The sequence below is a fragment of the Acinetobacter sp. 226-1 genome, from assembly GCF_030329325.1.
GTDB classification, from domain to species: Bacteria; Pseudomonadota; Gammaproteobacteria; order Pseudomonadales; family Moraxellaceae; genus Acinetobacter; species Acinetobacter sichuanensis.
This window is the reverse complement of the sequence record NZ_JACANU010000001.1, coordinates 1-115,343: the sequence shown is the minus strand read 5'-3', so window position 1 is coordinate 115,343 and position 115,343 is coordinate 1. Positions and strand designations below refer to the sequence as shown.

The window sequence follows — 115,343 nt, the reverse complement described above, 5'->3', positions numbered from 1 at the left end:
TGTCCTGGGAAAATATCATCTGCATTTTTCAACAATGGACGATTTGCCTCAAAAATTTTGTTGTATTGATTTGCATCACCATAAAATTCTTTCGAAATTTTAGATAAGTTATCACCAGATTTAACTGTATAAAACTTACTCTCAGGCTCAGGCGTTACTACAGTCAGTTGATCATCCACTTGTGCAACATGGTCAATGTTTCCAACAGCTAAAATAATTTTTTCTTTATCTGCTTGAGTTTGCACTTGACCTTTTACTGTTGCCAGATCTGATGCGCCATTATAGCTCACTGACAGACCCGTTACAGGCAAACCTAATGCTTTAATATGACCTAATAACTTATTTGCAATTTCCTGTGCTGATGGCTCCACAGGTGCTGCTGGTGTTGCTGGCGCTGCTTGTGGCTCTGCAGGTGCTGTATTTTTCTTACCAATACCTTTTACAAAATCAAAAAGACCCATTGTGATTCTCCATAGTTTTTAACGATTATCTAATAAATGATTTATAAAAATTTGTACTCTATTTTTATAGCTAAAAAATATACTGAAATTGGTTGTCATTGGTAACAGAAACGTAACGGTATGTAACCAATGTTTTTGATTTATAAATAAAAAGCCACCTAAAAGGTGGCTCCAATCCATAGTGATCAATCACTATGCATTCAACGATTAACCAAGTTTTTTAGTTACATAGTCAATTGCTGATTGAACAGTTGTGATTTCGTTAGAATCTTCATCAGGAATAGTGATGTCGAAGTCATTTTCAAAAGACATTACAAGTTCAACAAGGTCTAAAGAGTCAGCACCTAAGTCATCCATAAAAGATGCCTCATTTTTGATCTCTTCAGCTTTCATACCTAATTGTTCTGCAACAGCTTGTTTAATGCGTTGTTCGATATCGCTCACAGGAATTCTCCTCATTGCTTGTGGCGGCTTTTAATTGCCGATAGTTTAATTGAATATTGAATTTTTTCAAAGTTAATACATGACATTAAGCCATGTATAACCCACCATTTACGTGTAATACTGTACCAGTGATGTAACTTGCTTTATCTGAAGCCAAAAAGCTCACAGCATTTGCAATATCTTGTGGCTCACCAAAACGATTTAAAGCTACTTGATCGCTCATTTTTTTGCGAATATCTTCACTTAACTGTTCAGTCATTTCTGTTGCAATAAAGCCAGGTGCAATACTATTAACCGTGATTTGGCGACTGCCCATTTCTTTTGCCAAGCTACGGCTGAATGCCTCAATTCCTGCTTTAGCAGCAGAATAGTTTGCCTGACCTGGATTTGCAAAATGTGCAACCACAGAGCTGATATTAATAATGCGACCAAAACGCGCTTTAGTCATACCCTTTAATACACGTTTAGATAAACGGAACACAGCTTTTAGATGAATATTTAAAATATCATCCCAGTCTGCCTCTGACATACGTAATAATAAGTTGTCTTTCGTAATACCAGCATTATTTACCAGCACCATAACTGAACCATATTTTTGTTCAATATCAGATACTAAGGCATCAATCGCATCACCATCACGTACATCTAAAACGGCACCTGCACCATTTTCTGCAAAAGTTGCAGAAATTTTATCTGCACCAGTTTCAGAAGTTGCAGTACCAACCACAAAATAACCGTCTAAAATAAGTTGTTGAGCAATGGCTGCGCCTATTCCTCGACTTGCACCTGTCACTAATGCGACTTTGCGTTCTTGTGTCATGCAATTTTTCCTTCTGCCACTAAAATGGCATTCAGTGCATCTTCCATGCGACTTTGTGTGTCAATTGGGAATGCTTTTTCAATGTTTGGTAAACGTTTTGCAAGATTTGCAAGAACATTACCAGGACCACATTCTGCTACATACTGAATACCTTGATCTTGTAGGTATTGCATTGTTTTTGTCCACTGGACTGATTCATACAGTTGCGCAGTTAATGCTTGACGTAAAGCTGTTACATCACGAGCAATTGCTGCGTTGACATTTTGTATTACAGGAATACTTGGTAGCTCAATGGCAGTTTGTTCCAAAGCTTGTGCAAACTGTTCAGCCGCAGGTTTCATTAATGAACAATGTGATGGAACAGATACAGGAAGTGCTATTGCTTTACCTGATTGCTCTTTTGCTTGCGCCATGACTTCTTGCACCAGTGCTGCTGCACCTGCAATAACTACTTGACCATTTGCATTATAATTTGCAGCCTCAACAGAACCTTGCCCTGTTTGAGAAGCAGCTTGACACAGTGCAACCACTTGAGCATCTTCTAGCCCTAAAATAGCTGCCATCGCGCCTTCACCTTGTGGTACAGCCGATTGCATTAGCTGACCACGTAAATGAACTAATTTCGCTGCATCTGCTAATGAAATTGCATTTCCTGCAACCAAAGCGCTGTATTCACCCAATGAATGACCTGCTAGATATTTAGGTGCAACCCCACCTAAATCCAACCATACACGCCACATTGCAACACTTGCTGTAAGCAAGACAGGCTGAGTATTTTCCGTTTGGTTAAGACCTTCACCACTTTGGGCGATATTCCATAAATCAAAACCAACAGCTTCTGAAGCTTCTGCAAATGTTTCTTTTACTACACCAAACTGCTCTGCCAATTCAGCGAGCATACCTACTTTTTGTGAACCTTGCCCAGGAAACAAAAAAGCAGTCTTTGTTGCTTGAGCAGCTTGCTCCAGTCGTTTAGCAGACATATAAAAGTCCTTTCTTCATTTTCAGCTCGTTTCCGATGCGGCAATTTAACATTTAATTTAAATAATTTTAATTGCCAAATACAACAAAAAAACAAGACAAAAAAAGGGAGCATAATGCTCCCATTTTTTTCACCAAGCTTTCGCTTAATGCATCAACAATTATTCAGCATCAGCTGCTTTAGCGAATAATTGACGACCACGGTAGAAACCATCTTTAGTCACGTGGTGACGACGGTGAGTTTCACCAGTAGTTTGGTCTACAGTTAATGCATTCTCGGTTAAAGCGTCATGTGAACGGCGCATGTCACGGCGAGAGCGACTTTTACGGTTTTGCTGAACGGCCATGATGGCTCCTTACAAAGATCGAAAAAATGGATCAGAACAATTCGGTTGTCTTAACTCAACATTATAACACAAAATTTAGTTAAGTTTACCCTTTAAACTTGCTAAAACATCAAACGGATTATCCCGTTTTTCTTCAACAATGTCCTGATCAACTGGCTGATGTTTATGCTCACAAGCATCATGCTTAGGAGACATTGGTATCAACGTTATCAATTCATCTTCTATTAGAGAAAGTAAATCAGCAGTTGCAGGGGTATTAGTTGCGTAATCTCCCCGCGTTGTTGCTTCACTTTCGCCTAAGACGATGTAATCAGCATCCTCATCCAAGCGCTCTATCAGTGACTCATCATCGATTAAAGCTATATGGAAGTCTGAAACGAGTTCGATTTCAACGGCATCCAAACAACGTTGGCATTCCATTGGCGCTTTCGTTTCAACATGACCATCTAACCATACGATACGATGATACGCATCCATTGATAGTGTACAGTCTATAGTGATCAATTGATTATCAATTGACCCAACAGCTTCACGAGCGATACGAACAAAGCGAGACAATGGCAGTGTACCTGACCATGCAAAGCCCTGTTCAGCCCATTTAAACGGCTCAATCTGTGCCGGAAAGGTTTTTGCTGACATAATTAAGGCGGCAATTCTACAAATTCATCGGTACTCTGTCAAAGATTAAGATACAATTTTGTACTTATTTAGACAGATCATTTGGGTAATTTAAGTCATGCATCAGTTGCAGCCGCAACCTGAAGTCACCACTTCATTACAGTTAAACACTGATTTAACTTCAATTTCTTCTGAAAAACCAAGCCTTGTGCAACGTTTACAATGGTGTGATTTACAAACTGAAGTTCAACAGGTCGATTGGCTTATCTTACACTTTAATCTTTGGTTTTCCCACCTAAATGTGACACTTGTTCGTGGAGATTTTGAACCAGAATATTTTCCAGCAACAAAAAGTGAAGCAGCACGCATTCAATTTGCCCATGGTTATTTTAATAGCGCCTTACATGAAATCAGCCATTGGAGTATTGCAGGTGAGCAGCGTCGTTTATTGCCTGATTTAGGTTATTGGTATGCACCTGATGGGCGTACAGCCGAACAGCAAGCACTTTTTGAACAAGTCGAAGTAAAGCCCCAAGCCATTGAATGGTTATTCGCCAAAGCTTTTGGGCGAAAATTTCGTGTATCACTTGATAATCTTACAGGTGAAGGCGGCGATGGCTCATCATTTAAAGATGACGTTTTTAATCAAGTACAACGTTATTTTTCAGGTGAAGCTCAACTTCCTAGAGATGCAAAACATTTCATCGCATGCATTTGCACTTGTACTCGAAGTGGCAAAACATTACAAAGTCATGAGTTTCAACGTGAAATGCTTGATTAATTTACACAAATCAACATAGTGACCTTGCAAGCGCCTATTCAAGCAAGTGATAATGAATGAAAAATATTCAGGAGAGAACAATATGTTGCATTTAAGAGTACATCCTGACAATCCTCAACCACGCCTCATTAGTCAAGCCGTCGAACGTATTCGTGCAGGCGATGTTGTCATTTATCCAACCGACGCAGCTTATGCAATTGGCTGTCAAATTGGAAATAAAAATGCCATGGAGCGTATTGCACAAATTCGTGGCTTAGGTCCCAAGCATCAATATGCCATTATCTGTGCAGATTTATCCGATATTGCCACTTATGCCAAAGTCGATAATGCCATGTATCGCTTACTTAAAGCCAATACACCAGCAGTAACGACTTATATTTTACCTGCAACAAGTGAAGTACCTCGACGTTTAATGCATCCTAAGAAAAAAACGATTGGTTTACGTGTGCCAAGTAATACTGTCTGTCAGATGTTATTAAAAGAGTTAGGTGAACCACTGTTAACCAGTACTTTGATTTTACCGAATCAAGACCAACCTTTGGATGACCCTTTTGAAATTGAGCAACAGTTAGAAAAAAGAGTCAATGTTTTTATTGATAGCGGCTTAGGTACATTAACAACGACAAGCATTGTAGATTTATCAGGGGCAAATCCTGAAATCATCCGTCGTGGTGTGGGTGATGTCAGTGCTTTTGAATAAGCTGTTTTAAGAAATAATAAGTCTATGGTTTTGTTTTAATCTGAGCCGTTTTAATCTTAGCCAATATGCAAAACGTCCTTGAAGATGTAATGTGATTTATCCTGAACAGCCTTGGTATTTGTAATCAAATGCTGAGGTTATTTGGGATGAAAAAATGATCCTCAAATCAAAAACTTGAATGTTTTAAAAGTTGCTCAAATGGAAGCCTCTGCGCTTTCAACTCATATCATTGAGCAAGATATCTACATTTATGCTCACTTTCATTTGCTTTGAAATTTAAAATGCTTCAAACCTAAATCGCTTGATCATTATTCTCTGGTTTGCAAACGCTTTTTTTGCTGACCTTTTGCATCAAAATTTTCAGGATTAAGCCAATTTTCATAAGCAACTTGTATCGTTTGCCATTCTTCATCAAGAATCGAATACCATGCCGTATTACGATTATTACCTTTAGAAATACGATCTTGACGAAAAATACCCTCAAATTGAAAGCCAAAACGTAATGCTGCCTGTCTTGAGGGTTCATTTAAGTCATCACATTTCCATTCAACACGCCTAAAACCTTGCTCAAAACACGCTTTTAATAATAAGTAAATCGTTTCAGTTGCAGCAACACTACGTTTCATTTGATGAGAAAAATACACGTTCCCGATCTCGATCACTGCATGCTCAGAACGCTCATTCATCAGTGCAATCCAACCTAAAATCTTGCCTTCAACTTCAATCAAAAAATGTTTTGCTCCTGTAAAACCAAAATTTTTTTTCAACGCTTGTTCTAACTGAACTTGGAAGTTAAATGTCGAATATGGCAAATAAGTCCAACAAGCGTGATCTGGTTCACTTTCCATCGCTTTCCAAAGTGCTGAAAAAGCGGGCGTTTGTAAAACATCATTTTGAATAGGAAGTAGGCGTACATTGTTTCCTATTAAAATATTTTCTTGAAATTGTTTTGGCGTTTCTAGCGCTAGAGTTTTACCAATTTTTTGTCCAAATTCATTAACTTGGTGTTTTTGATAATTCAGCATTTTGATTTATTAACATGTAAAGGCTCTGAATTAATATGCCTGTTTTTTATAATTTTCTCTAGTCTATTTAAATATAATTATTGATCAAAAAATCGCACCATTATCACCATAAAAAATATTCCCTATTTATTTTCAGGTTTTTTTTGTTTTTATCACGCCAAGTAATTTATTCATTATGATTTTTCCATTAGAATAAGCACTCTTTATATTCAGTGCTATTCGAATATCACTTCATCTCCCTAAACGCTGAAAAGTGAACTCCCGAATCGCCTTAACATGCCTTTGAAAATTCGCGTGGCTAAAAACGGTAATGACTCAAATAGTCCATAATTCAATGGAATCGCTTCCACCCATTCGAATACTCGATGAGTGGCAAGATTCAATTCCTGAGGATTTATACATCCCTCCTGCTGCATTCGAAATTTTGCTTGATCATTTCGAAGGACCACTCGACTTTTTGATTTATCTGATTCAAAAAAATGGTTTTGATTTACTCCAGCTTGATATTGCACCAATCGCAACCCAATATTTAGCTTATATGGATAACATGAAATCACTGAATATTGAGCTAACAGCCGATTATATGGTGATGGCTGCATTATTGGCTGATTTAAAATCTCGCCTTTTACTTCCTAAACCCAAGGCAATCAATTTAGAACAAGACCCTAAACAAGCTCTAATTGATCGTTTAGAAACGTATTTAAGAATTAAACAAGCGGCTGAACGTTTGGGACAAATGCCGATTTTAGAAAGAGATATTTTCCCCGCACAAGTTTCAATCGGGCAAACAACAAGCGTTTATGAAGGCTATGAAGCAGAAATGCTACGTGATGCCCTGTATTGTATTTTTAATCGCCCAGAACCCATCATTCATAAAATTGAACACGAACCTGTATTACTTGAAGAGCGCATCGCTTACATTGAACAAATGGCAAAATCAGGACAAGTGTTAAATTTTGAAAGTTTACTAAAATCCAACCAAGGTCGAATGGGCAGAGTTGTCACTTTTATGGCAATCTTGGAGTTGACCCGTCAACAGAAGATTTTGATCATTTCTAGTGGGCACGATGCTCCGCTTGCAATTCAAGGAGCAACGACATGACCATCGACCATAATAATGTGTTTAATGTAGATGAACTTCATCACGAAGTTTTGATGCAAATTGAAGCCATTATTTTTGCAAGTGATGTACCCGTTTCCGTTGCTCGCCTAAAAGAAGCTTTTCAAAATCAATATTCTAAACAACAATTGCACAACTATTTGCAGCAATTGTCTGTATTACAACATGGTCGTTCGATTGAATTGATCGAAGTCTCTCAAGGATATCGTTTTCAGGTTCGTGCAAAATATCGAAATACCATTGCACAAGTTTGGCCTGAACGTCCAACCAAATTATCCCCGTCATTGTTAGAAACCATTTCAGTGATTGCTTACCATCAACCCGTGACCCGAGCTGATATCGAGCAAATTCGTGGAGTGACAAATAATAGTCAGATACTCCGAACATTATTTGAATGGAACTGGATTAAAGAGTCTGGTTTTAGAATGCTCCCAGGAAGACCTGCGTTGTTAGTTACAACGCCTCAATTTTTAAATGCTTTTGGTCTAGTGTCTTTAGATCAATTGCCTCCCCTACAGGATGCCAAGGAAGCTTTTATGGCATTAGATGCGCAAGCGTCTAAGTCTTAAATAGGTACACTGTTGATCAATTATTTCTAAGGTTATGCTGTCATGAGTGAAAAGTTGCAAAAGGTACTCGCACGAGTAGGATTAGGCTCTCGCCGTTATATGGAAGAAGTCATTGCTGCTGGTCGTGTGAGTGTCAACGGTCAAGTTGCTCAAGTGGGTGAACGTATTGAACCAACCGATGAGCTTCGCATTGATGGTCGTAAAGTTCAGTTTCAAATTGAAGATGAAATTCGTCGTCGTGTGTTAATTTACTATAAACCAGAAGGCGAAATTTGTTCACGTAGCGATCCTGAATCACGTCCGACCGTTTTTGATCATTTACCGCCTATCTCCAATGATCGTTGGGTCATGGTTGGACGTCTTGATATTAACTCAACAGGTCTATTGTTATTTACTAATGATGGTGAACTTGCAAACCGCTTAATGCACCCTTCTAACGAAATTGAACGTGAATATGCAGTACGTGTGATGGGCGAAGTGACTCCTGAATTACGTAAAAACATGCTCAATGGTGTTGTTTTAGATGATGGTCCAGCAAAATTTGAATCTTTCACTGAAATTGGTGGTGAAGGGATCAACCGTTGGTATCAAGTGGTTGTAAAAGAAGGACGTAATCGTGAGGTACGTCGTATTTTTGAATCACAAGGTTTAAAAGTTAGCCGCTTGTTACGTACTCGTTATGGTACCGTCATTTTACCACGTGAACTTCGTACAGGTCGTTGGGTTGAACTTGATAAAAATGATATCGACAACTTAGCAAAAGTCGTTGAACTTAAACCACGTCAAGGCACTGGCTTGTTTGGTATGGCAAAACGCCGTAATGAACGCCTGCAAGATAAACCAATGGCTGCTCGTCGCGGTGGTTATTTACGTCAACAACGTCGTGATACTGATGATCAGCATGATCAACAAGATCATTATCGTCAAGATCGTCCGAATAGCCGTGATCGCAATGATTTCCGTTCAGAGCGCCAAACTCCACGCTTCGAAGGTAATCGTGAACGTACTGGCAATTCTTTTAACAATCAAAACCGTGATGAAAATAAATTTTCACAACGTAAACCGTTTGGTTTAAAAAAAGGTTTTAACAAACCTCAATAATGTTTTGGTTTTTAAATATTAAACCACTATTTCTATAGTGGTTTTTTTATGGCTCATATCTATTGATGACAAGATAGAAAAACAAAGTTTACATCTACTTTGCTCCAATTTGACTCAGCCTCTCTATATACATGAGTAATTATTCGCTTTATGTCCGTAGTATGACACCAAGAGAATATAAATATCCCACTGAGCATATCGTCATCTTATTTCAATGGTTCATTACATCAATCATTCATGTAAGATCTTAAATCAACCTAACTAAAGTATGCGCTTCGCCATGTAGCTCATGATCAATCATTTTAGAAATCACCGCCCAATCCCCACCTGCAAGTCCTGCACCGATCAGCGGATAAGCAATACGCAAGCCTGAAAACTCAGACTTAATCGACTTAAAAACCTGTTCAATCGCAACATAGTCTGCTTTAATCCCACGCCCACGCCAATTGAACTGCGTATAAGCATTGATGATTACAAACTCAACCCCTTCACACTGAATCTTTGCCTGACTATAAGTGCCAAGTTTGCCACGATCTCCTGAAACGGTCTGTAAATCAGCCTGATAAGCTTCAGGAAATTTTTCTTTAATGGCTTTGGCAATGCCTGCACCCATGGTACAAAAACAATTGCAGCCATGCACAATCACATCAAACTGCCCCTGTTCTGCGAGTACAAGCAAATCACCAAACTGCTGTTTCATCTCTATTTCCGTAAAATCATGTACTGTTAAATTACAGGAATATCGATCCATTGACTATGTGGAAAATGTTTCGCCAAATATCCTTTTAAATATTCAGCTGTATCTTTGGAAATCAGTTCATCTTGCGATTGGTCTTTTAAATTATATGCCAATGCATACAATTCCAAACCACGACTTTTGAGTGCTTCCAGACTTAAAATGGTGTGGTTAATACTGCCAAGACGCCCTGAAGTCACCAAAATTACAGGCAGTTTTTTCTCAGCAACATAATCAATCGTAAGTAAATCTGTAGTGAGTGGCACCATCAAACCACCTGCACCTTCAAGCAATACAATTTCATATTTTTCTGCAAGTTGTGCTGTGGCATTTTCAATTTTCTGAAAATCAATCTCACGACCATCTATTTTCGTTGCGAGATGAGGCGATGCAGGATAAGTAAAAATTTCAGGCATAGTCAGTTTGCTTTCATCTTCAGGAAACCAGCCCATACCCATAATCTGACGATGCTGTTCAATATCTTCGGAAATGTCTACATTGCCCGTTTGAATCAGTTTTTGCGTGATGGTTTTTTTGCCTTGTTCATTCCACAATTTCGCCAAATAGCCCGTCGCGTAAGTTTTGCCAATACCTGTGTCGATCCCACTGACGAAATACACATTACTCATTTTTACATTCCTAATAACTAATCTACTGATGAGGTTGGGGATAAATTTCAACAATATGAGTATACTCTGACCATCTTTGATCGAAAGAATAATCAATACATAAATTGGGATAGGAACTTACAATTGCTTTATGTTCATTGTATGCAAAAGTTTGCTGACGATCTTTTGCAACTAAATCAAAGGTACTTACTCCTCGACCTTTCACAATTTTTATATTTTCAACAGAACCACATAGTTTTTGAATTGATGATTGCTTATTCATATAATTAGCCACTTCACCCGAAGCATATATAGATAAACAAATTGTTGAAACTATAACAAAAGATTGAAAGCCTGAAATTTCATCATCACGATTTAATTGCCAATAACCAATTAAAAAAAGTACAATTCCCGTAAACAAAAAAGTTGTAGCCCATTGATAATTATCAAATACATAAAACCCAACACTTCCCAATAGTTCATATATACCCACTTTCATCATATCATCAGGCGATAATTTTCGATTAGCCATATAATTTTGCCTAAAACGACTTCTATAAATACCTTATAAACATTATCATAGTTATCTTTCAACTCTACGTGCGATGCAATAAATCGGATGATAAGTCAATGGATACTGCGTTTGATCTGATTCATCACTCCATGAAAACTGTTGATAAGCCTGATAAAAATTCTGCAAACTTTGCTTCGTCCAACGAAAATTGGAAGCCGTTGCCGTAACCCCTGTGGCTTTTAAATGCTGTAACACTTGCTTGGGGTGTTCAAAGTTTAAATGAGAAATTTGCTCGGAAATATGTAGGATTTCAAAACCATTTTTTTCAAGTAAATGCTGAATATTTTCAATCGATAAATAATCCAAACCTTGCCCTGTTAAGGCTTTTATTTCCTGTAGATTTTTTTCACCAAAGCTCGAAAATGCCAAACAGGCTTGCGGATTTAAACTTTGACAGGCTTTTAAGAAAATATCATCTAAATTCTGTACCCATTGCAAAGCTGAACTTGAGGTAATTAAGTCTAAATGCTGTGGAAATTCAAGCTGTTCAATATCACCAATGAGATAACTGATTTTAGAATGGGTTTGAAAATGTTGCTGAATTTCAGGATACAGATCATTCAGTGTTAAATGATCAATCTGCATATTTTTAAGTAGTAAATGGCTGAGATTGCCTGAGCCACAACCGATTTCTAAAACATTTTCTACAGCATTTTTAAATAGTTCAGGGCAATATTGTTGAGTTAAATCAAATAAATGTTGTGCAATCTGTTTTTGTACAATTGCATGTTCGACATAACTTTGCCCTGCCTGTGCAAAACGCAAAGCCACTTGTGATTTATCTATTTTTGAATGATTCACGTTATTAATCACATGCTATTTACAATAAATCTATCAACTGATGAAGCTCAGTCTGCTGAATGTGTGCGGTCAATGAAATACGCAAGCGAGAACTATTTTGTGGCACAGTCGGTGGGCGTACAGGCATGATATAAAATCCTGCATCTTGTAAGGCTTTTGCTTTTTCTACAGTTTTACTCGATTCACCAATAATCACAGGCACAATATGCGAGGTCGAAGGACAATCAAAACCTTTGGCTTGAACGGCTTGCTGTAAATGTTGACTGATGCTGCGTAAATGCTGACGTTCAGTATTTAAATGCAGGACTTTTTTAAAGATAAAATCTGTCCATGCCATACAAATCGGTGGTTGTGCGGTACTGAAAATCAGCGGACGCATCGAATTGATCAGATAATCCCGAATGACTTGATGACAAATCAAATAACCGCCAATCGACGCCATTGCCTTACCAAACGTGCCAACTAAAAAGTCAATCTCATCCATCACGCCATATTGTTCAGCACAACCCAAGCCTTGCTCACCACGTACACCAATGGCATGCGCTTCATCGACATAAAGCATGACTTTAGTAAATTGCTTTTTAATCCTCACCAATTCGGCAAGATTGGTTTCATCCCCATCCATACTGAAAATGGATTCAGTGACAATGATGATCCGTTCAAATGAATTATCTGCATGATATTTCTGTAAAAGTTGAGTCAAATGCACCAAGTCATTATGGCGATAACGTACATATTTCGCAGTCGATAAACGGATGCCATCAATCATACTTGCATGAATCAGTTTATCAGCCAGAATCAAGGTTTTACTGTCTGCAAGTGCAGGTAAAATTCCAATATTCATGTGATAACCACTGTTAAATAACAGCGCAGAGCGACCATGAAATGCCTGACTTAAACTCGCTTCGAGCTGTTCATATTCAGCGAAATTTCCCGTCAACAAACGTGAAGATGACGAACTCATCCAACGCGCTGAATTTGGGTTTTCATCAAAAAATTGTTCACGTAGCTGAATGTTGGAAGCCAAACCCAAATAGTCATTGGATGCTAAATTCAACATCTTTTTATCATGAATGGTGATGTAGCGATCTTGCTGAATATTGGCTGTGAACTGACGTAAATTGCCTTGTTGTTTCAGTTGATCGAGCTGATTTGAAAAATGATCGAGCAGACTCATGCAGATTTCTCCAACTGTGCTACCACTTCAACCAATTGTTCTAACAAAGTTTTTAATTCATGTTCGGAAATAACATAAGGAGGCATCACATAGACCAATTTGCCAAATGGGCGAATCCAAATGCCACGGCGCACAAATTCCTGTTGTAAGCTTTTCATATCGACATTAAAGGTGAGTTCCACCACACCAATCGCACCAAGTACTCGTACATCCTTCACATAATCAAGCTGTGCAAGTGGTTGTAAATATGTAGATAATTGATTTTCAAGACGCTGAATATTGGCTTGCCAATCTTGGGAAATCAGTAATTCTGTACTTTTCACTGCAACTGCGCATGCCAATGGATTTGCCATAAAAGTTGGACCGTGCATAAACACGCCTGCTTCACCCCGACTGATGGTTTCAGCAATTTTTTGGGTGGTGAGTGTTGCCGATAATGTCATATAACCGCCTGTCAGTCCTTTGCCGATGCACATAATATCAGGTTCAATACCTGCCCATTCCCATGCAAAAAGCTTGCCTGTACGTCCAAAACCTGTGGCAATTTCATCAAAAATCATTAAGACATGGTATTTTTCACAGAGTAACTTAGCTTGACGCAAATATTCAGGATGGTAAAAACGCATACCACCTGCGCCCTGCACAATCGGCTCAAGAATTAAAGCGGCAATATTTTCATGCTGATCAACTAAAGTCTGTTCCAGTTCAGCAATATCAGTTTGATTCCATTCATCATAAAAACCAACTTGAGGCGCAGGTACAAAGAGTCGATTCGGCAAACTTGAACCAAAAATTTGATGCATGCCTGTGACAGGATCACACACGGACATCGCATTCCATGTATCGCCGTGATAGCCCGAACGTGGTGTGACAAAGTTGGTTTTATTATTTTTGCCCAATGACGTCCAATACTGCACCGCCATTTTTAAAGCGACTTCGACTGCAACCGAACCAGAGTCTGCATAGAAAATTTTATCCAGACTTGGTGGGGTAATTTTTAACAGTAATTTTCCAAGTTGAATCGCAGGATCATGGGTAAAACCACCGAACATAATGTGCGACATATTTTGCAGTTGATCCGTCACCGCCTGATTCAGTTCAGGATGATTATAACCGTGAATGGCGCACCACCAAGACGACATACCATCAATCAACTGACGCCCATCTTCAAGTTCAATGATTGCACCTTGTGCCCTTTTGACTTTAAAGGTCGGCAATGGGTTTGTCATAGATGTATAAGGATGCCAAAGATGTTGTAGATCAAACTGTTGATCACTTAATTCACTCAATGAATTAGCCAATACATCGGTCATCCTAAACTCCATTCCATTCGGTACAGCAAAAAATCTAATTTACAGATCTTAAACCTGTGCAGATTAAAATGAAATTGCGATTTTCACCAGTCACCCTGCAAATTATTCTATTTTTTGTAAATATTGGCAGATTTTGTCAGTTATATCTTCATAATGAAATACAGGACAGCCGTGAGAGCCGCTGATCAGCTCTGCTTGTAAAAACTTCGCATCTAATTTTTGCAGATTTTCGCAGACTTTGTAACTAACTAAGTAATCTTGCTTTGCCAGTAAATGATATTGCTTTCCTGTGTAATTTTTCAGGATGCTGACAAGATTTAATTGTTCCAAAAGTTTTAAACCTGCTTCAAGCAATTCTATTTTTTGTGCTTGAAGCAAACTTTGCAACATGATGAAATCTGCTTTGGTACTTTCCACACCCTGACAGACCATAAAACCAAATTTCTTTAAAGTCGCAATTGCATTGTTTTCAAAAGACTGTTTAAAGCTTTGAAATGTCATTTTTGGCATTGCTGTGTGCCATTGTTCATTTTCTACAAAGCAAGGATTAGAAGCTAAAGTGATCAGCACTTTTTGTTCATAATATTGTTGATCAATCTGATCGACCAATAAAGTAGCCAGTTGCCCACCCAATGACCAGCCCATGATCACATCAAAATCTTTGGCTTTTTCGACATGCTGTTGCAAAACATGCTGATCTAAAGCATTGAAAATATTCATCAGTTCAACCTGATGCCCTCTACTTTGCAAAGCCTGTTGAAGTGAGTTGAGCAGTTTCGTTCCACCGCCCCAGCCTGTAATGAGTAAGATTTTTTGATTCAAGGTAAACTCGAAAATATTGAAAAATTTGAAATAGTATAGACTCAAAATGATCATTCATTATTTTCCAAATCTACCAACAAAGTTGCTTTATAACCTCTTTCCCAGTTTTGTTTAAAAGCCTTATGCATCGCATCAATTAGAAAACTACTTTCCCTTCCAATTTGTTGTGCTTTGGCAATATCTTCGGCACGCATATAAGCAATCAAATAATCCTGCCCTTCCAATTCCACATGAAACCAAGACTCTACAAATACACCTTCCGCTTTAAGTGTTTCAATGGCTTCATTTTTTCGGGCATTTAACTCCGCTTGCCATGCTGCAACATTTGACATTGAATTGGATTTTAATCTGATCAGTACTGCACCAACGTCCATACGTTTCTCATTGTATTTATTTAAAAAAAATAGATCATAAAATGCTTTGCACTAAATACAAACATTTTAGTTTAGGTAGCCATCATAAAGTTTGTTAAGATCAAGACAGCCTAAAGATTGGAAAGCACCTATGATGAAATTCGTTAAACTCCTCAGTATCAGTCTACTTTCCATTTCTACTTTGGGCATACTCAGTCAGAGTCATGCTGAAAATTCAATTTTCTCAAAAGCTGATTCAGATCAAAAACAATGGGTTGGAAAACCGGCACCTGCATTTAAGCTACAGGATCAAAACTCAAAATGGCATCAACTGAGCCAATATAAAGGCAAATGGGTGATACTCTATTTTTATCCTAAAGATAACTCACCTGGTTGCACACAAGAAGCCAATGAATTTAAGTCTTTATATCCACAATTTATTAAAAATAATGCCGTGGTTTTAGGCGTAAGTCTGGATGATGTGCAATCACATCAAAAATTCTCTGAAAAACTTGGACTGAATTTTCCAATTTTAGCCGATGAAAATCATCAACTTGCTGAACAATTCGGTATTGTGCGTAATCTTGGAATTGTTAAAATAGCAAAAAGAGAAACTTTTTTAATTGACCCTCAGGGAATTGTGACCTATCACTATAGTAGTGTGAATACGCAAACTCATGCAGGGCAGGTTTTGGCGGATATTCAAAAGTTTGCTCAGAAATAGACACCTTATTCATCATAATTAAAGTTTTTATCATAGAGTCCATAATACAAAAACTCTAACTCTTTAATTGAAGCAATATAGGGAATCCCATCCTCAACTTGTTTGACATGCCACAATATAAAGCCATGTGTCCAATTTTTATATAAATTAAAACCATGATCGAGAGGCTCTTTTAATATATAGCCTATCGCAAATGGCGGAATCCATATTTCGGCAAGAACTCCTTCGCTATTCCAGCCACATGCTTTAAAGTTGTCTAAAATAAATTGGTAATTTTCTCCATACACTTCTTTTTCACATATTTTCAAATATTCAAGATGATCTATCCATTCAAAAGTATAGGTAAATAATGTCTTTTTCAGTGTTAAATAATCAAGTTGATCTTTAAGTAACATATCATCCTCAGGTAATTAATTTTTATACATGCTGACTATTATCAATTATTAGAATCAGTATTCAATGACAAAGCTTTTATGAGACTGATATAGATATAAAAAAAGCCCTTATACATTCATATAAAGGCTTTTAACATCAATTCGTTAAATACGCTGATTCAACTCACATTTGCGACTGAATATAATTAGGTAAACCAATTAATTCGATCAAACGCATTTGCTTTTCAAGCCAATAGGTATGATCTTCTTCAGTGTCTGACATTTGCTGACGAAGCATATCACGAGTGACGTAATCGCCCTTTTCTTCACAAAGCTTCACGCCTTGCGCTAATTTTTCACGCACATGATATTCAAGTGAAAGGTCTGCTTTTAAACAGGTTACAACATCAGTACCCACTTCGATCTCATCACGATCCATGTTTGGTGTGCCTTCAAGGAACAATACACGACGAATCAAAGCATCGGCATGTGCGCCTTCTTCTTGGCTTTCATGATCGATACGTTCGAAAATTTTACTTAAACCCCAATCTTCGTACATACGAGAATGAATTAAATATTGATCACGAGCAGCCAGTTCACCACCGATCAACATGTTTAGATAGTCTATAACTTCTGGATTGCCACGCATTTCAATTACTCCATACCCTTTTAAGACATTATGGACAAGTTTTGAGTACAATGCAAAAAATAAAATGTGTAAGTTTATGATTTTTATAAAATTAAAATGAGAAACATACGCATTTACAGTTCGTTTAATTAATTTTTCAGATAAAAAATAAGCGCTTGCATAGATTTACCTCTGCAATAACGTTTTTTTTGCTCTATAAAATGAAATTTTAAGATTTGTAACGATTACTAATGCTTCTTATTTCAAGAAATATAAAAGGAACTCACCACATTGCTCATTGACACAGAATCATTCACCCGCCAGATCACAACCCATTTAGACTCCCAAAAAAGCCTATTGCTCTTCTAGTCAATAGGCTCATTTAGCCTTTAAAAATCGAATGTTACGCCTAATTTATAAGTACGTGCTCCACCAACTAAAGCATAATTTTCATTAAACATGCCTTCCCAATACTTTTTGTCTGCAACATTGTCTACATTGGCTAAAAAGGTCGTTTGTACACCACCTAGTTTTGTTTTATAACGTGCCCCCAAATCAACAATCGTAAAGTCTGGTAACTCTAAGGTATTGGCATTATTCATATATTGTTTGCCCACATAGTTTGCACGTGCTGTCACATTGAGACCATCAACCAATGGAATTGCGTAGTCCAAACCTAAAGAAGCTGTCCACTCAGGTACGCCAAAAACAGTATTTCCTTCCACAGAAACACCCTTACTTAGACTCGCTTTGGTCAATTCAACATCGCTATACGCTACATTACCCATTAAGTTTAAGCCATGTCGCAACGCACCCGAAAAAGCCCACTCTACACCTCTTGAACGTGTTTCGGCGCCATCTGTTGTAATTTGAGTAAGCGTTTTATTTGTTGCATCTTGATAAGCTGTCGTTAATGTACTTGGTTTTTCAATTTGGTAAATAGATAACGTATTTAACCAAGTACCTTGTTGATACTTTGCTCCCATCTCATATTGTTTGGTTTGGAAAGGTGCAAAAGTGACATTATTATTGGCATCAGCCTCGTTATTAACCGTTGATCCCTCAGATAAGCCTTCAACATAACTTGCATAGAGTGATAAATTTTCACCAAATGGTTTCACCACAATACCCAAACTTGGTGAAACTTTGTCATCACTATAAGACGTATTTTTTTGTAAATTTTTAGTATCAATATCTTGATAACGTGCACCCAAGATCAATTGTAATTTATCTTCAAACATAGAGATTTGATCTGTTAGGGTATAACTTACATATTCATTGTCACCCAATGGCGCAGTGTTTGGTCGTGCTTCAGGCATATGACCTTGATCGCTTGGTGCATAAATATTGGTCTCAAATGTAACAGGAGTTGCTCCTTGACCTGTATGCTGACTGTATTTTCGTGTCAAATAGTCTGCTCTTAAAGCCAAAGTATGCTTGATTGCACCTGTATCAAATTTTGCCTCGAAACCTGTATTTGCTGCCGTATTATGCTCTTTTGAGGCAACACGATAATATTGTGAGCTAGCTGAACCGTCTAGATCAGTTACAATCATACGTGTACCAAATAGATGCCCTGCATATTGTTTTTCAATATAGCCAATACCTGCAAATGTTTTGAAATCAGGGCTAAAGTTATATTCTCCTGATAACCCTACAAAATTACTGACAGTTCCTCCTTGTAAATGAGGAAAATAATTTAAATCACCTTGAGGTGCTGACATTAATTGAGTCACACCCTTGCCTTTCGAATCTTTAACACCCATTGCAATCATCGCAGGTGAACCACCTGTACGATTATCTCGAATCGCATATGAGTCAAAATTTATTTTGACTTTATCAGTGGTGTAATCTGCCGCAATTGCACCTGAAATATGACGATCATCCATACCGTCAATAATATGTTCACCTTGACCATATACCGCATTTGTACGTAATCCGAACTCTTTATTTTCACCAAAGCGTCGAGAAATATCAAAACCTGACTGATAGTATCCGCCATCCTCCAAAGATGCTGAAACTTGGGTCAAGTCTTGGTTCGCTCGTTTAGAATTTGCAATGACGACACCACCAACACTTCCTGTAGGCGCCACACCTGTAACCAAAGCATTCGGACCTTTGAGTACAGTGACGGACTCTAAAAACTCTGTTGGAATGCGTCCATAAGGTGCTACTCCAAATAAACCGTTATATGCCATATCTTCATGATTTACATCGAAACCACGAATTTTAAAATTTTCGTTTAAGTGTCCTTGATTGGTTGTAATACGAATACTTGGATCATTTTTAAGGACTTCAGCAACTGTTGCGGCTTGCTGTTGTTGGATCAAACTTGTGTTGTAGGATGTCACGCTAAAAGGTGTATCGACTATTTTTTTCTCACCCAAGATACCTAAATTACTCTTTTGTTTAAGCTGACCCTGAGCAAAATTTTCATTTGTTTTCTGTTTTTGCGCTTGTAAAGTGACAGCTTCCAACACTTCGATATCTTCATCAGCCCAAACCATTGAGCTTAAAGTGCTCGTAATCATAGCAAGTCCGATTGAACTTACTAATACTTTTTTTGAAAACATAGCCACAATACTTTTAAACAAAAATGATAATGATTATTATATTCGTAATCACTTGTGTTATTTATTGTAATATTTAATGTTGATTTAAGTTTTTATTTACAATAACGATAATGAATATCATTTAACATCATCTTAATTTATCAATATATTACTGATGATCAAAAGTCATCATCACATATAAAAGACATAAAAAAGGAGAGCCAAAACTCTCCTCTATAGCACTTAAAAATTTATTGATACTGTTGTATAAACTCTAAAAACTCAGCTTCTGTCATCACTTTAACGCCTGCTTTTTCCGCTTTTTCAAGTTTAGAACCTGCTTTTTCACCTGCAACTAAGCACTTGGTTTTACTTGAAATACTGCCACTGACACGCGCGCCTAAAGCCTGCAATATTTGTGTTGCTTCTTCACGCCCCATTTGGCTCAGTGTTCCTGTGATGACCCAACTTTCACCATTTAATGGCTGACGACTCGGTGCAATTGGTGCATCCCAATGGATACCAGCCTCAATTAAACGATTAACAACCTCTAAATTGTGTTCGGCTTGGAAAAAGTCAGCAATCCATTCAGCCGTAATATCTCCCACATCAGGCGTTTTTTTCAAAGCCTCAACATCAGCCGCACGTAATGCTTCTAAAGTTTGGAAAGTATTGGATAACATGCGAGAAGTATTTTCACCTACTCCTCGAATACCTAAAGCAAAGATAAAGTTTGCAAAGGTCGTTTTTTTACTATTTTCAATAGAATCAATCAGGTTCTGTACTGACTTCTCCCCCATTTTCTCAATCGTCAGTAATTTCTCACGATGCTCATGTAGATGGTAAATGTCTGACACATCTTTGAGTAAATCTAGATGTAATAATGATTCTGCCCAACGATCGCCTAAACCTTCAATATCCATGGCTTTACGAGAAACAAAATGACGAATCGCTTCAATACGTTGTGCTGCACAATATAAACCACCTGAGCAACGTGCCAATGCTTCACCTTCAGGCATCACAACAGGTGAAGCACAAACAGGACAGCACTCAGGTAAAACGACAGGTATTGCGGTATCAGGGCGAAAATCCAACCAAACTTTTTCAACTTTAGGAATGACATCGCCACTACGATAAACACTGACTGTATCGCCAATACGTACATCTAAACGATGAATTTCACCAATATTATGCAAAGTGACATTAGAAATAGTCACACCACCAACTGCCACAGGATTTAAACGCGCTACAGGAGTTAATGCGCCAGTACGTCCAACTTGCCAATCAATATGATCGACTGTAGTTAATGCAGCCACAGCAGGAAATTTATACGCTGTTGCCCAACGTGGTTCTCGACTTAAAAATCCCAATTGTTTTTGTTGTTTTAAATCATTTACTTTAATCACCATTCCATCAATTTCAACTGAAAGACTTGGACGTTCTTGATTAATTTTTTCGTATGCAGCCTGTACATCTTGAATACTATCACAAACAAAATGCCGCTCACCCACCGCAAAACCAAGCTGATTTAACCAAGTTAAACTCTCTGACATGGTATTTAAGTGATGCATGGGTTCACACTGTGCAATTCCATACGCATAAAATGCTAATGGACGTGCAGCCGCTATATTTGGATCTAACTGACGTAAACTTCCTGCTGCTGCATTTCGTGGATTTGCAAAGGTTTTTTCACCCTTAGCTTCATTTTCAGCATTTAGTTTTTCAAAACCTGCTTTGGGCATCAATACTTCGCCACGAACTTCTAATAGTTCAGGAATAGCACTGGTATCACTAGACAAGATTTTAGGTAGATTACGAATGGTTTTTATATTTTCAGTAATTACCTCACCTGTTTCACCATCACCACGCGTCACACCACGTACCAAAACACCATTTTCATACCAAAGTGAAATTGCTAAACCATCAAATTTTAATTCAACATCATATTGAATTTGCTGATTAGGTAGGCGCTCTTCTGCACGACGTGCAAATGCAAAAAGTTCCTCTTCATTAAATACATTACCCAGCGATAACATGGGCACAGTATGTGTCATATTTTCAAATTTGGAGAGTGCCTGTCCACCCACTTTATTGGTGGGGGTATCTGCCTGTATACAATCAGGATATTGTTCTTCTAAAGCTTTCAATTGATGAAAAAGTTGATCATATTCACTATCAGTAATACTAGGCTGATCCATCACATAATAAGCATGATTGTGTTGAGCAAGCAAATTAATAAGTTGGCGCATCTGAGAAATTACGGCTATGTTATCCATATTGTTTTCACCATATAACAAAAGGCGAAAAGTCCGCCCTAAATAAGTTTGATGCCAATTATAAATGAATTTTGTTTCTGGATATAAGCAAATGCCACAACTGCACGACAAAAATTGTCGCTAAAATCATCGAAGTCGAGCGCTGTATTATTTCAACTCCGTCATTGTCGATATTTAAAGAATTATTGACTGATGTTACGCATTGGATTTAAATTAAATAGCTGAAAAAAAGCAAAAGTTAAATTTACATGACGGGGTCTTACATCTAAAGTTTAAATTTAGGATCAGCCACTGCGTCTTGCGCTTCGTCAAAGTATACTTTAACTTGCTCAGGCTCGACCTACTCTTACGAAACGATGTTTCTCATTCGGCAAAATGAAAAGCGAAGCTTTGCAAGAAAACCATCTTGCGGAGCGTTGCTCCTCACCGCAAAACTCGTCAACCACCGCAAATTGATAAATACATCGCAGAAACATTTCTACCCAAAGTAGTCCTGCCTCAAACACGTTGCGGATGACGTTTCCGTGTATCCACATTTTTCTAGCTCCAAAGTTTAATTTGAGAGTTACTGCGTAACATCAGTTATTGATATAAAAAAACCTCATCAATCGATGAGGTTTAAGTCATTTACAAACCAATAATTTGCTTTATGCCTCTTGTTCAGAGCGATAATCAATGGCTTTATGGCGCCAATGTTCTTTTAGCTGTGGCGTAAATTCCAAGTTGTTCTCATCATACACTGTGCCATCGACTTCACGTGCAATCAAACCTGCAATGCTTGCCATGGTATCGAAACCTTTTTGCACATTACTATGCGGTAAAGCCAAGAAAAATGCTAAACCTTTCACTTGCTCTGCCGATAAGGTTTCTAAATCAAAACCTGCTGGACCTTCATCCGTAATTCGCAACACAGAAAACATTAATGGGCTTGGTTCATCAATATTATCATAACGATGAAAACATGAAAGTTCGCCAAAACGTAAGCCATATTTCAATAAAACTTTCAGAGTTTTATCTCCTGAAAGTGCTTTACGTGGGTTTGGATAAACATTTAAAGCAATAATACTTTCTGCATTTGCTAATGTACTTTCATCATCAAAACGCTGCTGCTCATGTAAATGCACATCTAAAATACTACTTTCTTCATCGAACTCTTTGATTTCAGCAGTTTCAATATTTGGATTTAAACTAAATTCTTCTGTTGCAGTTGATGTTTTAACTTCAGTTGATTGAGTTTCATCCGTTTTCAATGTGCTGATCACTTCTGATGACTGCTCAGGCTCAGCTGCTTTCACTTCTGTCACTTCAGCTTTAACTTGTTCAGTTGTGACCGTTGTTTTTTCACTGACTGTTTCTACAGGTACAGCAACTTTCTCAGATTTTGCTTCTTCTGCAACCGAAGTTGCGTTTAAAGTATTTAAGTCTGGTTCTACGCGTGCTGCTTCTTTTGGCGGATCGGCTTGGAGTTGATCACGAACATGACGTGGTATAACAGGCTGATTACTTTCAGAATTAATATGTAATTCTGACTCTAAAGAAGGTGCTGCATCATCTGATTTGCGTAATACCATTCTTAAACCAATAAGAATAATAATGACTGCAACAACAATCCCAACGATTGTGGTGATTTCCATACTACGACTCCGCGGCTAAACCGTATTCTTTTGCCTCTTCCAAATTCACAGTGACGAGTTTTGATGTTCCCGGTTCGGGCATCGTCACACCCAGCAAATCGGTTGCCATCGTCATTGCAACTTTATTATGCGTAATGTAAATGAATTGTACTTGTTCAGAAAGCTCTTTTACCAAATTACAAAATCTTCCTACATTCGCATCATCTAATGGTGCATCTACTTCATCAAGTACGCAAAATGGCGCTGGATTTAATCTAAAAATAGAAAATACCAATGCTAAAGCAGTGAGTGCTTTTTCACCACCTGACAATAATGCCAGTGAACTGTTACGTTTACCTGGTGGACGTGCCATTAATTTAACACCCGATTGCCAGTCATCTTCAAGACTTAAACTGGCTTCACCACCATTAAACACCTTTGGAAAAAGATGTTTAAGTTCTGCATTCACTCGATCAAAAGTGCCCATAAATAACTTTTTAGTTTCTAGATCAATGCTCTTCATCGCATTTTTAAGTTGATCTACTGTATTTTCTAAATCTTGCATTTGATGTGTCAATGCTTCATGACGCTCAAATACTTCTAAATATTCTTCTGACGCTGCTAAATTTACCGCTCCTAACTTATCAAACTGGCGTTGCGCTTTTTCTAAGTTTTGCTGATGTACAACCAGATCTAGCGTTAAGCCCTGTTTCACTTTGGCATTTAAGGCATTTAATTGTTCAGAATAATGTTGAAAATCTGACTTCGCGACTTGCCATGCTAAACGCTTCTCTTCTAACTGAGTACGCAATTTTTCATCATTTTGTTGATGTAAATGGCGAGTTTCTGTCAAATTTTGTTGTTTAGTTTGTACATTATTCAGCTCAGTTTGCCATTCCTGCCATGTTTTCTGAAGCTGATCTGTATGTTTTGCTTGCGCTGTACATTCAGTTTGCAAACTTGGCAACTCAAGTTGAATCGGATCAATCTGCTTTTTCGATTGTTCTATTTGTAACATAACTTGCTGATATTGTACTTTTGAAAAGTTCATATCCTTTTCTAACAGTTCAATTTTCTGCTTATTTTGCTCTAAGAAACGACGGGTTGCTTCGAAGTTATGTTGTTTATGTTGAGAAGATTGCTGCTGCGTTTCAAGCTTTTCATTCAATTCATCAAGTTTAAATTGTGCAGTTTTATATGTAGGTAAATTATGTTCAAGTTTTAAAATCAATGCATGCAAATCAATATCTAAATCATCTTTTTGCATAGCATCTTCTTCAAGCTGCTCATCAAACTGTTGTAATTGTTGATTAAGTTGTACTTTCTGTACTTCAAATGCCTGTACAACACTTTGTTGTTTTGCAATTTGCACATCTAAATGTTGTCGCTGCTTTTGTTGAACACCAAGCTGCTCTTGATTTGTTTGTAATTGTGCTTTGCATTCATTCAACTGCTGTTGTGACTCAGAAATTAAACCTTCAACTTCTGTATATTGAACACCCAACTCCACTAAGCTTTGTTCAATCTCCTCCAAACGTAAGCGATGACTGAGTGCACCTTGTGCAGCTTGGCTTGATTCGTCAAACAATAAACCAATCACCCAGTCTTGCCCGACATGATAAGCATCCAATGTTAGTATGCTTTGTCCAACTTTCAACTGAGGCTGTAAAGTTAAGGCTTGAGGTAAATTTTCAGCAATTGCGACCTGCTGCCACATTGAAGACTGTGGAAATTCAATCCAATCTGCTAAACATATCAAATTTTCAAGCTGTATTTTTTCTAGATGGGTCGTTGCTTTTAACTGACGTGCTAAATTTTCCTGAAAAGAATGTTGCGGGTCAACAAACTGAGCCGACAACCATTTTGCCAAGAATTTTTCGATCAGATTTGCATACGTTTTTCCTTGCGCATTAAGCTTTAAGTTTTGCATCAAGGACGTCGCATTATTATCTTGCAGCTTTGAACTTTTAACCAATAATTGATTTAAGTTTTTTTGCTCCGACTGTAAAACCTGAATCTCAGATTTTAATGTTGCATATGCTGTTTTATGCTGATTATATTGTTCTTGTTGTTGCTCTAAAGCCGCTGTTTGCTGCCGAATAAGTTCTTCCAATTCAATAATTTGCTGTTGCTGATATACTTTTTCATGTTCAAGCTGTATGAGGTCTTGCTGTTCAAATTGCTTCTGAACTTGCTCAGTTTGCTGTTTAAAGCTTTGTTTCTGCTGCTCCAATCGAGTGATATTTTTATTTAAATTCTCAATTTGCACCTGCATCTGTGCTTTTTGTTGCTGTTGTTTTTCAACTTGTGCTTTGATCTGTTCAAAGTGTTGTTGTGCTTCAACCTGCTGTGCTTTTAAGTCAGTATAATTCTGCTGACTTTGCTGTGTTTCTGCATTTAAATTTTGCAGCGTTTCTGTCTGTTCTTCAACTTGCTCAAAGAGTGTTTCTAACTGTAATTCAAAGAGTTGAATACGCTCTTTTGTTTGGGATTTTTGCTGTTCTAGCTGCTCCAACATTTCTGTATTTTGCTGTAAAATATTATTTTTTTGCTCTAACTTCATGTGCAACTCAGCACGCTTTTTCTCTGCTGCTTGCCATTCTTGTTGCAAAGGTGAAGACTGCTGAATAAGGCGTTGAAATAAATCATTCGTTGCTGCTAAATCATGTTCTAAAGTGGTCAAATCTGAGCGAACTAATTTAAAACTTTCTCCAACTTCATTCATTTCTATGGAATATTGTTCTTGTAAGCGTGAACTTTGTTCGCATTGAAAAGACAAAATTTCAATTTTTAATGTTCGTATTTCTGTTTCTAAGGTTTTGTATTGAACTGCTGACTCAGATTGGCGTTTCAATGTTTTTAACTGTGCTTGTAATTCACTAGAAATATCCTCTAAACGTTCTAAGTTTTGTGAGGTATGTTCTAAATGTTGCAATGTTTCTTTACGGCGTGCTTGATAACGCGATACGCCTGCTGCTTCTTCAATAAAAACACGCATTTCTTCAGGTTTAGCATCGACCAAACGATTAATCATGCCCTGTTCAATAATGGCATATGAACGTGGTCCTAATCCTGTTCCTAAGAAAATATCAGTAATATCACGACGGCGACATTTGGTACCATTTAAGAAATATTCAGACTTCCCATCGCGGTTCACCTGACGACGTACAGCAAGTTCAGAATACGCATTATATGCGCCTCCTAACTTTCCATAAGTATTTTCAAAACGTAGCTCAACACTTGCCATCCCCACAGGTTTACGTTTCGTTGTTCCTGTAAAAATGACATCTTGCATGCTGCCACCACGAAGTTGACGTGCACTTGACTCACCCATCACCCAACGAATGGCATCAATGACATTTGATTTCCCACAACCATTGGGACCAACCACTGCTGTACGATTTGCTTTAAATTGTAGAGTTGCACTATCTGCAAAAGACTTGAAGCCAGAGAGTTTTAAGCTGCTTAAACGCATAATGTCCTAGTTACTTGCCAACATCACTTAACGACGCGATCTCCGCGCCCAAGCGAGTTCAATTTGTTTCATACGTGTTAGTGACTCCAACACGAGATTACGCAAGTGTCGACAAAAATCTTCCATAAATAAAGTAGCTTGTTGTGATTTTCGGATTAAAATTGCATCAATCACGAGTTTTATGAGTTCTAAGCCCTCTTGTAGCTCTCTTCGTGAGGTATTTAAGGTTAAAAAATAGCTTCTACGCAAAGAAGGCAATAATTCTTTATAAAATTTCATTAAATAAGGATTGCCAACCATATCCTGCTGTTCAGCCAAATATTGGAAAATACTGTCATAAAATTTTTCAGTATTACTTTGTTTTACATGTTCATTTAATTCAAGCATTAAACGTTGCAAAGTTTCTGCTTCGTGGTTACGCCATGTTTCACTCATACGCTGCACAATTTGACCAAGAAACAAACAACTTGTATCAAATAAAGCGCGAACTTGTTGTGGTGACATTTCAGAGACAATTGCACCACGTCTTGGATAAATTTCAATAAGATGAGTCCTTTCGAGAAGCAAAAGTGCTTCTCGCACCGAGCCTCGACTCACATCAAGTTCTTTAGCGATCCGTAGTTCTTGTATACGTTCCCCTTCTACCAACTCGCCACTAATAATTTGTTCACTAATATGTTTGGCGATTTGCTCTGAAAGGCTTTCAACTTCTTCCAAATGCATAAAAATCCTGTCTTATTTGTTTTATTGTGATCAATATCATTGATTGAATTTTTATTAAAACGATTCAACTCTGATATTTCTATGTCATTGTCGGACAATTTTAGCGAATTTTGAGTCAATTGCACTGCGAATTAGACGAATAGAAGCAAATTTATTTTAAACTTGAATTTAGCCCAAAAATAGAGCTAAAAATATGACTAACTTTATCTACACTATTAATTATTTTTAAAAATTATTCATAAAAAACCTACCTATTTCCACATTTTATAGGGAAATAAGTAGGCTTACTCATAAAACTAAGATTACACATACAATTTAGAAGAAAGCAGAAATACCTTGAGATATAAAATATAAACCAATGGTTGTAAGTAAAGCAGCAAAACACTTTTTCAACATCGCAGGAGACAATGCATGTGCAACTTTCGCACCTAATTTTGCTGTAATAAAACTCATAATACTAATGCCAATAAAAGCATAGATATGTACAAAACCAAGGGTATTGGGCACATTGATTTGTGCTTTAGCTCCAAAGAACATAAAACCCAACGCACCAGCAATTGCGATCGGCAAGCCACATGCTGCTGAAGTCCCGACAGCTTTTTGCATGACTACACCATTTTTATTGAGATAAGGTACAGTCAAACTTCCCCCACCAATGCCAAAAATTGCTGAAGCAACACCAATACCACCGCCTGCTAAAAGCTGCATGGTGGTTGAAGGTAATTGCTTGGTTTCGTCGATTTTGACATTTGCCCCTTTAAACATTTTATAAGCCACCCAAATGGCAAATAGCCCAATAATCAGTTGTAAATTTGCACCTGATAATAAACCTGCAACTCCTGCACCTAAAAATGAGCCTAAGACTAAACCAGGTGCAAGATTTTTCACGACAGACCAAAGCACAGCACCATTTTTATGATGTGCCATTAATGAACTGATTGAAGTCACCATAATGGTTGCCAATGACGTCCCCAAAGCAAGGTGCATAATCACTGTAGGGTCATAGCCCATTTGGGTAAAAACGACATAAAGAATAGGGACAATAATTAAACCGCCGCCCACACCAAATAGTCCTGCGGCAAAACCAGCGATTGCGCCAATCCCTAAATATATGATTAACTCCATAAATATTTTTCCATTCTATTCATATTCAACATGGACTTAGAAACACGTCATCTGCGCGAACTACTGAGCAAAGCACAGCAACTCCCTGAAATTTTGCTGTTAAAACATAGCACTACATCAACCAATGATGATGTACGAGATATCGCATTAAAAGGAATTAAAACAGTATTGGTGTGTAGTGAAATACAAACTCAAGGTCGAGGACAGCGTCAACGCGAGTGGGTTTCTCCGATTGGGAATATTTATTTAAGCACATTGCTGCAAACTCAAACAACAATTGATGGTCGTTTGGCTTTAGAAATTGCCTTAAATATTCTACAAATGCCAAGTTTAAGAGATTTAAATCATTTACAAATTAAATGGCCAAATGATTTATACAGTTCACAAGGGAAATGGGGCGGGATTTTAGTTGAACCACTTTCATCCAATGAAGCTATTGTTGGCGTAGGTATTAACCTTTTACCCCTTCCCGCCGAACAAATTGACCAACAAGTAACCTCGGTTATGCAATTAGGTGTGCAATATCCTAATCGCATTCAAATGATCAGCGAACTTTACCTTGCCATTCAACAAGCAGGTCAATGGTTTGATCATGGCTGCTATAACCTTGCCGCTCGCTTCAATCACTATGCTGCATTTATGGATCAAAAAGTTCATTTTGAACAAATCAAAGGCGATATAGAAGGTACTTTCAAAGGCATCAGTGATGATGGATCTGTTAATTTACAAACAGCACAAGGTTTAATCAATGTCTATCAAGGACGTTTACGTCTAGCAAATCAAGGTGAGCTATGAATATTCACGATAAAAAACTTTGGCTAGATATTGGAAATACACGTTTAAAGTATTGGGTTACAGAAAACAATCATATTGTAGAACATGCTGCCGAATTACACCTACAATCTCCTGCTGACTTGCTTTTAGGTCTCATTCAACACTTTAAAAATTTAGCCATTACGCGAGTTGGAATCTCTTCTGTTCAAGATAAAAAAAATAATCAACGCATTGAAAAAATTTTAAAACTTCTAGATGTGCCTATTTACTTTGCTCAAGTTCATGCTGAGTATGCTGGGCTAAAGTGTGGTTATGATGACCCAAAACAACTTGGAATAGACCGTTGGCTGCAAGTGCTCGCTGTGGCAAATCAAGATGAAGACTTGTGTGTGATTAGTTGTGGTACTGCTTTAACCATTGATCTCACCCAAGGTCAGCAACATTTAGGCGGCTATATTGTTCCAAATTTATATTTACAACGTGACTCACTCATTCAAAATACAAAAGGTATTAAAATCCCAGATGCAGCTTTTGAAGAGCTAAGCCCCGGACGAAATACAATTGATGCAGTACATCATGGCATCTTTTTAGGCTTACTCAGCACAATTGAACATGTACTTCAACAATCTCCACGAAAATTGATTTTAACAGGTGGCGATGCTCAATTATTTGCTCAATTTTTAGGAAAATACACGCCCCATATCGAAGCAGATTTACTGCTCAAAGGTTTAGAAATTTACCTTAAAAATCAAAATTAATACCAATCTGTTAAATTAACGTTATATAACTTAGTCGCTTTTGCTTTTCTGCATAAATTGATTTAAACGTGGCGATGTTATCGTGAGGCGACATGGATGTCGCCGTTGAGCACAGGTAAAGGGACTTAGCTTGTGCTCAACAAAGGATTTTTGTCACTTTTTATCCTTGAAAAGTGAGGCATTGACTACGCAAAGCAATTTAAACCTTTCAAAGTATGTTGTGTCTGTGCAAACACATAATTTATATTATCTAACTTTAATCAAATGGTATAACATGAAAAAAAGTAAAAAAATATCAATTAAATAGAAAATCCAATTAAAAACAAGGATATCTACATGTATCAGCGAAAACCATTGTTCAGTGCTAGCTTGGTCAGTTTTATACTGATCGGATGTACTCACCCATCAAATACAGCCCAGCAAAAACCACTTGAAAGAAAGACACTTGAAGTGAACAAGCATGACAACCATCAGCAAAATGAACAATCTATTATTGCCTATTTTGCACCCGAAGCTGCCGAATCGTCAGATTTTGAACAGAGCACTCAACTACACACTGCTGGCGAAGGCTATTCTGAAGTTCCTGTAAAAAATGGTTACTATCGGAAACTTTTAGATCGTGATCAAAATGGACGTTACTTGGTACAAGATTTCTTTCAAAATAGCCATAAAAAACAAACTGATCCTTATTGGATCAAAGAAGTCTCAGCATTAAAAAGTTTTGATGGCATATCTTCCGATGGAATAATGGTCGCCTATTATGAAAATGGCAATATACATCTAAAACATCATTATAAAGACTTTAAAAAAGTAGGAAAAAATGAGTATTACTATCAAAATGGACAAATTGCATTTGCAGAAGATGTCGTCAATGATGAACTTATTTTACAAAAAATTTGGTATGAAAATGGCAAACTCGCTGCTGACTTAAAAATCAACCCATCAGATAATCACTGTATTTTTGACAGCAAAGTTTGGGATAAAAATGGTCATTTGGTGACTGATAATGAAAAAATTGACAGTATTTTAAAGAAATTGAATTCATATTTTTAATGTCTATGAAGCATAAGTAAAAATACAGATTGATATTTACAAATTTATATTGAAAATCAATCATGATAGGTCAAAATAACAATGCAGATCATTCTGAACTGTATCTTAGATCTGTTAAAGCATATTGATAATAAGTGAACTTTATGATGTATAAATTTAAACAAATTTTTTTAGTAAGTATCTTAGGACTTGCTTTTACTGGATGTAGTAATCTACAAACGATTAATCAAAACACTATTCCTACTGAGTACAAACAACAACTCAGCACATCTGAAGCAATTATTGCCTATTTTGATAAAGATGCATCTGAGGGTGAAGAATACGATTCTGGTTATTCAGCCACTCCAACAGAAGATGGCTTTTATCGTAAATTATTAGGTCGTGATAAAGATGGACGCTTTTTAGTACAAGATTTTTATCAGAAAAATAATAAACAACAAACTTCTCCATTTTGGATCAAAGAACCTTTAGCTTTACGCAGTTTTGATATTATTTTTACTGATGGTCCAATCACAACTTACTTTGAAAATGGTCAAGTTTCATCAGTTTCAAATTATAAAGAAGGTGTAGAGGTTGGATTATCGAAAACCTTTTATCACAATGGGCAGCAAGCTTTTGAATATGAAATAGCAGACCCAGAAGTCAATTCATATAAAATTAAATTTTGGTATGAAAATGGCAAACCTGCGGTAGAAGGTTCTGTGGTCTATAAAGATGAACAATCTATTTATGATGCTAAAGCATGGGATCGTCAAGGGCAAGCTGTCACAGACAATACACAAATCAATGATATTGTTGAAGATATTTACAAAAAAACTGATGAAGAATAAATAAGCTCAAAATTGGGAAAGCGTCTATTTATTATTCGCTTCCCCAAATCCATCAGATCACAACAACTGACTTCACGTTAAACCCACTTAACTTCAAACCAATAAGTGATTTAATTTTTCCCATAATTCAGAAAATTCAACAAAACCATCATCCTGCATAAAGTGCCCTGCTGATTTTATTTCAACCATCTGAGCATGTATTGCAAATCCTAAGCGGATACTCTCAGGTGCGGTAACGTAAGGATCATTATTTGATAAAAAAATAAAACGTTTTTGAATCGCAGTACGAATCACATGCTCATCAATTTTTGCTTGCTGAATAAAACCATTTAACTCAGGTAATGCAGGTAATGACGCTTTAAAAGGTGCTATTAAAAAAATAGCCTTCAGTTTTTTGCCTTTGAGTGCTTCTGATAGAAAATCTAAGCTGCTGAGACAGCCCAAACTATGTGCAACAACAATGCTATTTTCATCTAAAGGTGAAATTTGCATATGTAAACACTCTTTCCAAACTTCATATTGTGGAGCACTAGAGTCTTCTAAATGGACAATTTCACATGCAGCACCCACGGATTGAATTTTTTGTGCAAGCCAAGGAAACCAATGATTTTGTGGTGCTGCACGATAGCCATGGACAATAAAAACTGTATTCATACATCATTCTTCTTATCAATCATTTTTAAGTAGTAAGGATAACTGGAGTATCCGTTTTATAATGTAATTTTTTTATAAAAAAGGAGTACTTCCGTACTCCTTTATTGGGTGAAAAAACTTATTTTTTTGGCTCATTATTACCAAATAATGGTCCCATTCCACCACCGCCACCGAATTGTTTTTGTAAACCACCCAATGAACGCATCATTTTTGCCATACCAGATGGATTTGCAAATTTTTTCATCATTTTTGCCATCTGTGCATGCTGTTTAATCAGTTTATTAACTTCAACAACATCCATACCACAACCTGCTGCGATACGTTTTTTACGGCTAGGGTTCATCAAGTCTGGGTTACGACGTTCTTTGATGGTCATCGACTGGATAATCGCTTCCATCTTTTTGACTTGCTTTTCAGGATTCGCTTGCGCGATTGCATCTTGAATCCCTGAATTGCTCATGCCAGGCAACTTATCTAAGAAGCCCATCATCCCGCCCATCTTATTCATTTGTTCAAATTGCATCAGCATATCTTCAAAATTGAAGCTTCCGCCTTTTTGCAATTTTTTCGCCATTTTTTCAGCTTTTTCTTTATCGATCTTACGTTCAACTTCTTCGACAAGAGAAAGTACATCACCCATACCTAAGATACGTTGTGCAACACGCTCAGGATGGAATGGCTCTAAGGCATCAAGTTTTTCACCCATACCTAAGAATTTGATTGGCTTACCTGTAATTGCACGGACAGAAAGTGCCGCACCACCACGTGCATCACCATCAGTCTTGGTCAGAATTACACCTGTTAATGGCAAGGCATCATTAAATGCTTTTGCTGTATTGGCAGCATCCTGACCCGTCATTGCATCAACAACAAATAATGTTTCAGTTGGGTTAATCGCAGCATGTAATGCTTTGATTTCATCCATCATGTCATCATCAATATGCAAACGACCTGCGGTATCGACAATTAACACATCATTGAAATTAATTTTGGCTTGACCAATTGCACGTTGCGCAATTTTAATTGGGTCTTCAGAAGCATCTGACTCAATAAAGTCAACACCAACTTCGGCTGCAACAGTTTGTAACTGTTTAATTGCCGCTGGACGATAAACGTCAGCAGAAACCATTGCGACTTTTTTCTTTTGACGTTCTTTTAAAAAACGAGCCAATTTTGCAGCTGTGGTTGTTTTACCCGCACCTTGCAAACCAGCTAAAAGTACAACAACAGGTGGCTTTGCAGCTAGGTCCAAAGTCTCATTCGCTGCGCCCATCATTTTGGTCAATTCGTCATAGACGATCTTCACGAAAGCTTGACCTGGAGAAAGCTGAGTCATGACTTCTTGACCCAATGCTTCTTCCTTAACTTTCGCGATAAACTCACGAGTTACAGGTAAGGCAACGTCCGCTTCTAGAAGTGCCATACGCACTTCACGCAACGTGTCTTTAATGTTGTCTTCGGTTAGCTGCCCTGAGCCAGTAACATTTCTTAAACTCTGCGTGAGTCGTTCTGTTAAGGTATCAAACATTGCAAAATCCGCTTAAAATAGCTAGTAGCAAAAAAATCTTTCTTAAAATAGAAAATTTCTGCATAAGATGCGATAGGATACTTGAGTTCATATCGAATTTATATCTTATAACATGAATATTTATCATCCCGAAAAAGGTTTGACATGATTAGCCTCCCCTTGGTTTACACTATTTTAGCATTAATTGCCTATACCACATCATTTTGGTATTTATTTATGCATCTAATGTCTAAACGTGCACCAAATCATTGGTTTATTGGTGTCGTGTTGGGTTTAGGCTTAGTTTTACATACTCTGGTGGTCTCTTCTAGTATGTTAACTCCGTTAGGCATAAATTATGACGTCTTCAATTTAATGTCCTTTACCTCAGGCTTAATGCTATTACTAAGTGTATTATTTAGCACCTATCGTCCTGTTATTGCTCTAAATTTATTAGGAATCCCTGTTGCTGCTTTAGGCTTGATTTTAGGTTTTGCTTTTAGCTTACCTCGCCAATTTATGGAGGTGCATTCTTTAGGGCTTGATATTCATATTATTTTATCTTTATCTGCCTATGCAGTCTTATTGATGGCAACAATTCAAGCCATTTTAATTTGGTTACAAAATAGAGAGCTCAAGAAAAAACAAAAAAAACGCGTCTGGGTCAGTTTATTGCCTCCTTTACAAGTGATGGAATCACTTCTATTTGATATGTTAGTGGCTGGGTTTAGTTTATTGACCATTGCTCTAGGTTTTGGCTTCTTTACCGTTGATAACTTTTTTGCACAGCATTTAGCACATAAAACTGCGTTTAGTATTATTTCTTGGTTCGTTTATGGTGCGTTGTTGATTGGACATTACAAATTTGGTTGGCGTGGTCAAAAAGCCATTCGCTTTACCATTATTGGCTTTTTCTTATTGGCAATCGGCTTTATTGGTTCAAAATTTATTTTGGAAATGGTGCTAAATCGTTAAAGTTCAGGAGAAAACATGTCTAACTTTCTCCTCTTAACCCAAATACCATTTATCTAAAACTTAAAAATAATTCGTCAAATTAAGTTTTTTGACTTGTTTTAAATATGTAACTTATTTAATCTCCTAAAAAAAATATGTATTTAAAATTTATCAAAAAAGGCTTGATTATGAATATTATAACGTATCTTGAATATGACGACTCAAATACAATAACTGAGGATCAATGTCGTCAATGTGATCAAGTTTTTCTCATCAAAGATGCCGACCCTAATTATGATGGAATTGTGTCAACCTATGACAATGACCGTTATTGCACATTTTCTTGTGTCACTGAGAAGAAAAAATAGTACGAAATGAGAGAATATTTTGTTTATTTATAGCAAATACATAAATGAACATGATGAAATCACTTTATTTAAACTTGATCGTGATTTTTATTATCTAAATGTGTATTCTCAATTAAAACGGACACTCAAAATTCTTCTGACTTAAAGCATACTTTTGAATGCTCTTTTTAAACTCAGCGTTAACATCACGCTCTTTATCATGACCTCTGCTAGACAACTTATGTAAAAAAAAGTATAACGCTCCTGTTTAGATTTCGCATTTAGGTAATTCAGTGAAACTTGTGCTTGCGCCAATGGAAGGCTTAACCGATCCAATTATGCGTGATGTTTTAACATCAGTTGGCAGCTTTGACTGGTGCGTCACTGAGTTTATTCGTGTCACCGATTCGGTATTACCCGATCATATTTATCACAGCTATTGCCCTGAATTAAACAATGACGGTAAAACGGCAGCAGGAACACCTGTACATGTACAGTTTTTAGGAAATAATCCAGACATGCTTGCAGCCAATGCAGTTCGTGCTGCTGAACTTGGCGCACCTGCGATTGACCTTAACTTTGGCTGTCCTGCAAAAACTGTAAATCGTCATCGAGGTGGTTCAGTACTCTTAGATGAGCCTGAAGTGGTACATGAGTTGGTTAAGGCTGTACGTGATGCTGTACCTATGCATATTCCTGTATCAGCAAAAATGCGTTTGGGTTATATAGATCGAAATTTTACCATGGAAAATGCGCATGCCATTGAAGACGCAGGCGCAGCATGGGTAACGGTACATGCGCGTACCAAAGCTGATGGCTATACACCGCCTGCTTTTTGGGATCTTCTTCAGCCGATCCGTGACTCACTCAACATCAATGTCATTGCCAATGGTGAAATTTGGACAAATGCTGATGCAAAACAATGCCAACTTGAATCGGGCTGTGAAGATTTAATGATTGGTCGTGGTGCTGTTACGACGCCTGACCTAACCCAATGTATTCGAAAAAATATTGATGAACCATTGATCACATGGAATGAATTACTGAGTTTACAAATTCGTTTTTTAAATGGTGACTATAAAAAAGAAGTGAATATGGTCGGACGTTATAAACAATGGCTAGGCATGATGTCTAAACACTATCCTGAAGCTCAAGCCTTATGGAGTGAAGTTAAACGTTTGAAAAAAATTGATGAAGTACTTGAAAAACTCAACCTTTCAAAATGTTAACTTCAACGCACAACTTATTGCTTTAAACCTTTCACTTCTGCAACAACAGTAGGTAATTGCCAAGCACCGCCAGCAAAACCTTTACATAATCCTGTTGTTGCATCCAAAGTTTGGATATAACGCTGTCCATTCCACGTCCATGTTGCTTGTGACCAACAATCGCCAATCCCTCGCCCTTTATGGTTTTCAAATAATTGGCTATCGACTTCATCACTAATGGAATAACTGACAAATTGTTTTACTGCACTCAAGTCTTTATTCATGACCCAAACGCCCCAACCAAAGTTATAAGCCCCTTTCCAACAAGCATTGGACACAGCATTTAAGTCTTTTGTGAGAGGCGTAATCACCAAACGGTCTGTGTCTGAGTATTCAGATTGATCAAATAAGACAGGACAATCATCAGCATTTGTGGTCTTTTTTAACAAAGTTATGATTTTTTGTGCTTTTTCACTTTTTGGTAAAAGCTTTATTTCTTTCGCTTTTATTAAATCTTGAGCTACAACAATCGGCTTCGCTGCTGCTGCCAAAACATTGCGATTGACTTGAGTACCTTTTTTAATCAGTGCCGAAGAAGTTCCTATACGTTTTTGAAACTCATCCATTTTTAACAATGCAGCACTCATTCCTTGCCCTGACAAAGTATAATGCTGTTGACCTGATTCAAAAGTCACCACAGCCTCACGCTGTGCTGTTGTGAGCAAAGCTTTAAGTTGGTTGGCATTGAGTAGATTTGACTCAGTATTATTTTTCACCCAACCATAAGATTTTCCATCTATTTTGAGTTCATACTTGTCACTTGTTTTTTGATTTTCTTCTAATTCACCAAACTGTACTTCTGCAACTATGGGCGTATTTCCACCTGCTTTTCGGGTTAATAATACACTTATAGGGTCATTACTATCACCATTTTGATAACCTGCTGCACGACAAGTTCCTGTATTATCACAGGCTAAGGTCCAATCTTTATGTTCAAAACTAAGCCCTTGAATCGCTGCAAAACTACTATTTTGTATGAACAAACACAAAAAGCTTAAAGCTATTTTTTGTTGTAAATTAAAATTCATCTCAATGCTCTAATTGTATTTAAATCCTTGTTATTTTAAAGCGAGTTGATGAAAAACCTATTGAATTATTGTTGTTTAAAATACTCTACTTTGTACTGTACCTTGAAAATTTAAACAATCCACTATTCTTATTTTTTGTACAGCAGACAGCTCATCAAGCTTAAACCATTGATACATTGAATGCTCTTCGCTTAACTTGATCTCAGCATCTTTTGCTAAAGTACATTTAAAAATAAAAGCATGAGACTTTACTACAGAATGAAAATAAACACCTGACAAATAATCGATTTGAATGTCACAACCAATTTCCTCACGACACTCACGAATTAAAGCCGCATGAATCGTTTCTCCTAGATCTAAAGCGCCGCCTGGTAAACCCCATGCACAATCAGCATAAGTGGCTTTTAATAAAAGAACTTCATTTTGAGTATTACAAATTACAGCATGCGAACTCATACGATAAAAATCATGAAAACTCATGGAAAATCCTTTTCCCTACTCAAAGATAATTCAGAGTTTATCTCATGAGAAATGCTTGAGCATATTTCTTTTTTGTACCTGATGCTATAGCTAGATTTCCACACAACAGGATTTATCAAAGCGGTTATACCACTAACTTCAGCTTAGATTTGATTTCTAAATCAATTGCTTTGCCAGTGAGCATATTTACAGGCACCGAAATATGTTGATGCAGTAACACCCATGTATCATTTTTTTTCTGCAAACATAATGTTGTTCGACACCAAGGCATTTTAAATATCTCTTTTAATTGTGTATTTTCCAACTTGGAATAACAATATAAAAATGCCGAATCTGCTAAAACATGAATTTTAATATCACGTCGAGTAATTTTCATATTTGCAGTGAAATATGGGCTAACTTTTTCCCATTCACGTTTATATTGTTCAAGCCCACTTAACTGCGAACTGACATCAAAAAGACTAACATTTTCTGCATAATGTTGAGTCATTTCATCAATGCTTTGATTCATCAATGCCTTATCCCACTTTTTAATTTGTTCTAAGACTTCATGTGCAATGGTTGCATCACCTTCTATATCGACAAGCATATACTTATTCTCAATTGCTTATAATATTTGTGATTAATTTGACATTTTTATTCAAAAATAACAACTGAAAAATGATTTTTTACAATAAAAAACATACAATTAAAAAAAATATTAAAATAAAATTGTAGAAAATATAAACAATTTAAAAACTAATTTAAGTGGATTTCAGTCAATTTCCAATCTACATAATGACGTTGAAAAATAAATTGGGTATTTTTAGCTGCGAATGTTGGAACGATCACTTGAAATGTATTTATAGACATATAACGCGCATCGATATCATTCTTTTTTAAAACTTTCGGTAAGGATACTGGCTCTATTTCTATTACCTGCATGACTAAATGTTCTGGTGGTAAAAAAGCCTGAGAAATTAATTTTTTTGTTGTAAATTGAGAAAAATCAAATTTTTCTTTTAATTGTTTACCTTGAAAAAGTAAAGCAACAGTCTCTGGGGTTAATATTTTTTGCACCACTTGATGAGAAATTTGCTCAGTCAAATGCTCTCCCCATTTTCCAATCCATGTATGATTGTTTTCTAAGCCGATACTTTGATTCATTTTTTTCTGAATCTGTGGCTCTAAACTTACCTGTACACGTGCATAATCAATATATTTTGAAATTTTCTCTGCTTGATTATTCTCAATGGCTTGATTGATTTGATATAACATCCAATAAGGTGACACTAACCAACCGATCAGCAAGAGGACAATGAAAAAAATGGTCATCACTAAACTTTTTTTCATTGCCCATTCCTTGATAAATCAATTAAAAAACTATTGGCTTATCATCTTATATTTATGCCTTTTTCACAAATTCAGATTTTAATTTCATTGCACCTATGCCATCAATTTTACAATCAATATCATGACCATCACTTGCATTCGTTAATAATCGAATATTTTTAACTTTAGTACCGACTTTTACGACAGATGAAGAACCTTTAATTTTTAGATCTTTAATTACAGTAACAGCATCACCATCAATTAAAACTGTACCAAAAGCATCTTTGATGATGTCGCTTTGGTCTTGAGCAGGTTGCTCACCTTCTTTCCATTCATGTGCACATTCAGGGCAAATGAGTAAATCGGCATCTTCATAAGTATATTCAGACTGACATTTTGGGCAATTTGGTAATGACATAACAACCTCAAAATAAAGGAAAAAATGACATATACTATAGCCTATATCTATCGCTATTTATAGACCAATCCCATATTTATTTTAAGGTTTTATAAATCCACCATCATGGTGTAATTTTCAAGCCAATCATTACAAGTTGCTATTGCGAATATTAATGATCTGGAATGTTTGGATTGACCAATAAAGATAACAGTTGTAAAGATTCTTGCCATCCTAAGTAGCAAGCAGCCACAGGAATTAATTCAGGAATCCCTGATTGAGTGATAAATAGTTCAGTCCCAACCATTGTAGATTTAAGTTCAATCTGCATTTCAATTTGACCTTGTAAATGTAAATCATCAAATTGATCGCTATAACGAATGCGTTCATTGGGTATTAATTCATGATAAATCCCACTAAAAGTATGCTGTGATCCTGTCGAAAAATTTTTAAATGAAATTTTATAATCTCCACCTTCTACTGCATGAAGATAGTGAATTTTAGCGGTAAAACCATGGGGTGCCATCCATTTTACGAGGGCATCAGGATCTAAAAAAGCTTGGTATACACGTTCTGGCGGCGCACTAAATACTCGATGAAGCTGAATCACATTTCCCATACTCGACTTTCCTTCCTTGTTGTTTTTCTGCTTTCAGTGTACTGCTGCTAACAAAGTGTTGTGTATTTTTTTCGTGTATGGAAACTTAAAAATTCCTATAAAAAAAGCATATCGTAGAAGATATGCTTTTTATTCAAATCATGTGAAAATTATTTCATTTCACCCAATTCAATTTCCTCATATTCTTCATCATCAAAGATATAAGTACTACAACCCCAACCATCATATTCACCCGAAAATTGTTCAGCGATTTTACTAAACCATTCTTCTAGATCAACAATATCTGAATAATCAGGTAAGAGATTTACAAAAACAGTGATCACCCACTCATTAGGTTCAATCTCTTCATCTAAATACATTGAAATTTTTTGTTCTTCAAACAATAGATGAATAGCACACTTTTCTGCTAATTCTTGTGTTTTAAAATATAGTGAAAATTCAATTTCATGTATTTCGTTTAAATCATCACCATCTTCTTGCATTTGCCACAATAAATTGCCGTTATCATCATCAGGGAATTGTTCAAAATCGCGTGTCATTGGGGCTTCCTTATTATCTTTGCCATTTTTGTTCTCGTAGATTAACTGAGTTTTATTGCAATTTGGCGATTAAATCTTTACTGAATATGAAATGATCAAATAAATTTAAAGAAATTGTTTCCTACACGCAGTCTCTTTTACCCTATCATTTATATTTTAGATTAAATACCTTTTTCAATTAACTTTTCTATATATTTCCGATCTTTAATGCTGATTTGTGGTTGCATTTTGATTTGTTGAATAGTCAATACTAAATCTTGGTTATGCTCTTGTTTTGCCTGTTCTAAATACCGATTAATTTTTTCTAAATCTGTAGCATCTGCGGGAGTAAAATCATAAATCATGAGAATTGCACTCATCATTAGAAAAATAAACAGTATAAATCTTCGATTTTCCTTTGTAACCTCATAGGGTGACAAACCTTTAATGGTGATATAAACCAACCAAAAAATGATTCCACCCCATGATAAAACCAACAATAGAATTAAAATTATTTGAGCAATTGCGGGCTGTATCATTTTATTATTTTCCAATGTTATAAAGAGTGATATTTATAAAAATAATGAAAATTCAAATGAATCTTAAAAAGGTACATCTCCCTGAATGATAACTTTTTCACCATTTAAAGGTTGTATAAACTCTAAATAACTCGCATGCAAAGCCATACGCTTTAAAGAACTTTTTTCAGGATCAGGATGATAAATTTTATCCCCTGTAATCGGGTGTCCAATATACATCATATGTACTCTTAATTGATGTGAACGCCCTGTAATCGGTGTGAGTAAAACCCGAGTAATATCTTGCTGCTCATCATAATTTAAAGCTTGATACAATGTTTTGGCAGATTTACCTAGCTCAAAATGCACCATTTGACGAGGACGATTTTCCCAGTCTGTAATAAGAGGAACATCTACACTGCCCTCACCTTCTAATTTCCCCTGTACCAAAGCAATATAATTTTTCTTAACAGTACGTGCCTGAAACATTTTACTGATCGCAACTTCCGCATCTCTATGTTTAGCAAACATTAAAATACCCGAAGTCGCCATATCTAAACGATGGGTAATTTTGGCATGAGGATAACGTTCTAATACACGGAAATAAGCACTATCATGATGTTCAGGTAAGCGTCCCGGAACAGACAATAACTCTGCGGGTTTATCAATCACGACCAAGTCTGCATCTTCATAAATAATTGAAAGTGGCTCTTGGGGAGGCATATATACAAATGTTTGGTCTAAAGGCATATCAAGAAAATCAAAAAAACTGCGCAGATTTTAAGTTTTACAGATCTAAATCACCAGTAAAAAATTAACATACTCTTTTAAATACTTAATTTTATGCCATACAAATAACAGTTTGAGACTTACCTTGTGCTTTAGATTGGTACATTAATTGGTCTGCTTGATGCGTTGCGACATCTAAATTTTCAGGCAATTGCTCGAAAATACGAATCCCCATACTAAAATCTACACCATAGCGCTGTTTTAATGTACTGGTCAAAAATGCTGTTCGTAGTTTTTGTTCAAAAATTTCCGCACTTTTTTGATGAATGTCTTTTAAAATCATGACAAATTCATCGCCACCTAAACGAGCAACCACATCGTCAGGTCTCGCAACAGATTTTAAAATTTCTGCAAATTCAACTAAAATATCATCGCCTTTACTATGCCCATATTGATCATTGACTGCTTTAAAACCATCTAAATCAATCAAAGCAATCGCTATTTTGTACCCTGATTTATTTTTATATAATCTTAATTCATGATATTGCAAACCAAAAGCTCGCGCATTATTGAGTAAGGTTAAGCTATCTTTCATTGCCATTAAGGTCATTGCTGCCAAGTTTTCACGAACTTTCATCACTAAAAATGCAACAACACTAAAAAATCCTAAACGTACTACAGCATTCCAATAAGGAATAATAATATTTGAATAATGATGACCTGAGACAAAGTCTGCATATAACCATGTAATTCCTGCTGCAATAATGGTAAAAATCGTCACTCTTTTATTATCGAACCATGCAGCAATCGACACAGGAATTAAATAAAATACAGCAAAGGAATATTCATAGCCTGTTGCAATATCAATCCATCCCCAGATTAAAATCATCAAGAGAATGATCATACGTCGAGCCAAAGTATTTATTGAAAGAATTTTCTCAAGTTTTTTCATCTTTAGGCTCTCAATATTCACATTAAATACATAAACTTAAAGTTTATCAGCTTTTTCTGAGATTTAAATTATAGCCTTATCTACAAAAAAATTATGGTGTGATTTATCAATCTCTGGTTTTTATTTTTTACTTTGCATTACTCTGTTTTAAGCCAATACCTTGCCAAAATTCTTGGGGATAATTAAGTTTTGGCTGTCCCACCCAACCTTTAAGAATATCTAAGTGATAACCATTGTCTACTTTGTGATAACTGACCGAATTTAAAGCGAGTAAATCCCAATCCCCTGTATACTTTAGGTCGTCCAAAGACGCTGGATATTCACCAAATCGTACTTTATGTAATTCAATTAAAGCAATTGCTGTTTTAAAATGTTGGTCTCCAAATTGTTCATCAGCATGTTGTTGAAAATGAGTAAAATCACCACAAGCGTTTAAGCAAAAAGATAGAATAAATAACATTAAAAATTGATAGGTTTTCATCATCTTTTTCATCGTTTCTTTATATTATAAAAATCAATATTTTAAATTTAACTTTCATCTTCACCAATAGCTCAACTCTATTTTTAAACTGTCACTGTTACTATGTTATGAGTGCATAAAATCACTCATGATGATAAATCTTTGTACAATATAATGACTCAGTATTGGGATTCAAACGGTTAAATAAATATGAAATTTCTACATTTAGGATGTATTTTATGCTTCGCAGGATGTACTACAGTAATAGAACAAATGCCTAAACAGACTAATCCTTCCACACAACACGCCTTACAACAAAGCATATATCAATACACTCAAGACCAAACCCAATATTTATCAGCTTTTCATGATTTAAATCAAGATGGGCAACCTGATGCTGTAGTATTACTACAAGGTTTAGACTGGTGCGGCTCTGGTGGATGTACCTTATTGATTTATCAAGGTTTACCTAATCAGCAATTTAAATTAATAAATAAAACCACCGTTACAAGTCCACCTATTTATGTCAGTCAACAACAAAGTCATGGTTGGAAAAACTTAGTTGTACAATCTCGCAATCAGGGTGCAGTGCAATTAGCTTTTAATGGAGTTGCTTATCCAAGTAATCCATCTTTACTGCCTGTTTTAACCACACAACAATCTGAAAAGATGCAGCTTTTAATTGCAAGCAAATAATGCGGCATCCTCTTATTTCTTAAATCAAGGCAGTGGCTACTGCCTTGATTTACCTATTTTTGTTGTTGTGTTGCATACCAAGCATTAATATCCTGCTTTTCAATGGCTTTTGCCATTAATTCAGGAAATTGATCGGGAGTACACGCAAAAGTGGGAATGCCCAATGCCGCAAATTTTTGTGCATTTTCACGGTCATAATAAGGTGCGCCCTCATCTGACAATGCCAATAAAGTTACGATTTGGACACCACTATTGAGCATCTCAGCCACTTGTTTAAAGAGCTGTTGCTCACTGCCACCTTCACATAAATCTGTGACCAACACAAAAATTGTTTCTTCAGGACGAGTGATCTTTGTTCGACAATACTTAATCGCTTTGGCAATATCTGTACCGCCACCCAGTTGCGTACCAAACAGTACATCAACAGGGTCTTCAAGCAATGGTGTTAAATCAACTATTTGCGTATCAAACACCACCATTTGTGTGGTCACAGCCCGAATACTTGCCATCACCGCAGCAAAAATACTCGAATACACCACCGAAGGCGCCATCGAACCGCTCTGATCAACACACAGTACAATATCTTTTAAGGAACTGCGCTGACGTGGATGTCCATGCAATTGCTCAGGAATAATGGTTTTGTATTCTTCTTGCCAATGTTTTAAGTTGGCTTGAATGGTGCGGTGCCAATTAATATCTTGAATACGTTTTGGACGGCGCGTATGGGCTGAACGGTTGACTGAACCTTGAATGGCTTGCTCTAAACTTTGTTTTAAACGTCGCTCAATTTCCTCAACCAATTTACGTACCACAATACGGGCAGTTTCTTTGGTTTGATCAGGTATCAAGTGATTTAAGCCAATCAAAGTCGAAACCAAATGAATATCAACTTCGATATTTTCTAACAATTCAGGCTCTAGCAACATTTGTTGCAAGTTCAAACGTTCAAGCGCATCTTTTTGAATGATTTGCACCACAGAACTTGGGAAATACTGACGAATATCGCCCAGCCATTTGGCAATACGTGGACTAGAACGCCCTAAACCACCACGTTGTTGCTGTTGCGTGTTATATAACACATCTAAACACTGGAACATATTTTCATCATCACTCGACCAATACTCAGGTGATGACTGCTCAGGACGTTGACCTAAAATTAAGCGCCAACGTCGTTCTTGTTCTTGGGTATTTTGATTAGTTTGTGACATCAGAACCCTCTTTTAAATCAGCTTTTTCAGCGCCATCTACACATACAGGTTGAGGATGAAGTAAATTTCTTAAACTCAATAAAGTGTTATAACCACGCTCAAGATTAAATTGATGAGGCAATTGCGCAATATGTACTGTCACCCCTGATGCTGCTTTTTCTGCAATTTTCGCAGATTCACTTGGACTAAAATCACTGGTTGAACGACGTAAAATAGGCAGAATATTGATAAATTGTTCTTCGGGTAAATCGCCTAACCATGCATTCACCAAGTTCCATAAATTATCTTCATGTAACAATAATAACGCTTGATCACTGATAAAGCCTTCGAACCAACCTGCACTATAATCAACGGTTTGCCCAACCGATAAAGCTTGTGATAAATAATGTTCTATTTCATCTAAATCAAGCAATTGCTGCTGTTTTGCTAACTTGGTAACAGAGCCATGCAAATAACCATTCATATAGGTTTGTTGCAATAGTTTGAGTATTAAGTCTTGCCAATATTGATTGAGCGTTGCATTGTCTAACCGTTGCAACAACAAATAAAGGCTATTTAACTGCTGTGCGGTTTGTTTTGCCATATCATCATTAATGGACTGACAATACTGTGGTAATGACAACATTAAACGTATGCTGAGCTGTTGAATAATTTGAAATAATTCATGCTCAGAAAATTGACGGACGCTACCATAACGCAAAGCTGTGACCAAAGGTGTTAAAGTCGCAAGCAATACATCAGGATCTTGATGCAAGGTCGAAAGGGACTGTAAACGCTGTAAAGCCACAGGCAAACTACGGTCTAAACCTGCCAGCAATATTTGCTCGATATATTTAGCAACGGTGGATAGATCATCACTGTGCTCAATTTTATCTTGAATATAACTTGCGGCTGCATCAGTAATGGTATAGCCCCAAAGTGACATTTCATTGAGGTATAAACTGCTTTCAGGTTGCCATGACAATTGCCAGTTTTCTTTATAATTTCCTCGACCTGATGAGTAATTTTGTAATTCTGCCCATGCCAAACCCAGCAAATTTACCCGATGAAAAAACTGACTTTTACTTAAATCAAAAGGCTGACGTAAGTCCAGTTCAACCCCACGATGTACCGCTTCAAGCTTTAAACGCAACGACTTACATTGTTTTAAAAAGTCTTGTTGTATTGGCAATTCTGAATAGTCTTCAGGTAAATGCCCCAGTTTTTCTGCCAATAGCATCTGATTCATGATCGGTTCAGGCAAATCATAACCATGATGCAGCACACTGCGAATTGCTTCTGTTAAATCATCAAGATCAGGAATACGGCGCTCACGCAATTGTAATAGAGACTGAATCAGTTGCGTTGCATCAATAATTTGCGCACTTGAGGCATCATGTCCCGCCTCACGCAAAGCATTAGCAAACTGACTGAGCCAATCAATACTAATTTTTTCAGCATCGACTTTACCTTCAAGGGCTTGCTGATAATGCTTCCATAAATGTGCATACCAACCCACCGCTTGAATACCTGCGCCATAACCACTGTGACGATGTAAACGTCCATGTGTCCATGCAATCCATGCCGATTCAATTTTAGTTTTTGGCAAACCTTTTAACAGTTGATTGTCATCTTTTAAGCTTGTTTTTAAATCCACTAAAACAGGTGCATGCCATGCACCACAAATCACCACGATACGTTCAAAGCCCTGCTTCTGTGCTTGGCGAATGATTTTTCGCATAGACGCTTCGCGGTATTGTTCTATCAACTGATCATCATCAAGTTCAGTATTCGGATTTAAACTGTTTAAATAATCGCGAATTTCAGCCATTGCTTCATTGATCGACTGAAACATATCACCCGCATGGGGTTGCTGTTCAACCAAGTGTTCCCAAAAACGTTCGCTGTCCTGATAACCTGCTTGATGGGCTAAAAGTGCGATGGGATCATGACGATATTGCAGAAATTTGCGTTCTTCATCTGAGATTTCAAACGCATCTTCATCAGTGCTTTCATTCTCAGAAGCTGATTCATCAGAAGCAGCATCAGCAAGCGTTTCATCAACATGCTCATCTACAGATTCTTCAGATTTTTCTTCTTCTGAATCTGTCTGTTGTTCAGCTTCAAGCGCTTGTCGTGCCTCCTCAGCCTGTTTTTCCAGTGCAAAACGATACTGACATGCCAAATCCATAAATTCAGTATGGATTTGATATTTTAAAGCAAATTGTAATGCTTGCCATTCAGGTGAAAATTCTGCAAAAGGATAAAATACCGCACGTGGTCGTTCATCTTTTTGTACAGGTGTGTTGATGAGTAATGCAATCGGTGGCTCAATTTCAGCATGGCTGAGCTGTGCAATACGATCATTCGCATCAGGTGGTCCTTCAATGAGAATACAGTCAGGTTGCAACTGCTCTAGTGCATTTAAAACACTTCGAGCAGAGCCAGGACCATGATGACGTACCCCTAAAATATAATGCATGGGCAAATCCTTTGACTGTAATTATTCTAAATCTCGGCAAGCTTGGTAAATTTCATTCCAACCTTCACGTTGTTTAATGACAGTTTCGACATATTCTTTCCAAGGCACCACATCTTGCACAGGGTCTTTGACAATCGCACCTTGTAAACCTGCAACTAGATCATGGGCATTTAAACTGCCATCACCAAAATGCCCTGACATTGCCCAACTATGGCTCATCACTGAAATCGCTTCGGCGGTTGATAATGTCCCTGTGGTACTTTTCAGTTTTTGTTTACCATCGACGGTTTTACCTTCACGCAATTCACGGAAAATGGTCACAAGGGTTTTAATGTGTTGATCGAGTGGTTGAATTTCAGGTAAAGATAGGCTACGACCAAGTGAGGCAACACGTTGTTGCACAATTTCAATTTCTTCTGCAATAGTGGCAGGTGGTGGTAAAATCACGGTATTAAAACGACGCTTAAGTGCAGATGAAAGCTCATTGACGCCTTTATCACGGTTGTTGGCAGTCGCAATCACACTAAAACCTTGTACCGCTTGATATTCAATGCCTAACTCAGGTACAGGTAGATTTTTTTCAGATAACAATGTAATCAAAGTATCCTGTACATCAGCAGGAATACGGGTCAACTCTTCAATACGGGCAATTTTTCCTGTACGCATCGCACGTAGCATAGGACTTTGTACTAAAGCTTCTTCAGTTGGACCTTTAGCAAGTAGTTGTGCATAGTTCCAGCTATAACGCAAAGTATCTTCACTGGTGCCTGCTGTCCCTTGAATGAGCAAAGTACTGTTACCACTAATTGCCGCTGCTAAATGCTCAGAGACCCAAGATTTTGCTGTTCCTGGTACACCAAGTAACAATAAAGCACGGTCGGTTGCTAAAGTTGCAACCGCAATTTCCATCAAACGACGATTACCAATATATTTTGCTGAAATTTCAGTACCATCAGGCAGTGTAGTCCCCATTAAATAATCAACTACAGCATTTGGTGATAACCCCCATTGTGCAGGGCATTGTTTTTTATCGTGTTCTTTTAAAGCTGCCAACTCATGGGCATATTGTTGTTCTGCTTTGGCACGTAAAACTTGACTCATGTCAGTGTCCTTTTTATCGAAAATTAAAATGTTTTTTGTTACGGAAGCAATGCCATTTTTTGTTTGGCAATGCTATTTAAAATATCAAAACGACTAGAATCTAAATCTTTTAATGGGCTAATTTCAGTTGGATAGCCATAGACCACAAGCCATTCATACAATGGATGCAATAAATAGGCATATTCCTGCTCTTCTTGTAGATAGATTTCTGCCAATAAACGCTCAGTCAGTTCTTTGGATAAAATACCAATCTCTGACGCAGGCAATGGTAAGCGTTTCCAAACATCCAATAAAAAATCAGGTTCATGACGTTTACGGGCTTGGCGTAAATGCTGCACGATCAAATGATCACGTTTTTCAGTGCTCAGTAGCGGATACAGATATTGCATATTGGAAGCAAAACGGATGCTTTCGAGTTCTTCTTGATAATTTTCATAGAACCATTGTGCTAAATCGGCACGTTGTTCATGAAAACAGCGGAAACAAAATGCATCTAAAATGTGATTTCGCTGATTTTTATATTTCAGCTTCAGTAAACTCTCCCATGTTGGGAAAATCTGTTGCCAATAAGACAAAGGCATCGCTTTTAAAATAAAATATAAATAGTCTTCAGCTTTACTTGATTGTGAGAATTTTATTAAATTTTCTTCAATATTCAGCTCTTTAATGATTTTACGTTCATTGCCATTTGCAGTGTAATCAATGATATTGAGTTGTTGTAATTGTTCATCCAATTCAATGCTCATTCGCACGATCATACAACGATTTTTAGCATCAAATTCAATGACATTTTCCAGTAATTGCAGCATTTTTTGCGTATAAACATGTTCAGGATCATGCAAAAATAAATAGTGTAAACCTTGCCCTAAAGCTTGTTCAGGTTTCTTTTGATGCAATGCAGTTAAATATGCAATATGCGGGGCAAAGAATGAAAATGGTGTATTTTCAATCCAGTCTTTACGCTGCTCTTTATCGATACGTTTCCATAAAGCTTCAAAATTTTGATGAATAAAATCAGCATGTTCAAGTGCAAGATTTTGAAGTAGACGCTCAGCAGGACCTTTACTTAAACTGGCAAATTTTGCATCTTCTTCATCAATGGGTTGTTGTAAAATCAATGTCTGATGTAAAATTTTAGCCACTTTTAAACGATTATCCTGACGCAAATCCTGCAATTTATAGCTTCGTTCAGGCAATGTTGCCGCTAATAGCAAATCATTATTGGCAACATTAAGTACATCTAAAACCAAATGTGGCGCAATCGCCTGTTTCTGCAAACGAATGAGATGCAATAGATAATTCATCCAAGCAGACTTATCATATTGAAAATTATATTGATTAAGCTGAACAATACTTTTAATTAGGCTATTCATACCCCGTTTACTGGGTGTAAATGGCGTTTCATCATCGGCTAAGTGAGCAAGTTGTTGCTCTGAACAAGGATAAGCTTGTTGTGCAGACACTTGAAAAAGTGTCCATTGCAAATTTAAACCCAATAAATCCTGTTCATCACTGACAAACTCAGAAATGGGTGCAGGCACATGAATCGTTTGTTGATAATGCTGCCCAAGGGTTAGTTTAAGTTCAAGTTGCTTGGTAAATTGTTCTAAAGGTGAGCTTATAGACATTGGTAATGCGCTCCTTGCCAAATACTGATGAGTTGCAGTTCTAAACCATTCCACTCTAAACCTGCATAAAAAGGTTGATTACTCACCATCATCCATAACGCAGTAAATTGATCAGTACTGAGTGAAATTGGCATCATATGATTTGTCGAATCAATCAAATAATAACGCTCATCTTTTTGACTTAAACGCACAGGATTCATCCACCAAAAACTGGTCAGATGCATCGGATTATGACTGAGTTTTTCTGCATGTTTGGCTAAAGCATCTTCAAAACACACAAAACCTTGCGGCGGTTTATTTTCAATTTTAATAGCGTCAATATCGTTGAGTGTGACTTGCTCTGCAAGTTTCAAACGTTGTTGTTCTACCCCAGGATAACGCTGTGCTTTGAGTTTAAAATGATGCTGACTTGGTAGGGTTAAGCCATAACGTGTATGCGGTGCAATATCAAAATCTAAAATTAAATAATCTGTACATGTTTTCTCGTCCCATAACCATTGACGACGAAAATTCCCTTTGGACTGTTGTAATGCTTGTGTACGAGAAGCAAGTACACTTAACTGTAGCTCTTCTGTGCTTTGGGTTAACCAAAAATCACTAGCAAGGTTAATGCCCATCAACTGACGTAATTCTTGCTGTAAATCTAGAGAAAGTTGTTCTCTTTTTTGCCATAGTTCAGCAATCAGATACAAACGCGCAAGCCAAAAAGCACTTTGTTGTTGCCAATTTGGCTGATACAACGCACTTGAAAATTCATCAATCCAAATATTGATTCCCGCAGCCTGACCATCTACCAAACGACTGGTAATTTCATGAAAAAATTGTCGTCCATTTTGTGAACGCACTTCACCTAAGCCTAAATTGACTACATCTTTCAGCCACAGTTGCAAAGCATCAATGGCTTGATCAATTTTTTTATCACGTGATTCTTGACGCTTAGCACGTGCTGCTTCATCAACAGGTTTATTGGCTTTTTCAGCTTTTTTCTCGGTACTTTGCGTGAGTTTGTCACGCCATTTTGTGACCCGTTCAGGAAATTGTGTTTCATCTTCCTGAATTTGAAACTCGGCAGGATGCTCTTGATACACCATCAGTAAAGCAAGTGCATGCTTACAAGGACGTTTAAAACTTGGACAACTACATTCACATTTTAGTTGTGGTAAAAAAATGGCACTTTGATAAATCGCACTCCCTTTAATTTCTGCCCAGATCCATTGATCTGTAGAAGCACCTTTATTATTCCAATCATTGACTTTAGCCAATTTTTTAGCAGCTTTTTCTGAATTTGTATCAGGAATGATCTGTTGTATTTGATCAAGCTGAATGGTCAGCAACATAAAAATTCCTTGCGTTATTTTTCATTTTAAATTTAATTTCCTCAATAAATGTATATTTTTCATTTTAATAATTCAACGGGAAAAAGCAGCTAAACGACAAAATTTGTCGCTAAATTGTGAAGTATGGTTTAAGAGAATTTTAGATAAAAGAGATATTTCATGAAACTTTTAACGTTTTTATTTATTATTTTTATCACTAGAAAATTTTGAGGGTATTTGGGAAAACATCGTATGGTTTACTTCAACTATTAAAACTTTGTAAGTTCTAACCCTATTGCCTATAAACTTTTGGTCTATAGCGTCCTAAGCCGAATCGAGATCTTTTGGATTTGTACTACACTCACGTTGTACGCAACTGGCAGCAAGCTACTCTTTTCGATCCCATCACACCCTTGAGACTTATAATAGCCAAAGCCTTACGGGATTAATTTCCTAAGATTGGTTGATTTCGAGTAATTTTAAAAATATTTTTCACAAAAACGCATTTAAAACATATTTTTTTCCATTTCGACAAAAATATCGTATTTTTTACCGCATAAAAAGAGCATTTAGGAGAAATTTTCTCTACATCATCACTTCGTTTTATATTTATCTTGGAGCTTTAATTCTACTGTTTTTATAATGCTGCGCTAAAGTTTCATTTTCACCATTTAAAAAGAATAAGAGATATTGGCGTGTAGTTGAAAAATCAATTCTCTTAAAACCAATATAATCTTTGGTTTTACGGGTAATTAAACCAAAAACATCCTTTTGTGGCATAATCACAGGAATATCACTTTCCATTTTAAACTCTAAATGCTCAGATGCAGAAAAAGCATTTAAAGTAAATCTAAGACTGTAATGTGTTTCAAGGTCAGTCAATGTAAAGCTCGCATTATCACCATTAAATTGCAGCTGACGCACTCTTTGTTGTTGCCAATGAATACTGTCAAATTTAATCAATGCATTAATTGCAGCTAATTTTTCTAAAATCTCATCTCCACCTTCTTGTAGGTTTTTAGGGGAGTGGATCACTAAATCAAATGTTTTCATTTTTCTTTTTCCTGATAAGCGGCATTATTTTAACAGAATCTAGCGCTAATCCCTTGAATTTCAGACAAAAAATAGTGAAATACATCACACTTAAGCGAAATATTTATTAGTTTTTATTTAAAAACAATCAAAAATAAATACAAAATGGCTTTTTATTATTTTATTTAAAAATTTTAGTATGGTGCAATTTTATTCAAGTTTTCCTGTCTTTTTTACGAATCCATCGAATCACAACAAACATCAACATAATGACCAGCAATACCACCAAAATAGGTGCAATTAAAGACAGTATCGAAACGACAATAGCGCCTAGCCATTCTCCTGTTGAAATAATTGGATTAGCAATTCCACCTGTGGTTGCTGTAGAAATACCACGAACAGCGACTGTAGTTAATTGTACTGCGCTCGCAGTTCCTCCACCGACAATAATTGCGGCTGCCCAACTGGTAAATTGCGACATTTCCGCTGTACTGACTGCCATAGTGGTTAATGTTCCTGCAATGAGTGCCGCAGGTGTGGCAATCGTATCTAATATGTTATCTACCCAAGGGATATAGTACGCCCCGATTTCACAGAGGGTTGCGACAGCTAAACCGATACAGACGGATGGCATTGCCAACCATTCAAAACCCTTCATGGGTTCAAACCATCCCATGAGTGAGGCAATACTCATGACCAATAGCGGTACAAATACACGAAAACCACACGCGGCACTGAGTCCAATACCGATACATAAGCTCAGGATGGTTTCCATGTTGTGCCCTACCTTATTGTGTTTTTAGTTTTATGCTTTTTATACGGTAACAAAAAAGCCCTATGGGGTGATAGGGCTTTTTCTAAAACAGAGAGTAACTGTTTTGTTTGTGCTGCTTAGGCATTCTTGTTGTTGAATTGATTGCCAAGGCATTTGGTACACGGTGGTAGACGATCTGTACCAATTTCTAAGTAGGTGCGGTGTCCGCAGTTGACACAAAAATAGAAGCCTGTTCCAGGTTTTTGACCAGCCATAACCATTTTTGTTCTCCATAGGTATTAGAAATGGTGAACAAAGTATAGCCTCTTTTTTTTCGCTTTGTCTACTGTCTATTTTGATAAATGATGATGTCATTTTTGCAAGAAATGATTATATTGGTATTTTTTATCATTTTTATTCCATTTAAAAACTTTCATCACATAAATTTATATGTTCTTCTTTTAAATTTCCAAAAACAAATCGGATTTTCTATTCATCAGCTTTTATTTACTCTACTGATTAATTTCGTATGGCATACCGTCTTCACCAAACTCAACGCCTCGTTCGAGCAGTTTTTTGTGTGCTGCATGATGGACAACGCCTCGTTTGCTGACTTTAGGTTCGAGTAATCTGCGTAATGTGGCTTCGCTGACATTGGGATGCCCCACCACTTCTATGCGTACACCCCAAAATTTGTCATTGGCAAAGCGGTCAAGGATGTCTGCATCTGCGTCGGGATTCATGGCGGCAACTACTCGGATTGCCTGATTCGGGTCAGTGAGAAATGGTTCGAGTTCGGCTGTATTAGCTGCACCGCTTGCAGCAATATAGCGTTTTTCTTCTTCGGCTTTTTGTTCGGGGGATTTTTTGGGCATGGGTGCTCGCTTTATATAAACTTTTTTAAATAGCCTGCAACTTTCTAAATAACTCAACCAATCCTATTAAAAATTTATCAAAACTATCTCTATAATTCTCTTCATTAATTTCATATTTATTAATTTGCTTAGCGTATTCTGAACCTTTACGATGAGCAACACCAGTTGATCTGATAGATTGAAGCCCTCTAAGCAGGTCTGTAAACTCTCTATATTTTTCTGAATGTTCAACCAACATTAAAATTAAATTAATTGACTTACTTTCTTCACTATTTAAAAATCTGCTAAGTTCTTTTACATTTACAGAATCTATTGTAGTTTTTGCTAAAGCTAAAATCTGAGAATCAAATTCAGCTTGTTCGTTTGAAAGTAATGTTCTAATGGAATTAAAAAAATGTTGATCTTTCTCAGCTAATGGTAAGAAAAAATACCAACTATTTTTCTTGAACCAATATTCTTGAAAATTATTAAACTCTGCTTTAAAAATATGTTCAGCTTTTTCTGAATCACAAAAATTTCCTAAAAAACTCCTCTCATAGTTTGCCTTGCTGATTTTTCTACCATCTGGAATTAAATTAAAACTTTTCCAATACAATTGTTCTTTTTCAGGTAAATCACGTCCTAAATCACCTAAAAAAACAGAGATATGCCCATTTGAATTATTGTCAAACCTTAAGCGCCACAATCCATTCCTAATTAAACGCCCATCTTCGATTGTATAGTCTGAATTCCCATAGTACTTATTCATAACTTCGTTTTTAAAAAAGACAGGGGTTAAATAATGAGGAGATTGAGGATTCTTACCGAAATAATTTGCTAGCTCCTCTGGATTGGAAGTAAATTCAATTAATTTATCCTCATCACCACCGATGATATAAGATTGATACTTTTTTTCTTTCTCGAATGGCCAAATATTACAACTATCTATATTTTCACATGTTATTAATTTTTTCCCACAAATTCTTATGAATCTTGAATAACCTTCTACATAGCTATCCCCAGAATAGATGGTATACGTTAAGCTTTCTTCGGTAAAATAATCTTCCAACGAAATAGATTCTGAAGTATGCCAAGTGGATTCAAAATACAATAAAAGATCCATTTGTTTGACAGCTATAAACGATTTTAAATATCTTCTTCTTATTTTTACCTCATCTGTTTCAAATTTTATGACTTCTATCAACTCTCCAGAGTCATCAAAATCTAAAAATCTATTATTTTTTCTATCATGATATAGATTAAACAGCAACCTAAACTCTTCTAGAACCTCTACAGAATCATCAACAATACCATTAAAATTAACAATTAATATCAATCTCAAAAAGGGTTCATCAATATTCAAATGATAACGAACTATTTTTTCACCATTTTCGTAGGTATAGCTAAAACCAGAACCACCCTTACCAATTGATACATCCCAACCATTATTTTGCATCGCATTATTCGTTTCATCTTTAGAAACTAAGGCACAATACATTCCTGCATCATTATCATTACTACTAATCGGTAATGTTTTATAAACAGTTATCCAATTATCATATCCATGATTTGTTTTAATAAATTCTTTATATTTTTCTAATTTTTCCAAAACTGACATAAAATTTCCCCAAATAAAAAACCCCACATAAATGTAGGGTCTTTTTACAACAAAATCAATTATTTCAGCTTAAAGTTTTAAGCCACATTCCCTTCCAAGAAATCCTGTGCAAAGCGTTGTAACACACCACCCGCTTCATACACATGCACTTCCTCTTCGGTATCCAAACGACAGGTTACAGGAATCTGAACCACTTCATTCTTACCATCATCGGTAGAACGCTCAATCACCAAAGTTAGGTCAGAACGAGGCGCAATATTACCAATCACGCTATACAACTCAGTACCATCAAGTTTTAACGTCTTACGATCTGTACCCGACTTAAACTCAAGCGGTAACACGCCCATACCCACAAGGTTAGTACGGTGAATACGCTCAAAACCTTCCGCCACAATCACTTCCACACCTGCAAGACGCACACCTTTTGCAGCCCAGTCACGGCTTGAACCCTGACCATAATCTTTACCTGCAATGATGATGAGCGGTTGCTTACGATTCATATAAGTTTCAATCGCTTCCCACATACGCATCACTTCGCCTTCAGGCTCAACACGTGCCTTAGAACCCTGCTTGATGGTACCGTCAGAGCGAACCACCATTTCATTGAACAGTTTCGGGTTGGCAAAGGTTGCACGCTGCGTGGTCAAGTGATCGCCACGGTGCGTTGCATACGAGTTAAAGTCTTCCTCAGGCACGCCCATTTTCTTCAAGTATTCACCTGAAGCACTGTCGAGTACGATTGCATTCGATGGAGATAAATGATCGGTGGTGATGTTATCGCCCAAGATCGCAAGTGGACGCATATTTGCCAAAGTACGTGGCGCAGCAAGTGCACCTTCCCAATACGGTGGACGACGAATATAAGTACTTTGCGGACGCCAGTCATATAACGGACTCGCTGCTTTTTCATTTACACCCAAATCAAACATTGGAATGTAAATTTTCTTGAATTGTTCAGGTTTAACAGCAACTTTTACCAATGCATCAATTTCAGCATCTGACGGCCAAATATCTTTCAGATAAACTGGATTACCGTCTTTGTCATTGCCTAAAGAATCTGTTTCGATGTCAAAACGAATCGTCCCTGCAATCGCATACGCCACAACTAAAGGTGGAGAAGCCAAGAACGCTTGTTTTGCATAAGGATGGATACGACCATCGAAGTTACGGTTACCTGAAAGTACCGCAGTTGCATACAAGTCACGGTCAATGATTTCTTGTTGAATCACAGGGTCCAACGCACCAGACATACCGTTACAGGTCGTACATGCATACGCCACGATACCAAAACCAAGTTTTTCTAAATCGCCCAACACACCTGCTTCTTCAAGGTATAACGCTGCTGCTTTAGAACCCGGTGCAAATGATGATTTCACCCAAGGTTTACGCACTAAGCCAAGTTCATTTGCCTTACGAGCCAACAAGCCTGCTGCTACAGTATTTCGTGGGTTTGATGTATTTGTACAAGAGGTAATGGCTGCGATGATGATTGCACCATCTGGCATTAAACCTTCCGCTTCTTGCGCACGAGCAGCGTCTAAATTCCCTGCAATACCTTTGGCTTTTAAATCAGCCGTTGAAACACGTGCATGTGGGTTTGATGGACCTGCAATATTACGGGTTACAGTTGAAAGATCGAAACGAAGTACACGTGGGTATTCCGCTTGCTTCATGTCAGAAGCCCAAAGACCGATTTCTTTTGCGTAGGTTTCTACAAGTTGAACTTGATCTGCTTCACGACCTGTCAGCGTTAAATAATCAATGGTGTTTTGGTCAATATAGAACATAGCCGCAGTTGCGCCATATTCAGGGGTCATGTTGGAAATCGTCGCACGATCACCCACTGACATGCTGTCTGCACCTTCACCGAAGAATTCTAAATAGGCACCAACCACACGTTCTTTACGTAAGAATTCAGTGAGTGCCAAAACGATATCTGTTGCGGTAATGCCTGCTTGACGCTGACCAACAAATTCAACACCAATGATGTCTGGAAGACGCATCCAAGATGCACGACCCAACATCACGTTTTCAGCTTCTAAACCACCAACACCAATCGAGATCACGCCAAGTGCATCGGTATGTGGGGTATGTGAATCTGTACCGACACAGGTATCAGGGAATGCTAAACCATCACGGTTTTGAATCACTGGAGACATTTTCTCCAAGTTGATTTGGTGCATGATGCCGTTACCCGCTGGGATTACATCGACATTTTCAAATGCTGTTTTTGTCCATTCAATAAAGTGGAAACGGTCTTCGTTACGACGGTCTTCAATCGCACGGTTTTTCTCAAATGCATCAGGGTCGAAACCACCAAATTCCACAGCCAATGAATGGTCAACAATGAGCTGAGTTGGAACAACTGGATTCACTTTAGATGGATCACCGCCCTGTTCTGCAATCGCATCACGCAGACCTGCAAGGTCAACCAATGCAGTTTGTCCCAAAATGTCATGACACACGACACGTGCAGGGTACCAAGGGAAATCGTGGTCTTGTTTACGGTTGATCAGTTCTTTTAAAGACTGTTCGAGAATGGTTGGGTCACAACGACGAACAAGCTGTTCAGCCAAAACTTTTGAAGTGTATGGAAGTTTTGCATATGCGCCTGGCTGGATGTCTTCTACGGCTTGACGCACATCGAAGTATTCGAGCTGGGTACCTTGCAGGGGTTTACGGTAGTTGTTATTCATTACGGTGTGCCTCTTGCATCATTATTTACTGCGTTCTAATGATTGGCATAGTACACTGCTGAAAACCCATTTCCCAAATCTTTTATATTTCATAAACTTAGATATAAAAACAGGGGTTTTAGAAACATTTAGTAACAACTTGCTTGAATTATTTTTCTTAAATGTGCATTTTTTATAAAAATAGCGGAAAATAAAGATAATTCTTTAGTATTAGATTTAAGATGAGCGAGTCATTCATGAGCAACTTAGCCTTCTCCTCTTTCACCTTGATTGGTGTCGATGCCCTCAAGTTCCTGCAAGGTCAGGTCACGGTCAATGCTGAAGCTTTGGCTGAAAATGTGTCACAGTACACTGCCATTTGTGATTTGAAAGGTCGTATTCACTTTGGTTTATGGCTAAAAAAAATCAATCCTGAACATTTTGAAATTGTGACGACTCAGGATCAGGCTGAAGAATTTACCAAGCATATTAAAAAATATGGCGCATTTTCCAAGATGAAACTTGAACAAGTTGGACACGTTTTTCCAACAGTAAATGGTACAACAACTGACTTTTTTGACGTTGAAACGGACGTTACTGCGTGGGAAATTGCTGCAATTCAAACTGGTCAAGCTTATATTAATCAAGCCATTGAAGGTGTTTTTCAACCTCAGGAATTACGTTTACATCAACGTGGTGGTGTCAATTATGACAAAGGTTGTTACTTGGGTCAGGAAGTAATTGCCCGTCTTTGGTTTAAGGCAAAACCAAAAGCATGGTTGCATGTGATTCAGGGTTCGGGTGTTGTTCCTGCACAAGCTGAGCAACTGAATAAAGGCGTTCAAGTGGTCAATAGCACAGCTTTTGAAAATGGTTTTATTGCGCTTGTGGTAGCTCGTCCTGAGGCTTTGGAAGAGCTTGAAGTGACTGTTTTAGACTTGCCTGAAAGTTTAAGTGGTGATGTGGCGAGACCGCAATAATTCTATAAATTTTAAAATGTTGTGATAAAGTAGCCTCTAAAACTTATGTCGAGTTTTAGAGGCTTTTTTATAAAAATGAATGAGAAAAATAAGATGAGTTTTAGATTTAGTAGCTTATATTTAGACGATATTACATCTTATATTTTTAAGACAGACGATCAAAAAATCCTAGTTAACATTGATTCCACGTTTAATTTTATTTTTGCTTATAACATTAAAGAACTAAGTTATAAGCCTTACTATGACTTTGCAAATGGGGAACATCATCAAGTAGAAACTCCTCACTTTTTATTAGAATACACAATTTATATTAAGGATTCTGAAAATAATGTATGGGAGTCCTCATTTGTGAAGGATACAAATCATGTATTAGAAATTTTTTAGTTTAACTGGACACAACTATTCACTTGATAATATTAAGTTGTATCAAGATGTCGATCAAGAAATTAAACAAAATATTGAACAAAATTATATCACTGAAATCTATATTTCTGATGATAGTAGAGACGATAAAGAGCATAGAATTCGAAATCAAACAACTTTTATCGGGGTTAAACGTGGAAATATTAATTTTAGAATTTATGCAAATCTATTAAATACAAAAGACACTTATCTAAAGCAAGATACTGACGATATTGAACTTTACATACGTGCCGATGAATTTGGTGAAGAAAGATATGTTACTGATAATTATATTTTTCCTGAGATATTACAATTTGGTAGCTTTACAGTCCCTTCTCTTTGTTCTACGTTCCGAAATCCTATCCACCAAGTCCTAAATGATTCTTTGATAAACCAATTCTATTCATATTTCAGTAAGAAAAAATTAAACACACTGACTTTTAGCAAATCGACTGAAGTCATCGAAGAACTTCCTATGTGCTTTAACTTAATTGATGAACAAGATTTTAAACCTGATTTTATTGAATAAATCACAAATACAAATCTTTTAAATAGCTTTGATGCTGATCTAAAAATTTATCCAACTTCTTTTTTAACTTTAAATCAGTTGTTTCAAGATAAATCGTTTCTAATTTATCTACATATTTCCAATAAAATACTTTTGCAATACATTGATGTTCAGCCTCTATAATAAAATGATCTATAGCGCTTTCCTTTTCAGCGTTGAACCAAATTTGATAAAAAGGTTCTAAATCAAACAATTCAACGTAATCATCCAATACGCTTGAAAGTGTTCCATCACTTTGACCATTCAGTCTTAAAATAAAATATTGTTCACAAATTTTATAAATGAGCTTTTGTTCAACAGTATCCCATTGCTCAAAACCACTCATTTTTATTTTCTTAAACAAGTAGTTACAGAGTGAATCCTCCATCACCATTAACTCAATTAAGCGAGGTAGAAAATATTTCAGATCTTGTTCATCACCCATCGTATAGATTGCTTTAAAACAATAATAATCAATCATTTCCTTATCTATATAATGTAAAGATGTATCTTCTAAGTACTCAGCAACTTCCCGACGTTCCTCACCATATGGAGAACATCGAGATGCAAAATCTGGAGCTAATTTATACTTTTTAAATAAGCGGTAAAGTTCCGAAATCTCCTTTTCCATTTTATTATTTTCACTCATATTTTTATCAATAGACTATATTTTTCAAATACCTAGAAAACTACTTTCGCCTCACATAATAAACCACTCCACCCCGATCATCTGAAAAATAAAATGAATTTGCATCTATACGGTAAATATCCGCAGGTCGACCATTTACTTTTTTACCCACTAAAAAACCATCCATAAAGGTTTCAAGCTTTTGCCCTTTACGCATCATCGCAATTTTATAACCATGACCAATCTTTGCATCGGTTGAACCGTGTAAAGCGACTAAAAAAGCATTTTTAATCGTGTCGTCCGTGTTCGGATCATCAAAATAATCAAAACCTAAAGCAGATGAATGTGGCGGGAAATAAGCATAAGGCGATGGCACATTTTTACAGCCTGAGGCACGCTTAAACTTAGGGTCTGCAAAAACTTTTCCACCCGATGAATAACAAGACGGCCAACCATAATCGGCATCACGTTTTAACGCATAAAAAGTTTCATCAGGTTTATTTTTACCTAAATGGTCTACCCCTTGATTGGTCGCAAATAAAACTTTTCCAATCCATTTCAAACCCACAGCATTACGCAAACCAGAAGCATAAATCTTCTGCTCAGAACCATCAGGATTCATTTCTAAAACAGTCGCTCGAACTTTTTCTTTCTCTACACAGGCATTGCAACTTGAACCGACTGAAACATAAATTTTACCATTGCCACCCACTGCAATCGTTCGTGTCAGGTGCCAACCACCATATTTATAACTTAAGCCATAATCAGGAAAAGTCGCCAGAACTTCAGCCTTAGCCGAAGGTTTTGTTTCACCTTGCGTAAATTTTCGACGGGTCAGTTGATGGGTTTCTGCAATATAGATCCAATCTTGCCTATTTGCATCTGTATAAAACTGAACTGAATTTGGATTTTTTAAACCAATCAGATAAGGCGTGATTTTGCCAAACTTGCCTGTTTCAGCATTCCATTCATCCAAGATATAAATCACGCCTTTGTTATTATCAGTCAAATCATGCATATCAGTGACAAACATTCTGCCATCGGGTGCTTTGGCAAAAAAACGTACTCGTTTTAAGCCTTCCGCAGCAGGAATAATCTCATAATTTGCAGGTAAATTTAAGGAAAATTGCTGACCATTTTTCAGGTGAATTGGATGTGGAACCAATTTGGGTTGTTCAGCGAAAATGCTTGTTGAACACATTAAGCTGATAAGTAATATTGACCGTGTTTTTATCATTATTGCATTCATCTGATTCAATATGAATTTTTATAATATAAACTGAATAAACAACAGATCACAAGATTCTTTTTTAAAAGAAAAAATGCCATATATTATTGTTTTATATAGTTTTAAACTAATTTAATCCTCAGATTTACAATTTCATAGCATGTATCTGCATCAGTATGTCATATCCCGACCTAAAATCAGTGAGCCGCAAAGCTTACTTTACCGCTCAACTCAATGATTTGACTCAGTTAAAGTAAATATTCATGTCTTAAAAACCATGAAACAGCTTATTCATATCCTTACAAACATAGTCTTTAAAATGATAGGCACGGGCATGTTTTGCGTCAAATTTTGCCGTCAAATCGCCTTTTTGAAAAATATAAACCCGATCTTCTTTGCTGATCAGATATTCACTGCCCAACTTCATCAATAAAGCATCAATTTTGTCTGCATCTGCAATACTTTCATCTTCAAGCACTTTTAAATAATTGCGCTTAATGGTTTTAATAAACATGCTCTACTCTACAGTTCAATTGAATAGGGGAATTTAACCAAAATCTACAGCAAAAACCTATTTGAAAATGCAACAAAAGCGGTCATTCATGTATTTCAATCTTGTCTAAAGCAAAGGATGCCGATAAAATCGCCACATCATGTGTTATCGCGGCTGCTGAACCCCGATCAACTCATGAGTTTTAAAATAATGGACTCTCACTATTTAGTTTTAGAACAAACCAAAGCACCGTCACACAACCTAAAACGTAACCGAGCATGGCGACGTAAAAACAAATTTCTATATCGTGGGCGTGATTGCAGACATAGTTCAACATTTTGGAAACCTGAAAAGAATTTCAAACTTCTTTATCAGCGCCCAATTAAGCAAAAAAGAGCGATGCAATTAGGCTTTGAATATCCACGAATTTCCAATCAACAAAGAAGACTCAATGCTCAACATGAATACTGGAATTCTATCAATTGAATATTCTTTTTATTTGTAGTCGCAACCAATGGCGTAGTCCCACAGCTGAGCGAGTCTTTTCTGTGGGCTATGGCATTCACACTCGTTCTGCGGGTACGAGCCGTCATGCCAAACATACAATTTCGAGTAAAGACATTGAATGGGCAGAACTGATTTTTGTCATGGAACAAAAGCATAAGCAAAATATCAAAGAAAAGTTTCCCAAACAGTTACAACATAAGAAAGTCATCGTGCTTGAGATTCCTGATGATTATCACTATATGGATGAAGCACTGATCGAACTTCTACAGGATGTCATTCCACCTTATTTAGATGATTTTGCATAAATTTTAATCATATTGGAACACTAAAATAATTACAGGAATAGGCTATATTTTTTTAAATAATTACGCCAATATCAAGCCAATATTTTTTCGAGATTGATCATGAAAACGTGGTTTACTGCGCTTAGTCTTAGCTTATTTACCATGACAATGAGTCATGCTGATATTCAAACTGTAGAGAAAAATCTTAAGCAAAATTTTCCAGATATTCCTATTAAATCTGTGAAAAACTCGCCTGTTAAGGATGTTTATGAAGTTTATATGGGTGGGCGCATTGTTTATACAACAGACGAAGCTAAATACTTTTTTGTTGGTAATCTCATTGATTTAAAAGAACAAAAAAACCTAACTGAAGAAAGTATGCAAGTTTTAAGTAAAATTGATGTCAGCAAACTGCCGCTAGATCAAGCCATTAAACAAGTCAAAGGTAAAGGCGAGCGTGTCATTTATTTGTTTAGTGACCCTGACTGCCCATATTGTCATAAATTAGAACAAGAGCTGAAAAAAATTGACAATGTAACGATCTATCTTTTCTTATATCCAATTGCAACATTGCACCCTAATGCAGTTGAAATTTCAAATAAAATTTGGTGCTCAAAACAGCCTTATCAAGCTTGGTTAGACTATACGATTGATAAAAAGCAACCTGTAGCAAGTAAAAACTGTACCTCTCCTGTCACAAAAATTGCAGCTTTAGGCAAAACGCTTGAAGTTGAAGGCACACCGACATTTTTCCTAAAAGATGGAACACGGATTTCAGGTGTACGTAGCGCAGAAGAATTAGAAAAAATTTTAAAATAAACGGCGATTTTTCAAAAAGTATGCTGAGCAGTTTCACAGCAATTTTTAGTAGAATCTTATCCAAAATTAAAGCTTAACGTAATGGTGCTATCGCAGGGCGACATGGATGTCGCCGTTGGACAAGGGCGATAGGATATCCCCTTTTGTCCAACAAAGGATTTTTGTTACTTTTTATCCTTAAAAAGTAAGGCATCGCCTACGAAAAGAAGTACAAACTTTGTAATATAAATGGGGCTGTGTTTGAATATTGTTCATTCATTTCAGTATCATCATAAGCAGCATACTATTTAGAACACCTCCAAAAACTCAATAAGATCAGAATCCTTATATTTAAGAAGAATGATTTGTCCTGTTGTATTTTAAAAGCAAAACACACTATTCTTAAGCTTCACTTAAATCATTTCTTTCAACTTTGTTGTAAACATATTTTATAAACACCATATTTTTAAGAATTTACCATGATGAAAAAAAAATTACTTTGCTGCTGTATCCTCAGCCTTATGCCTATTTCCATGTCGACATATAGTCAAGACATCCTTACACAGTCACCAACAATAAATACACCTGTAGAAATTATTACTGCTCCTATTCGTATTGAAACAGCGAAAGATGATGTTGCGATTCAACTTAAAAGTGTAAAAACCCAAGTTGAGATCATCAATGGTTTAGCTGAAACCACTTTAGAAATGCAGCTATATAATCCAAACCAACGCCAACTTGAAGGAACTTTAGAGTTTCCTTTACAAGAAGGACAGCAAATTACGGCTCTGGCTTTGGACATCAATGGTGAAATGCGTGATGCAGTTCCTGTTCCTAAAGCCAAAGGTCAGCAAGTGTTTGAGGCAATTGAACGCCGTAATATAGACCCTGCTCTACTTGAACAAACGCAAGGAAATAATTTTAAACTTCGTGTCTATCCAATTCCTGCACAAGGCACACGCACAGTACGTATTCGTTACCAAGAAACACTGAGCCAAAATGCGCAAGGAAAACTGTATCGCCTCCCTTTACAATTTGCCAATACAGTCAGTCATTATGAGTTGACGATTTTAGGCAAAGGACTTGAAGCAGCACCTCAAAGTCAGCAGCTGAATTTTAAACCCAAAACAGACAACATCTATCTTGCTGAATTAAAAAATCCAAAATTCAATCAATTCAAATATATTGATGTCAGTATACCTGCCCCTAAAAATGCACAAATTTTCACACAACATTTAAATAATTCTGATTATTTTTATGCAGAAATTCCAGTGGTTGAATTTACTCAAAAACGTCAACTTCCACAGCATATTGGTATCTTGTGGGATGCTTCTTTATCGGCTCAACAACGTGATTTACAAAGTGAACTTGCTTTATTAGAAAGCTACTTTCAACACGTACAAAATGCAGATATTGAGTTAACTTTATTACGTCAGCGAGCTTCAACGCCTATTCGTTTTAAAGTTCAAAATGGCGACTGGCGTGAACTTAAAAAATATTTACAAAACATCGTATATGATGGTGCAACCAATCTTTCAGATTGGAAAAATAACAATACAATTCAAGAATATTTGTTGTTCAGTGATGCTTTAGAAAATTATGGCACTCAAACAGCCCCTCAACTCAAAGCTCAGCAACGCTTATATAGCATTCAAGCCAATGCTAATCTTCTCAACCATCAAACACTTCGCCAACTTGCTGAAAAAAATCATGGGCAATATCTTCATTGGAGTACACCTGAAGAGTTTAAACAAGCACAATACAATTTGATCCATGACCGTAGTCGTTTACTTGAAGTACAAGGAAATGGTGTAAGTGATCTACACATTCCATCTTACTTCCCTGAAAATGGCATTGTTCGTGTATTTGGTCGCTACACTCCTCTTATTGGAGAGCAAGCTCAACTGCAACTCAAATTACAAAATGGTCGTCAAGTTCAAGAAACTCGCTTAGCATTTAAAAATGCGTCATCAAGTCAACAAATTGCAGCACTTTGGGCAAAAGAAAAAATTGCTGAACTTTTAACTCAACCCACATTAAATGAACAAAAAATTCAAGCTTTAGGTCAACAATTTAATATTGTGACACCGAATACCTCATTGATTGTACTCGAAAATATAAGCGATTATATTCAATATGATATTCAACCACCAACGAGTCTAAAAGCTGAGTTTGATCAAGCCATTCAGCAAAAAAAAGAGAGTTTACAACAAAAGCAACAACATGCCCTGACAGAAAGCATTCAAGCCTACCAAGAACATCAAGAATGGTGGGAAACTGATTTTCCTAAGACAAAGTTAAAAAAACCACTCTTTAGGCGAGCTGAAAGTCAGAATAATGCGCCTGTGGTTGAAGTCGCTCCTGTTGAACCGTTCGTTGACTCACCTCCACAGCCTGCACCACCCGCGCCCGAACCTGCAACTGTAACAACAGAATCAAGAGCAATTGCGGCGGCAGATGCTTTAGAACAGCACCAAGTCCAACAAAGCCAAAAAGTGGAAGAGAAAAGAGTCACACAAAATAATATTACAATTGAAATTCAACCGTGGAAAGACGATGCACCTTATGTGGCTCGTTTAGAAAAAGCATCCAAACAAAACGCTTATCAAATTTATCTAGATGAACGTGCACATCACTTAAATAATCCTTCATTTTATTTAACTGTAGCAGATCTATTACAGCAAAAAGGACTCAACCAAGAAGCGATTCAAGTCGTTTCTAATTTGGCAGAATTAAATTTAGAAAATCGTCATGTATTGCGTTTATTAGGACAACAATTGATGTTGTTCAAACAATATAATGATGCGATTGCCATTTACCAAAAAGTCCTAAAAATGGCAGAAGAAGAACCGCAGTCTTGGCGTGATTTGGCTTTAGCTTATGCTGAAAATAAACAATATGATGATGCGATTCGCACACTCTATCATGTAGTTAGCCACCCTTGGGATGGACGTTTTGGTGGGATTCATCTTATTGCTACAGATGAGCTGAATAATCTCATTCTCAAAGCACCGCAAAGCCCTGCGATTAAAGATATTGATCCTCAACTGATTCGAAATTTACCCGTAGGCATTCGGGTTGTTTTAACATGGGACAGTGATAACTCAGATATGGATCTTTGGGTAATTGATCCAAATAATGAAAAAACGTTTTATTCAAATCCACTTAGTGCGCAAGGTGGTAAAATTTCCGATGATTTTACAGGCGGTTACGGTCCTGAAGTGTTTTGGCTAAAACAACCAATGAAAGGTGAATATACCATCAAGGCGCATTATTATGGAGATCATCAACAAATTGTCACAGGACCAACAACTGCATTTGTGCGCTTAATTCACCATTGGGGTACACCACAACAAAGTGAGCATATTTTACGAGTCAAAATGACCAAAGACCGTTTAGAAACCGACAATGATGAAGCGGTATTGATTGGTAAATTTAAGGTCAATTAAGAAGAAATTATGAAGCTTTTCATCCATCCAAAGTGACTTAATTTTGGATGGTTTTTTAATATTATTTTTTAGTGTTAAATAAAAACCACGTGTAAACAACATGTTAAAAACAACAAACAGGCATAACACTTTTGCTCATTTTGTCATCAAAATGATATATATACTCACATTACAACACAAAATTTAAAGAAAACACGACCTAGAACTATTTACTTTATATTTTTATACCACTTATGATGAAAGCACGTTGAAAACTAAAAAATTTCTTTCAGGAAGAAATAGATTAAAAAAGGTTTTGTGTTAATGAAAAAAATCCTACTCTCTGCATTACTCAGCTTCTCATGTGCAACTGTTTTTGCAGCTCCACAGCAAGCGCCTATCGACCCTAAATTTGCAAAAGTTGAACAACTGATTGAGAAAAAAGACTTTGATGCTGCTTATAAAGAACTCGAAAGTCTTTCAAAAGCAGGCGATGCTCAAGCTTTATATAATTTAGCATTTCTAACACAAGCAGGAAAAGGCACAACCAAAGACGATAAAAAAGCCATTTCGTATTATCAACAATCTTCAGATAAAGGCTATTCTGTTGCAAGTTATGCACTTGCTAAAGCGTATCAAACAGGTGAGTTAGGGGTTAAACAGGACTTAGCCAAAGCGCGCCAATATTTAGAAAAATCATCGCAACAAGGTTTTGCTGATGCGACTGTAGAATATGCTGTATTGCTATTTTCAGAAGATAAAGCTGCATCTGATAAATTAGCATTACAAAAACTTGATCCGCTGATTAAAAGTGGTAATTTACAAGCCATTCATGCCAAAGCTTTATATGACATGACACAAGGTTTTAAATCAAAACGCATTGAACTGGTACAACAAGGGGTAAAATCAATTCAAGGTTTAGCACAAAAAGGCTATCTCCCTGCATTATTGGCACTTGCAAATATGATAGTTAAAGGCGAAATTATTGAACAAAATCTACCTGAAGCAAAAAGAATTTATGAAGCTTTGGCGAAACAAAATATCCCAAATGCCAAAGAAGCAATCGAATCTATTAATAAAATGATGGCAGAACAAGCTAAAAAACCTGCTGCAAAAAAATAAGCGATTTTTTAATCTCGTCGAAGTGGTGGCATATGCTGCCACTTTTTTTATTTTTATAAAAATTAGCTTTTTCATCGACGGTGTTTCAAAAAGTATGCTGAGCAGTTTCACATCAATTTGTAGTAGATCTTATGCAAAATTAAAAATTAACGTGGTGGTGCTATCGCAGGGCGACATGGATGTCGCCGTTGGACAAGGGCGGATATCTTGCGAAGCTTAGCTTCTCATGTCCAACAAAGGATTTTTGTTACCTTGCGGAATATATTCCTCATCCTTAAAAAGTAAGGCACAGCCTACGCAAAGGAGTACAAACTTTGTCATATAAATAAGGCTGTACTTAAATATTTTTCCATATATTTCAGTATCATCATAATCAACATACAATTTAGAACACCTCCTTTCATCAAACTGATAGTTACCCCCTACTTTCTCTTAGAACACATCGTTATTTTTTGTAAACCCACCTTGATTTATATATTGTCTTTATGACACTATATACGTATTGGCAATTAGCCACTATAAAGAGATATACACCATGTCTATCCAACTCAAAGATGCAAATAACAATATTATTGAAGTACAAAACCTGCAATTTTCAGGTGGTGAACGCCATATTCAAATTGCCGCAGCGGATTTAACCCAACTGACAGGGCTTGTTCAGGTACAGGCAAAAATCAACAACAGTCAGGATGTGATGGATTATCTATTGCTGGAAAATGTCTTGCTGAATCAAAGTTTAAGTATTGCATTGGAAATTCCTTATTTTCCTTATGCCCGTCAGGATCGGGTCTGTGCAACAGGTCAGGCATTTTCCCTAGACGTCATGAGCAAACTTTTGAATATCAATGCTGAACAGTTTCCTCAGCAACGTCAGTCCATCACCGTATGGGATGCGCATAGCTGTGTGACTGAAAAATTATTACATGAAAATACGCATTTTTTAGAGATTAAAAATGTGCAACCGAGCGACATTATTTTACAAAGCATCGAATTAACAGAGATTTTAAAAGCTGAAAATGCAGTATTGATTTGCCCTGATGCAGGTGCAAGACAACGCAGTAAAAACATTGCCAAAGCGATCAATGCCTTAAGACAACAACCGATTGAGGTGATTTATTGCGACAAAAAGCGTAATCCTGAAACGGGAAAAATCATGAATTCACATGTCAATGCAACCGATTTGCGTGGCAAAGTTGCGGTCATTACTGACGACATCTGTGATGGTGGCGCAACCTTTAAAGGCATTGCCGAAGAACTGAAAAAACTGAATTGTGAATATGTGGTGCTTTATGTCACCCACGGCATTTTCAGCAAAGGTTTTGAGGTTTTTACAGGATTGGTCGATCAGATTTTTACCACAGACAGTTTTGCTCAGACTGAGCATGACAATCTGACCGTTATCAACTTTAGTACAAATAAATCCTTAAATTTTGGAGAATAATAATGAGCTTAAAAATAAATCCACTGAATGCCATCGACTTTTATAAAGCAGATCACAGACGCCAATACCCTGTGGGCACTGAATATGTTTATGCCAACTTTACGCCACGCTCGGCGAAATTGGCAAAAATGTTGCCTGATTTTGATGACAAAATTGTCTTCTTTGGTTTACAGGGTTTTATCAAACACTTTTTGATTGAAACATGGAATGAAGGCTTTTTTCAGCAAGATAAAAACAAAGTGGTTAACGCCTATAAACGCCGTATGGACAATGCTTTGGGTGATGGTGCGATTCCTGTTGACCACATTGAAGCTTTACACGATTTAGGTTATTTGCCTATTCGCATCAAAGCCTTAGATGAAGGCAGTCGTGTCAATATGCGTGTACCTGTGTTGACCATTATCAATACTTTGCCTGAATTTTTTTGGCTGACCAATTATTTGGAAACGGTGTTAAGTGCTGAACTTTGGAAAAGCTGTACTACAGCAAGCATTGCTTTTGAATATAAACGCTTACTGACTAACTATGCCAATAAAACAGGTGCGCCACTCGATTTTGTACCTGTTCAAGGACATGATTTTAGTAGTCGTGGTATGAGTGGTATTTATGATGCCACCCAAAATGGCGTGGGTCACCTGACGAGCTTTATTGGTACGGATGCCGTATCTGCGATTGATTATGCAGAGGAATATTACAATGCTGATGGTGTTGTCGGGGTTTCTGTTCCTGCAACCGAACACAGCGTGATGTGTATGGGCAGTGAGGATGATGAAATTGATACTTTCCGCCGATTAATCACTGAACTGTATCCTTCAGGCGTGGTTAGCATTGTGTCGGATACTTGGGATTTTTGGCGAGTCATCACAGAATTTACGGTTGAACTCAAAGCTGAAATTCTTGCTCGTCAACCCAATGCGATGGGTTTGGCGAAATTAGTGTTCCGCCCTGATTCGGGTGATCCTGTGAAAATTATTTGTGGTGACGCTGATGCTGAAGTTGGCAGTCCTGCCTACAAAGGCGCTGTGGAATGCTTATGGGAAATCTTTGGTGGTACTGAAACTGAAAAAGGCTATAAAGTTTTAAATGAGCGTGTGGGTTTGATTTATGGTGACTCGATCACTTTGGAGCGAGCAGCCAACATTCTTAAGCAACTAGAAGCCAAAGGTTTTGCATCCAACAATTTGGTGTTTGGGATTGGTAGTTATACTTATAATTACATGACTCGTGACACTTTTGGTTTTGCGGTCAAAGCGACTTGGGGACAAGTCAATGGCGTTGCTCGTGAGTTGTTTAAAGACCCGATCACTGACTCAGGGATTAAAAAATCAGCAAAAGGTTTACTGCGTGTTGAAAAATCGGCAAATGGTTTTACGTTATTCGATCAGCAATCTGCCGAGCAAGAGCAACAAGGCGAGTTAAAAACCGTGTTTGAAAATGGTCAGTTGATTCGTGAGTGTCGTTTGGATGAGATTCGGGAGCGATTGGCGAATGAATTGTAAATTGTGAAATCATCATCGGAAAATGATCCTTGAAATCTAGCTTTAGGTTTCAAGGATCAACCATTGCAATACTGCAATTAATAGCTATTGATCAAAATTCCATCACCATAAATCATCGATTGTAATCGAACAAATTTGAAAACACTTGGCGAATACTCCCTACCCTGTAATAATCCGAATACTCATCCACGTTTAAAATAAAGCGAGCCATACCGTGACGTTTACATCTGAACAGGAATTTTTATCCAACTACAATAAAAAAGACTTTGATGCACCTTTGTTCACGGTGGATATGGCGATTTTTTCTGTTGATGCAGGGCAACTGCAAGTATTGTTGATCAAACGTTCTAACTTTCCTCAAAAAGATCAATGGGCGTTACCGGGTGGTTTTGTCGATTTATCGAAAGATACTGACTTGATGGCTTCTGCTCATCGTAAATTGGTAGAAAAAACAGGACTCAAGTCACCACATTTGGAACAGGTCGGGACTGTAGGCAATGCCACACGTGACCCCCGAGGTTGGGCAGTCACTTCTTTATATTTTGCCCTGATTGACTTCAAAGCGTTTCAACGCATTGCCACTGAACAGACTGAATACAGTGAGTGGTTTTCTATTGCTGATGCCAAAAAATTGGATTTAGCCTTTGATCATTTACAACTTTTGGATATGGCGGTGGAGCGTCTCAGCAGTAAAGCTCGTTATACTGCGCTGCCTGCAAGTTTAATGCCTGAACTCTTTACCCTGACTGAGTTACAGCAGATTTATGAAATCATTTTAGGACAAAGTTTAGAGAAAAAATCGTTTAGACGCAGAATGATTGAAGCAGGTGCAGTTGAGGAAACGGATCAATCCAAAATTGCAGGTAAACGCCCTGCGCAGTTATACAAATATGCTTTGGACAGTTTTGATTTTCACTTTCCACGCATTTTGGAATATCCACGTCAGCCTGTCGATCAGAGTGAAAATTAAATAAAAGATGCAAAATGCCCAATGCTGTGCTGTACTAAAACTCTAGATCGTTTGATTTGATCACGTATTTGTAAAATCAGGATACAAGACCATTCGAGCGATCTATGCAACAACTCAGCATAAAAGGACATCATGCGCCATGAAAAACTATAAATTGCTGTACTTCATTCCGATCTGTTTGATATTGCCTGCCTGTATTAACCTCAGGATTGGCGGAGAAAATTCAATTCCACAGGATCCCTATTACATTACCACCACGCCAATGATCATTAAAAATATCCAAATCCCCGTTGGCACAAAATTGACTTATGGCAATCAAAAATTTAAAACACTGCAACAAAATAAAATCATGCCTGAATCCAACCTGACAGATATTGAGTTTCCTGAAAATGCAAATATCACTTGGGGTGGCGTTCCGATCACTCAAATCCATCAATTTTTTAATACTGAAATGCGGGGATACACCGTATATCCCGACTTTCAAAAAATGGGTGTCAAAAATCAGAGTAATTTTTCCAAACGTTGGCAAAGTTGTGGCGATGGAATTGGGATTACCATCCGAAATACACAGGATTGGTCATTTAATAAAAATAATATTGCAGATGTAGAGAGTTGTAGTGTGCTTTATCAAAGATATTTTAAAGATAATGTAGAGCAACAACAATTTCTTGATCAGCTCTATCATGAATTGAAGCAAGTTCAGCCTTGAGATGATTTAAATGAAGTCTGAAATTGACAATTTTACACAGGCATTTCCAAGCTCCTTAATATCAGACACTGAAAAAATCGTGTCTTATTTGCAAAATAAAAGGCATGCGTTTTATTCCAATCACAGTTTTCAAATTTTATTGCAACAGGAAGCCATTCAAATTCCTGTCCGTACTTATTTAAATGTGCCTGCAAATAAGCAATTCAGTAATTTCCCTCTGACTCAACAACAAATGCTGCGTTGCATTTACACCCGACATCATGATGGATTCATTCGACAGTCTATGTTGCAGGCGTTATTGGAACATCCATTGGACTATTTTGTTTTCCCATATTTATTTCAGTTGATGGGAGAATATGTTGTAGAAATTTTAGAGATCATTGAGCCTCATTTAAATCAAGGCAATCAAAAATTACTGATTCAGTTTATTTCAGAAAATCCTCGTTATTTTCGGACGATTGAAAGCCGAATCGTCAGTTATTGGAATGAGTACTATCGCTTACAATATCCTGATTTTAAAGATTATGTAGGCTATAGAATTTTATTTAAGCTTAAAAATCTCGTTCAAAATAATGGTCATGATTCAAACAAAATGCACCAATTAAATACTGATCAGGCTGAGCATCTTTAGCATCATATTCAGGTGAAAAATATAAAACCATCTGACTTTTACTGATTTTAATTGCGACATTTTTTAACTTTAGATCATGCTTAACTAAATAGTTTACGCATCCCCTATTTAAAATTTTCAAGAACTTACTTAAGGTCATTCTTTTATATTTTTTTAAAATCCAAGGCTGAATCTTTAAACTTTGGCTGAGTTTAAAGCCATGAAAACCATCGCAATAAATTTGAAAAAGTTGCTTTTCTAAAAAATAAAATTCAATTGTACCAAAACGCCAAATCTCGATTTGATTTCCCATATCTCCTTGATCATCAGGGTCTGCAAAATTATGCAATAACCATTCTTGTGTTTGCCCAAGCTCTACAAAATCGAATTTCCCATTTAAAATAAAGTCTTTTAAATCAATGTCTATTTTATGATTGAGTTTCATTTTTATAAATTTCCTGCTATGACGACATAATGTCCAAATTTCATTTGTTGTTCAAGACATGCTATTACTAAGTTTATGAAATTATATAATTTTTTAGAATCTACGTTATCTGCTTTTTCTTTGAGCTTTTCTATTAATATAAGTACTGTGGAATGTTCAAAATCATTTCGACAACATGCATCGAAATCTTGTTCTTTTATATTATATCTTAGGTTAGATATTGGCTGAATACTTTTAAAAATAGGCATGATCTCATGGCAATCATCTAAATAAATAAAATACTTTTGATAATCAGTAGATGTATTTTCTTTCAAATCTATATCTTCTGCTGTAATAGTAAAACCAACACGTGGATATATGCGCATTTTCATCATATTTTAAAACAATACATGGTTTGAATGAATATTGCTGATGATGATATTTTATTTTTTGCAGGTCAAAACCAAAATGTTGATAATAGGATTGAGCTTGACTTAATTTACAATCGACTTCCTCACAAATCTTTTTAATATTTTCATCATGAAAAGCCTGAATACATTGCTCAATATTTTCATCATATTGTTTCAATAATTTCATTGCTTGCACAAGCGGAATGCTGATTTTGGAACGCAATTCATTGAGTTTTTCTTTATTCATTTTCATCACTCAACTATTTATTTTCAGTATTGATACATTAAAATTTAAAAATTGATTTATCTTAAAAGAAACATATTACATAACACCCCACTCCGTAAAATATAAAATAAATCACGTTAAAAGAAGGGCTAAAATATGAAATCATTTATCATTTCTTGCTGTACATTATTCATTTTAATCAGTTTAAATGGATGTCAAACTCAATCTATATCCACATTATCTACAGATTCCAAAATAATTGAAGTCAAACCTTGTACTGGAAATGATACAGAGGTTTGCCAAGAAATCCCCGACCAAAATCAAATGAACAAAATTAAACGAACTTATACAGATCAGAAAGGCTGTCAGTATACTGAATATGAAAATGGCTTAACTGATGCAATCTGCCCATAGAATGACTGCTCAGTTTAAATGATAAAAATACTCTTCTTAAAGTTAAATTGCACCGTCAGACCATGAAAACATGCTAAATTATATATAGCATTTCAAACACTTGAGTTCACATGACTGTACGCTTTTTTCATACTTCCGACTGGCATTTGGGACAATTTTTTTATAACCATTCCCGTCAGTATGAACATGAGCAATTTTTGGCATGGTTACTTGAGCAAATCAAAGAAAAAAAACCGCACGCCCTACTCATTGCAGGTGATATTTTCGATGTCATCAACCCTGCATCTGCTGCACAAAAACAACTTTATCAATTCCTTGCAGATGCACATGACCTTGCCCCATACATGCAAACTTTGATGATTGCGGGGAATCATGATTCTGGTTATCGCATTGAACAAGTTGAACCTTTACTTGAAAAATACAATGCTCAAACAGTCGGAGTGATTCATAAAAATAGTGAAGGTTTAATTGATTTAGACCGACTTCTTATTCCAATTTATGATGAACATAAAACGATTGTTGCCTGGTGCTTAGCACTGCCCTTTTTACGCCCTGCTGAAATTACAGGCTTCAATGAACAAACCACCAATAGCCAAAATGCGATTGCCTATTTGCACCAACAAATTATTGCCGAAGCGATTAAACGTAACACACCTGATCAAGCCTTGATTTTAATGTCACATGCGCACATGCAAGGTGGTGAAACCTCAGACTCAGAACGCCCAATTATTATTGGCAATGAAGAAGCACTTTCTACCGCACTTTTTGATGATGTGATCGACTATGTCGCGCTTGGACATTTACATAAACCACAAAAAGTCGGTCAGGAAAATATCCGTTATAGTGGTTCTCCGATTCCACTTTCATTTAGTGAAATAAATTATAAACATCAATTGGTTGAAGTCACTATTGATCCGAAAAAAACTGATGAATCACGTTTTAAATTTGAGCCTATTTTTATTCCTCGCAGTGTGCAACTGCATAAAATCAAAGGCGAGCTTAATGACGTTTTTGCCAAACTCAAAGCCTTGCCAAGTGGTGAAATTGACAATATTGACCATCGTGAATATGTCGATATTGAGTATCATACCGCTGTGCCACCACAACCAAATTTAAGACAACAATTTGAAGATGCTTTGCCAAAAGATCGTTATCGTTTGGTGCGAATTTCACGACAATATTTAGCTTCTAAAAAATCAAACAGTGAACAATCACAAATCAGTTTAGAACCACCAACGCCAAAAAAACTCTTTGAACAGATTTGGCAAAAGCAAGGTTATGCTACTGATGATGCCGTGCTAAAAGACTTTTTAAGCCTCGTACAAGAAGCTGAAAAATCACTTGAAAATGAGCATGAAGCATAAGGATTTGTCATGAAAATTTTATCTATACGCATAAAAAATTTGGCATCTCTTGCAGGTGAACATTTTATAGATTTTGAATCCGAACCTTTGGCTTCCGCAGGTTTAGTGGCAATTATCGGGAAAACTGGTGCAGGTAAATCGACCATTTTAGATGCCATGTGCCTTGCACTTTATAATAAAATTCCGCGTTTAAAAGACAGTGATGGCAAACTGCAAGATGTTGATGGCACAGAACTTTTAACCAATTCCCCTCTTACTGTGTTACGACGTGGCACGGCACATGGTTTTGCTGAACTAACTTTTGTCGCTCAGGATCAAAAGCATTATTTAGCCCGTTGGGAACTAAAACGTTCACGTGAAAAAGCGGATGGAAAACTGCAAAGTGTACAACGTTATCTAAAATGTTTAACCGATGGCGTGGTGGTTGCAGATAAAGCCAAAGCCGTGGATGCAAGCATTTTCAAAATCACACAACTGAGCTTTGAACAATTCACCCGTGCTGTTCTGTTGGCACAATCAGAAGTCACCGCATTTTTAAAAGCCCGTGATAATGAACGTGGTGAATTGCTTGAATATTTAACCAATTCTTCAATCTTTGGCAAAATTGGTCAATTGGCGTTTGAGCGTACCAAAGCCGTTGCAGTCCAACGCAAAGAACTTGAAAATCTACTTGGTCATATTGAAATTTTATCTGATGATGAAGTGGCTGAATTATCAAATCAATATCAACAGGTTGAAGCAGAATATAAAAAATTTGAGTCTGAAAAAACGCGACTCACTGCACAACAACAATGGTTTGAACGCAAGCAACAACTTGAAAGTGAAATTCTGCTTAAACAACAATTCGTTGATACTCAGCTTAAAACACAACAAGATTTAGCACCTGAACATGAGCGTTTGCATCGTTTGGAGATATTTTCAAGCATTCGCCCAACCGTATTTCAGCAGCAACAATTACTTAAAACTGAACAACAACTTGCACCACAAATCCAAAAGCAACAACAGCTTTTTGATACTATTCACAGCCAATTTGAAGTCGAAAAATCACGTTTTACTCAAGCTGAAAGTGCATTGACTGAACAGCAAAACTTTGAAAATACCCATCGTGAATCATTGAGCGATGTTCGAAAATGCGTACAGGAACGTGAGTTTTTTGCAGGTGAATATAAAAAGATCAATACAAAACTGAGTGAATTAGAAACTGCAAAAGCACCACTGCTCACGCAACAACAAACATTAGAACAACAGATTCAACATGCCGAGCTACAGCAAACAACATTGCATCAACAACTTGCAGAAACTCAGCAATTTACAAGTTTAGACAAAGGTTTAACAGCACATATCCAACAACTCGGACAATTTATTCAACAATATCAAAATATTGAAAATCAATTGGAGAATGTAGTACAAGCTGAAAGTCGTTTGGCTCAACAAAAAAATCAGTTGGTACAATCCATTGAGCAATTTGGCAATATTGAACAACTTGAAACTCAAATAGAACAAGCAAGACGACAACGTGAATCAAAGATTAATCAACGTAATCAGCTTGATCTTATTCAACAGAAACTAATGCAATTTTTAGAATTAAGAACTGAAGCATTTGAATTAGAAAATAAAATCAAGAATTTAAAAATCAATCATATACAACTTGAGAAAAACCATAGCACCGCAGATCAAAATTTCCAGTCTGCCAAAAATGAACGTCTAAAACTACAAGACATTTTGCAACAGCAACGTTTGCTTCATACTGAAAATGTTGAACATTTGCGTGCTGAACTAAAAGAAGGTGAACCATGTTTAGTATGCGGAAGCACATCACATCCATACAAAGTTGATAATTCTGCGGTGTCTAAAGCCCTGTTTGAATTACAGCAACAACAAGAACAGCAAGCGACAGCCAAAGAACAAGAATATTTTAAAAATTGGCAACAGAGCCAACAAAATTTAGTTAAATCAACAACTGAACAAGAACAGCTAGAAGTAGCTCTTCAACTAAATACAGATAAAGCTATGAATAGCATTCTGAAAGAATTAAACAAACAAAAGCAAAATGCACAAATTACTTTTAATTTTGATTTAGGAAGCCCTCAAACTGAAATTACTACAGAATTAAAAAAACTTTTAGAGCAATTTCAGACAGATATTCAACAGATAGAAATACAGTCTGATCAGTGGATGCAAAGCATTAAACAGCAACAACAACTCGAAAAATCCATTCAACAAACTGAACACTTGATTCAAACTGCACAGCATTTACAGCATCAAGTTCAAGCGATTTTTACCTGTTTAAATGATGCAGAAAAAATGGCTTGGCAACAGCAAAGTGTCGCAACAGCGCAACAGATTTTCCATACACTTTCACAACGTATTCAAAAACTTGAGCAATTTGAACAACAGAGCAAACAAATTGATCATCAAAATCAACAACTCAAAACGCTATTACTCAATATTGAAAATGTGTCGCAACAGATTGATAGTACAGCACAAAATCTGAATGAGGTTAAAGTCCAAGGTCAAAAAGTCACTGAAACTGCGGTTCAACTAATTCAACAGATGACAGGCTTAAGCGATGTCAAACCAAATGAATGGCTGCTTCAATATGATCAGCAGCGTCAACAGAATCAAAATCTGTATCAGCAGTTAAAACAAAGTTTTGAGCAATTGCGTCAGCAATTTGAGCAAGAAAAAAGTTCTCTTGAACAGTTGAAAGCGCAACAACAACAGAATCAGAATCATGTTCAACAATCTAACCAAGAAATCCAACACTGGCTCACTGAACACGCTGATTTTAATATTGATGATTTAGCGCAATTGGCACTGATCAGCCCTGCTCAGGAACAGCAAATCCGTCAGCGATTACAAAATGCTGAACGCTTGTTAAATGAAGCCAATTCTGCATTTAAAACCATGCAAGAACAATCGACTGAACATTCTAAACAGAAACCTGAAATTGATTTTGCTCAATTACAGCAATTGATTGCAGAAAATGCTGAAAATTTAAAATCACAATTAAATATTCGAGATCAACTTAAACTCAAACTTGAGTTGCATCAACAGAATGTGGTGAAGCAAAAGCAATTTGCGGATCAAATCCAAGAAGTACAACAAGAGGAACATCGTTGGGGCAAAATTTCAGGCTTAATGGGCGATGCCACAGGTAAAAAATTCCGAGATTATGCACAGCAATATAATTTAGATATTTTACTTGAACATGCCAACCAACAATTGGCGATGCTCTCGCAGCGTTATACTTTAAAACGTTTGGACAACTCACTGAGTTTAGCCATTATCGACCATGATATGGACGGCGAAACCCGTTCTGTGGCGTCACTTTCTGGTGGTGAATCATTCCTGACCGCACTCGCCTTATCTTTAGCGATTGCCAATATGGCATCAGGTTCCATGAAAATAGAATCACTGTTTATTGATGAAGGTTTTGGCACACTCGATGCTTCATCACTGCATATGGTCATGAATGCACTTGATCAACTGCAAAATCAGGGACGTAAAGTGGTGCTGATTTCGCATATACAGGACATGCATGAACGAATTCCTGTACAGATTCAAGTCAAGCCCTTAGGTGCAGGTGCGAGTACGATTGAGGTGGTCAGTTAAAAAATGGTAGCTTCACGCTACCATTCATTTTTAAATGAAATCAACATGTAACGCTTTACACTTAGTGCAACGCTTTCTTCGCTTTTTGGCATAAGTCAGTTGCATGTTCGACTTCAGTTTTATAGTTTTCAACAGTTTCATCAAAATTCATTGCCGCAGCAAAGCTACTCTCATTGAATTGTTGTTTATACTTTTCATTATTTTTTAAAATAGTCACCATATTTTCATAACCCACACAAATTGGAAACCAAACCTCAGAACTTTCATCAGGTTTTGCCTGCCAATTTTCTATTTTTTTCTCCAACTCTGTCAAAGTTATTTCATAATTTTTAATAAAATCATTGGCTGTAGCCTGAGTTGCTATTGTATTTTTAAATGAGTCCTCATAGGCATTTGCAAATACATAGGTTGAGTTTAAACTTAATAAACTCAAAACAATCATGATATTTTTTTTCATAAAGCTCTCTTTTTATTACATTTATCGTTAAAAGGCATTTTATTTCATCACAAAACACCTTGAAAATGTGATTATTTAATTTTTATCTGCTGGAAAAGCATTGGGTGGTGGCGCATATTTATTGATAGCTTTAGCCTCATCTTCAGGAACTTTAAGTTCATACACAACCGTACCAATTACACCTGCATTATAAATTGAACCATGATCTGAATTTGCAGCATAAGATTCTTCAGGTTTGCTAAACGTAAAAGAAGCAACAGCATCAGCACTTTTTCTAAAACCTTCAATGGTTAAAGTATCATGTGCGTGTAGAACATAACCTGAGTTTGAACGTGAAGCCTCACGACCATTAATCACATCTACCCCATCAACACTTGTGACAATTTCAAAGGTTTTGCTGGTGTTGTTTTCATAATGTAACTGATAACTTTGACCTTCTCTACCTGCTAAATAATAATTTTGCCCAACACGATATAAAGGAATGGGATCTCCACGATCATCAATGATCGTAAAACTAACTTTTCCACCTGCAACAGAAATTCCCTGAATAGCTTTGCCTTCATATTGTTTATCGGCATATTGGACTTGCGTTTCAGCTATTGGCGTATTGGATTTACGTTCATAATCTACTTCAGTAACAGATGAATTAATATCATCACCCCATTTTGTGCCTAGTTTTTCATCCATTGCAACATCATTATTTGCAGCAGTTGCAGCAGCATCTGCACTGGTTGCTTCAGCATGATTTGAGGATGGGGATGAGTTTTCCTCTGCTTTTTTCGCACAAGCAGCAAGAAATATACAAAATATAATATAGAGAAAAATCTTTATTTTTTTCATTTTGTTACCTATTTTTAGATATGTGTGAGCAACCCATTTTTTTGATACATCCATCATTCATGAAGTATCAAATCATCGGCTGTCTTGGTAACTTAGATTATTATCGCAGTTATAATAACGAGCTTGTATATTTTTGAATATATGAAAAACTTTATATTATTGTAATAATATAACATCTAAAAATTTACCTTTCTAACAATGTCAGTTTTTAGGATATTCAATCCGCAGGAAATGCGTTAGGTGCAGGTGCATAATCTCCATTTTGGTCTTTTTTCGAAACATATCGTGGCGCTTTTAATTCATAAATAGCCGTGCCAATCACTCCTGTATTTTGAATTGAACCACGACTTGAGTTTGCAGCATAAGATTGTTCAGGTTGACTAAAAGTAAATGATGCAACTGAACGATTACTTTTTCTAAAACCTTCAATAGAAATTGAACTATAAGGATGCAATACATAACCTGCATTTTTTCGAGATGCCTGACGTCCATTCAAAACATCTAAACCATCTACACTTGCCACGACTTCAAAGGTTTGGGCACTACTATTATGATAACGTAATTGATAACTTTGCCCATTTTGACCCGATAAAAAATAACGTTGCCCTTCTCTATATAAGGCTAAGTTTCGTCCTTGATCATCTAATATCGAAAAACTAATTTTTCCAGAGGCTAATGAAATACTGTTTATACCACGCCCTGAAAATTGTTTATCTGCATAACGTATTTGTGTTTCATCCACAGGCTGCTGAGATAATCTTTTTAAATCTACAGTTTGAACATAAGAACTAACATCATCGCCCCATTTTGTTCCTAATTGTTGACTCCCACTGACTCGGTTGTCTTTGCTTTCTGCCTGAATTGCTTGAGGTGAATATTCTGCATGGCTTGTTTGCTTTTGCTGAATAGGTTGAGAACTACAAGCCGCTAGTCCTGCAAGTAAAAGTAAAGAAAGTAAATAGCGTAGCTTCATCATCTATAATCCTTATCATTTGATTTACTGAGGTTACATACTTCAAAGAAAGATATTTTTTAAACTGTTTTAAAGTGATCTAGCCAAGTCCTATATCAACAATCGTTTTAATTTCACGATGAAAGAACTAATGAACCTCAGTATAACCTGATGAGAAACGATGATTTTGTAGTCATTTGTAGAGTAAATTTTAAAAATGACTCACACTATTTATCCACTTTTTAAAATACTTAGCTTGGCTTTTACATTGGTCGCAAGGTTAAAATTTGTTCTGCACGCCCAAATGGTCCATATATATCATGAAGCACTGAACTGGTTAATCCAATACCATCTTCACCATATTGTTGTACGGTTTCTAAACCTAACCATTTACCTTGAGGTAAACGATATAAATGAATTTGTAAGTCTAGATTTGGAAATCCCCAATTAAATGGAGGAGTTTGCCGTGCAACAATCCCATTTGCTGTGTCAACCATCCCCATTAGTTTAACAAATGAAGAGGTTTTTTGCCCTTCAATCATCTCTAAATCATTACTGAGCCATACAATTCCTGCACCTTGTCGTCGTTGTTCAGTACGTGCCTCAACAGATTTGATATAACCCCCTGGCCATTGACGGATTTCATGCCAAACGGGTAAGTTTTCTGGTGTTCCTATATTTTGATCTTCTAAACCAGCGATCTTTTGACTGTTATTGGTCATCATGCGCCATGTTCTTGCCACAATACATGTTTTTCCCTGAGTGACCATTTCAGATTCAATGAGTTCAATGGTCTTACCACCACGAATAACTTTAGTTGTAATATAAAAATCTCCAGCAGCAATTAAACCAAAAATATCCAAGCTAATTCGACCAATTCGAACATCATCTCGAGGCGAAAATAGTTCTAATTCTGCACAAATAATGCCTGTTGCAGGTGCCATATGCTGTTCATGCTCATTCCAAGCGCCTTGCACATACTGAGTAGACGTATAGTGGGCTGTGACTACTCCTTGTTCATCAGTAGTACGTTGTATTAGTTGATAATAACTAGACATATTCTTCCTTGATTATTCATTTCCTACATTTTAGGCGTGATATTTTCACTTTTGATTCGCCCTATTTTTGTACTCAATTTATCTCTAAATGTCCAATTTTCAAGAAAATACTGAACGCATAAGTTCAGTATTTCCCTCAAATTTCAAAATTTATCGAGATCAGTTCTATTCTTTTGAATTTCTTTATTTTAAATTTTTTATTTTGAATAATCGCGTGAGCCAAATAATGCTGTACCTACTCTGACCATTGTTGAACCTGCTGCAATCGCCTCTTTCATATCACCTGACATTCCCATACTTAAAGTATCCCAGTCTTTAGCATGTTGATGCTTAGATTTTACCACCTCAAAAAGTTGTTTAGCATCATCAAAAGCTGCCGTGTTATTCGGTGCAGGAATCACCATTAAACCACGCAATCTTAAATGTGGAAGTTGGCTAATCTGTTGTACCAATTCTGCAACTTCGCTAGGTTGGCAGCCATCTTTACTGTCTTGCCCATCAATATTAACTTGCAAACAAATATTTAAAGCTTCTTGGTTTGCATCACGTTGTGTTGATAAACGTTCTGCTATGATTAAACGATCTACCCCATGTACCCAGTCAAATTTTTCTGCCAAATACTTGGTTTTATTGCGCTGCACATGCCCAATAAAATGCCACTCAATATCTAAATCTTGTAATTTCTCAATTTTCTCTAAAGCTTCTTGTAAATAATTTTCGCCAAAGGCACGCTGCCCAGCCATATACATTTCTTTTAACATGTCACTTGGATGTGTTTTTGAAACTGCCAATAGTTGTACTTCTGCTTGATCTCGCTGTGCGTTTTGGCAAGCGTGTTCAATCTGTTGTAGTACATCATTACGTGCTTGTTTTAAATCATTCATTAACCATCATTCCATTTAAAAAAATTTCAGCTTTCTTGTTCATCAAATGTTGGTTATGCTGAACGAAAGCCTTATCATTCTACAAAATAATTATGTAAATAGGTTTTACTTTGGGGACATTATGGACATTACAGAACTACTAGCATTTTCCGTTAAAAATGGCGCATCAGATTTACACTTATCAGCAGGTATGCCACCAATGATTCGTGTCGATGGTGAAGTGCGCCGTATTAACTTACCTGCGTTTGAACATAAAGATGTACACCGTCTTGTTTATGACATTATGAATGATAAACAACGTCGTGATTATGAAGAACAACTTGAAACTGACTTTTCATTTGAAGTTCCAGGGGTAGCACGTTTTCGTGTCAACGCATTTAACCAAAACCGTGGCGCAGGTGCAGTATTTCGTACCATTCCGTCAAAAGTACTCACCATGGAGGACTTAGGTTTAGGTCAAATCTTTAAGGATATTTGTGAATATCCTCGTGGTATTGTGTTGGTCACAGGTCCAACAGGTTCTGGTAAATCAACCACTTTGGCAGCAATGCTTGATTATATTAATGATAATCGCTATGACCATATTTTAACTGTCGAAGACCCGATCGAGTTTGTACATCAGTCTAAAAAATGTCTGATTAACCAACGTGAAGTCCATCGTGATACACATGGTTTTAACGAAGCACTGCGTTCTGCATTACGTGAAGACCCTGATATTATTTTGGTCGGTGAGATGCGTGACTTAGAAACGATTCGTTTGGCACTGACTGCAGCAGAAACAGGTCACTTAGTCTTTGGTACGCTGCATACCACCTCTGCGGCAAAAACCATTGACCGTGTTATTGACGTGTTCCCTGCCGAAGAAAAAGATATGGTTCGTGCCATGTTGTCAGAGTCTTTACAAGCCGTTATTTCGCAAACACTGCTTAAGAAAAATGGTGGTGGTCGAGTTGCTGCACACGAAATTATGATCGGTGTACCTGCGATTCGTAACTTGATTCGTGAAAATAAAGTCGCTCAAATGTATTCTGCAATTCAGACAGGTGCAAACTACGGTATGACAACGCTAGATCAAAGCTTAAAAACTTTGGTTGCAAAAGGCACGATCAGCCCTCAAGTTGCACGTAATGCCGCAAAACAGCCAGAATCATTCTTATAATTAAAAAATAAATTTGGGGAATTAGAATGGATTTTAATGATTTGCTCAATATGATGATTGAGCAAAAAGCATCGGATTTATTTATTACTGCTGATGTTGAACCATCAATGAAAATTAATGGTCAAATTGTCCCTGTCGTTAAAACCAAGTTGACAGGTGAAGTTGTTGGTCAAATCATTCATTCAATCATGAGTGATAAACAACGTAAAGAATTTGCAGAAACACGTGAATGTAACTTTGCTATTGTAAATAAAGACAAAACTGCTCGTTTTCGTGTGAGTGCTTTTCAGCAACGCGACCAACCGGGTATGATTTTACGTCGAATCGAAACCGTTATTCCAACGATGGAAGATCTAAAACTTCCACCTATTTTAAAAGATTTAGCCATGACTAAACGTGGCATTATCATTTTTGTAGGTGCAACGGGTACAGGTAAATCAACATCTTTAGCATCTATCATTGGTTATCGTAATCAAAACTCTAAAGGTCATATCATTACCATTGAAGACCCGATTGAATTTGTTCATGAACATGCAGGCTGTATTATTACGCAACGCGAAGTCGGTATTGATACGGACTCATTTGAAATTGCACTGAAAAATACTTTACGTCAAGCACCTGATGTGATCTTAATTGGTGAGATTCGTTCTCGTGAAACCATGGATTATGCTATTGCCTTTGCTGAAACAGGTCACTTGGTTTTTGCAACACTGCATGCCAACAACGCCAACCAAGCCATTGACCGTATTATTCACTTCTTTGAATCTGATCGTCATGGACAGTTATTTATGGACTTATCGCTTAACTTAAAAGCGATGGTTGCACAGCAGCTCATTCCAACACCTGATGGAAATTCACGCCGTGCTGCGATTGAAATTTTAATCAATTCACCTTTAATTTCAGACTTAATCCGTAAAGGTGATGTGCATGAAATTAAGGATTTGATGAAACGATCGCGTGAACTGGGGATGCAAACTTTTGACCAAGCATTATTTGACCTCTATAAAGCTGGGCAAATTACCTATAAAGATGCACTGAAACACGCAGACTCACCAAATGACTTACGTCTACAAATCAAGTTAGATGAAGAAGGTGGCGCTCAACTTCTCAATGCGAACAATAAACTTACTTTTGATGGTCAATAGTATTTATTCAGCATAAAAAAAGAGCAAATTTAAAATTTGCTCTTTTTTAATTTGTTGTATTTATGTGATTTTATTTCTTACGAAAAGCTTCCTGACATTCAGGCTCATCACAATAACCATACAAATTCAACGAGTGACCTGTTAAGCTAAAGCCATATTGCTCAGCCACTTTATGTTGTTCATGTTCGATAATATCATTCGTAAATTCAACAACTTTATTACAGTTTTGACAAACAATATGATCGTGGTGATCTTCTTGCATGATTTCAAAAACTGAATGATTATTTTCAAAATGATGACGCTGAATAATACCCGCAGCTTCGAATTGTGTTAACACACGATATACGGTCGCAAGACCGACATCTTCACCTTGCTCAAGTAATGTTTTATAAATGTCTTCCGCGCTCAAGTGGTGTTGTCTTGAATTTTCTAATAATTCCAAAATCTTGATTCGTGGTAGGGTAACTTTAAGTCCAGCTTTGCGTAAATCTTGATTTGAAATAGCCATATACAAAGGTCTCAACAAATTTTAAGTTGGAATATGCAACAGAGTTTAGATGCAGTATGATCTATCCCTAGATCAATTGCATCATAATTAATTTGGGATAGTGTAGCAAAATGCAAAAAATCATGCTGACGTTATTCGTCGCTTCTTTACTTGGTGGATGTTCCGTATTCGGTGTATATAAAGTTGATATCCCACAAGGAACACCTTTAACCCAAGCACAAGCTTCAAAAGTTCAAGTTGGTATGAACTATCAGCAAGTTCGCTTCTTACTTGGCAGTCCAACAGTCACTGATCCATTAAACCCATCACGTTGGGACTACATCTACAACTATATTCCTGGAACTTATGCTAAAAAAGCTAAAATTCCTGCTGCACATGGTCAACATTTAAAAATATATTTTAATGAGTCAGGAATTGTGACTAATATTGAAGGACTAGAAACGATTCCAGAATCTCAACCTGGTTTGCCTGCTTCTAAAGAAGCAATTTTGAATGCGCCTCCACTATAGACATTTTCCAATAAAAAGAAACCCCTCCATCAGGGGTTTTTATTATCATTGTCATAGTTTAAAGCGATAAGTTGAAATATCGCACTATTTTGACAAAAGCTGGCGATAGCGATTGCCTCGGCAATAACGCCCCACTGGGTTGGCTTTTGCTCGATTACGTCGAATATCTTTTGGGTTAATGGTCAGCGCACGATAAATCTCGACTCGCTCGCCCATCGCTAAAACTTGATTTTGATCTGAAATTTTGACACCAAAAATCCCAAGTTGGTAGGGTTCAGGCAAATCAACTTGAGCTTGAATTCCACTTTTTACGATTGCATCGTAAGCCGTCATGCCTTCCTCAAATTGAACAGCAATATGAAACTGCTGACTTTGGGTTGCATAAGCAACCCAAACTTTTCCATCAGATTTTTGCGCTACAACAGTCATTAGATAAGTTGCCCAATAAATGAAATGATTGCAATTAAAATCGCAAGTGGTGTCACGATACGTACTGCAATACGCCAAATATTATAAAAAGCTTCTGAACTAAAATTCATAGATTTACGTAGGTGACTAATTTTCATAATCCAACCCACAAATACAGCATAAATCAAACAAATCACTAAGCCCCATAACATCACAATACTATTAAAAATAGTTGTAATATTTGGAATAGCCCAAACTAACAAAGCAAGCAAGATAATAATATATTGTAAAACAGGTGCAATATTACGTTGGCTTAACTGTTCTTTAGCCAATTGTAATAACAGCGCAGCACTACTAATTGCGGCAAAGCATAAAACAAAAGCAGGAATCTGTGTACTTACCGCAAAAAACCCAAAAGCAATGACAGCAACCAGTTGGGCAATCCAAATTGGAAACACTGCTTGTGTTGCCGCACTTTCTTTAGCGTGTAATGTATTTGTTTGCCAATACAGTCCTAAACCTAAACCACTTGCCACTAAAGCAAGAATCGTAGCATTCCCCCACTCTTTAAACTCAATTGGAGTCACATGCCATGGCTGTAAAGCTGTACCAAAAATGTTAGCCACTACAAGAGAAGCAATCACACCAAGAGCTGTTAATAAAACTAAAATCGAACGTGACAAAAATGATAAGCCAACTGCAACCACTGCACCAATCACTAAAAGCAAGTTTGCTTGTAACCCAAGCTGTGCATGTTGAAGGCTATTCAGTGTCACATTAGATAAAATTGCACCTGCTAAAAAAGGAATAAATACAACTGACAGCCAACCTACTATACGCCAATGTTGTGAAGCATCCGCATCACGGGTTAACTCAGCTAAAGCAGTAAGTGGTGTTTTTTTTGAACGTTTTGCTAATGCGATTTCTAAATAAGTCATTGGCAATGCTAAAATCAGCATTGTACTCAACCACAATAACCAAAAGTCAATTTGTCGATCAATTTGTAGACCTAAGCTAGGTGCTAAGCCCACAATAATCATAAATGATAGACAAAATGCCATGAGCGGCGATAACCATCGTGACATAGAATAATCCTGCATGAGGTGTTTCATAATAAATTGCTGCTATTTTGCCTTTGTCCTCAATGAAAATCAAAGATTAGGCATAAAAAAAGCAAACCAAGTTATGGTTTGCTGCGCTAGTCAGTTTCTACTCTTCTTATTTTCTGTTTTTTATTATTCATTTTAAGAAAAAAAGCGTTGAAACCAATTTTTACCTTTTTTCTTTTCATTTTCATGAATAATTCCCATCATATTGTGTTTTACAGCACCCACATAATCTGCATCATCATGTTGAATATGGTTAATCAACCATTTTGCTAAAACTTCGCTCAACTCATTTTCAATAGATTTACCATCCTCAAAATTTTGACGGTACCCTTCAATGCGTTTAATAAATAAATCATGTACACGTTTATGGGGTACACGATATTTATAATTTGCTTCTTCTTGTAAACTTTCTTCGAAGGTAAAATGTGACTGTGTATAGTCAATAATATTATCTAAAATTTCTTTAATTCGTGCGCGGTCTGAAATGACATCTACGCTTTGTAGCTCATTGATATAATCTAAAATACGTTTATGTTGATCATCGATCACATCAATTCCCGTATTATATTCAGGAAGCCATTTCATCTTCATACCAATGCCCCACTCAACTTAAAAATATTATTCATTACATGGTTACATCATAACCGCTTAAAAAATAAATAAAAATCAACTAGTTTAGTCGGGTTTCAGGCTTTCTGTAGCAAAAAACTACAACTCATTGTTTTAAAGAAATAAAAGCATGATAACCAAGTAAAAGAATAAAGTATTTTTTAACCAAAATATTATTTTTATCTTTATTTTATATTCAATCAATATTCATTTTAAAATAAGCTTTTTAATAAAAATATTTTTATTTTTTATACTTTAAATAGAGTTTAATATTATTTAAATAAAACACCCTATATTTAAAATAGAGTGTCATATATTTTATCTTATTCAATCATCACTATTGATCTAAAAATAAACTCAATATTGATCTGCCTTAGTGATACGCTTCAAACTTGGATCTTGAGCTTCACGTTGTAAACGCGCCACGACAGTCATTGCACGCTGAATGGGCTGTCCATGTTGAAATAAAATCATTTCACCTTGTCGATATGCTTGCCATGTTTCATTATGCGTTAGAGGCTCTGTGGTGATCACAGCAACACGATCTTCAGGTGTAGTCACTTCACTAAAATCAATATCGACATCTAAATCTATCAATTTTGCATGTTGAAATGGATATTCACGTACTAACCAATGCAACTTTGTCGTGGCATAACTAAATAAGGCTTGCCCATTTGAAAGACAAAAATTAAATGTGCCATATTCGGCAATTTTAGGAGAAATTTCGTGTAATACTGCAAAAATTTCTTTCAATGAAGGTTCATGATAACCAAATTTTTCAACCAACTTATCCAGTAAATAACAAAAAGCAAGTTCACTATCTGTATTTCCTACAGGAGTAAAACGCCCTGAAAGTCGTGGCTGAAAATCATATAAATCACCATTATGAGCAAAAATCCATTGTCGCCCCCACAACTCACGCACAAAAGGATGCGAATTTTCTAAGGTAATTTTACCTTGTGTTGCTTTACGGATATGCGCAATGACATTGCGTGATTTGATTGGATAATTACGAACCAACTCAGCAATAGGTGACTCTACCGCAGACTGATTATCGACAAATAAACGACAGGCTTTATCTTCAAAAAATGCAATACCAAAACCATCAGAATGGTCAGAAGTAATTCCCGCACGTTGCGAAAACCCACGGAAAGAAAATGTAATATCCGTTGGTGTTGCACAGTTCATTCCAAGTAATTGGCACATAATCATTCATTACAACATTATCATTATGTGAATATTGTGCATCAGTCCCACCTCGCTTGCAAATCAGAATGTTTGCAAACGAAATGTAGTTAGACTATTTAACGACTGACCATTTTGTTTAATACAAAGCTTTTCGCCACTTCATTGACATCTAAGAACACAAAATAGTCCAGACAATTAAATTGCTGATCATGATATGCCTGCTGTGATAAACGCGCATTCATTTTTAAATACACGTCAAATAATTTAGGAATACGTTCATCTTGCAGAAAACTAAACTCAGGATATGTTGGTTCATAACTGGGTTTAGCTGGCACATGAATTGTTTGATTTTTACTTAATTTTTTAATAAATTGATGCGTGTAGTAAGCACGTGCTTTATTGTCTTCTAAGCGAATACTCACACAGCCCATTAAATGTTTAGCTTTCATTTTCCAGAGTACCATCGGTACTAAATTAAGCCATAAAATCGACAATGCTTTTCCATTACGATAACGTGGATGAACACACGTACGACCAATTTCTACAATATTATTTAAATGAGAAAATTGAGAAACATCAAACTCTTGGGCACTATAACTTTGGGCTAATTGATGACCATGTACCAATTTCAAACGCGTATAAGCCACGATCTCATTGCTCCACTTGTCACGTAATACAGCATGATGACAATCTAAGTCATATAAATCTTGGTCTAAACCATGCTCAAATTGAACACCAAACTGTTCTGCAAATTGTTCAGCTCGAAATTTTTGAATTTCTTTTAATTGTTTAATGTCCTCTGCCCATTCAAATTTGTATTGTAATTGAGGTTTTTTAGGGCGTGTCAGTGGGAAACTAATGTTTTGTCTGTATTGATTTAACTTTGCAAACATAATTTAGAACTCCTTGTGCTTTTCATCACACTAGAGAATCTAAATGACAAATCAATGACTAATTTATGACCATTCAAAAACACATTCTAAATAATGATCTTATAAATTACATATAAAAAAAGCCAGTAAATGACGAATGCTGATCAGTTAAGCTTTTTTAATCCTCCCCAACCCTCCTTTTCAAAGGAGGGAACTTTCTATTACTCAAAATTACATTAGTTACTGGAAATCCCCCTCTTTTTCAAAGAGGGGTTAGGGGAGATTTTTAGAAATTTATCTCATAATTTTGCTTAACTGACTGGCATTAAATAAATGACTGGCTTTTTAACATAAACGTTTAAGATCAAACTGACGTTGATTTTGTACGATTGGTAATTAAAGTACCTACACCATGATCTGTAAAAATTTCGAGCAAGGTTGCATGAGGTACACGACCATCAACGATATGCGCACTCACTACGCCACCTTTTACAGCATCTAGAGCACAACCCACCTTAGGAATCATACCACCATAAATCACACCTGTTTCAATCAGATCATCAACTTCCTGTGTAGATAAACCTGTCAAAAGATTTTTATTTTCGTCTAAAACCCCTGTGATATTGGTTAATAAAATCAATTTTTCCGCACCTAAAGCTTCTGCAACTTTACCTGCGACTAAATCAGCATTGATATTATAGGTTTTCCCTTCTTCATCTACACCCAAAGGTGCAATGACAGGAATAAAATCACTTTGGGTAAACATTTCTAAGACATCGGTTTTTACACCCGTCACTTCACCCACTAAACCAAGATCAATTTGTTTTACAGAACCATCATCTTGGACTTTTTCCATTAATAATTTACGTGCGCGCAGTAAATTACCATCTTTACCTGTCAGACCAATTGCACGACCGCCATGCTTATTGATTAAATTTACGATTGATTTATTAACACTTCCGCCTAAAACCATCTCTACAACTTCCATCGTTGCAGGGTCAGTCACACGCATACCATCAATACGGTCAGACTCACGTCCAAGTTGTTTTAAAAATGAATCAACTTGTGGACCACCACCATGTACAACAATCGGATTTATTCCCACAGTTTTTAAGAGCACAATGTCACGAGCAAATGAACTTTCCAAAGCAGGATCTGTCATTGCATTGCCGCCATATTTTACGACTAGCGTTTTACCTGAAAAGCGCTGAATATAAGGTAAGGCTTCTGTTAAAATTTGCGCTTTATCAGTGCCAGTGTGTTGATGTGGCATGCTTTTCTCCCGTCACAATCATGTAAATTAATGAGCCTTCAAGATATCTTGAGCGATCATAGGATAATGATCATGCAGCATAGACGCAAATGTTTGCCGAATTTCATCTAAACGAGATGGGCAATCTGCATCAAAGCGAACAGTAAAGAACTCACCTGTATTTGATGCTCGAATGATGCCAAATCCATGATCAAAATCAAGTCGAATTCCATCTATTTTAATTAATTCCGCACCATAACGCGCACTCAGTTGTTCAATTTCACTCAGTACAATTTTAGGATTCGTGCTATGTGTACTGATGTAAGTATCTTCGGTATAGCACCGTTCAGGATAAACTGCTAATGCGTTTGACAATGACATTTGACTTGGCAAATCACATAAATATTCCATGATACGCAATGCTGCATATAAACCATCATCATAGCCTAAACCACGTCCATCATTAAAAACATAATGCCCTGCGTATTCTCCACCGAAGACCGCTTGACCTTTAGACTGTGTTAAATATTTACGTAAAAAACTACTTCCTGTACGAATCATGGTGGCTTTACCACCCATTTTTTCAATCGTTTGTCGCACTATAGGCGAACATTTGACATCAAATACAATCTCTCGGTGTGGATTTGCCTTTAAACAGATGTGTGCAAATAGTGCCATTAAACGATCTGGGGAAATAATATGTGCATGTTCATCTAAAATAACAACACGATCGCCATCACCATCTAACGCAATTCCAATATCAGCTTCATGATTTAAAATATTTTGCCGTAATAATTCGAGATGTTTCGCTTGTGATGGATCTGGCGCATGGTCAGGAAAATTTCCATCAGCATTGCAGCGCAGTGCAATCACTTCACAACCTAGCTTTCTTAAAATAATTTGAGAACAAAACCCTGCTGAACCGTTTAAACCATCAATGACAACCTTAAGCGGTCGTTTTAAATAAATATCACGTAATAAAGCCGTCTGATAAGCCACACAAAATTCGGTTTTAATTTCATGCTTCACTGTAGGTAATGCAATAATTTGTGTCTGTTGCAGTAAAAACTGTTCAGCCTGATGACCAATCGCCTGAATCATGTCTGGGCAAGGTGGCTCACCTTGTATAATCCACTTCATGCCATTATCCACTTTAGGATTATGACTGGCTGTAATAATTAAACCATTTCCTTGAGCTTTACGCGCCGCAAAATACATTTGTGGTGACGAACAACAACCGATTGAAATCACTTCAAAATCATGTTGTAAAAACACATTCTCAATAATTTTTGCAAAAATAGGACTACTCAAACGAGCATCATAACCAATGACAATCTGACGTTGGTTATATTGTTGATATTGTTTCACTAATGCTTGGGCAATACAGTGAACCAACTCAGGTTTTAGTAACTCGACTTTTCCACGAATATCATATGCACGAAAAATATGATGTGGAAATTCAAAAGAATTTATCATAAGCAATACTTCTAATGACCATCCCCCATTAGATGGCTAGAAGTCAGTCATCTTTTTTAAAGCTTTTTAGGATCAAGTCAATTCTATTAAAATTGTATTAACACTATATGTAACATTAACCCATATTTTAAATATACTTTTGGTTACAAAGCTAGAAAAAAATGACAAAAAGCCTGAAAATCAGGCTTTTTTAGATGAAAAATTAATTAATTTTTACCTGTATGCCCAAAACCACCTGCACCACGCTCAGTTGCTTCAAACTCATTGACTAAGTCAAATTCTGCTTGCACAACTGGTACTAATACATATTGAGCTAAGCGCTCACCTGGCTCTAAACTAAATGTAGTTTGCCCACGATTCCATACAGACACCATCAATTCACCTTGATAATCTGAATCAATCAAGCCAACTAAATTACCTAAAACGATACCATGCTTATGTCCTAAGCCTGAACGTGGTAAAACTAAACCCGCAAAATTTGGATCTTGAATATAAATTGCCATACCTGTTTTCACTAAAACAGTTTGACCTGGCTCAATTTGAATGGTTTCTGCTACACATGCACGTAAATCTAAACCTGCTGAACCAGTTGTCGCATAAGTTGGCATTGGCCACTCTTGACCTAAACGTGAATCAAGAATTTTTACTTGAACTTTCATATTGAAATCCTATATTCAATAAAGTGGAAAAATAGCAAAAGTTTCTCTGCTCTTTCACTAAAGCAGAGAAAAAAGAAGGAAAATTACATTCATGAATTAGCGTTTTAATAGCGCTTTTAAATTTTGTAAATAATGCTGTGCCTGTAGTTTCGGGTCGATATTTTCAGCCAATTTTTTCTTACGACCTAACCAATCTAACTCATCTTGTGGCAACTCATCTAAGAAACGACTTGGTGTCATTTGCTTCATTTGCCCACCATTTTTTCGTTGCTCTGCCAAAGTCAAGGTCAAGCCTTGCTGTGCACGGGTAATGCCCACATACATCAAGCGACGCTCTTCTTCAATAGTTTCTGCAGCAATCGAGTTTTTATGTGGAAGAAGCTCTTCCTCTAAACCCATGATATAAACAAATGGAAACTCTAAACCTTTTGATGCATGCAAAGTCAATAGATTGACTTTGTCTGTGTCTTCTTCTTCTTGTTGCTGCTCAAGCATATCAAGCAACACCATTTTACGAATCACACTTTCGATATTTTTTTCGCCCACATCTTCAGCACGATTAATCAAACTTTGAATACTGCTGTAGAGCATTTCTACATTATCAAGTTTGGTTTTTTCCTGTGCGGGTGTTGCTGCCGTTTCACGTAAATAATCAATATAACCTGCTTCCATCATCATTTGGCGTATTTTAGGTACAGGCTCATCATCGTCTAATAACTCACGAGTAAAATCTGTAATAAAACCAGAAAATTCAGCCAATTGTGTGGTTGCTTTTTTCGGCATCACCATCAAAAGGCGCTGATCACTTGCTGCTGCCAATAAAGAAAGATTATTTTCTTGAGCAAACAAACCCAATTTTTCCAATGTTACAGGACCAATTGCCCGTTTAGGTGTATTAATAATACGTAAAAATGCACTGTCATCTTCAGGATTAATAATAACTCGCAGATAACTCATCACATCCTTGATTTCTGCGCGTGCGAAAAAGGACTGTCCACCTGATAATTTATATGGAATTTGCATCTGGCGAAGCTGAGTTTCTAAGACACGTGCTTGGAAGTTGCCGCGATATAACACAGCATAGTCTTTCCAGTTTTTACCATTCATTAATTTATGGGTTAGCAAGTCTTTGACTACACGTTCTGATTCATCATCATCATTACGACACGTAATCACACGAATCACTTCACCATGACCTTTATCACTCCACAATTTTTTGTCAAAAATATGCGGATTATTCTCAATCACATGGTTCGCTGCTTTTAAAATACGACTGGTTGAACGATAATTTTGTTCAAGTTTAATCACTTTTAAATTACGAAAATCATCTTTCAGCAATGCCATATTTTCAGGCTTTGCTCCACGCCATGCATAAATCGATTGGTCATCATCACCTACGGCTGTGAATTGCCCCATCACGCCAACCAAGAGCTTAACCAAAATATACTGTGCAGTATTGGTATCTTGATATTCATCGACCAATAAATAACGTACTCGATTTTGCCAACGATCACGCACTTCTGCATTGTCTTGCAATAAACGTGTCGGCATGACGATCAAATCATCAAAATCTACTGCATTATAAGCACGTAAATTACGCTCATAGAGTTGATATAAATGTGCAAATTGTACGTCTTCAGGTGTTTCACAAGTACTATGCGCTTGCTCTGGTAAAATCAGATCATTTTTCCAATCTGAAATCTTTTTCATTGCCTTAGCAATCAGGTCTTTACTCTCCGCACCTGATAAGTTATCTCGATGCATCAAATCCATTAAAATACGTTTACAGTCGTCTGCATCTAAAATTGAAAAGTTATTTTTTAATGGTGTATTTTTAAGTTCTAAGCGTAATAAATTTAAACCAAAGGTATGGAAAGTTGAAACAGATAAGCCTTTTGCTTCCTCTTTAGAGAGTAATTTACTCACACGCTCTTTCATTTCACGTGCAGCTTTATTGGTAAAGGTCATTGCCGTGATACGGTGTGCAGGAATTCCACATTGTTGGACTAAATAAGCCACTTTACGGGTAATCACGGAAGTTTTACCTGAACCCGCTCCTGCAAGTACTAACAAGGGTCCTTGAGTATATTTCATGGCTTCAAGTTGCTTGTCATTCAACTGACTTGCTTTTGACATTGTTCATCCTCTACAAACTTCGCGCTAGATTATAGTCATCAAAACAGAACTTGCCTAACGTTTAATGAAATTTTCAATACAACAATTACAAAATAAAAAAACCACCTTTCGGTGGTTTTTTTATGCCTATGAAAACTAAAAATTATTTAGTTTCATATACTGTAATTTCTACACGACGGTTTTGTTCACGACCCGCAGCTGTTGAGTTATCAGCGATTGGAGAAGTTGAACCATAACCTTTAGCTGTCATGCGAGATGCTGAAATACCTTGAGTTGCAAGATAGTTCAATACAGAGTTTGCACGGTTTTGAGACAATGGAATATTGATACCGTCATTACCTGTATTGTCTGTATGACCATGAATAACAAGCGCTAATTTACCACCTGTACCATCTTCACGTAATACTTTTGCAACATCGTTTAATGCTGTTTGGAAACGTGGTTGAATCGTTGCAGAGCTTGACGCAAATGTTACGCTCGGCATTACCATGTTAATAGAACCATCTGGATTACGGTTTACATCAACACCTGTACCCGCTAATTCTTCACGTAAACGTTTTTCTTTACGGTCAAGAAGCGCACCTGCACCCGCACCCACTACAGCACCGATTGCAGCAGCTTGACCCATTTTATCTTTATCGGCATTTGAATAAGCAATACCAGCGCCTAATAATGCACCTAAGCCTGTACCGATTGCTGCTTTGTCATATTCCATGTTTTGACAACCAGATAGTGCCAAAGCCCCTACTACCGCTGAAATTACAAGTGCACGCATTACATGCCTCCAAGGTTTGTGTTTTTCTATGAATGAAATAATGATTTAAATTATGCGCTTAAACCATTGACATTTTGTTAAAAATATCCGAAATCGTTACATTTTGAAATAAATAAATGAGTATTTTGAAGTTACTTCATCATAATTTATACATAGTTAGCTTTTGAGACTTTTTAATTCAATAAACAAAGACTATATTTAAAAACAACTATGATCAAATTAAACTCTTTTTTAGGACTTTTTTATGTCATCTCAACAACAGAAGCAATCTATTTTAAAAAAAATTACCAAAGGTTTGACTGTGGGTTCTGTGATTACAGGAAGTACCTTTTTTCATGGTCCTCCTGTACTGGCTCTTGGCTTAACAAAGCTATTTAAAAAGTCTGCCAAAGTCGATGAGACCAATATCCATATTACAAATAGCTGGCTGAGTGTAAATAATTGGTTAATTGATCATGTGCTTCCTGAAACACACTGGGACATTACAGTAGATGAAAATTTAGACTTAAATATGCAAGGTCGTTATTTGATGACTTCTAACCATCAAAGCTGGGTAGACACCACAGTCAATCAATATTTTGGTCTTACTCGTATGCCACTCACCCGCTTTTTTACCAAATGGGAACTTATTTTTATCCCATTTGTGGGGCAAGCCTTTAAAATTTTAGGCTTTCCAATGATGAAACGCCATACCAAAGCTCAGATTGCAAAAAATCCAGCATTGAAACATCAAGACTTAGATGAAGCACGTAAAGCATGTGAACAACTATTGAGTCAGCCTTTTACTTTATTAAACTATCTTGAAGGCACACGTTTTACAGTAGAAAAACAGCAACAACAACAATCACCTTATCGCAATTTACTTAAACCAAAAGCAGGAGGCATGGCACTCGCTTTAAATATTTTAGGCGATCAAATCGACGCCCTTGTTGATATGACCATTGTTTATCCCGATGGCGTGCCAGGTTATGGCGAATTTTGGCTAGGTGAAGTACCACGAATTGCGGTAAATCTGCGTAAAATTGATCTGCCCGATTGGGTTTTACAAGGTGATTATGAAGAAGATGCTGAATATCGTGCTAAATTTCAACAATGGATTGATGATTTGTGGCAAGAAAAAGATCAACTTATTACGCACATGAAACAACAGTACCAAAATTAAAATTATACAATAACAATTAGGACTCTCATGACAGACCATACTATGGCACAGCAAAAAAGTATTCGCCCAGAAAATCACAACACTTTAGGGTGGAGACTTTTTTTGGTTTATGACATCTTTATGATGGCAATCATTGTTTTTAACCTTTTTTGTCTCTGTGCCAATGTTTTTTTAATGAGCAGCTTTGGTCAGTTATTTTTCGATGAAATCCATTTACCTCAAGTTTTAGCCTTTTATAAATCAGACCTACACCCTTGGGTTATTAAAACTGAAGGATGGTTTATTTTATTTTTAGTTGTTGAATTAGCTGTACGTTGGTTGATTGCGATTATTTATAAACATCATCAACGTTGGTTCTTTTTTCCTTTTGTTCACTGGTACGAAATTTTAGCCATCATTCCTTATTTACGTTTTTTACGTTTAATTCGTGCAGGAATTATTGCCTATCGTTTACATGAACTCGGCTATAAAGTTATTCCTGACAATATTATGAAAAAAGTATTGTTTTACTATCGGGTTGTGATGGAAGAAATCTCTGACCGTGTTGTTGTATCTGTGATTGATGGTATTAAATATGAACTTGATACGAGCTCTAGTCACAAAAAAATTATTCATGACTTAGTTGATCATCATCGTGATATTTTTGCACAAGCCTTGGCTGAAATTTTACAAGATGCTTTAGCCAATGAACTCAAAGCACAACAAAACCTCATTGCAGATCATGTTGGGCATATTGTCAAAAAAGCAATTGAAGATACACCTCAACTGACTCAGCTTTTAAGGCTTATTCCTATTGCAGGCAGCATGATCGAAAATCAAATCCAAAATATTGGGCAACAACTCGGTGAAAATATTACGCATGGTTTAATTGACCCATTAACAGAAGGTAGCCACACTCAACCAAATCAAATTTATACACTCATTTCAGATAAAGTCAGTCAGCTCAATATTGAAAATAAAAAACTTGAAGAATTGGTCGAATCTGTGGTCTATGAGAGCCTTGAATCCTTGCGCAAACAAGTCAAAATCAAGCAGTGGCAAATCGAACTAGAAAAATACGATCAAAGCAAAGACTAAGTGATTCAAAGATTGAACAAATCAATGCAAATATTTGTATCTTTGCTAGTGAAATTAGTCAATTTGTTCTAGCATTTGTGCAGTTTCGACAAATTGACTTTCTCTATAATTTTCAGGTGACAACACCTGTAAGGAATAATTATGGCTGATATACGGATTACGGGCAGAATGGTTAATTTTACCCGATTAACCTTTGATACAAATGATCATAATGCCATCCGCCAGCAACTTGCAGCAATGATGAATGAAACCTCTTATCAAGGGGCTTTAGTGATTCTCGACAGTACAGTTGAACAGGAGCTTATCGCACTAATCCAGCTTTTAATTAGTCTAGATCTACAACCAATGGGTGTTATTGATGGCATTTTAGAAGAACAAGCTCGCGCCATTCAATTTCCAATTTTACCTGCTGATCGCCCTTTGCAACGGATCAAAGCAACGAAAGAGCAAAAAGTTGAAACCCCGACAAAGGATTCAACAAACACCACAGATCAAGCTGCTAAAGTTACACAACAACAAACAACGATTCAGCATATTACGTCATATCATGATGAAATTTTGCGGACAGGACAATGTTTAGTACAAGACCATGGTGACATTATTCTCACCGCAGGTATTAACAGTGGCTCAGAGGTTATTGCTTCAGGAAATATACATATCTACGGCATTGTTCGTGGTAGAGTCATCGCAGGTGCAGGCGGTAATAGCGCTGCAAGAATTTTTTGTCATTCCTTAGAAGCTGAACTGGTTTCTATTGCAGGAACATATTGCGTAGCAGATGATATTCCAGCGGAATTCCTTAAAAAATCTGTACATATTTACTTAAATGATCAGCAAGAACTTGAGTTTTCAGTTCTGCAATTTTAAAGTATAAATTAACACCATAATAAACTTCCCTTATCAAGGGGATGAATGACCATAACAGGAGTGGATTCGGTGGCCAAAATTGTTGTCGTTACATCAGGCAAAGGCGGCGTAGGTAAAACTACAACAAGTGCATCTTTTGCAACAGGATTAGCCCTTCGTGGTCATAAAACTGTTGTGATCGATTTTGATGTCGGTTTGAGAAACTTAGACTTAATCATGGGTTGTGAACGCCGTGTTGTTTATGACTTTGTAAATGTTTTAAACAATGAAGCTCGTTTACAACAAGCATTAATTCGTGATAAAGACATTGAAAATCTTTATATTTTACCTGCTTCACAAACACGTGATAAAGATGCATTAACCGATGAAGGTGTTGCACGTGTCATGGATGAACTTTCACAAGAGTTTGATTACATTATCTGTGACTCACCTGCAGGTATTGAGCGTGGTGCTATTCTGGCAATGTATCATGCAGATGAAGCAATTATTGTGACAAATCCTGAAATTTCTTCGGTTCGAGATTCTGACCGTATTATTGGTATGCTCGACAGCAAAACCAAGAAAATAGAAAATAATGAAGGACGTGTTCGCAAACACTTATGTATCACTCGTTTCAATCCAGAACGTGCTGATAAACAAGAAATGCTAACCATTGATGATATTTCTAAAGATATTTTACGTATTCCGACTTTAGGTGTAATTCCTGAATGCCCAAGCGTATTACAAGCATCAAATGAAGGTAAACCTGTCATTCTTTATACAGAAGCAAGCGCAGGACAAGCTTATGATGACTTAGTTGCACGTTTCTTAGGTGAAGATCGTCCATATCGTCATATTACTGTTAAACCTAAAGGTTGGTTAGCTAGATTATTTGGAGCGTAATAATGGCAGGATTTTGGAGTAAATTATTTAGTAATGATGATAAGCCTTCAAGTGCGCAAACTGCGAAAGATCGTTTAAAAGTTATTGTTGCATCTGAACAAGGTTTAGGTAAACGTTTGAGTCAAGATAAAATTGATCAAATGAAAAAAGAAATCATGCAAGTTGTCAATCGCTATGTCCGTGGTGTAGACGAACAACATATTCAAATGTCTGTTCGCTCTGAAGCAAATATCGAAATGCTGGAAATGAATATCAATTTACCTGAAGAACGTTAATTTCATAATTGATTAGTCAAGTAGATTGATTCAAGGCAAAATATGAGACAGGATTAACGAACTTAAAACATCGTTTTAAGGATTTGCCCAGTCTCAAGACGAGAAGCGTATGCTTCGAGTGGGCAGATTGAGCTAAATTGTTTTTTCTGCCTTATTTTTTGCCTTTTTTATTAGACATAATTCAGAAAACCTTTGCAGTATTCCTTATAAGTAGTTCTTAAAAAGCTTTTTATAATACTGAAGAATGTCAATTTTTTATTTTAAGGAGATGCTGTTATGGCACTTTCACAGCCAGCAACGTTCAACGAGGAATGGTCGGACGAGCGTGTTTTTGCCTATTTAGATCAGTTACCTCCAGCAGGTGTCAATGCTGACTTTCATGTGCTTTATCATGCTTTTAAACACATGCGTCCTTTTGACTATGAACGCTTATTAAATAAATTTATCGCAGATCGTCGTGACATCAATGCAACAAATCCTGAAGGTCAACGTATTCATGATGTGATTGCACAATATCCACGTCAAAAAGAAGGCTTTTTAGAAGTTTTAGCAAAATTTGCTTAATCTAAAATGACGTATAAAAACCTGCACATTTTGCAGGTTTTTTTATAGCTAAAAATCAATTTTTAAACCATTTCACTCAAAATTTACAATTATTGATTGATGATTATTTATTAATAATTAAATAAGATCCAAATGCAGTAAATAATCCACCAGATATACCATCAATCCATTTTGCTGCACGTTGATAAGCGGTTTTAAAACTCGGCAATGAAAAAATGAATGCTACAAAAACAAACCAGATCAATGTTTCTACCCCAACAATCAACAATAAAACTGCATGCATGTGATCTAATTGAGGATTTGCAAGAAACATAGAAAAAACACTACCAAAGTAAATGACAGCTTTCGGATTAGATAAGTTCGTCAACAAACCTTTCATAAAAAACTTAAAATGGCTTTTAGGTAATTCAACTTCAACGATTGGACTATTTATTTTTTGCTTGGAAAATGCAGATTTTAATAACTGAAAGCCTAGCCAGCATAAATAAATACCACCTAATACCAACATGACATGTTTAAACCAAACAAATTTTTCAAAAATATAATTTAAGCCCATTAAAGCAAAAAATGCCCACAACAATACTGCAACTGTAATTCCCAATACCACACACATCGCTTGAGTACGAGAACGACTAATCGCAGTTTGAGAAACAATAAAAAAATCTGGACCTGGTGTAACTAAAGCACAAAAATGGATAAAAACTAAGGTACTTAATGCCAATAACATGAGAGATCCCCTATTGGGTGAAAGAACATCTTGAACTGAAAATGATTTATTTCAAATTAAAAATCTCGCTGAATTAGCCACTAAGTGTGCTACAAAATTGCAATGAGCCGAAACTCATTGCCAATCTCAAGTTAAACTCAATCAAACTAAAATTTCTCGTTTTCCATTTGGTCCCATTGCACTCACAATGCCCTGTTCTTCCATCTGGTCAACAATACGTGCAGCACGGTTATACCCCAAACTAAATTTACGCTGTAGCGATGAAACAGATACTTTACGTGTTTCTAGCACAAAAGAGACGCACTGATCATATAAAGCATCACGGTTTGGATCACCATCGCCATCTTCAAAGCCTTTTGATGTTGGCTCTTCATCATAAGGTGTTAAAATTTCATCCACATAATTTGGCTCGCCACGTTCGCGCCAAGCATCACAAATTCTATTGACTTCATCATCAGAAATAAAAGCCCCATGTACACGCTCAGGTTCAATTTTACCTGGTCCTAAGAACAGCATATCACCATGACCTAATAAGTCTTCTGCACCACCTGCATCTAAAATTGTTCGTGAGTCAATTTTACTATTTACACGCAATGCAACTCGTGTCGGTATATTGGCTTTAATTAAACCTGTAATCACATCAACCGAAGGGCGCTGTGTAGCAAGTAATAAATGAATTCCTGCAGCACGTGATTTTTGTGCCAATCGTGTAATCATTTCTTCAGCTTTTTTACCCACTTGCATGATCATATCTGCAAATTCATCAGCAACAATAACGATTGAAGGTAATGGCGTCAAACGTGGTGCGCGTTCTTGTGTTGCTGAGTCGCTAGCTTTCCATGTTGGATCAATTAAATCTTCACCATTGGCAATAGCTTCTTCAACCTTACGATTGTAATCCGCTAATTTACGAATTTTTAAGAATGACATTAATTTATAACGGCGTTCCATTTCATTAACACACCAGTTCAATGCACTCACAGCATCTTTCATATCTGTGACTACAGGTGTCAATAAATGTGGAATATCATTATAGTTTGCTAATTCTAATTGCTTTGGATCAATCAGAATTAAGCGTAATTGATCTGGTGTATATTTCAACAACATTGACAAAATCATGGAGTTAACAGCAACAGACTTACCTGAACCTGTTGTTCCAGCCACCAACATATGTGGTGCTTTGCCTAAATCGGTAATAACAGGACTACCTGAAATGTCTTTACCCATTGCCATTGAAAGTAGACCTGCTGGGTCTTTAAATGCTGGTGTTTCTAAAAGCTCAATCAGGCGCACCATTTCACGAGAACTATTTGGTACTTCAATGCCAATATAAGGTTTACCTGGAATAACCTCAACCACACGCACAGACGCCATTGACATAGAACGCGCCAAATCACGTGAAATATTAGTGACTTTAGACGCTTTTACCCCTGGTGCTAAATCTAATTCAAAACGTGTAACAACAGGACCTGGTTGTGCTTCTATCACTTTTGACTTGATGTTAAATTCTTGTAATTTAATTTCAAGCAGCTCTGACAAACGCGCTAATTGATCAGCCGTGAAGTTTACTTTTTTATTAGGGTCAACTTTATCTAATAACTCATAACCAGGTAATGTTGGCAAATCACGTCTTTTTTGTGCGACTTGCATAGCACGCGACATTGGTCGACCAAAGGCATCTGTTAATGGCGCATCAAGATCAAATGCAAGCTCTTCCTGCGGATCATCCTCAGGTTTACCTGCTGTTTCCTGCCAAGCCTCTCTAAATGCATCTTTATCAGCAGCTATTCGAGATTTTTCTTCTTCAGAAACACTTGAATTCATTAAATGAGTTTGAATTTCTGCTTTCACTAAAGGCGTAGATTGAGCATAACTACTTGTTGTCCGAGCAACAGGCGGTTCAATGGTTGTTTCATCTGCCATTTGTGCTAAATCATCTAATTCATCAGCCAAACTATCTATTTTTTTATGAACAACAGAAGTATGTTCAACCTGCTCATTTTGCTGAGTGGTTTGACTAAATGGGCGATGCACATCTGTTGCTGCTCCCCCATTCGGTACAACAGCTAACAAATCATCAAAAACTTGGTCATCATCCCAGTCTAAATCATGTTCATCATGCGTATTTTGCTTTAAAGGTGCTGTATTTTGTTCAGTATGAACAACAGGATGAATCCGATGATTTTGATGATTTAATTGATCATCTTCGGACGCGCGCAATAATGCATCAATTTCTTGATTATGATCTTGTTTTTCATTTTGATTTAACGCTTTCCAAACTTCTCCTGTTGGAACAGTTTGTTGTGTTTCTTGTTTTAAGCGACGTGCTTTTTCTAAAGTTTTTTCTAACTCTAAATCATCAATTTCATTTTCAGCCAATAAAGTTTGTTGCCCTTGACGCTCTTGACTTACCATATCGTCAAACAAACGCTCAGCCGCTTGTTCATGGCGAGAAGCTTCTGCCTTAGGCACATTCATTTGTGCAACAACTTCTGTATGTTCTGGTGCATTATTTACAACAGGCTTTTTCTTACTTTTAACAACAGACTTTGGTTGCTCTGTTAAATCATAAGCCGATTCGCTTTCGGGTACATTTTTATAAAATAAATCTTGAAGATAAGCAGGCGTTGCTTTCATCATCGCCCAAGTTTTATTCCATTGAATACCAAAAGCCAAAGTAAATAGAATCAGTAGAAACAGGAATAAAAAAGCCCCTGCACCATAAATGGTGAGTAATTGCGATAAACTTTCGCCTAACTCATAACCGATGATTCCACCTGAAGCATTTGCCAAAGTATCAGCAGGTACATTCCAAAGTAAGTACAATAAACTTGCTGTCGTCAGCAAAATAAAAAATTGTGCTGCATAACGAAATGGAGTACTTAAAAAGCTTCTTGGCCACCACACTTGGATCGCTTCAACAAATAAAAAGAAAGGAATAAGTAAGCTTGCCCATCCTAAAAAGCCAAAGAGCAAATCAGCTATCCAAGCACCTGCTACGCCACTGGCGTTTGACACTTGTTGTGTGTCACTTGAAATATGCATCCAGCCTGGATCAAATGGGGTATATGTTACTGTTGCTAAAAACAGATAGATCCCAAATGAAATCAAGAATAATGTTAATAATAAGCGCTGTGCATAAACACTCGACACCGCAGTCATATATTGTCCTGTAACCGATTATTCATTAATGTACTTTTGTGAAGCGAATTACTTTCTTCATAGAAGAAATCTTTATATTATGCACCTCTTCTTGCAAAAAAGATGCAAGATTGTTGCAGTATGTTGTTAACTTATTTGTATATATTCGGTATATGGTTCAATTCGATTTAGATCATCAATATTATCGACATTGAACAAGTCCCATGACGATAAACTTTCACGTATAATTTTAACAGTTTCGATATTTTTGCTATAAAAAGGATGACAGGAATGAGCGTTCGTCACTCACGTTTAATTATTTTAGGTTCTGGTCCAGCAGGCTATAGTGCTGCTGTTTATGCTGCACGTGCAAACTTAAAGCCTACGCTGATTGCAGGCATGCAGCTTGGTGGTCAGTTAACCACAACGACTGAAGTTGACAACTGGCCAGGTGATCCTGAAGGTTTAACAGGTCCTGCACTGATGGAACGTATGCAAGCGCATGCTGAACGTTTTGGTACAGAAATTTTATATGATCATATTAATGAAGTAGATCTTCAAGTTCGTCCATTTGTTTTAAAGGGTGATATGGATGAGTACACTTGTGATGCTTTAATTATTGCAACAGGTGCAACAGCTCAATATTTAGGTTTAGAGTCTGAGCAAGCCTATATGGGGCAAGGTGTAAGTGCTTGTGCAACATGTGATGGCTTCTTCTATAAAAACCAAAAAGTAATGGTTGTTGGTGGTGGTAATACTGCTGTTGAAGAAGCACTTTATTTATCTAATATTGCTTCGCATGTAACCTTAGTTCATCGCCGCGATAAATTACGTTCTGAAAAAATTCTTCAAGATCATATCTTTGAAAAAGAAAAAGAAGGAAAAATCAGTATCATTTGGAACCATGCAGTTGAAGAAGTGCTTGGTGATGCGCAGTCTGGTGTAACTGCTGTACGTATCAAATCAACTCAGGATGACTCAACTCAAGATATCGATGTAACAGGTATGTTTGTCGCTATTGGTCATAAACCCAATACAACGATGTTTGAAGGTCAACTCGAACTACGTAATGGTTATATTCAAGTTCATAGTGGAACTGCGGGCAATGCCACAGCAACTTCTGTTGCAGGTGTTTTTGCTGCGGGTGATGTTGCTGATGACGTATATCGTCAAGCCATTACCTCAGCAGGTTCTGGCTGTATGGCAGCATTAGATGCTGACCGCTACTTAGATAGCTTAGAGAAATAAATCTAGTCTTTGAGTTTAAAACCGCCATTTATGGCGGTTTTTTATATTATTTAATCAGATCATTTCAATTTCATGAGATCCTTCCACTTTTTTTAAAAAATTGTGTTGCAATCCTAGCTTCACTTATAGCATCTTAACCATGGGGAATTATAAAGATCCACACTAAACCTAATGAAAAACTAGAGTTAAGGAATAAAAATGAGTACAACTTGGACTGATGGCTATCAAACAGAAGTAAATTACACCTATGGTTACTACAAAGATTTGAGCCCAAATTATCAAAAATTTTGCCTTTTACTTAATGGCGTTGATAGTCCTACCGAAAACCAAGATCATACACATTGCGAATTAGGCTTTGGGCAAGGTGTTAGTCTCAATATTCATGCTGCATCTGAATCAGGTCAGTTTCTAGGTACAGACTTCAATCCAGCACACGCTGCTCATGCCACTATGCTTGCTCACCAAGCACAGATCAGTCATCAGTTCTATGACGCAAGCTTTGAAGAACTCCTCAATAAAGATTTACCAATGCTTGATTCGATCAGCTTACATGGTATTTGGAGTTGGATCAGTCATGAAAATCAGCATATTATTTTAAAGTTTATTCGTAAATATCTAAAACCAAACGGTATTGTCTATATCAGCTATAACTGTGTTACTGGCTGGGCAGCCAATATGCCAATCCGTGAGTTATTCCATAGCCACTTTAAGTTTAATAGTGTTAGCACCAATCCTATTCAAAAAGTCAAAGATTCTCTCGCTTTTAGTGAAGCCCTGTTAAATCAAAATCCTAATTTTGCGCAGCGTAATCCTAATGCCATTAAAAAAGTCCAAGACTTACAACAACAAAATCCAAATTACTTAATTCATGAATATTTAAACCAAGACTGGCAATGTTTTTCATTCCAACAAGTTGTACGTATCTTAGAAGAAACAAAACTCACTTATGCAGGTTCAACCGATTTAAGTGCGCATTTAGATAATATTAATTTTTCAGAAGAACATCAGCAATTTTTAAATAAAATTGAACACCCTATTTTCAAGGAGCAATGCCGCGACTATTTTACCAATACCCAGTTTAGAAGAGACTTATTTATTCGTGGTAAAAATAATCTAAGTCCATTAGAAACACGAACTCGCTTAAGAAATACACCTTTTGCAATCTTAGTTGCACCTGAACATTTCCCTAAAACCATCACAGGATATTTAGGTCAATTTAATTTAATCCAAGACGTTTATGAACCATTAGGTAAACTTTTTAAAGAAGCAAATTATGCACCTCAAACGATTGCAACGATTGAGAAAAAACTTCCAGATCAATCTTATGAAAAAATCTTAAATGCACTTGTTATTTTATGTCATTTAAATTTAGCACAGCCTTGTCAAACCGATGTTTCAGAAGAAACACTCAAACATGCTCATCAGTTAAATCGCTTTATTTTAGAGCAGGCAAGTTTTCACAATAACTATCAGGTTTTAGCTTGCCCAATTTCGGGTATTGGTCTTAATGCTGATCAGTTCACGCAGTTATTCTATCGTGCGCACTTCATTGATGGCTTAAAAACAGCTAAACAATTTGCTGAATATGCGCAACAAGCATTAAATAATTTAGGTTGGTTTATTCTGGATAAAGGCGAAACCATTACTGATAAAGCACAAAGTCTAGCGCTTTTACAAAATAAAGCCCAAATTTTCCTTGATCAAGACCTCATCAAAATAGCCAAACAATTGAAACTTTTTGCATAACTTCTGCACGACATCCCTCAAAAAGATCAGCTAATATAAAGCTGATCTTTTTTTATTTAATCCCTATGCTGAATCCTTCAAAATTTAAATTTCCAGACCCTTTAGAATACGATCCTGAAGGTGAAGGACTGATTTGTATTGGTGCTGATCTAAATCCATCTACTTTATTTGAAGCATATACACATGGACTATTTCCATGGTTTTCAGAAGGAGAACCAATTTGCTGGTGGAGTCCTGAACCACGATGCATTATTCGCCCAAATCATTATCAGCCGAGTAAATCCTTACTCCGTAATATGAAAAAATTTGATTATAAAATTACAATTAATCAAGCTTTTCCTGAAGTCATTCACTCATGTTCCTTACCACGTAGCTATACCAATGAAACTTGGATTTCTGAGGACATTATTCAAGGCTATTGTGCGCTGTTTCAAGAAGGTTATGCCTATAGTGTTGAAGTTTGGGATCAAGATAAACTGGTTGGTGGCTTATATGGGGTGACAATTGGTCAAGGTTGCTTTGGTGAATCAATGTTTAGCACACAAACCGATGTCTCAAAAATGGCATTTTACACACTGATGCTAATTGGACAGGAAAATCAACTTCCTTGGATTGACTGCCAATTGGTCAATGATCACTTATTAAGCTTAGGTGCATGTACACTTTCTCGCCAAGACTATCTAAAATCGTTACAAAATGTAATTAAACACCCCCCTATAGATTGGAAAAGTTATCAAGAACGTGTATTTTCAAGTAAAACAATAGCGCAAATTGCAAAATTAATGGATTGAAAAGAATAGTCTTGAACAATACGAGGAGGGATATATCACGATGAACTCATATCACCCTAAGTCCCTATTGAATGACTTACAGTATTATATTACACCGCCTCATGGTTGCAGTTATTTGGCAGAAAAATCGGCGCGCATGGTATTTTTAGACCCTGCACATCGCATAGATGTTGTGACTTTATCTGAGTTATCACGTTTAGGCTTCCGTCGCAGTGGTGATTTTGTTTATCGCCCTGAATGCCATTTATGCCGCCAATGTTTATCTTGCCGTGTACCTGTTCATGAATTTCAAATGAATAGCGCACAAAAAAAGGCATGGAAACGCAACCAAGATTTAACAGTCAAAATTATATCTACCCAAGATGCCAATATAACGCATTATAAATTGTATGAGCGTTATATTAATTTAAGACATGCGGATGGAGATATGTTTCCACCGAGCTACGATCAATTTGAAAAATTTCTCATTCACAGTTGCAGCGATAGTTTCTTTTTAGAACTATGGAAAGATGAGCAACTCATTAGTGTCTCAACTTGCGATCAGCTAGATGATGGGATTTCTGCTGTCTATACTTTTTTTGATCCAGAAGAAAGTCGTCGTTCTTTAGGCGTATTTGCTATTTTAAAACAAATTGAATATGTTAAAACTTTAAATTTAGACTATGTATACTTAGGCTATTGGGTTCCGCACTCTACAAAAATGAACTATAAATCTCAATATGCTCCCTTTGAATTATTACTAGATGGTCAATGGCGTCGTATCAGCAGACATCTTGATCAAGATGAAATTAACAAACTGGGTGAAATGCTCATGACCACCCTTCCTTCAGAATGGAATGAGCCTATTATTAAATAAAAAAATTAAACTCAAAATCACTTAAATAGTGTAGCAAAATCATCACTACATGTTTTTACCATAATAATGGCATGTTCACGTGTTCCATTTTTATTTGGATAATAATTTTTACGTAAATCTATCTGATGAAAATCGGATTTTTCATATAAAGCGATTGCTGCCGTATTTGATTCACGAACTTCTAAGAAAATTTGCACGGGTTTATTTTTCAATAATTGAATAGATTGATCCAGTAATTTAAAACCAAAACCTTTACCCTGCTGACTTGGATGAATTGCCATAAGTAAAAGATTTGCTTCATCTAAAACAGGTTGCAAAATACAAAAACCCACCACCTGTCCTTGTGCTTCTAAAACTGTACTTTGATAGCTGAGTATAGATTCTTGAAACTGCTGCTTTGTCCAAGGGTGCGATTGAACAATATTTTCAATTTCTGAGACAGCATTTAAATCTGTCTGTTGCATTAAACGAATCATCTTCGTTCATCATCTTTGGAAATGGAAAGCGAATTATAAGAACTTCTATCTAGAAGTCTAATAAAAAGAGGAAGAATTCGATCCGTCCTCTTTAAAAATTAAATTTAACTGTTAAAAACCTAATTTATTTTTCCAAGTTTCCAATAATTCAACCGTATCTAAATCATTAGGATGAAAACTAGGTTTAAAATATGCCAGCATCTCTTTGGTCATACCTGCAATAATTCCTTTTGAAGGACTATATGCATATTTATAAATCATACCCAATTCTTTCATATTGAGTTTGCCATCTTCTTTTAGCAAACGAATTACAAAAGAAGACTGAGCTGTAAAAATCAAAGCCATTGCGATCACTAAAGCAATATTACGTAAAGCATAAGCCTTTAAACCCTTACCAAATACGCCTTCATAAACATCATAAGCAACCGCTTTATGTTCATTTTCTTCTACCGCATGCCAATACCACATATAAGACATGGTTGGATCTGTCATTAGTGCTTGAATATGCTGATTTCTTAATAACTCTGAAGCAATTGTTGCTGTAAAATGCTCCAGTGCTGTAGTTGCAGTTAGATCAACCATTTCTTGTGTCATACCAAAAGGCTTGACAGCACGTGCAAACCATTTACGTGCACCTTGAATCAAACGTCCTGTTTCACGTTCAAATTTAGCGACATCATGACCATATTTTTGTGCAGAAGCATTAAACCCAACATGCTCTTGTGTATGCATTGCTTCTTGCCCAATAAAAGCACTAATCTCTTTCTGTAAAGCATCATTATCTTTAATCGCTGGGTGATAACGAACTGCTCGCACTGAATCAATAAATAACTTTTCACCATCAGGAAACAATGCTGATAATGCTGTCATAAAATGGGTAATACCAGCAGAATTATTTGCCCAATACTCTGGCACATGATCAAAATTAAAATTCATACGACGTACTGGAAATGATGCACCTGCACGATTAGACACATTAACTTTAGCATTCATTAAAACAACTCCTATTAAGTGAATGATCACTTAAATCCTTTGTGATTTTTTTTCTTATTTTTATATTACATTTTTATCAAATTGAAATAATTGCTGATCAGGTCAAACAAATATCACTTAGGGACATAAGAAGTAATCATAAAGAATGCAAATCTAAGAAAAATCATCAGTACAATGATTAAAATATGACTTTCATTAAACAGAACATAAAAATTATCAATAAAAAATTAAATGAATAACATCAAAAACTTAATATGATTTTAAATTATTTTTTAATTATAAAAAAAGCGCCCCAAAGGAGCGCTCTTTTTTACACAATCAATGATTATGCAGTTACTTTAGCAACTACACCAGCACCAACTGTACGACCACCTTCACGGATCGCAAAACGTAGACCTGGGTCCATTGCGATTGGGTGGATTAATTCTACTGACATTTCAACGTTGTCACCAGGCATTACCATTTCAACGCCTTCTTTCAACTGGATCGCACCAGTTACGTCAGTTGTACGGAAATAGAATTGTGGACGGTAACCGTTAAGGAATGGAGTATGGCGACCACCTTCGTCTTTAGAAAGTACGTATACTTCTGCGTCGAATTTAGTGTGTGGTTTGATTGAACCTGGTTTAGCCAATACTTGACCACGTTGTACGTCTTCACGTTTAGTACCACGTAGAAGAATACCACAGTTCTCACCCGCACGACCTTCGTCAAGAAGTTTACGGAACATTTCAACGCCAGTTACAGTTGTTTTAACTGTGTCTTTGATACCAACGATTTCAACTTCTTCGCCTACTTTCACAATACCTGATTCAACACGGCCAGTTACTACTGTACCACGACCAGAAATTGAGAATACGTCTTCGATTGGCATTAAGAATGCTTTATCGATAGCACGCTCTGGCTCTGGGATATAAGTATCAAGCGCTTCAACAAGTTGAAGAACAGCAGGAACACCGTATTGACCATCTTCACCGTTAAGTGCAGCTAAAGCTGAACCACGGATTACTGGAGTGTCATCACCTGGGAAGTCATAAGTAGAAAGAAGTTCACGAACTTCCATTTCAACTAATTCGATTAACTCTTCGTCATCAACGATGTC

116 protein-coding genes (1 of these 116 running past the window's edge) are annotated in these 115,343 nt (G+C 36.6%); 42 read left to right on the top strand and 74 right to left on the bottom strand.

Translation table 11 applies throughout. The features are described from left to right. From lysM to HX124_RS00555, 6 genes are all read right to left on the bottom strand, one after another. Window positions 1-461, bottom strand: the 5' portion of a protein-coding gene (gene lysM, locus HX124_RS00580) for a peptidoglycan-binding protein LysM (protein WP_286381627.1). Its footprint begins 22 nt before the window's first position; only the first 461 of its 483 coding nucleotides appear in the window; it begins with the start codon at window positions 459-461; its stop codon lies beyond the left edge, outside the window. Window positions 462-668: 207 nt separating this feature from the next. Continuing rightward, a complete protein-coding gene (gene acpP, locus HX124_RS00575; protein ID WP_065994154.1) occupies window positions 669-905 on the bottom strand; it encodes an acyl carrier protein in 237 nt (78 codons plus the stop codon). A gap of 85 nt (window positions 906-990) precedes the next feature. Beyond that, window positions 991-1,725: a 3-oxoacyl-ACP reductase FabG gene (gene fabG / locus HX124_RS00570; RefSeq protein ID WP_107009491.1), complete on the bottom strand. Its 735-nt coding sequence runs from the start codon at window positions 1,723-1,725 to the stop codon at window positions 991-993. Continuing rightward, window positions 1,722-2,708: an ACP S-malonyltransferase gene (gene fabD, locus HX124_RS00565; protein ID WP_286381626.1), complete on the bottom strand. Its 987-nt coding sequence runs from the start codon at window positions 2,706-2,708 to the stop codon at window positions 1,722-1,724. Before fabD ends, fabG begins: the two co-directional genes overlap by 4 nt. Window positions 2,709-2,867: 159 nt before the next feature. Next, window positions 2,868-3,053: a 50S ribosomal protein L32 gene (gene rpmF, locus HX124_RS00560; RefSeq protein WP_004723964.1), complete on the bottom strand. Its 186-nt coding sequence runs from the start codon at window positions 3,051-3,053 to the stop codon at window positions 2,868-2,870. A gap of 75 nt (window positions 3,054-3,128) precedes the next feature. Then, window positions 3,129-3,692, bottom strand: a complete 564-nt coding sequence (locus HX124_RS00555; protein WP_286381625.1) for a YceD family protein — start codon at window positions 3,690-3,692, stop codon at window positions 3,129-3,131. Between the two features lie 97 nt (window positions 3,693-3,789). On the opposite strand from HX124_RS00555, the gene HX124_RS00550 reads away from it, so the two are divergent. Further along, on the top strand, window positions 3,790-4,452 hold the full coding sequence (locus tag HX124_RS00550) for an elongation factor P hydroxylase (RefSeq protein ID WP_107009494.1): 663 nt from the start codon (window positions 3,790-3,792) through the stop codon (window positions 4,450-4,452). Between the two features lie 82 nt (window positions 4,453-4,534). Further along, window positions 4,535-5,152: an L-threonylcarbamoyladenylate synthase gene (locus tag HX124_RS00545; RefSeq protein ID WP_286381624.1), complete on the top strand. Its 618-nt coding sequence runs from the start codon at window positions 4,535-4,537 to the stop codon at window positions 5,150-5,152. Window positions 5,153-5,460: 308 nt separating this feature from the next. On the opposite strand, the gene HX124_RS00540 is transcribed toward HX124_RS00545, so the two are convergent. After that, window positions 5,461-6,177, bottom strand: coding sequence for a GNAT family N-acetyltransferase (locus tag HX124_RS00540; protein WP_286381623.1), 717 nt, complete (start codon window positions 6,175-6,177; stop codon window positions 5,461-5,463). Window positions 6,178-6,487: 310 nt separating this feature from the next. Here HX124_RS00540 and HX124_RS00535 point away from each other — a divergent pair, with 310 nt between their 5' ends. The 3 genes from HX124_RS00535 to rluB are packed head-to-tail and all read left to right on the top strand — an operon-like array spanning window position 6,488 to window position 8,967. Then, a complete protein-coding gene (locus tag HX124_RS00535) occupies window positions 6,488-7,279 on the top strand; it encodes a segregation and condensation protein A (protein WP_107009497.1) in 792 nt (263 codons plus the stop codon). Next, the gene (gene scpB / locus HX124_RS00530; protein WP_286381622.1) at window positions 7,276-7,866 is read left to right on the top strand and encodes an SMC-Scp complex subunit ScpB; all 591 of its coding nucleotides are present in this window, start codon (window positions 7,276-7,278) and stop codon (window positions 7,864-7,866) included. Before HX124_RS00535 ends, scpB begins: the two co-directional genes overlap by 4 nt. 42 nt (window positions 7,867-7,908) lie before the next feature. Further along, window positions 7,909-8,967, top strand: coding sequence for a 23S rRNA pseudouridine(2605) synthase RluB (gene rluB, locus HX124_RS00525; RefSeq protein ID WP_286376329.1), 1,059 nt, complete (start codon window positions 7,909-7,911; stop codon window positions 8,965-8,967). A gap of 247 nt (window positions 8,968-9,214) precedes the next feature. Here the strand turns inward: rluB and HX124_RS00520 are convergent, their stop codons facing one another. The 8 genes from HX124_RS00520 to HX124_RS00485 form a co-directional block, all read right to left on the bottom strand. Further along, window positions 9,215-9,667, bottom strand: a complete 453-nt coding sequence (locus tag HX124_RS00520) for a macro domain-containing protein (RefSeq protein WP_286381621.1) — start codon at window positions 9,665-9,667, stop codon at window positions 9,215-9,217. A 26-nt stretch (window positions 9,668-9,693) separates the two neighbouring features. Then, a complete protein-coding gene (bioD, locus tag HX124_RS00515; RefSeq protein ID WP_286381620.1) occupies window positions 9,694-10,332 on the bottom strand; it encodes a dethiobiotin synthase in 639 nt (212 codons plus the stop codon). A 22-nt stretch (window positions 10,333-10,354) separates the two neighbouring features. Beyond that, window positions 10,355-10,843: a hypothetical protein gene (locus HX124_RS00510; protein WP_286381619.1), complete on the bottom strand. Its 489-nt coding sequence runs from the start codon at window positions 10,841-10,843 to the stop codon at window positions 10,355-10,357. Window positions 10,844-10,894: 51 nt separating this feature from the next. Continuing rightward, window positions 10,895-11,686: a malonyl-ACP O-methyltransferase BioC gene (bioC, locus tag HX124_RS00505; protein WP_286381618.1), complete on the bottom strand. Its 792-nt coding sequence runs from the start codon at window positions 11,684-11,686 to the stop codon at window positions 10,895-10,897. A 19-nt stretch (window positions 11,687-11,705) separates the two neighbouring features. Then, complete coding sequence (locus tag HX124_RS00500; protein ID WP_286381617.1) at window positions 11,706-12,863, bottom strand: 8-amino-7-oxononanoate synthase; 1,158 nt, start codon at window positions 12,861-12,863, stop codon at window positions 11,706-11,708. Next, window positions 12,860-14,176: an adenosylmethionine--8-amino-7-oxononanoate transaminase gene (gene bioA / locus HX124_RS00495; RefSeq protein WP_286381616.1), complete on the bottom strand. Its 1,317-nt coding sequence runs from the start codon at window positions 14,174-14,176 to the stop codon at window positions 12,860-12,862. The genes HX124_RS00500 and bioA overlap by 4 nt, the downstream gene beginning before the upstream one ends. Before the next feature lie 102 nt (window positions 14,177-14,278). Continuing rightward, entirely contained in the window at window positions 14,279-14,998 is a 720-nt protein-coding gene (locus HX124_RS00490) for an alpha/beta hydrolase family protein (RefSeq protein WP_286381615.1), read from the bottom strand. 50 nt (window positions 14,999-15,048) lie between these two features. Continuing rightward, window positions 15,049-15,372: a DUF6176 family protein gene (locus tag HX124_RS00485; RefSeq protein ID WP_286381614.1), complete on the bottom strand. Its 324-nt coding sequence runs from the start codon at window positions 15,370-15,372 to the stop codon at window positions 15,049-15,051. Between the two features lie 133 nt (window positions 15,373-15,505). Here HX124_RS00485 and HX124_RS00480 point away from each other — a divergent pair, with 133 nt between their 5' ends. Beyond that, window positions 15,506-16,075, top strand: a complete 570-nt coding sequence (locus tag HX124_RS00480) for a peroxiredoxin (protein WP_286381938.1) — start codon at window positions 15,506-15,508, stop codon at window positions 16,073-16,075. A 5-nt stretch (window positions 16,076-16,080) separates the two neighbouring features. Here the strand turns inward: HX124_RS00480 and HX124_RS00475 are convergent, their stop codons facing one another. The 8 genes from HX124_RS00475 to HX124_RS00440 form a co-directional block, all read right to left on the bottom strand. After that, window positions 16,081-16,470: a hypothetical protein gene (locus tag HX124_RS00475; RefSeq protein ID WP_286381613.1), complete on the bottom strand. Its 390-nt coding sequence runs from the start codon at window positions 16,468-16,470 to the stop codon at window positions 16,081-16,083. A 163-nt stretch (window positions 16,471-16,633) separates the two neighbouring features. Continuing rightward, the gene (ftn, locus tag HX124_RS00470; RefSeq protein WP_286381612.1) at window positions 16,634-17,098 is read right to left on the bottom strand and encodes a heteropolymeric bacterioferritin subunit Ftn; all 465 of its coding nucleotides are present in this window, start codon (window positions 17,096-17,098) and stop codon (window positions 16,634-16,636) included. A 368-nt stretch (window positions 17,099-17,466) separates the two neighbouring features. Beyond that, window positions 17,467-19,656 (bottom strand): TonB-dependent receptor, encoded by a 2,190-nt coding sequence (locus tag HX124_RS00465; RefSeq protein ID WP_286381611.1) that lies wholly within the window; start codon window positions 19,654-19,656, stop codon window positions 17,467-17,469. Between the two features lie 224 nt (window positions 19,657-19,880). After that, on the bottom strand, window positions 19,881-21,905 hold the full coding sequence (gene ligA / locus HX124_RS00460; RefSeq protein WP_107009508.1) for an NAD-dependent DNA ligase LigA: 2,025 nt from the start codon (window positions 21,903-21,905) through the stop codon (window positions 19,881-19,883). Window positions 21,906-22,552: 647 nt separating this feature from the next. Then, window positions 22,553-23,539, bottom strand: a complete 987-nt coding sequence (locus HX124_RS00455; RefSeq protein ID WP_107008187.1) for a cell division protein ZipA C-terminal FtsZ-binding domain-containing protein — start codon at window positions 23,537-23,539, stop codon at window positions 22,553-22,555. Between the two features lies 1 nt (window position 23,540). Further along, window positions 23,541-26,993 (bottom strand): chromosome segregation protein SMC, encoded by a 3,453-nt coding sequence (gene smc / locus HX124_RS00450; RefSeq protein ID WP_286381610.1) that lies wholly within the window; start codon window positions 26,991-26,993, stop codon window positions 23,541-23,543. A 27-nt stretch (window positions 26,994-27,020) separates the two neighbouring features. Beyond that, a complete protein-coding gene (locus HX124_RS00445) occupies window positions 27,021-27,716 on the bottom strand; it encodes a GntR family transcriptional regulator (RefSeq protein WP_107008189.1) in 696 nt (231 codons plus the stop codon). Between the two features lie 315 nt (window positions 27,717-28,031). Next, window positions 28,032-28,841 (bottom strand): sulfite exporter TauE/SafE family protein, encoded by an 810-nt coding sequence (locus HX124_RS00440; RefSeq protein WP_286381609.1) that lies wholly within the window; start codon window positions 28,839-28,841, stop codon window positions 28,032-28,034. A gap of 30 nt (window positions 28,842-28,871) precedes the next feature. On the opposite strand from HX124_RS00440, the gene HX124_RS00435 reads away from it, so the two are divergent. From HX124_RS00435 to HX124_RS00420, 4 genes are all read left to right on the top strand, one after another. Next, entirely contained in the window at window positions 28,872-29,636 is a 765-nt protein-coding gene (locus HX124_RS00435; RefSeq protein ID WP_286381608.1) for a biotin--[acetyl-CoA-carboxylase] ligase, read from the top strand. Then, entirely contained in the window at window positions 29,633-30,373 is a 741-nt protein-coding gene (locus tag HX124_RS00430) for a type III pantothenate kinase (RefSeq protein WP_286381607.1), read from the top strand. Before HX124_RS00435 ends, HX124_RS00430 begins: the two co-directional genes overlap by 4 nt. A 336-nt stretch (window positions 30,374-30,709) precedes the next feature. Beyond that, window positions 30,710-31,426, top strand: coding sequence for a toxin-antitoxin system YwqK family antitoxin (locus HX124_RS00425; protein WP_286381606.1), 717 nt, complete (start codon window positions 30,710-30,712; stop codon window positions 31,424-31,426). Window positions 31,427-31,569: 143 nt separating this feature from the next. Continuing rightward, entirely contained in the window at window positions 31,570-32,256 is a 687-nt protein-coding gene (locus HX124_RS00420) for a toxin-antitoxin system YwqK family antitoxin (protein ID WP_286376348.1), read from the top strand. A gap of 93 nt (window positions 32,257-32,349) precedes the next feature. Here the strand turns inward: HX124_RS00420 and HX124_RS00415 are convergent, their stop codons facing one another. Next, a complete protein-coding gene (locus HX124_RS00415) occupies window positions 32,350-32,910 on the bottom strand; it encodes an RBBP9/YdeN family alpha/beta hydrolase (RefSeq protein ID WP_286381605.1) in 561 nt (186 codons plus the stop codon). Between the two features lie 118 nt (window positions 32,911-33,028). After that, the gene (gene ffh, locus HX124_RS00410) at window positions 33,029-34,438 is read right to left on the bottom strand and encodes a signal recognition particle protein (RefSeq protein ID WP_107008196.1); all 1,410 of its coding nucleotides are present in this window, start codon (window positions 34,436-34,438) and stop codon (window positions 33,029-33,031) included. A 144-nt stretch (window positions 34,439-34,582) separates the two neighbouring features. Here ffh and HX124_RS00405 point away from each other — a divergent pair, with 144 nt between their 5' ends. From HX124_RS00405 to HX124_RS00395, 3 genes are all read left to right on the top strand, one after another. Continuing rightward, window positions 34,583-35,392 (top strand): cytochrome C assembly family protein, encoded by an 810-nt coding sequence (locus tag HX124_RS00405; protein ID WP_107008197.1) that lies wholly within the window; start codon window positions 34,583-34,585, stop codon window positions 35,390-35,392. A 167-nt stretch (window positions 35,393-35,559) separates the two neighbouring features. Beyond that, entirely contained in the window at window positions 35,560-35,739 is a 180-nt protein-coding gene (locus tag HX124_RS00400; RefSeq protein ID WP_286381604.1) for a hypothetical protein, read from the top strand. Window positions 35,740-36,011: 272 nt separating this feature from the next. Continuing rightward, window positions 36,012-36,947 (top strand): tRNA dihydrouridine synthase, encoded by a 936-nt coding sequence (locus HX124_RS00395; RefSeq protein WP_286381603.1) that lies wholly within the window; start codon window positions 36,012-36,014, stop codon window positions 36,945-36,947. 14 nt (window positions 36,948-36,961) lie between these two features. On the opposite strand, the gene HX124_RS00390 is transcribed toward HX124_RS00395, so the two are convergent. From HX124_RS00390 to HX124_RS00340, 11 genes are all read right to left on the bottom strand, one after another. After that, the gene (locus HX124_RS00390; RefSeq protein ID WP_286381602.1) at window positions 36,962-38,014 is read right to left on the bottom strand and encodes a DUF1176 domain-containing protein; all 1,053 of its coding nucleotides are present in this window, start codon (window positions 38,012-38,014) and stop codon (window positions 36,962-36,964) included. A gap of 75 nt (window positions 38,015-38,089) precedes the next feature. After that, window positions 38,090-38,494, bottom strand: a complete 405-nt coding sequence (locus HX124_RS00385; protein ID WP_286381601.1) for an NUDIX hydrolase — start codon at window positions 38,492-38,494, stop codon at window positions 38,090-38,092. 124 nt (window positions 38,495-38,618) lie between these two features. Beyond that, on the bottom strand, window positions 38,619-39,083 hold the full coding sequence (locus tag HX124_RS00380) for a nuclear transport factor 2 family protein (protein ID WP_107008200.1): 465 nt from the start codon (window positions 39,081-39,083) through the stop codon (window positions 38,619-38,621). Between the two features lie 149 nt (window positions 39,084-39,232). Next, window positions 39,233-39,826, bottom strand: coding sequence for a DUF2939 domain-containing protein (locus HX124_RS00375; RefSeq protein WP_286381600.1), 594 nt, complete (start codon window positions 39,824-39,826; stop codon window positions 39,233-39,235). 52 nt (window positions 39,827-39,878) lie between these two features. Further along, complete coding sequence (locus HX124_RS00370; RefSeq protein ID WP_286381599.1) at window positions 39,879-40,223, bottom strand: zinc ribbon domain-containing protein YjdM; 345 nt, start codon at window positions 40,221-40,223, stop codon at window positions 39,879-39,881. 151 nt (window positions 40,224-40,374) lie between these two features. Further along, on the bottom strand, window positions 40,375-40,821 hold the full coding sequence (locus tag HX124_RS00365; RefSeq protein ID WP_286381598.1) for an SRPBCC domain-containing protein: 447 nt from the start codon (window positions 40,819-40,821) through the stop codon (window positions 40,375-40,377). A gap of 149 nt (window positions 40,822-40,970) precedes the next feature. Then, complete coding sequence (locus tag HX124_RS00360; protein WP_286381597.1) at window positions 40,971-41,360, bottom strand: ribonuclease E inhibitor RraB; 390 nt, start codon at window positions 41,358-41,360, stop codon at window positions 40,971-40,973. Between the two features lie 161 nt (window positions 41,361-41,521). Continuing rightward, the gene (locus HX124_RS00355; protein ID WP_286381596.1) at window positions 41,522-41,878 is read right to left on the bottom strand and encodes a hypothetical protein; all 357 of its coding nucleotides are present in this window, start codon (window positions 41,876-41,878) and stop codon (window positions 41,522-41,524) included. Window positions 41,879-41,941: 63 nt separating this feature from the next. Next, a complete protein-coding gene (locus HX124_RS00350; protein ID WP_286381595.1) occupies window positions 41,942-42,607 on the bottom strand; it encodes an RluA family pseudouridine synthase in 666 nt (221 codons plus the stop codon). Between the two features lie 91 nt (window positions 42,608-42,698). Beyond that, window positions 42,699-43,538 (bottom strand): GGDEF domain-containing protein, encoded by an 840-nt coding sequence (locus HX124_RS00345; RefSeq protein ID WP_286381594.1) that lies wholly within the window; start codon window positions 43,536-43,538, stop codon window positions 42,699-42,701. 127 nt (window positions 43,539-43,665) lie between these two features. Next, entirely contained in the window at window positions 43,666-44,019 is a 354-nt protein-coding gene (locus HX124_RS00340) for a hypothetical protein (RefSeq protein WP_286418647.1), read from the bottom strand. A 189-nt stretch (window positions 44,020-44,208) separates the two neighbouring features. Here HX124_RS00340 and HX124_RS00335 point away from each other — a divergent pair, with 189 nt between their 5' ends. After that, window positions 44,209-44,694 carry a COG3650 family protein gene (locus HX124_RS00335; protein WP_286381592.1) on the top strand — a complete coding sequence of 162 codons (486 nt, stop codon included), beginning with the start codon at window positions 44,209-44,211 and terminating at the stop codon, window positions 44,692-44,694. Window positions 44,695-44,747: 53 nt separating this feature from the next. Here HX124_RS00335 and HX124_RS00330 read toward each other — a convergent pair whose 3' ends face one another. From HX124_RS00330 to acnD, 11 genes are all read right to left on the bottom strand, one after another. Then, window positions 44,748-45,902 (bottom strand): VWA domain-containing protein, encoded by a 1,155-nt coding sequence (locus tag HX124_RS00330; protein WP_286381591.1) that lies wholly within the window; start codon window positions 45,900-45,902, stop codon window positions 44,748-44,750. Next, a complete protein-coding gene (locus tag HX124_RS00325; RefSeq protein ID WP_286381590.1) occupies window positions 45,889-48,363 on the bottom strand; it encodes a DUF5682 family protein in 2,475 nt (824 codons plus the stop codon). The genes HX124_RS00330 and HX124_RS00325 overlap by 14 nt, the downstream gene beginning before the upstream one ends. 21 nt (window positions 48,364-48,384) lie before the next feature. Further along, the gene (locus HX124_RS00320; protein ID WP_286381589.1) at window positions 48,385-49,464 is read right to left on the bottom strand and encodes an ATP-binding protein; all 1,080 of its coding nucleotides are present in this window, start codon (window positions 49,462-49,464) and stop codon (window positions 48,385-48,387) included. A gap of 38 nt (window positions 49,465-49,502) precedes the next feature. Beyond that, window positions 49,503-51,092 carry a hypothetical protein gene (locus tag HX124_RS00315; RefSeq protein WP_286381588.1) on the bottom strand — a complete coding sequence of 530 codons (1,590 nt, stop codon included), beginning with the start codon at window positions 51,090-51,092 and terminating at the stop codon, window positions 49,503-49,505. Then, window positions 51,083-52,429 (bottom strand): SWIM zinc finger family protein, encoded by a 1,347-nt coding sequence (locus HX124_RS00310; RefSeq protein ID WP_286381587.1) that lies wholly within the window; start codon window positions 52,427-52,429, stop codon window positions 51,083-51,085. The genes HX124_RS00315 and HX124_RS00310 overlap by 10 nt, the downstream gene beginning before the upstream one ends. Before the next feature lie 588 nt (window positions 52,430-53,017). Next, on the bottom strand, window positions 53,018-53,461 hold the full coding sequence (locus tag HX124_RS00305) for a hypothetical protein (protein WP_286381586.1): 444 nt from the start codon (window positions 53,459-53,461) through the stop codon (window positions 53,018-53,020). 193 nt (window positions 53,462-53,654) lie between these two features. After that, on the bottom strand, window positions 53,655-54,215 hold the full coding sequence (locus HX124_RS00300) for a DUF4126 domain-containing protein (protein ID WP_286381585.1): 561 nt from the start codon (window positions 54,213-54,215) through the stop codon (window positions 53,655-53,657). Between the two features lie 116 nt (window positions 54,216-54,331). Then, window positions 54,332-54,475, bottom strand: coding sequence for a zinc ribbon-containing protein (locus HX124_RS00295; protein ID WP_107008217.1), 144 nt, complete (start codon window positions 54,473-54,475; stop codon window positions 54,332-54,334). Between the two features lie 231 nt (window positions 54,476-54,706). Next, a complete protein-coding gene (locus tag HX124_RS00290; protein ID WP_286381584.1) occupies window positions 54,707-54,937 on the bottom strand; it encodes a hypothetical protein in 231 nt (76 codons plus the stop codon). 157 nt (window positions 54,938-55,094) lie between these two features. Further along, entirely contained in the window at window positions 55,095-56,666 is a 1,572-nt protein-coding gene (locus HX124_RS00285) for a hypothetical protein (protein WP_286381583.1), read from the bottom strand. A 77-nt stretch (window positions 56,667-56,743) separates the two neighbouring features. Continuing rightward, complete coding sequence (gene acnD, locus HX124_RS00280; protein WP_286381582.1) at window positions 56,744-59,362, bottom strand: Fe/S-dependent 2-methylisocitrate dehydratase AcnD; 2,619 nt, start codon at window positions 59,360-59,362, stop codon at window positions 56,744-56,746. 236 nt (window positions 59,363-59,598) lie between these two features. Here acnD and ygfZ point away from each other — a divergent pair, with 236 nt between their 5' ends. Together ygfZ and HX124_RS00270 are read left to right on the top strand one after the other, a co-directional pair. Then, entirely contained in the window at window positions 59,599-60,321 is a 723-nt protein-coding gene (gene ygfZ, locus HX124_RS00275; protein WP_286381581.1) for a CAF17-like 4Fe-4S cluster assembly/insertion protein YgfZ, read from the top strand. Between the two features lie 421 nt (window positions 60,322-60,742). Next, window positions 60,743-61,252, top strand: a complete 510-nt coding sequence (locus tag HX124_RS00270) for a hypothetical protein (RefSeq protein ID WP_286381580.1) — start codon at window positions 60,743-60,745, stop codon at window positions 61,250-61,252. Between the two features lies 1 nt (window position 61,253). On the opposite strand, the gene HX124_RS00265 is transcribed toward HX124_RS00270, so the two are convergent. The 3 genes from HX124_RS00265 to HX124_RS00255 form a co-directional block, all read right to left on the bottom strand. Then, window positions 61,254-61,919, bottom strand: coding sequence for a hypothetical protein (locus HX124_RS00265; RefSeq protein WP_286381579.1), 666 nt, complete (start codon window positions 61,917-61,919; stop codon window positions 61,254-61,256). Between the two features lie 40 nt (window positions 61,920-61,959). After that, entirely contained in the window at window positions 61,960-63,135 is a 1,176-nt protein-coding gene (locus HX124_RS00260; protein ID WP_286381578.1) for a PQQ-dependent sugar dehydrogenase, read from the bottom strand. A 259-nt stretch (window positions 63,136-63,394) separates the two neighbouring features. Beyond that, a complete protein-coding gene (locus HX124_RS00255) occupies window positions 63,395-63,640 on the bottom strand; it encodes a hypothetical protein (protein ID WP_174493227.1) in 246 nt (81 codons plus the stop codon). 189 nt (window positions 63,641-63,829) lie between these two features. On the opposite strand from HX124_RS00255, the gene HX124_RS00250 reads away from it, so the two are divergent. From HX124_RS00250 to HX124_RS00205, 10 genes are all read left to right on the top strand, one after another. Beyond that, entirely contained in the window at window positions 63,830-64,105 is a 276-nt protein-coding gene (locus tag HX124_RS00250; RefSeq protein WP_286381577.1) for a hypothetical protein, read from the top strand. Next, window positions 64,102-64,431, top strand: a complete 330-nt coding sequence (locus HX124_RS00245) for a low molecular weight protein tyrosine phosphatase family protein (RefSeq protein WP_286376372.1) — start codon at window positions 64,102-64,104, stop codon at window positions 64,429-64,431. Before HX124_RS00250 ends, HX124_RS00245 begins: the two co-directional genes overlap by 4 nt. Window positions 64,432-64,530: 99 nt before the next feature. Continuing rightward, complete coding sequence (locus HX124_RS00240; RefSeq protein ID WP_286381576.1) at window positions 64,531-65,229, top strand: DsbC family protein; 699 nt, start codon at window positions 64,531-64,533, stop codon at window positions 65,227-65,229. A 458-nt stretch (window positions 65,230-65,687) separates the two neighbouring features. Next, window positions 65,688-68,657: a DUF2135 domain-containing protein gene (locus HX124_RS00235; RefSeq protein WP_286381575.1), complete on the top strand. Its 2,970-nt coding sequence runs from the start codon at window positions 65,688-65,690 to the stop codon at window positions 68,655-68,657. A 303-nt stretch (window positions 68,658-68,960) separates the two neighbouring features. Then, window positions 68,961-69,758: a tetratricopeptide repeat protein gene (locus HX124_RS00230; protein ID WP_286381574.1), complete on the top strand. Its 798-nt coding sequence runs from the start codon at window positions 68,961-68,963 to the stop codon at window positions 69,756-69,758. Between the two features lie 535 nt (window positions 69,759-70,293). After that, a complete protein-coding gene (locus HX124_RS00225; protein WP_286381573.1) occupies window positions 70,294-71,199 on the top strand; it encodes a phosphoribosyltransferase family protein in 906 nt (301 codons plus the stop codon). A 2-nt stretch (window positions 71,200-71,201) separates the two neighbouring features. After that, a complete protein-coding gene (locus tag HX124_RS00220; RefSeq protein WP_286381572.1) occupies window positions 71,202-72,698 on the top strand; it encodes a nicotinate phosphoribosyltransferase in 1,497 nt (498 codons plus the stop codon). Window positions 72,699-72,912: 214 nt separating this feature from the next. Further along, window positions 72,913-73,668, top strand: coding sequence for an ADPR responsive transcriptional repressor NtrR (gene ntrR / locus HX124_RS00215; protein WP_107008232.1), 756 nt, complete (start codon window positions 72,913-72,915; stop codon window positions 73,666-73,668). Between the two features lie 139 nt (window positions 73,669-73,807). Then, window positions 73,808-74,377, top strand: a complete 570-nt coding sequence (locus HX124_RS00210; RefSeq protein WP_286381571.1) for a hypothetical protein — start codon at window positions 73,808-73,810, stop codon at window positions 74,375-74,377. Window positions 74,378-74,387: 10 nt separating this feature from the next. After that, window positions 74,388-75,008 carry a hypothetical protein gene (locus HX124_RS00205; protein WP_286381570.1) on the top strand — a complete coding sequence of 207 codons (621 nt, stop codon included), beginning with the start codon at window positions 74,388-74,390 and terminating at the stop codon, window positions 75,006-75,008. Here the strand turns inward: HX124_RS00205 and HX124_RS00200 are convergent. Genes HX124_RS00200 through HX124_RS00190 form a run of 3 tightly spaced genes read right to left on the bottom strand, consistent with a single transcriptional unit; the run spans window position 74,929 to window position 76,068 of the window. Next, window positions 74,929-75,432, bottom strand: a complete 504-nt coding sequence (locus HX124_RS00200; protein ID WP_286381569.1) for a hypothetical protein — start codon at window positions 75,430-75,432, stop codon at window positions 74,929-74,931. The genes HX124_RS00205 and HX124_RS00200 overlap by 80 nt on opposite strands. Window positions 75,433-75,434: 2 nt before the next feature. After that, window positions 75,435-75,797, bottom strand: coding sequence for a hypothetical protein (locus HX124_RS00195; RefSeq protein ID WP_286381568.1), 363 nt, complete (start codon window positions 75,795-75,797; stop codon window positions 75,435-75,437). Further along, the gene (locus HX124_RS00190) at window positions 75,724-76,068 is read right to left on the bottom strand and encodes a hypothetical protein (protein ID WP_286381567.1); all 345 of its coding nucleotides are present in this window, start codon (window positions 76,066-76,068) and stop codon (window positions 75,724-75,726) included. The genes HX124_RS00195 and HX124_RS00190 overlap by 74 nt, the downstream gene beginning before the upstream one ends. A 135-nt stretch (window positions 76,069-76,203) precedes the next feature. Between HX124_RS00190 and HX124_RS00185 the strand changes: the two genes are divergently transcribed. The 3 genes from HX124_RS00185 to HX124_RS00175 all read left to right on the top strand — a co-directional run bounded on the left by HX124_RS00185 (window position 76,204) and on the right by HX124_RS00175 (window position 81,440). Further along, window positions 76,204-76,461 (top strand): hypothetical protein, encoded by a 258-nt coding sequence (locus HX124_RS00185; protein WP_286418646.1) that lies wholly within the window; start codon window positions 76,204-76,206, stop codon window positions 76,459-76,461. A 110-nt stretch (window positions 76,462-76,571) separates the two neighbouring features. After that, window positions 76,572-77,825, top strand: coding sequence for an exonuclease SbcCD subunit D (locus HX124_RS00180; RefSeq protein WP_286381566.1), 1,254 nt, complete (start codon window positions 76,572-76,574; stop codon window positions 77,823-77,825). A gap of 9 nt (window positions 77,826-77,834) precedes the next feature. Then, entirely contained in the window at window positions 77,835-81,440 is a 3,606-nt protein-coding gene (locus tag HX124_RS00175) for an AAA family ATPase (protein WP_286381565.1), read from the top strand. A gap of 61 nt (window positions 81,441-81,501) precedes the next feature. Here HX124_RS00175 and HX124_RS00170 read toward each other — a convergent pair whose 3' ends face one another. From HX124_RS00170 to HX124_RS00150, 5 genes are all read right to left on the bottom strand, one after another. Then, window positions 81,502-81,897 carry a hypothetical protein gene (locus HX124_RS00170; protein ID WP_286381564.1) on the bottom strand — a complete coding sequence of 132 codons (396 nt, stop codon included), beginning with the start codon at window positions 81,895-81,897 and terminating at the stop codon, window positions 81,502-81,504. Window positions 81,898-81,972: 75 nt separating this feature from the next. After that, window positions 81,973-82,737, bottom strand: coding sequence for a hypothetical protein (locus HX124_RS00165; protein ID WP_286381563.1), 765 nt, complete (start codon window positions 82,735-82,737; stop codon window positions 81,973-81,975). Window positions 82,738-82,954: 217 nt separating this feature from the next. Next, window positions 82,955-83,713, bottom strand: coding sequence for a hypothetical protein (locus tag HX124_RS00160; RefSeq protein ID WP_286381562.1), 759 nt, complete (start codon window positions 83,711-83,713; stop codon window positions 82,955-82,957). A gap of 239 nt (window positions 83,714-83,952) precedes the next feature. After that, entirely contained in the window at window positions 83,953-84,747 is a 795-nt protein-coding gene (locus HX124_RS00155) for a thioesterase family protein (protein WP_286381561.1), read from the bottom strand. 197 nt (window positions 84,748-84,944) lie between these two features. Further along, on the bottom strand, window positions 84,945-85,631 hold the full coding sequence (locus tag HX124_RS00150) for a YggS family pyridoxal phosphate-dependent enzyme (RefSeq protein ID WP_286381560.1): 687 nt from the start codon (window positions 85,629-85,631) through the stop codon (window positions 84,945-84,947). A 121-nt stretch (window positions 85,632-85,752) separates the two neighbouring features. Here HX124_RS00150 and HX124_RS00145 point away from each other — a divergent pair, with 121 nt between their 5' ends. Further along, the gene (locus tag HX124_RS00145; protein ID WP_107008244.1) at window positions 85,753-86,790 is read left to right on the top strand and encodes a type IV pilus twitching motility protein PilT; all 1,038 of its coding nucleotides are present in this window, start codon (window positions 85,753-85,755) and stop codon (window positions 86,788-86,790) included. 26 nt (window positions 86,791-86,816) lie between these two features. Continuing rightward, the gene (locus tag HX124_RS00140) at window positions 86,817-87,935 is read left to right on the top strand and encodes a PilT/PilU family type 4a pilus ATPase (RefSeq protein WP_286378480.1); all 1,119 of its coding nucleotides are present in this window, start codon (window positions 86,817-86,819) and stop codon (window positions 87,933-87,935) included. A 70-nt stretch (window positions 87,936-88,005) separates the two neighbouring features. Here the strand turns inward: HX124_RS00140 and fur are convergent, their stop codons facing one another. After that, window positions 88,006-88,443, bottom strand: coding sequence for a ferric iron uptake transcriptional regulator (gene fur / locus HX124_RS00135; protein WP_107008246.1), 438 nt, complete (start codon window positions 88,441-88,443; stop codon window positions 88,006-88,008). A gap of 110 nt (window positions 88,444-88,553) precedes the next feature. Here fur and HX124_RS00130 point away from each other — a divergent pair, with 110 nt between their 5' ends. Beyond that, window positions 88,554-88,952 carry an outer membrane protein assembly factor BamE gene (locus HX124_RS00130; protein WP_107008247.1) on the top strand — a complete coding sequence of 133 codons (399 nt, stop codon included), beginning with the start codon at window positions 88,554-88,556 and terminating at the stop codon, window positions 88,950-88,952. An 84-nt stretch (window positions 88,953-89,036) separates the two neighbouring features. Here the strand turns inward: HX124_RS00130 and HX124_RS00125 are convergent, their stop codons facing one another. From HX124_RS00125 to HX124_RS00080, 10 genes are all read right to left on the bottom strand, one after another. Beyond that, entirely contained in the window at window positions 89,037-89,381 is a 345-nt protein-coding gene (locus HX124_RS00125; protein ID WP_286378479.1) for an RnfH family protein, read from the bottom strand. Next, a complete protein-coding gene (locus HX124_RS00120) occupies window positions 89,381-90,460 on the bottom strand; it encodes a hypothetical protein (protein WP_286381559.1) in 1,080 nt (359 codons plus the stop codon). The genes HX124_RS00125 and HX124_RS00120 overlap by 1 nt, the downstream gene beginning before the upstream one ends. 144 nt (window positions 90,461-90,604) lie before the next feature. Continuing rightward, on the bottom strand, window positions 90,605-91,060 hold the full coding sequence (locus HX124_RS00115) for a bacteriohemerythrin (RefSeq protein WP_107008250.1): 456 nt from the start codon (window positions 91,058-91,060) through the stop codon (window positions 90,605-90,607). Window positions 91,061-91,435: 375 nt separating this feature from the next. Beyond that, entirely contained in the window at window positions 91,436-92,284 is an 849-nt protein-coding gene (locus tag HX124_RS00110) for a class II glutamine amidotransferase (RefSeq protein ID WP_286378478.1), read from the bottom strand. A 98-nt stretch (window positions 92,285-92,382) separates the two neighbouring features. Then, complete coding sequence (locus HX124_RS00105; RefSeq protein ID WP_107008252.1) at window positions 92,383-93,159, bottom strand: GNAT family N-acetyltransferase; 777 nt, start codon at window positions 93,157-93,159, stop codon at window positions 92,383-92,385. Between the two features lie 343 nt (window positions 93,160-93,502). Beyond that, window positions 93,503-94,411, bottom strand: coding sequence for an acetylglutamate kinase (gene argB / locus HX124_RS00100; RefSeq protein ID WP_286378476.1), 909 nt, complete (start codon window positions 94,409-94,411; stop codon window positions 93,503-93,505). Window positions 94,412-94,438: 27 nt separating this feature from the next. Next, complete coding sequence (locus HX124_RS00095; RefSeq protein WP_286381558.1) at window positions 94,439-95,866, bottom strand: phosphomannomutase/phosphoglucomutase; 1,428 nt, start codon at window positions 95,864-95,866, stop codon at window positions 94,439-94,441. Window positions 95,867-96,072: 206 nt separating this feature from the next. Further along, entirely contained in the window at window positions 96,073-96,525 is a 453-nt protein-coding gene (gene dut / locus HX124_RS00090) for a dUTP diphosphatase (protein WP_107008255.1), read from the bottom strand. A gap of 96 nt (window positions 96,526-96,621) precedes the next feature. Then, the gene (locus tag HX124_RS00085; RefSeq protein ID WP_286381557.1) at window positions 96,622-98,661 is read right to left on the bottom strand and encodes a UvrD-helicase domain-containing protein; all 2,040 of its coding nucleotides are present in this window, start codon (window positions 98,659-98,661) and stop codon (window positions 96,622-96,624) included. A 142-nt stretch (window positions 98,662-98,803) separates the two neighbouring features. Next, on the bottom strand, window positions 98,804-99,436 hold the full coding sequence (locus HX124_RS00080; protein ID WP_107008257.1) for a YiaD family glycine zipper/OmpA-like lipoprotein: 633 nt from the start codon (window positions 99,434-99,436) through the stop codon (window positions 98,804-98,806). Window positions 99,437-99,680: 244 nt separating this feature from the next. On the opposite strand from HX124_RS00080, the gene yihG reads away from it, so the two are divergent. From yihG to HX124_RS00050, 6 genes are all read left to right on the top strand, one after another. Then, window positions 99,681-100,598, top strand: coding sequence for a 1-acylglycerol-3-phosphate O-acyltransferase, YihG family (yihG, locus tag HX124_RS00075; RefSeq protein WP_286381556.1), 918 nt, complete (start codon window positions 99,681-99,683; stop codon window positions 100,596-100,598). A 42-nt stretch (window positions 100,599-100,640) separates the two neighbouring features. After that, window positions 100,641-101,675, top strand: a complete 1,035-nt coding sequence (locus HX124_RS00070) for a preprotein translocase subunit SecA (RefSeq protein WP_502872798.1) — start codon at window positions 100,641-100,643, stop codon at window positions 101,673-101,675. A 141-nt stretch (window positions 101,676-101,816) separates the two neighbouring features. Continuing rightward, entirely contained in the window at window positions 101,817-102,542 is a 726-nt protein-coding gene (gene minC, locus HX124_RS00065) for a septum site-determining protein MinC (RefSeq protein WP_286381554.1), read from the top strand. Window positions 102,543-102,611: 69 nt separating this feature from the next. Continuing rightward, complete coding sequence (gene minD / locus HX124_RS00060; RefSeq protein WP_107008261.1) at window positions 102,612-103,424, top strand: septum site-determining protein MinD; 813 nt, start codon at window positions 102,612-102,614, stop codon at window positions 103,422-103,424. 2 nt (window positions 103,425-103,426) lie between these two features. Beyond that, window positions 103,427-103,699, top strand: a complete 273-nt coding sequence (gene minE / locus HX124_RS00055) for a cell division topological specificity factor MinE (RefSeq protein ID WP_004648029.1) — start codon at window positions 103,427-103,429, stop codon at window positions 103,697-103,699. A gap of 276 nt (window positions 103,700-103,975) precedes the next feature. Beyond that, the gene (locus HX124_RS00050) at window positions 103,976-104,263 is read left to right on the top strand and encodes a PA4642 family protein (RefSeq protein ID WP_286378473.1); all 288 of its coding nucleotides are present in this window, start codon (window positions 103,976-103,978) and stop codon (window positions 104,261-104,263) included. Between the two features lie 103 nt (window positions 104,264-104,366). Here HX124_RS00050 and HX124_RS00045 read toward each other — a convergent pair whose 3' ends face one another. Next, on the bottom strand, window positions 104,367-104,990 hold the full coding sequence (locus tag HX124_RS00045) for a LysE family transporter (RefSeq protein WP_107008263.1): 624 nt from the start codon (window positions 104,988-104,990) through the stop codon (window positions 104,367-104,369). Window positions 104,991-105,131: 141 nt separating this feature from the next. After that, a complete protein-coding gene (locus tag HX124_RS00040) occupies window positions 105,132-108,152 on the bottom strand; it encodes a DNA translocase FtsK (RefSeq protein ID WP_286381553.1) in 3,021 nt (1,006 codons plus the stop codon). A 270-nt stretch (window positions 108,153-108,422) separates the two neighbouring features. Between HX124_RS00040 and trxB the strand changes: the two genes are divergently transcribed. The 4 genes from trxB to HX124_RS00020 all read left to right on the top strand — a co-directional run bounded on the left by trxB (window position 108,423) and on the right by HX124_RS00020 (window position 112,772). Further along, on the top strand, window positions 108,423-109,379 hold the full coding sequence (gene trxB, locus HX124_RS00035) for a thioredoxin-disulfide reductase (protein ID WP_107008265.1): 957 nt from the start codon (window positions 108,423-108,425) through the stop codon (window positions 109,377-109,379). Between the two features lie 198 nt (window positions 109,380-109,577). Then, window positions 109,578-111,125: a methyltransferase regulatory domain-containing protein gene (locus tag HX124_RS00030; RefSeq protein ID WP_286381552.1), complete on the top strand. Its 1,548-nt coding sequence runs from the start codon at window positions 109,578-109,580 to the stop codon at window positions 111,123-111,125. Between the two features lie 65 nt (window positions 111,126-111,190). Then, window positions 111,191-111,916 carry a leucyl/phenylalanyl-tRNA--protein transferase gene (gene aat / locus HX124_RS00025; protein WP_286381551.1) on the top strand — a complete coding sequence of 242 codons (726 nt, stop codon included), beginning with the start codon at window positions 111,191-111,193 and terminating at the stop codon, window positions 111,914-111,916. Between the two features lie 40 nt (window positions 111,917-111,956). Then, window positions 111,957-112,772, top strand: a complete 816-nt coding sequence (locus tag HX124_RS00020) for an arginyltransferase (protein ID WP_286381550.1) — start codon at window positions 111,957-111,959, stop codon at window positions 112,770-112,772. Between the two features lie 17 nt (window positions 112,773-112,789). Here HX124_RS00020 and rimI read toward each other — a convergent pair whose 3' ends face one another. The 3 genes from rimI to HX124_RS00005 form a co-directional block, all read right to left on the bottom strand. Next, window positions 112,790-113,248, bottom strand: coding sequence for a ribosomal protein S18-alanine N-acetyltransferase (gene rimI / locus HX124_RS00015; RefSeq protein WP_107008269.1), 459 nt, complete (start codon window positions 113,246-113,248; stop codon window positions 112,790-112,792). Between the two features lie 111 nt (window positions 113,249-113,359). Further along, window positions 113,360-114,241 carry a metal-dependent hydrolase gene (locus HX124_RS00010; protein WP_286381549.1) on the bottom strand — a complete coding sequence of 294 codons (882 nt, stop codon included), beginning with the start codon at window positions 114,239-114,241 and terminating at the stop codon, window positions 113,360-113,362. 325 nt (window positions 114,242-114,566) lie between these two features. Continuing rightward, a partial coding sequence (locus HX124_RS00005) for an elongation factor Tu (RefSeq protein ID WP_286381548.1) occupies window positions 114,567-115,343 on the bottom strand: 777 nt, incomplete at its 5' end.

What these genes read in the sequence shown, in the direction of transcription:
- fabG (WP_107009491.1), bottom strand. Translation starts at nt 1,725, where the DNA reads ATGACACAAGAACGCAAAGTCGCATTAGTGACAGGTGCAAGTCGAGGA.
- fabD (WP_286381626.1), bottom strand. Translation starts at nt 2,708, where the DNA reads ATGTCTGCTAAACGACTGGAGCAAGCTGCTCAAGCAACAAAGACTGCT.
- rpmF (WP_004723964.1), bottom strand. Translation starts at nt 3,053, where the DNA reads ATGGCCGTTCAGCAAAACCGTAAAAGTCGCTCTCGCCGTGACATGCGC.
- HX124_RS00555 (WP_286381625.1), bottom strand. Translation starts at nt 3,692, where the DNA reads ATGTCAGCAAAAACCTTTCCGGCACAGATTGAGCCGTTTAAATGGGCT.
- HX124_RS00550 (WP_107009494.1), top strand. Translation starts at nt 3,790, where the DNA reads ATGCATCAGTTGCAGCCGCAACCTGAAGTCACCACTTCATTACAGTTA.
- HX124_RS00545 (WP_286381624.1), top strand. Translation starts at nt 4,535, where the DNA reads ATGTTGCATTTAAGAGTACATCCTGACAATCCTCAACCACGCCTCATT.
- HX124_RS00540 (WP_286381623.1), bottom strand. Translation starts at nt 6,177, where the DNA reads ATGCTGAATTATCAAAAACACCAAGTTAATGAATTTGGACAAAAAATT.
- HX124_RS00535 (WP_107009497.1), top strand. Translation starts at nt 6,488, where the DNA reads ATGACTCAAATAGTCCATAATTCAATGGAATCGCTTCCACCCATTCGA.
- scpB (WP_286381622.1), top strand. Translation starts at nt 7,276, where the DNA reads ATGACCATCGACCATAATAATGTGTTTAATGTAGATGAACTTCATCAC.
- rluB (WP_286376329.1), top strand. Translation starts at nt 7,909, where the DNA reads ATGAGTGAAAAGTTGCAAAAGGTACTCGCACGAGTAGGATTAGGCTCT.
- HX124_RS00520 (WP_286381621.1), bottom strand. Translation starts at nt 9,667, where the DNA reads ATGAAACAGCAGTTTGGTGATTTGCTTGTACTCGCAGAACAGGGGCAG.
- bioD (WP_286381620.1), bottom strand. Translation starts at nt 10,332, where the DNA reads ATGAGTAATGTGTATTTCGTCAGTGGGATCGACACAGGTATTGGCAAA.
- HX124_RS00510 (WP_286381619.1), bottom strand. Translation starts at nt 10,843, where the DNA reads ATGGCTAATCGAAAATTATCGCCTGATGATATGATGAAAGTGGGTATA.
- HX124_RS00500 (WP_286381617.1), bottom strand. Translation starts at nt 12,863, where the DNA reads ATGAGTCTGCTCGATCATTTTTCAAATCAGCTCGATCAACTGAAACAA.
- bioA (WP_286381616.1), bottom strand. Translation starts at nt 14,176, where the DNA reads ATGACCGATGTATTGGCTAATTCATTGAGTGAATTAAGTGATCAACAG.
- HX124_RS00485 (WP_286381614.1), bottom strand. Translation starts at nt 15,372, where the DNA reads ATGGACGTTGGTGCAGTACTGATCAGATTAAAATCCAATTCAATGTCA.
- HX124_RS00480 (WP_286381938.1), top strand. Translation starts at nt 15,506, where the DNA reads ATGAAATTCGTTAAACTCCTCAGTATCAGTCTACTTTCCATTTCTACT.
- HX124_RS00475 (WP_286381613.1), bottom strand. Translation starts at nt 16,470, where the DNA reads ATGTTACTTAAAGATCAACTTGATTATTTAACACTGAAAAAGACATTA.
- ftn (WP_286381612.1), bottom strand. Translation starts at nt 17,098, where the DNA reads ATGCGTGGCAATCCAGAAGTTATAGACTATCTAAACATGTTGATCGGT.
- ligA (WP_107009508.1), bottom strand. Translation starts at nt 21,905, where the DNA reads ATGGATAACATAGCCGTAATTTCTCAGATGCGCCAACTTATTAATTTG.
- HX124_RS00455 (WP_107008187.1), bottom strand. Translation starts at nt 23,539, where the DNA reads ATGGAAATCACCACAATCGTTGGGATTGTTGTTGCAGTCATTATTATT.
- smc (WP_286381610.1), bottom strand. Translation starts at nt 26,993, where the DNA reads ATGCGTTTAAGCAGCTTAAAACTCTCTGGCTTCAAGTCTTTTGCAGAT.
- HX124_RS00445 (WP_107008189.1), bottom strand. Translation starts at nt 27,716, where the DNA reads ATGCATTTGGAAGAAGTTGAAAGCCTTTCAGAGCAAATCGCCAAACAT.
- HX124_RS00440 (WP_286381609.1), bottom strand. Translation starts at nt 28,841, where the DNA reads ATGGAGTTAATCATATATTTAGGGATTGGCGCAATCGCTGGTTTTGCC.
- HX124_RS00435 (WP_286381608.1), top strand. Translation starts at nt 28,872, where the DNA reads ATGGACTTAGAAACACGTCATCTGCGCGAACTACTGAGCAAAGCACAG.
- HX124_RS00430 (WP_286381607.1), top strand. Translation starts at nt 29,633, where the DNA reads ATGAATATTCACGATAAAAAACTTTGGCTAGATATTGGAAATACACGT.
- HX124_RS00425 (WP_286381606.1), top strand. Translation starts at nt 30,710, where the DNA reads ATGTATCAGCGAAAACCATTGTTCAGTGCTAGCTTGGTCAGTTTTATA.
- HX124_RS00420 (WP_286376348.1), top strand. Translation starts at nt 31,570, where the DNA reads ATGATGTATAAATTTAAACAAATTTTTTTAGTAAGTATCTTAGGACTT.
- HX124_RS00415 (WP_286381605.1), bottom strand. Translation starts at nt 32,910, where the DNA reads ATGAATACAGTTTTTATTGTCCATGGCTATCGTGCAGCACCACAAAAT.
- ffh (WP_107008196.1), bottom strand. Translation starts at nt 34,438, where the DNA reads ATGTTTGATACCTTAACAGAACGACTCACGCAGAGTTTAAGAAATGTT.
- HX124_RS00405 (WP_107008197.1), top strand. Translation starts at nt 34,583, where the DNA reads ATGATTAGCCTCCCCTTGGTTTACACTATTTTAGCATTAATTGCCTAT.
- HX124_RS00400 (WP_286381604.1), top strand. Translation starts at nt 35,560, where the DNA reads ATGAATATTATAACGTATCTTGAATATGACGACTCAAATACAATAACT.
- HX124_RS00390 (WP_286381602.1), bottom strand. Translation starts at nt 38,014, where the DNA reads ATGAATTTTAATTTACAACAAAAAATAGCTTTAAGCTTTTTGTGTTTG.
- HX124_RS00385 (WP_286381601.1), bottom strand. Translation starts at nt 38,494, where the DNA reads ATGAGTTTTCATGATTTTTATCGTATGAGTTCGCATGCTGTAATTTGT.
- HX124_RS00380 (WP_107008200.1), bottom strand. Translation starts at nt 39,083, where the DNA reads ATGCTTGTCGATATAGAAGGTGATGCAACCATTGCACATGAAGTCTTA.
- HX124_RS00375 (WP_286381600.1), bottom strand. Translation starts at nt 39,826, where the DNA reads ATGAAAAAAAGTTTAGTGATGACCATTTTTTTCATTGTCCTCTTGCTG.
- HX124_RS00370 (WP_286381599.1), bottom strand. Translation starts at nt 40,223, where the DNA reads ATGTCATTACCAAATTGCCCAAAATGTCAGTCTGAATATACTTATGAA.
- HX124_RS00365 (WP_286381598.1), bottom strand. Translation starts at nt 40,821, where the DNA reads ATGGGAAATGTGATTCAGCTTCATCGAGTATTTAGTGCGCCGCCAGAA.
- HX124_RS00360 (WP_286381597.1), bottom strand. Translation starts at nt 41,360, where the DNA reads ATGACACGCGATTTTGAACAATTCCCTGATGATGATAACGGCAATTTA.
- HX124_RS00355 (WP_286381596.1), bottom strand. Translation starts at nt 41,878, where the DNA reads ATGATACAGCCCGCAATTGCTCAAATAATTTTAATTCTATTGTTGGTT.
- HX124_RS00350 (WP_286381595.1), bottom strand. Translation starts at nt 42,607, where the DNA reads ATGCCTTTAGACCAAACATTTGTATATATGCCTCCCCAAGAGCCACTT.
- HX124_RS00345 (WP_286381594.1), bottom strand. Translation starts at nt 43,538, where the DNA reads ATGAAAAAACTTGAGAAAATTCTTTCAATAAATACTTTGGCTCGACGT.
- HX124_RS00340 (WP_286418647.1), bottom strand. Translation starts at nt 44,019, where the DNA reads ATGAAAACCTATCAATTTTTAATGTTATTTATTCTATCTTTTTGCTTA.
- HX124_RS00335 (WP_286381592.1), top strand. Translation starts at nt 44,209, where the DNA reads ATGAAATTTCTACATTTAGGATGTATTTTATGCTTCGCAGGATGTACT.
- HX124_RS00330 (WP_286381591.1), bottom strand. Translation starts at nt 45,902, where the DNA reads ATGTCACAAACTAATCAAAATACCCAAGAACAAGAACGACGTTGGCGC.
- HX124_RS00325 (WP_286381590.1), bottom strand. Translation starts at nt 48,363, where the DNA reads ATGCATTATATTTTAGGGGTACGTCATCATGGTCCTGGCTCTGCTCGA.
- HX124_RS00320 (WP_286381589.1), bottom strand. Translation starts at nt 49,464, where the DNA reads ATGAGTCAAGTTTTACGTGCCAAAGCAGAACAACAATATGCCCATGAG.
- HX124_RS00315 (WP_286381588.1), bottom strand. Translation starts at nt 51,092, where the DNA reads ATGTCTATAAGCTCACCTTTAGAACAATTTACCAAGCAACTTGAACTT.
- HX124_RS00310 (WP_286381587.1), bottom strand. Translation starts at nt 52,429, where the DNA reads ATGTTGCTGACCATTCAGCTTGATCAAATACAACAGATCATTCCTGAT.
- HX124_RS00305 (WP_286381586.1), bottom strand. Translation starts at nt 53,461, where the DNA reads ATGAAAACATTTGATTTAGTGATCCACTCCCCTAAAAACCTACAAGAA.
- HX124_RS00300 (WP_286381585.1), bottom strand. Translation starts at nt 54,215, where the DNA reads ATGGAAACCATCCTGAGCTTATGTATCGGTATTGGACTCAGTGCCGCG.
- HX124_RS00295 (WP_107008217.1), bottom strand. Translation starts at nt 54,475, where the DNA reads ATGGTTATGGCTGGTCAAAAACCTGGAACAGGCTTCTATTTTTGTGTC.
- HX124_RS00290 (WP_286381584.1), bottom strand. Translation starts at nt 54,937, where the DNA reads ATGAATCCCGACGCAGATGCAGACATCCTTGACCGCTTTGCCAATGAC.
- HX124_RS00285 (WP_286381583.1), bottom strand. Translation starts at nt 56,666, where the DNA reads ATGTCAGTTTTGGAAAAATTAGAAAAATATAAAGAATTTATTAAAACA.
- acnD (WP_286381582.1), bottom strand. Translation starts at nt 59,362, where the DNA reads ATGAATAACAACTACCGTAAACCCCTGCAAGGTACCCAGCTCGAATAC.
- ygfZ (WP_286381581.1), top strand. Translation starts at nt 59,599, where the DNA reads ATGAGCAACTTAGCCTTCTCCTCTTTCACCTTGATTGGTGTCGATGCC.
- HX124_RS00265 (WP_286381579.1), bottom strand. Translation starts at nt 61,919, where the DNA reads ATGAGTGAAAATAATAAAATGGAAAAGGAGATTTCGGAACTTTACCGC.
- HX124_RS00260 (WP_286381578.1), bottom strand. Translation starts at nt 63,135, where the DNA reads ATGATAAAAACACGGTCAATATTACTTATCAGCTTAATGTGTTCAACA.
- HX124_RS00255 (WP_174493227.1), bottom strand. Translation starts at nt 63,640, where the DNA reads ATGTTTATTAAAACCATTAAGCGCAATTATTTAAAAGTGCTTGAAGAT.
- HX124_RS00250 (WP_286381577.1), top strand. Translation starts at nt 63,830, where the DNA reads ATGGACTCTCACTATTTAGTTTTAGAACAAACCAAAGCACCGTCACAC.
- HX124_RS00240 (WP_286381576.1), top strand. Translation starts at nt 64,531, where the DNA reads ATGAAAACGTGGTTTACTGCGCTTAGTCTTAGCTTATTTACCATGACA.
- HX124_RS00235 (WP_286381575.1), top strand. Translation starts at nt 65,688, where the DNA reads ATGATGAAAAAAAAATTACTTTGCTGCTGTATCCTCAGCCTTATGCCT.
- HX124_RS00230 (WP_286381574.1), top strand. Translation starts at nt 68,961, where the DNA reads ATGAAAAAAATCCTACTCTCTGCATTACTCAGCTTCTCATGTGCAACT.
- HX124_RS00225 (WP_286381573.1), top strand. Translation starts at nt 70,294, where the DNA reads ATGTCTATCCAACTCAAAGATGCAAATAACAATATTATTGAAGTACAA.
- HX124_RS00220 (WP_286381572.1), top strand. Translation starts at nt 71,202, where the DNA reads ATGAGCTTAAAAATAAATCCACTGAATGCCATCGACTTTTATAAAGCA.
- HX124_RS00210 (WP_286381571.1), top strand. Translation starts at nt 73,808, where the DNA reads ATGAAAAACTATAAATTGCTGTACTTCATTCCGATCTGTTTGATATTG.
- HX124_RS00205 (WP_286381570.1), top strand. Translation starts at nt 74,388, where the DNA reads ATGAAGTCTGAAATTGACAATTTTACACAGGCATTTCCAAGCTCCTTA.
- HX124_RS00200 (WP_286381569.1), bottom strand. Translation starts at nt 75,432, where the DNA reads ATGAAACTCAATCATAAAATAGACATTGATTTAAAAGACTTTATTTTA.
- HX124_RS00195 (WP_286381568.1), bottom strand. Translation starts at nt 75,797, where the DNA reads ATGCGCATATATCCACGTGTTGGTTTTACTATTACAGCAGAAGATATA.
- HX124_RS00190 (WP_286381567.1), bottom strand. Translation starts at nt 76,068, where the DNA reads ATGAATAAAGAAAAACTCAATGAATTGCGTTCCAAAATCAGCATTCCG.
- HX124_RS00185 (WP_286418646.1), top strand. Translation starts at nt 76,204, where the DNA reads ATGAAATCATTTATCATTTCTTGCTGTACATTATTCATTTTAATCAGT.
- HX124_RS00180 (WP_286381566.1), top strand. Translation starts at nt 76,572, where the DNA reads ATGACTGTACGCTTTTTTCATACTTCCGACTGGCATTTGGGACAATTT.
- HX124_RS00175 (WP_286381565.1), top strand. Translation starts at nt 77,835, where the DNA reads ATGAAAATTTTATCTATACGCATAAAAAATTTGGCATCTCTTGCAGGT.
- HX124_RS00170 (WP_286381564.1), bottom strand. Translation starts at nt 81,897, where the DNA reads ATGAAAAAAAATATCATGATTGTTTTGAGTTTATTAAGTTTAAACTCA.
- HX124_RS00165 (WP_286381563.1), bottom strand. Translation starts at nt 82,737, where the DNA reads ATGAAAAAAATAAAGATTTTTCTCTATATTATATTTTGTATATTTCTT.
- HX124_RS00160 (WP_286381562.1), bottom strand. Translation starts at nt 83,713, where the DNA reads ATGATGAAGCTACGCTATTTACTTTCTTTACTTTTACTTGCAGGACTA.
- HX124_RS00155 (WP_286381561.1), bottom strand. Translation starts at nt 84,747, where the DNA reads ATGTCTAGTTATTATCAACTAATACAACGTACTACTGATGAACAAGGA.
- HX124_RS00150 (WP_286381560.1), bottom strand. Translation starts at nt 85,631, where the DNA reads ATGAATGATTTAAAACAAGCACGTAATGATGTACTACAACAGATTGAA.
- HX124_RS00145 (WP_107008244.1), top strand. Translation starts at nt 85,753, where the DNA reads ATGGACATTACAGAACTACTAGCATTTTCCGTTAAAAATGGCGCATCA.
- HX124_RS00140 (WP_286378480.1), top strand. Translation starts at nt 86,817, where the DNA reads ATGGATTTTAATGATTTGCTCAATATGATGATTGAGCAAAAAGCATCG.
- fur (WP_107008246.1), bottom strand. Translation starts at nt 88,443, where the DNA reads ATGGCTATTTCAAATCAAGATTTACGCAAAGCTGGACTTAAAGTTACC.
- HX124_RS00130 (WP_107008247.1), top strand. Translation starts at nt 88,554, where the DNA reads ATGCAAAAAATCATGCTGACGTTATTCGTCGCTTCTTTACTTGGTGGA.
- HX124_RS00125 (WP_286378479.1), bottom strand. Translation starts at nt 89,381, where the DNA reads ATGACTGTTGTAGCGCAAAAATCTGATGGAAAAGTTTGGGTTGCTTAT.
- HX124_RS00120 (WP_286381559.1), bottom strand. Translation starts at nt 90,460, where the DNA reads ATGCAGGATTATTCTATGTCACGATGGTTATCGCCGCTCATGGCATTT.
- HX124_RS00115 (WP_107008250.1), bottom strand. Translation starts at nt 91,060, where the DNA reads ATGAAGATGAAATGGCTTCCTGAATATAATACGGGAATTGATGTGATC.
- HX124_RS00110 (WP_286378478.1), bottom strand. Translation starts at nt 92,284, where the DNA reads ATGTGCCAATTACTTGGAATGAACTGTGCAACACCAACGGATATTACA.
- HX124_RS00105 (WP_107008252.1), bottom strand. Translation starts at nt 93,159, where the DNA reads ATGTTTGCAAAGTTAAATCAATACAGACAAAACATTAGTTTCCCACTG.
- argB (WP_286378476.1), bottom strand. Translation starts at nt 94,411, where the DNA reads ATGCCACATCAACACACTGGCACTGATAAAGCGCAAATTTTAACAGAA.
- HX124_RS00095 (WP_286381558.1), bottom strand. Translation starts at nt 95,866, where the DNA reads ATGATAAATTCTTTTGAATTTCCACATCATATTTTTCGTGCATATGAT.
- dut (WP_107008255.1), bottom strand. Translation starts at nt 96,525, where the DNA reads ATGAAAGTTCAAGTAAAAATTCTTGATTCACGTTTAGGTCAAGAGTGG.
- HX124_RS00085 (WP_286381557.1), bottom strand. Translation starts at nt 98,661, where the DNA reads ATGTCAAAAGCAAGTCAGTTGAATGACAAGCAACTTGAAGCCATGAAA.
- HX124_RS00080 (WP_107008257.1), bottom strand. Translation starts at nt 99,436, where the DNA reads ATGCGTGCACTTGTAATTTCAGCGGTAGTAGGGGCTTTGGCACTATCT.
- yihG (WP_286381556.1), top strand. Translation starts at nt 99,681, where the DNA reads ATGTCATCTCAACAACAGAAGCAATCTATTTTAAAAAAAATTACCAAA.
- HX124_RS00070 (WP_502872798.1), top strand. Translation starts at nt 100,641, where the DNA reads ATGGCACAGCAAAAAAGTATTCGCCCAGAAAATCACAACACTTTAGGG.
- minC (WP_286381554.1), top strand. Translation starts at nt 101,817, where the DNA reads ATGGCTGATATACGGATTACGGGCAGAATGGTTAATTTTACCCGATTA.
- minE (WP_004648029.1), top strand. Translation starts at nt 103,427, where the DNA reads ATGGCAGGATTTTGGAGTAAATTATTTAGTAATGATGATAAGCCTTCA.
- HX124_RS00050 (WP_286378473.1), top strand. Translation starts at nt 103,976, where the DNA reads ATGGCACTTTCACAGCCAGCAACGTTCAACGAGGAATGGTCGGACGAG.
- HX124_RS00045 (WP_107008263.1), bottom strand. Translation starts at nt 104,990, where the DNA reads ATGTTATTGGCATTAAGTACCTTAGTTTTTATCCATTTTTGTGCTTTA.
- HX124_RS00040 (WP_286381553.1), bottom strand. Translation starts at nt 108,152, where the DNA reads ATGACTGCGGTGTCGAGTGTTTATGCACAGCGCTTATTATTAACATTA.
- trxB (WP_107008265.1), top strand. Translation starts at nt 108,423, where the DNA reads ATGAGCGTTCGTCACTCACGTTTAATTATTTTAGGTTCTGGTCCAGCA.
- HX124_RS00030 (WP_286381552.1), top strand. Translation starts at nt 109,578, where the DNA reads ATGAGTACAACTTGGACTGATGGCTATCAAACAGAAGTAAATTACACC.
- aat (WP_286381551.1), top strand. Translation starts at nt 111,191, where the DNA reads ATGCTGAATCCTTCAAAATTTAAATTTCCAGACCCTTTAGAATACGAT.
- HX124_RS00020 (WP_286381550.1), top strand. Translation starts at nt 111,957, where the DNA reads ATGAACTCATATCACCCTAAGTCCCTATTGAATGACTTACAGTATTAT.
- rimI (WP_107008269.1), bottom strand. Translation starts at nt 113,248, where the DNA reads ATGATTCGTTTAATGCAACAGACAGATTTAAATGCTGTCTCAGAAATT.
- HX124_RS00010 (WP_286381549.1), bottom strand. Translation starts at nt 114,241, where the DNA reads ATGAATGCTAAAGTTAATGTGTCTAATCGTGCAGGTGCATCATTTCCA.